Below are 115,343 nucleotides of genomic sequence, written 5' to 3'. Positions count from 1 at the left end.
AGGAGAAATACCTGAATCTGACTACATTCAAGATTTACTCAATGATTTAAAACAAGACTTACACTATGTGCAAGGGCGATATTTAAAATCTATATTTATTGGCGGTGGTACACCAAGTTTAATGACAGAAAAAGCCATCGCTGATTTGCTGTCTGGCATCAAAAAAATGATCCCTTTTGAAAAGAATATAGAGATCACTTTAGAAGCGAATCCAGGCACAGTAGAAACAGGCCGTTTTAAAGGCTATGTTAGAGCAGGTGTCAACCGTATATCTATTGGCATACAAAGTATGCAAAATGACAAACTTAAGGCCCTTGGTCGCATTCATGATGCTGATGAAGCAATTAAAGCAGCTGAACAAGCAAAAACATCCGGTTTAAATAGTTTTAATCTTGATTTAATGCATGGTTTACCAGGGCAAAGCTTAGAGGATGCATTAGGGGATTTAGAAAAAATAATTGCACTAAAACCTAAGCATATTTCTTGGTATCAACTCACAATAGAAGAAAATACACAATTTCATTCACGCCCACCTAAACTGCCTGAAGATGACGCTCTATGGGATATTCAAGAGCAAGGTCATTTATTATTACAAGAGGCCGGTTACCAGCAATATGAAATATCTGGATATAGCTTGGAAGAATATCAATGCCAGCATAATTTAAATTATTGGCGTTTTGGAGACTATTTAGGGATAGGTTGTGGTGCTCATGGTAAAATAACGCTGCCGGTGCAAAATAAAATATTAAGAACAGTTAAAATTAAACACCCTAAAGGTTATATGGCACCAAGTGAAACAGAACAAACTAAAAGTTATTTATTTAACAAGTGGTCTGTAGCACAAGATGAGTTACCTTTTGAGTTTTTTATGAACCGCTTGCGCTTATTTGAAGCGTTTAACCAAAGTGAATTTAGTGATTTAACCGGTTTGTCACTTAAAGTGGTCGATCAAGCTTTCGACAAAGCAAAAAAACAGGGCTTAATTGCACACTCTTTAACTCAAAACAACGCACCTCAATGGCAAGTCACCGCAAAAGGCCACCGCTACTTAAACGATTTGTTAGAATTATTTGTCTGACGATAAGATTCGTTACAAAATTCTGCTGGGTTTTAAAATGAGGGTATATACAATATCCTCAAATAATACTCTTCACATAAAGATAAAAAGGTTAAGTCATGCTCAAGTTCACACTTATTGCAACAGCAATCAGTACCGTTTTATTAACGGGTTGTCTACAAACTCAAACTACAAATTCAACCGATAAAGCTACTGACACAGTACAAACCACCCAAACTGAGTCACAAAAAGCCAATGCCTTTTTTGAAGAGTCATTTACGCGTGAAGTGATGCGCAGCCCTGTGTATCAATCATATATGGGTATTAAGAAAGATTATGATAAGTGGGATGATGGTTCTGAAGCGAGAACTTTAGAAGACTTTGCTCTCACTAAAAAAGACCTAGCTACTTTAAATGCAATAAATTACGACAAATTAGATGCTGCCACAAAAGTAAGCTACGACTTAATGAAGCAGAACCTAGAAGATACAATCGCCGACTTTAAATGGCGTTTTCATACTTATCCGGTTAATCAAATGTACGGTACACATTCTATGATCCCGGCATTTTTAATCAACCAACACCAAATTTCAAATATATCCGATGCTAAAGCTTATATATCGCGTTTAAATGGTGTACCAAGTGTATTTGCACAATTAGAAGAAGACTTAGAGATCAGAGCAAAAAAAGGTATTATAGCTCCTAAATTTGTTTTTCCTCATGTTATTGAATCAAGTAAAAATATCATAAAAGGTGCACCTTTTGAATCAGGTGAGGATTCAACTTTATTAGCTGACTTTAAACGTAAAGTTAATAAACTTGAAGTGAAGCAATCTGAAAAAGATATGCTTATTTCACAAGCAACTAAAAGCTTAGAATCAGCAATAAAACCAGCATACGAGAAATTAATTTCATATATCAAAACCCTTGAAATTCGTGCTGACAATAAAGACGGAGCTTGGAAGTTTCCAAACGGTAAAGACTTTTACAACAATGCTCTAGCACGCACAACCACAACAGATTTAACAGCTGAAAAAATTCATAATATAGGGTTAAGTGAAGTGACGCGCATTCATGATGAAATGCGTATCATAAAAGATAAAGTTGGCTTTAAAGGCGATTTAAAAGCCTTTATGCAATTTATGAAAACAGATAAACAGTTTTATTTACCAAATACAGAAGCAGGAAAACAAGAGTACTTAGATGGTGCTGTAAATATGATTGATACAATGAAATCCCGCTTAGATGAGCTATTTATTGTAAAACCTAAAGCAGATCTTGTTGTTAAGCGCGTTGAAGCATTCCGTGAAAAAGCTGCCGGTAAAGCCTTCTATCAGCAACCAGCCCCTGATGGTTCACGCCCTGGTTACTACTACGCCAATTTATACGATATGGAAGCAATGCCAACTTACCAAATGGAAGCGCTTGCTTATCATGAAGGCATCCCAGGCCATCACATGCAAATTGCGATAGCGCAAGAGCTTGAAGATATGCCTAAGTTTAGAAAATTTGGTCGTTATACCGCTTATGTTGAAGGTTGGGGCTTATATTCTGAATTTTTACCAAAAGAAATGGGGTTATATTCAGACCCATATTCAGATTTTGGCCGTCTATCAATGGAATTATGGCGTGCATGTCGTTTAGTTGTTGATACTGGTATTCACGCTATGAAATGGACTCGCCAAGAAGGTATAGACTATTATGTAAATAATACGCCAAATGCCACTTCTGACGGCATTAAAATGGTTGAGCGTCATATCGTAATGCCTTCACAAGCAACTGCTTATAAAATTGGCATGCTGAAAATTTTAGAACTTCGTAAAATGGCAAAAGAGAAGCTAGGTAATAAATTTGATATTCGTGAATTTCATGATGTTGTACTTAAGAATGGACCTTTACCACTCAATGTACTTGAAAACTTTGTAGATCAATATATTGCTTCAAAATAATACTAAGTAAGTAAATAAAAAGGGCCTTATGGCCCTTTTTAATTCATCTATATTATTCACAATGTTATAAAAATTAAACTAAGCTCATAGAGTTACAACTAAAAATAAGAGTTTAATTTTGCCTGACCACAAAACAATTGTTTATGCTGACTTTAATTGTCCTTTTTGTTATGTTTTGCATCAAAGGCTAGATAACTTAGGTTTACTTAATAAAGTCAACTGGCGTGTTATTCAACATGCTCCAGGAGCCAGTTCTTCTTCAAACGATCCGAAACAGCTCGACTTACTAAAAACTGAATATCAATTAGTACTTAAACGTGCACCTGAAATAAAAATAATAAATCCTAATTTAATACCAAATACCGAGTTAGCGAATAATTATCTATTGACCATCATGCAGCAATATCCTGAAAAAACACATATGTTCAGAAGCTTAGCTTATGAAGCTCTATGGCTTAATAATTTAGATATCTCTGAAAAGAGTATATTAGAAAGTATAATCGAACAAATAAATATCAAGCCGCTATCTTTACCTCAAAAATTTGATAATAAACTAGATAGTTGGCAACAACTTTGGTTTCATGGTGATTTTGACTTACGTATTCCTGCACTCACCAATAACCGAGGTGAGGTCATGTTAGGCCTTCAAAATGCAAAAAGTTTAAATAACTTTATAAAGTTAGGCATTAAAAATAATAATGAAAATAATAATGTGTGTGGTTTTAAGGCAAAAGATAGAATTGATATTTTATGCTTACCTGATAGCGAAGCAACCTTAATATCATTAAGTGAAAATGAAAGCTTTGAAATGGTTTTCCATAACAAGATTTCAGAGTTATTTAAAAGCACTATAAAACACCATCCTTGCTTAATTCTTGTTGAAAGTAAACTTGATATGCAATTTAGCCTATGTAGTCGTATTAATGAAAATCAAAATATAACCATTCCAATCATTTACTTTCAAAATAGCACATTTGAAAGCCAAGAGATGCAAGCTTTATATATGGGGGCAAGTGACTATCTACATTTCCCACAACAAAAAAATAGTTTTTTCGAACGATTAAAAGTACATGTACGTTACAAAAAAAGACTTGATATATTGGCAAACCATGCAACTCATGACCCACTAACTGGTTTATTTAATCGTAGAGAGATTGATGATTTTCTTGAAAGAAACTGGCGAAATGCATGCCGTTATAAAACAGAAATAGGCGTATTAATAATAGATATTGATTATTTTAAGGATTATAACGATCATTATGGTCATATTAATGGTGATGAAGCTTTAATAAAAGTAGCAAGCGCATTAGAGCTTTCATTATTTAGGGCTGATGATTTAGTTGGGAGAATTGGTGGTGAAGAATTTATTGTTGTTGTCAATCAAACCCAAAACCAAAGCTTATTAACACTTGCACAGAGAATACATGATAAAATATCGGCCATTAATATCCCCCATGCAAAAAGTAAAGCCTCAAAAAAATTAACCGTTAGTATAGGGATTGCTATAAGTCAGGCACATGCAGATAATAACTATCATATGCTATTAGAGTATGCCGATAAGGCCTTATATTTTGCAAAATCAAACGGCAGAAATACCAGTGAATTTGCACAACTACCCGCCCCCACTTATTAAACCCACCCCTTTTTTTGTTAAAGTAGCTTGATGTAAGTGATAAAACATTAAATCTTGATGCAAAATACACTCTTGTGTATCAATTTCAACTAAGTCTCTCATTAACTCTAAAATAGACCAAAAACTTAAATCCCCCATAAAAGGCACTTCTTCTAACTGTTGATTTACACCAAATAACTGTGCAAGTGAAAGCGGTTTTTCTGTTAAAGCATCAAGTATTTGCCATTGAGTTCTAGATAGCTCAGGAGCTGGAGGCGTTTCTTCAATAAAGCGTATGATAGCGTGTTTTAAGTTCGGCCAATATTTAAAATCATATTCTAAACATTGTTGTAATTTAACACTCTGCTCTGCCCGATTTGAAGTTAATGCTTGCCAAATATGATCTGTTAATTTATAAAACGACTTTTCAGGTGAGAATCGAGTTTTAAAATATTGTTTTATATGTTCAGCATTGTGTTCTCTTGGTGGTAAATGATCCGGTAAAAAGACTATTTTTAGATTACTTTGCTCTAATTGAGCGTTTTGAAACCAAGCTAAAAACTGTAAGCCAATCAAACAGTCAAATAACTCAGGTGTGAGCCATAAGATAACTTCATCTGTGGCCTCCAATGATAATAAAGCTTCATCCCTTTGCTTAAATTTTAATTTCACTTGAGCCAACGCAATGCAAAAAAATTCAGCTAAAAATTCACTGCGGTATAAACTAATTTTCTCAATGTTTGTTTCTGATGTGATAGGACCATGATGAAGTACATCCTGCCAGGCTTGAAATTGCCCTTCGATACCTATTTTTTTTAAATAACTATTGCCATTATCTCCATTAGTAATATGTAACATGCCTTTCCTATTTTCGTTTAAGCTCAGTCAAGTAGTTAAACCTAACTGAGCATAGTTTAACTTATACTTTTTCAAGCAAAGTTCTGGCTACTGTACGCATACCTAAAGTAGTTGCACCTGCAGACCATTGGCTACCAGCACTATTTTCAAAGCAAGCTGCTAAGTCAATATGAACCCAACCTTGGCCTTCATTGCCTACAAAGCGAGATAAGAAACCAGCTGCATTTGACGCACCACCAAAACCACCACCTTTTTGTGAACGGCTATTTGCAGTGTCGGCATATGGAGATGGACATTTATCTTGATGCCATTTTTCAAGCGGTAGAGGCCAAGCAGCTTCAAATTCATCTGCTGCAAAACTTTCAACTTCACGGACAAGCGATTTATCTAAACCAAATAATGCATTATAGTCTTGACCTACAGCCATTAAAGCAGCGCCAGTTAAAGTTGCAGCATCTATAATTAGAGGGGCACCTGTTTCACTTGCTGCCATTAAGCCATCAGCCAGTACTAAACGGCCTTCTGCATCTGTATTTAGTATCTCAACTGTCGTACCATTTTTATAGGTTAAAATATCACCTAATTTATATGCGTTACCTGAAATTAAGTTTTCAGCACAACATAAAAATAGTTTAATGCGTTTATCTATGCCACGGTTTATTGCTAATGCTAATCCAGCCGTTACTGTAGCCGCGCCACCCATATCACATTTCATTGTAGCCATACCTTCACTGGCTTTTATAGAGTAACCGCCTGAATCGAACGTAATGCCTTTACCTACTAAAGCAGCCGAAACAGGAGCATTCTCATCACCTGTAGGGTTGTAATCTAACTCTAATAAAACTGGTTTACGATCACTTCCTCTACCAACACTATGAATGCCTATCCACTGAGCTTCTAATAAAGCATCGCCTTTTATTATTTGATAACTCACATGCTCAGGGGCTAATGACTGAATAAATTCAGCAGCCTTTTCAGCTAGGCTTTCAGGATTAATATCCTCTGCAGAACCATTTATCACATTACGTGCAAATACAGCCGATGCTTTTAAGTTAGCCAGCTCTTTTAAATCTGATTGTGAATTATCAACAAATGTCACACCATCTTGTGCTTTAGGGCTAACAAAACCTTGATAAAAAGCCCATTGACTTTCAGTACACCAAGCGTCACCTTCGAGTATTACATCACTAATACCTTGGCCAGCTAAAGCACGCGCTGATTTTTGTACGTGCTTTAAAGTTTCAGATTCAGATAAATGAACAAACGCACCGCTATTATCAAAAGATAAATTTACTTTACCCCAGTGGGCTGCGGGGGCTTGCTCTGTTAATCGTACAATCATTTTTTCGCTCATGTGCATTTCTCTTGCATTTTTGAAGTATCAAAAGTGTACTATAAGCAATACGCGCATCCTAACTAATTGAGACTAAATAAAATGAAATTTAGTAGTACCTTGCAATCTGCCACTTTAATTAAACGATATAAGCGCTTTTTAGCTGATATTGAGTTACCTAATGGTGAAATAAGAACGATACATTGTGCCAACACTGGTGCGATGACAGGCTGTGCAGAGACAGGTTTTAAAGTTCATTACTCTACAAGTGATAATTTAAAAAGAAAGTATCCAAATAGCTTGGAGCTTTGCCAAAATGAAAAGGGGGATATGATTTGTGTCAATACTTCCTTAGCAAATAAAATAGTGAGTGAAGGTATAGTTGATAAAGTCATACCTGAACTAAGACACTATCAAACAATTCAACAAGAAGTTAAATATGGTGATGAAAATAGTAGAATAGACCTATTATTAACTGATGAAAATCATGTAGATTGTTATATCGAAATAAAAAGTGTCACTTTACTGAAACAAAACGAACAAGGTGATGGTCAAGGGTATTTTCCTGATGCTGTGACAACTAGAGGATTAAAGCATTTAAGAGAGCTTATAAGCATGAAACAGCAAGGTCATCGAGCTGTTTTACTGTTTTTGGTACAACATCAAGGTATTAAAAAGTTATCTCCGGCTAGGCACGTAGATGCTAAATATGCAGATGGAATTCAACATGCATTAGATGCAGGGGTTGAAATTTTATGTTACAACACATATATAGATGTAAATATGATTGTATTAAATCAACCTCTGCCTTTTTTACCTTTATGAGGAATAAAGCAGAGATTAAAAACAGATATAATTTCTGTAACAATAAAAACAAACACTTACAAAATAACCGTTTAAAATTCAATCGACTTTAAACACTTATTTTTTAATAGATATTTATTATTTTCACTTGAAATAACAATATCTCTTGCTAATAGGTTGAGTTCTTGCTATTTATAGCCGCCGAATTTATATCGGGATTGAGAATAAGGATTAGGAGTCAGATATGGCAGAGCAAAAAAAACCAGGTCAATACGCTTACGCGGATATCGCACCGTATCAAGAAGCACCTGGTGAAGAGTACATGAGCGATGATCAACTAGCTCACTTTAAAAACATTCTTTCTACTTGGCGTACTCAATTACGAGAAGAAGTTGACCGTACAAAAAACCATATGCAAGATGAAGCTGCAAACTTTCCAGATCCAGTAGATAGAGCTGCACAAGAAGAAGAATTTTCTTTAGAATTACGTACCCGAGATCGCGAACGTAAACTAATTAAAAAAATTGAAAAAACACTCAAATTAATTGAAGAAGATGACTTTGGTTTCTGTAATTCATGTGGAATTGAAATTGGTATTCGCCGATTAGAAGCACGTCCAACAGCTGATTTATGTGTGGACTGTAAAACACTTGCAGAAATTAAAGAAAAACAGTCAGGCTATTAATAATAAGTATTCAAAAAGTTGAATGATTTATTATCTGGGGCATATCGAGGTCGATTTGCCCCTTCGCCTTCCGGCCCACTTCATTTTGGTTCCCTTGTTGCAGCTCTTGCTAGTTTTTTAGATGCAAAATCACATTTAGGTCAATGGTTAGTTCGTATTGAAGATATTGATACACCTAGAACCGTTAAAGGTGCCAGTGATTTAATATTATCAACTCTTGATGCCTACGGTTTGCATTGGGATGAACACATTACTTATCAAAGTGCGCAACTTGATTTTTATCAAACACATTTAGAAAAGCTTTTCGACGAATCTCAACTTTACGCCTGCCAATGTACAAGAAAACAAATTAAAGCTCTAGGCGGAATATATAATAATGCCTGCCGTAAGCTTGAATTACCAACAATTAACCAAGCTATTCGCATAAAGCAAAATTCTCCTGTATTAAAGTTCAATGACTTAATACAAAATAAAGTGAGTGTTAACACTTCATTTGCCACTGAAGATTATATTATAAAAAGACGAGATGGCTTGTTTGCATATCAATTGGTTGTTGTATTAGATGATATTCATCAAGGCATTACACATATTGTTCGCGGTGCTGATTTATTAGAACCAACGGTACGACAAATGAGTTTATTTAATGTATATAATGAAAATATCCCCTTATTTGCCCATGTGCCATTAGCTGTTGCAGAACCAGGTTTTAAACTTTCAAAACAAAATTATGCCCCAGCAATAGATATCACAAAACCACAATTGGCACTATTTGATGCATTGCGTTTTTTAGGCCAAGCACCTATTCCTGAATTATTGCATTTTAAAGTAGAAGAGATCATCGCTTGGGCTATTTCTCACTGGGATATAAATAAAATACCTAAAGTCACTGAAATTCAACTCATCAAAAATGAAAATAATCCACACTGCCAGTTTTTAGCCCTTAAAAACAACTAAAACATTTTATATATACTTAAATTTTGTGCTGCTCTGGTATATTATACCTGCCTTAAATTTAAATATAATTTCATCATGGTTTAGGAGACTTGTTATTATTTCCAAAATATTTGATTTTTGCCGTAAAGTCGTTGGGCAAAATGGACAAAAAAAAACCGAAGATCAATCTCAGGAAGTAACAAGTATGGACTCTCCTCTCGTTATTGAACGTTCAGAACATGGCGTTTCACGTAAAAGCTTTAGTCCTAATGCACTTAAAGTTTTATATCGTTTAAAAGATGGCGGTTATGATGCTTATTTAGTGGGCGGCTGTATCCGTGATGCCTTATTAGGCATAGAACCAAAAGACTTTGACATTGTCACTAATGCAACACCCGAACAAATTAAAAAACAATTTCGTAATTGCCGATTAATTGGCCGACGCTTTCGTTTGGCACATATTGTTTTTGGTAGAGAAATCATCGAAGTTGCCACTATGCGTGGTCATCATGATGCCCCAGAAGATAAAAACCAAGTTAGCCAATCAAGTGAACATGGTCAATTATTAAGGGATAACGTTTACGGCAGCATAGAGGAAGATGCTGAACGACGTGATTTTTCTATCAATGCACTGTATTACTCTGTAAAAGATTTTAGTATCAGAGATTTTGCTGGTGGCATGCAAGCCATTAAAAATAGGCGTATTGAGCTAATTGGCGATCCTGAAACGAGATACCGCGAAGATCCCGTTCGTATGTTACGTGCTATTCGTTTTGCAACAAAGCTAGATATGACCATAGCACCTGAAACTGAAGCTCCTATTTTTGACCTGTCATCTTTATTAGGTAATATTCCATCTGCACGACTGTTTGAAGAATGTTTAAAATTATTCTTAAATGGTAAAGCGGAACAAAACTTTTTATTATTAAGAAAGTATGGTTTATTTAAAGAGTTATTCCCAGCTCTTGATATTTTACTTGATGCATCTCCCGATGGTGATGAATTTCAGTTAACAAAACAAATGTTTATTAATACCGATAAACGTATTAATGCCAATAAAAAAGTAACACCCGCTTATATTTTTGCTATTTTACTCTGGTATCCACTGCAGAATCGTTGTGCGAAATTAATGCAACAGGAAAAACAAGCTGAATACGAAATTTTTAATTTAGCTATCAATCAAATTTTATCTGAAAGCGCAAAAAATATCGCTGTTCCTAAACGCTTTACCTTAGGTGCACGTGATATTTGGCATATTCAACAACGGATGCCAAGACGCAGTGGTCAACGTCCATTCAGGTTAACACAACAACCTAGATTTAGAGCATCATATGATTTCTTGTTGCTAAGAGCGAGTATATCTGGAGGTCCTTTAAATGAGCTTGCTGATTGGTGGACTGGCTATATAGATAATGACCCACAAGTACAAAAACAAATGGTTCAGGAGCTCAATTCACCTAAAAACTCTGGAAATACAGATCATTCGGATAAACCTAAAAAACGTCGCAGGCCTCGTAAGCGTAAACCTGTAAACAGTCAACCTGAAGCGCAGAATAAGCCAACAGAATAATGTCGAGCTATTACAAAGTATATTTAGGTTTAGGTGCAAACCTTAATGATCCGGTTAACCAAATTAACCAGGCTGTTACAGCACTAAAAGCCTTATCAAATACAAAAAATGAAATCCTAGTTTCTTCATTTTATACTAGTAAGCCTATGGGACCTCAGGATCAACCTGATTATGTGAATGCAGTTGCTTGCATTGAAACCAAGCTTGAACCCTTAGTATTGTTAGCACAAACACAAAAAATAGAACTAGATTTAGGTCGCGTCAGAAAAGATGAACGTTGGGGACCAAGAACTTTAGATATAGATATTTTATTGTATGGCGATCTCGTAATAGATTATCCAAATTTAAAAGTACCCCATTACGGTATGAAGCTCAGAGAATTTGTGATCTATCCCTTATTAGAAATAGCACCTGAACTCTACCTGCCGGACCAAACAACAATAAAAACTTTAAGCGAAACAGTGTCATTAAATGGCCTAACTAAAATTTAATATTTTTGAAAAATAGAGAATAACAATGTCAAAAATTAACGTATCGACTTTAAGAAAAATGAAAAATGAAGGCACTAAAATTGGTGCTTTAACCGCTTACGATGCTAGTTTTTCAAGCTTATTTGAAGACAATGGTGTTCATGTTTTATTAGTTGGTGATTCTATGGGGATGGTGTTACAAGGTGGCTCCGATACCTTGGCAGTCACAAATCAAGATATTGCCTACCATACAAAATGTGTACGTGCTGGTGCCCCTAATACATTTGTTATTGCTGATATGCCTTTTATGACTTATTCAAACGTCGCCGACACCTGTAAAAATGCAGCTCTATTAATGCGTTCAGGTGCCAATATGGTTAAGTTAGAAGGTGGAGAATGGCTATATGACTCTATTACAGCTCTAACACAACAAGGTATACCTGTATGTGGTCACTTAGGTTTAACACCACAATCTGTGCATGTATTTGGGGGTTTTAAGATTCAGGGCCGTGAACTCGAACAAGCACAAAAAATGATTGAAGATGCTAAAGCTTTAGAAAAAGCTGGAGCGCAATTATTAGTATTAGAATGTATACCCTCAGCACTGGCTAAACAAATAACAGATGCGGTTAATATACCTACAATTGGCATAGGTGCAGGAAACCAGACTGATGGCCAAATTTTAGTAATGCATGATTTAGTTGGTATTTCAGCAGGCTATATTCCTAAATTTTCTAAAAACTTTTTATTAGAGGCAGGTACAATGCCTGCAGCCGTAAAAAAATATATGACAGATGTCGCCAGTGGCGAATTTCCAGCAAAAGAACATGAATTCAACTAATGAAAACACTCTCTGAACTATCAGCTTTACGTGAACAAATAAAACAATGGAAACTAAATGGTTTAACCGTTGCTTTTGTTCCAACAATGGGCAATTTACATCAAGGTCACTTTTCACTGATTGAAAAAGCAAAATCAGTGGCTGATAAAGTTGTTGCAAGTATTTTTGTTAATCCCATGCAGTTTGGTATTAATGAAGACTTAGATAATTACCCCAGAACCTTAGAGCAAGACCAACAAGGCCTTGAAGCCTTAGATACTGATTTATTATTTACGCCAACACCTGACATCATTTATCCTAAAGGACTTGATGTCCAGACTTTTGTTGAAGTTCCTGGCGTATCACAAGGCCATTGTGCTGAGTCTCGCCCGGATCATTTCAGAGGTGTTTCTACTGTAGTATGTAAATTCTTTAATTTAGTACAACCTGATATAGCCTGCTTTGGCGAAAAAGATTTTCAACAATTGCAAGTGATCCGAACGATGGTTGAAGACTTGTCTATGCCGATAAAAATTATCGCGGTTTCAACAAAACGTGAAGAATCAGGTTTAGCTAAAAGCTCTCGTAACGGTTACTTAACACCTGATCAAAAAGATTTAGCGAAGGTTTTATATGCATGTCTACAAGAAACTCAAAAAGCGATAACAGCTGGAGTTCAAGATTATGACAAACTAATGGTTTCAGCTAAAAAGAGCCTATCTGATGCAGGACTAAAACCCGATTATTTCAATATTTGTGATAAATCAACTTTACAGCTAGCCAACCCTCAATGTAAAAGCTTTGTTATTTTAGCTGCTGCATTTTTAGGTTCAGTTCGTTTAATTGATAATATACAAGTAGATATACAATGAAGGCATTAGCTGTTTTCCTCACAATTTTTATGCTTTTAACTGGCTGTAGCGTGTCTAAAAAACAAGAAACTAGAGAGTATCAACTTGAAAGTAAACGCTGTGGACAAACATATTTTCAATGCACAAACACCTGTGGAAGTAAAAAAATTGGATTTGAATTATGTAATGCAAAATGTATTGATCAACAAAATCAATGTTTAGAATTTGCTGAACGCTTAAAAGTTATCACTCAAAAAGATTAAATTCATCACGCACTATTTGATACTGGATTGATAAAATACGGTATCAAAGATTGCCATCATTTCATCAAATTGAGGGTTAAATGTTAAACGCGAATGAACTTTATTATGCTCTTGATGCCCCCAGGCAGAATACCAAACCTCTCCTTTGTTATAACATTTCCTGTAAGCTATATCCGTTTGACCATTGTCACAAATCCTAAAGCCAGATGAATAACCTAAATAGTGATTATCGGGTTTAAATAAAACGCCCATATGTGAATAATTACTCACTTTATATTCAAGTATTTTGGCTGGTAAATTAACTATTCTATTATCATCAATATTTTTAGACTGGCCAAACCAAAGCAATTTTGAGTTTTTATTGGTAAATTTTTGCTTAAATAATAGAGCGACTTCTTCAACATTTACAACAGAATCAGCTTCACTAAGCACCATAAAAACGGGTTTTGAAAATTGACTCATCGCTAGCTGGGCTTGTACATCTCGACTTGTATAATAATATTGCGCAAATGCATTGCTTGGTACAGGTGAGTAACGAGTAATATTCTTCATTCTACGTGGTGATTTGATCCAAAGCCAAGGTTCATACCAAGGTAATAAAGGACTCAAACGAGCTAGCTTAGTTTTTGCTACAAATGCAGGTGAAAATAAGACTAAACCTTTTATGGCATCATCCATTAACGCAGCTGTTGTGACTAAATTTGCCCCTGTTGAAAACCCTCCTAAATACACTTCATCTACTTGCGCCTTTAATGCGTTTATTTGAATATCAACCAACCTCACCCAACTCTTTGATGATACTGAGAGTAAATCACCAGGGCGAGAACCATGCCCTGGTAATAGCAAAACTCTCACTAAAAAACCACGCTCACTGAGCTCCTGCGCGACATCCGAAAAATAATAAGGTGAATCACCTAAACCATGTACTAATAATATGCCCCTAGATTTCCCCTGATCTAAACTCGGTTTAGCTGATAGCTCAAACGGAGCATTAAACTTTATTTCTTTAGCCTTATTTTTAGTTAAAAATACGCGGTTTTCATTTAACCAAGTTACGGTTGCATTTTGATAGGCTTCAAAGCTTTTAAATTCTATGTTCAACTTTGTCCCTGATTCTTGATAGACTGCGTGCTGGGGTACCGAGTTTTTAGCACAGCCAGTTACAAAAATTATAAGGCTAAATAAGCTTAAATAACGATTTTGAAATATCACTCTAAACATGACGATTATATGAACACTGATTTAAATTTTAGTTTGGAAACAATCATATAATAAAATAAAAATAATTGTATTTTTATCACACTTCAAATATTGACTATAGAGTGATCCTATATATACTTAAAATTAGCTTGAAAATACGTTTAATATTTATGCAATACTTTATCGATGTAACACTAACTAATACCTCGTCCTGTTTTCATAAGTAATAGTACTATATTTCAGCAAAACAGCTGTTAAGGTAAATGGCTCCCCCCTAGGTCCGGTCGTCTACCTTAGTAGCAAAATTACTCTTGATAAAATAGGATTGAACAATGTCTAATACGACTACTGGTACTGTAAAATGGTTTAATGAATCTAAAGGTTTTGGATTTATTGAACAAGAAAATGGCCCTGATGTTTTTGCTCACTTCAGTGCAATTGAAAGTACTGGTTTTAAAACGCTTGCTGAAGGTCAGCGTGTACAGTTTGTTGTTACCCAAGGCCAAAAAGGTCCTCAAGCTGAAAAAATCACTGTGATTTAATACCTAAGTCAACGGTTTAATTACCAACTTAGATATTTTAAATAAGAAAAGGAAGCTAAAAGCTTCCTTTTTTTATTTAAAATAGCTCACTTCAGTATTTAATTAAACGCAGATATATAATAAATATGATTCAGGTATATGGCATTAAAGAAGAGATTCGGTGCCTAAACGCTCTCCTAATTGAATTTTATTAATTACAACGCTTAACTTTCCATTCTTTGAGCTGCGCAGTATGCTTTCCCTTTTAAAGCGCATTTACTGACATACGACTTACGTTCTCATCAAAAACTAAAAATCACACCAAACTCACTAAAGTAAATACACATCTTCTAGCTCACTTACTAAACGATGAGTTTACATTAAACTATTATCTCAACAAGTAATTCATACCTTTAAAGCTATGCATAAAAAAATCCGATGACTTATGTCACCGGATTTTAGTATTCTTTATAGCACAATTAAGCCGTTTAACTTATTTAATCGGCATCATCATATTTAGTTTTAGATGCCAAAACCAGTTCTTAAAATAAAGAAAATAGCTATCGCTAAAAACGCACCGATTGGTAATGTAATTACCCAAGAAACGACGATATTACGGATAACACCTAAGTTTAGCGCGCCAATACCTCGAGCCATGCCTACACCTAATACAGCACCAACCAAAGTTTGCGTTGTTGAGATTGGCATGCCAGTACCCGACGCAATAACAACAGTAGAAGCAGCAGCAAGTTCAGCAGCAAAACCACGACTAGGTGTTAAGTGTGTAATACCTTCACCTATCGTTTTCATTACATTTTTACCAAGTGTTGCCAAACCAACTACGATACCGATACCGCCTAGTGGTAAAATCCACCAAACTAATGTTGTTTTTTTAACGATTTCACCACCACTTTCAACAATACCTACGACCGCGGCAAGTGGTCCTATCGCATTGGCCACATCGTTAGAGCCATGAGCAAACGCCATACAAGCTGCCGTTAAAATCATCAATAAACCAAATACTTTTTCAACATTATTGAACTGCATTTGTTTATCTGCATTCAAATCAATTTTTAAACGTGATATTGCAATTTTACCAATCACACCTATCACAACAGCAATCGCAATAGCCCAAACAAAACCTTCTGTAGAACCCATGTGAATACCTACATGTTTCAAGCCTTTTTTGATGGTCACTAACGCCATTACAAAACCAGCTAAAGCCATGTAAAAAGGCACGTAACGTTTTGCATTTTTTAGCGGTTCAGCGGTATCAAAAATCAGTCGCTGCGAACTCATAAATATGAAATATGCAATCACACCCGATAATACTGGTGTGATAATCCAGCTACCAACGATACCACCGACCTTGCTCCAAGTTACTGCATCTGTTCCCACTGCAACTAAAGCAAAACCTATAATGGCACCAATAATTGAATGCGTTGTAGATACAGGCCAACCTAAGGCCGAAGCAATTAATAACCAAGCACCGGCAGCAAATAATGCTGAAATCATACCTAAAACAAATAAGTCAGGTGTATTTGTAAAGTATGAGGCGTCTATAATGCCCTTACGAATCGTAGAAGTAACTTCGCCACCAGCAAGATATGCCCCAGCGAATTCAAAAATCATTGCAATAATGATTGCTTGTTTAATCGTTAGCGCTTTTGAGCCAACAGATGTGCCCATTGCATTGGCAACATCATTTGCACCAATACCATAAGCCATGAAAAAACCAACTGCCGCAGCAATTAGAACTAAAATTGTGCCATAGGATGAAATAAAATCCATAGGATTACCTTTTCGCTTTAATTTTTATAAATATAACTAACGAGCTAACATTAACTCAAGACGAGAACCAACACGCTCTGCAATATCGGCTAAATCACCCACCCATTCAATGATCTTATATAAGAACATAACATCGATAGGATTCATTTCACCTTCTATATGACGTAACTGCCTACGTAGTTTAATTTGCATTTCGTCAGTATCTTGCTCAATGGCATCCAATTCCACTAACATTTTTTCTACTAAAGTCACTTCGCGGCCTCTAAAGCCAGTCTCTAGTAATTCGTCTAATTCATTTATTGCATTAGATGCTTGTTTTGTAGCATCAATACAACGAGATAAATAAGTAAGGAAATCAGCTTGAATTTCACTTGGTATATCCATCTCACGACCTATAACACGGCCAGCAATATCTTTAGCTTTATTGGCTATTTTATCTTGCTGTGTGATCAACTCTAATAAGTCGGTACGCTCAACAGGTAAAAATAAACCTCTTGGTAACTGAATTCGAATGTTTCGTTTCATTACATCAGCTTCACGCTCTAATGTCCTAATTTGTAAACGAACTTGTTCAGCTTGTTGCCATTCTTTTTTAAACACATGTTGGAAAAAATCCATTAAAGTTTCACTTGCTTGGTGAACTTTTAATATGTGTTCTTCTATAGGTTTGATCGGAGACTTTGCAAAGACCCCAAAAAACGCATTTCCAGACATCATTTACCCTTCATTTCTTATTTGCAGCGCGGATTTTACAGTATAAACTTCGATTGTGAATCGATTTTATGACCTTAAACCCATTAATATTTTAATTTTTATAATTTGAGCTAAAAATCCGATTACAACTTTAGAATGTCTTTTTCTATATCTTCTTGAGATATATGACGAATATCTTTACCTTTAACAAAGTAAATGACATATTCGGCAATATTTTGACACCTATCACCAATACGCTCTAAAGAACGAACAGACCATACTAAGGCCATTATTTTAGGAATAGATCGCGGATCTTCCATCATATATGTCATGATTTGACGAATTAAAGCTTCATATTCACGATCGACTTTAGCATCTTCTTTATGTACTTTAAAAGCGGCCTCAACATCCATTCGTGCAAAAGCATCCAAAACATCATGCAACATTTTTGAAACTTGACGACCCATATTGTCTATCATCACTAAAAGGTCTTGTTGCTCTTTTGAAAAAGAATCAAGTGCAACCTGTGCAATCCTGCGTGCCTCATCTCCTATTCGCTCTAAATCCGCAATTGTTTTTGCAATGGCAACCACTAAGCGCAAGTCACTTGCTGCAGGCTGACGCTTTGCAATGATACGCGTACACTCTTCATCTATGCTCACCTCCATTGCGTTTACTTTATAATCATCTTTTTCAACTTGTCGAGCTTGCTCTGAGTCATTTGCTGAAACAGCATCAAGAGCTGAGTTTAATTGTTGTTCAACTAAACCGCCCATAGCTAAAACATGATTACGTACATTTTCTAAATCTTGATTGAACTTTCCTGAAATATGTTTACTTAAATTATGTTCCATAATTTTTCCTAAAATATTGCCATGTAATGGTTAAACTAAAAGTACACTATAAAGTTATTAACCATAACGGCCTGTTATATAATCTTCTGTTTTCTTTTTAACAGGCGTTGTAAATAAAGTGTTTGTATCTGAATATTCAATTAGTTCGCCCATATACATAAATGCAGTTTGATCCGATACACGTGCTGCCTGTTGCATATTATGCGTTACAATTACCACTGTGAATTTTTCTTTCAAATCACCAATTAATTCTTCAATAACTAAAGTAGAAATAGGATCAAGTGCAGATGTTGGTTCGTCTAATAATAATACTTCAGGCTCAATTGCAATTGACCGCGCTATTACGAGTCTTTGTTGCTGACCACCCGATAAACCAAAAGCACTATCATGTAATCTATCTTTTACTTCATCCCAAATAGCAGCTGATCGTAATGATTTTTCAACAACTTCATCTAAACGACGCTTATCTTTAATACCTTGTAGTCTCAAACCATACACAACATTTTCATAAATTGATTTTGGAAAAGGGTTTGGGCGTTGAAATACCATGCCGACATTACGGCGAAGTGCTGCAACATCTACTTTTTTATCATATATGTTTTCACCATGAAGTTGAATTTCACCTTCAATGCGACAAATATCAACCAAGTCATTCATACGGTTAATACAACGCAACAAGGTTGACTTACCACAACCTGATGGCCCAATAAAAGCAGTAACCTGACCTTTTGGGATTTTCATATTGATATTACTTAGCGCTTGCTTATCACCATAAAATAAATCAAGATTTTTTATTTCTAATGCTGTTTGTGCTGGTGTCAAATTATTAAGGTCTAACTTTAAACCATTTGCTGAATTTGAAACTTCTGGTGCAACTGTGATCATTTTTTTTACCTAAATATGAGTTCTAGTTAGCGGGCTTTTAATACCCGTCAATTAACACTTAATTCTACTGAGCTATTAATGCTCTAAAACTTTAAATTTTTCACGTAAGTGATTACGTACACCAATCGCTGTAATATTCAATGCAATAATAACAGAGACTAATAAAAACGCAGTCGCATATACAAGTGGTCTGGCAGCTTCAACATTAGGACTTTGAAAACCTACATCATAAATATGAAAACCCAGGTGCATAAACTTACGATCTAAATGCATAAAGGGAAAATTACCATCAAGTGGCAATGTAGGTGCCATTTTAACCACTCCTACTAACATAAGTGGTGCAACCTCACCTGCAGCACGTGCAACTGCTAATATTAACCCCGTCATAATAGCTGGACTCGCCATTGGCACAATAATACGCCATAAGGTTTCGGCTTTAGTAGCCCCTAAAGCTAACGAACCTTGTCGAATAGAACTTGGAATGCGAGATAAACCTTCCTCTGTTGATACAATCACAACAGGTAAAGTTAATATAGCTAAAGTTAATGCTGACCACATCACCCCCGGAGTACCAAATGTAGGGCCTGGAAGTGCTTCAGGGTAAAAAAGCTGATCTAAACTGCCCCCTAGCATATAAACAAAAAAACCTAAGCCAAATACACCATACACAATCGAAGGCACACCTGCTAAATTAATAACAGCAATACGGATCATTTTTGTAACTGCATTTTTTGCTGCATATTCATGTAAATAAATTGCGGCCACCACACCAAAAGGCGTCACTATCACAGCCATTAGCATAACCATAAAAACAGTACCAAAGATAGCAGGAAAAACGCCACCTTCTGTATTCGCTTCTCTAGGATCATCAGATACAAATTTACCAAGTTGAATAAAGTATTGACCTAGCTTTGAGAAAAACCCCATATCATTTGGAAAGGTAAAATCTAATACTTGATATAAAGGTATCTTTACCATTTCACCACGCATATCTTTTACAATAACCTGATCTCGTTTTGCTTGGTCTCTTAATTTAAAAAGTGCTTTTTCTAACGTATCATACTGTGCTTTTTGTTCAGCTTTAAATTTTTCATATTCTTGAATTCGCTCTTGTGTTAATTCACCATTTAACTCATAAGAACGTTGCTTTAAACGCGCCCTTTCTAACTCATAATTAATATGACCTATGGCGCCATTTTGTAAATCAAGTGCCTGTTCATTAAGAGATACAGCACGCTCAACAAGTTCTTCTAACTTTTCAACTTTATCAGTAGTATGCACTTGACCATTTTCAATTACCTTTTCAACATAACCGTAAAAATTACCATTTTTACTACGTTCAAACACAGCCATCTCTTCTGGGGCTGATTGTGATTTAATATCAGTTGTTAAGATCCATCGAAAATCGAGCTCCACATACTCACGGTTACCTGTTTTAACTAACAGTCGCTCAACAAACTCTTCATTATAATCGCCTAAATCCGCACCTGTCGCTAAAATACGTGAAGTGGGTACATTTTCTCTATCATAAATTTCACCAATAACAATACTTTGCTTACCATCAACTTCTAGCTCAAGTTGAACAACTTCTGATGGCCAAAAAAAACTTAAGCCACGCCAAGCAATGAGTGCCAATAAACCTATTACAGAAATTAAGCTAATGCTAACTGCACCACCCGTTAACCAAATCCATGGGGATCCTGATTTAAACCAGTTATTCATACATATAACCTTTACATACTCTATTTTGTAATTTATGTGTTTTTTGTAATTTCATTTCAATTAGCCTTACATTGAGCTATATTTTTCACGTAAACGTTGGCGCACAAATTCAGCCACAGTATTAAACATGAAGGTAAAAATAAACAATACAAAAGCAGCTAAGAATAAAATTCGATAATGAGAGCTACCCACTTCAGACTCTGGCATTTCTACTGCAATATTAGCAGCTAATGTTCGCATTCCTTGGAAGATACTCCAGTCCATAATAGGGGTATTACCTGTTGCCATCAGTACTATCATGGTTTCACCAACTGCACGGCCTAAGCCCATCATGATGGCGGAAAAAATACCAGGACTTGCAGTCAGTAGTACGACTTTAACTAAAGTTTGCCACTGAGTTGCACCTAAGGCTAATGAACCATTTGTCAAATGTTTTGGAACACTAAAAACGGCATCTTCTGCTATGGTAAATATGGTAGGAATAACAGCAAACCCCATAGCAATACCAACAACCAGAGAGTTTCGTTGATCAAAATTCAACCCTAAATCATTAGTAAGATATTGTCGTACATCACCACCAAACAATAAACTCTCAACCAACGGACTCATACTAAAAGCAAATACACCAAGAAGTAATACAACAGGTATTAACAATAAAGAATGCGACCCTTCAGGAACTGAATTACGCATGCTTTGAGGTAACTTAGACCATCCAAAAGCAGTGGCTAACATTGATAAAGGTAAACCAAATAATAAAATTAAAATCGCTGGTAAATGTTCTTCAAAAATAGGCGCTAACCAAAGCCCCGCTAAAAAGCCTAAAATAACAGTTGGTAAAGCTTCCATTATTTCGATGGTCGGTTTAACTACTTTACGTAGTTGTGGAGACATAAAGTAAGCAGTATAAACAGCCGCAGATAAAGCAATCGGAACAGCAAATAACATGGCGTAAAACGCTGCTTTTATCGTTCCAAATGAAATAGGGATCAATGAAAACTTTGATTCAAAGTCATCACTTGCTGAGGTTGACTGCCAAGTATAACCGGGCTCTGAATAACCTTCATACCACACCTCATTCCACAAGCCGGACCAACTTACTTCTGGATGTTCATTAACGATATCTAACAAGGAAACCGTATTACCGGCTATCACTAAAGCAGCATCTGAACGCGGTGATATTGCAAAATGACTAATCGCTGAATTTGCAACTTTTCCTAGCCATAGAATACTTTCGCTCGTTGTGTAATAAAGGCCCAAATCCCCTTCTTGATTAACTGTAAAAAAAGTACGTCGATAAAATTCAGGAAACATTGCTGTAATATTTTTGTCAGCAGTATTAAATGTGCGTACCTTAGTAAATTCACGGCCTTGATCTGTAAGCACTTCAAACCACTGTGAGATTTCACCATTGTCATTATTAAATAACAAAGAGTTAGCACCTGCTAACAAAACACTTGAAACTAAATTTGAATTTTCTTCATTAGCTGCAAGGCCTTGTATTAATGATATGTTATCAATATCTCGGGTATTAAATATAAACACTTTATTAGCACTGCGTACAAATGAGCGTGTACCGTCTGGAGAAATGAGTAACTCATCAATACGACCTTCTACATCAAGTTCTCCATACTGCGCAATCCACTCTATTTCATCAGTCATGAAGTTCTCTTCAGCCGTAAAAACAGTGAATATAATTTTATTTTTTTGAGTTTGCGCTAATACTGAAATTTTCCCTTCATCGACGCTAAAAGCAAAATCTTTAATTGCTTGTGCATGCTCATCTACCAATAAGTTTACGTCACCTATAGGATAAGAAATACCTGGCGTAATAACTCTTGTGTCGTTAGGGAAACTAACCTCAAATTTAGGATGAACTAAAGTTATTTCACCGTTATCAAAACCATAAGCATATAAACCTAAATGAGGTGCACTTTGTGCAAAGCTCGTTACTTTGCCACTTAAGTTTATTTTACTGCTATTTATTTTTTTACCAAACTCGAGACCTTTTACATGATAAAAATCCATCATGCCAGACTGCGTTAATAAATAAGCAATCTCTGTTTGCTCTTCCATTCCAGCAGCTACTATTTTCTGCCCGACAGGTAAAGTAAATTCATTTCGAGGTGTTACTGATGCTGACTCAAAAATTGGTGCAACAACATAAAGTAAATAAAAGAAAATCATTAAAAGTGCAGCCAAAACCATGACTCCACCTGAAAAAATACTAAATTGTGCAACTTTATCTTTAATCAAACGGCCTCGATCCGTATGAAAATTAGATTTTTGCGAATGTGAAGCCATCAAAGTTTCCTTCAGCATTAAAATTGGCCATATTATATTGTGTCAAGATGACAGTTTTGTTACATATAAAGTGAATTATCAATAAATCTGACATAAAAGTGTCATCTTTTTGATAATTATTACTTTATATCAAAGACTCATTTAAAATATAAAAATATTGTATCGCTAAACTGGACAAAACATATCGCGAGGTCAATACTTTGATTTTGAATAATAACAATTTAGTTTTAGTTTTTAGTGAAACAGAGAGCAACTTATGAAGCAGTTAGTATTAACCTTAATCGGGCAAGACCGACCAGGCCTTGTAGAAGAAGTATCCTCAACAGTTTTATTACATAACGGTAATTGGCTAGCCAGTAACTTAAGTCATCTAGCGGGTCACTTTGCAGGCATATTACAAGTTGAAGTACCTGAAGATAAATTATTAGCATTACAAGAAGCACTTCATAATATCAATAATTTAGAAGTGAAAATAGAAGATGGTGAGCAGACTGCTCATTGTCCAGATAAACAATTGAACTTAGTAATAACAGGTAATGACAGACCAGGAATAGTCCAAGAGTTATCAAGTGTGATCAGACATAAAGGAGCGAGTATTATTCATTTTACTTCAAAACAACAAAGCGCACCCAATTGGGGTGTTCCTTTATTTAATGCAATCGCAACGGTTCATTTGCCTGAGGGATTAGATAAAAACGAAGTAATTAATGCATTAGAGTCAATTACTACAGATGTGATTGTTGATGTTGAACCAGCTTAACCTCTTATAATAATTATAAGTACTTTCACTTTTAAAACCCTATTATTAATATACGATAATAGGATTTTATGTTTTAGACTTTATATGTATCTATCTCATACAGTCTAAAAAAAAGAAATTAAAAAGTCACAGTTTTTTAAACCTGTGACTTTTTTATATAACCTTTATTAGATTAATAAATACGCATGGCATCTATTAATGCCAGCCTTCAACACCTTCCATGTCAGGTAGCTCATGCGCAATACCTTTATGACAATCTATACAGGTTTTTTCACCTGAAGCTAAGGCTGTTGAGTGCATTTTGACACTACGGCTCCCTTGTTCAGAGAAGTCCATATACTCAAAGTTATGACAGTTACGACATTCACGAGAATCGTTATCTTTCATGCGTTTCCATTCTCTCATAGCCATAGACTTACGATGATCTTGGAATTTTTCACGCGTATCAATAATGCCAGTCATTTTACCCCAAACCTCTTTACTCGCAGCTATTTTACGGATAATTTTATGAGTCCAATCTTTTGGTACATGACAATCAGGACACGTTGCACGAACACCTGAACGATTAGCATAATGAATCGTTTCTTTGTATTCCTGGTAAACGTTATCGCCCATTTCATGACAACCGATACAAAACTCTTCCGTATTGGTTAATTCTAGAGTCGTATTAAATCCACCCCAAAAAACCACGCCACCAACAAAGCCTAATGCGATTACAAAACCTACCGCTGCTGAGGTCGGTGTTTTAAGTATCTGCCATATTTTTTTCAACATATTCATATGTAGGTCCTATGGCTATTTGTGGCTTAATGATTCAACTGCGCGAAACTCATTTTTTACTAATGGTTTAGCATCAACTTGAGGCACATGACATTGTGAACAGAAATAACGACGAGGCGATATATCTGATAAAGTCATGCCATCACGCGTTTCAAAGTGGGTTGGACTCACTTTAGTCGCGCCTACTTCTTTTGCATACTTCCAACCATGGCAAGATAAACACTTATTAGAGTTTAAATCTACTTTATAACCACGGATTTGATGTGGTATCACTGGAGGTTGATGAACGTAGTTACGCTCAACAACTTCACGATCTTTTAGTACCCGTTTCATTTTATCTGACTCACGAGTTTCACTTAGCTGTGCTTTACCACGCAAAGACTCAATACCACCATTACTAAGTAATGCATCATTAGATGAATCATCTTTTTGTGCTACAGCAGTTGCCACAACACCTAATAGTACTAAACCGGTTATTAATTTTTTCATATTAATGCTCCCCTACACTTTACGTACTTTAATAGCACATTTTTTGTAATCGGTTTGTTTTGACAAAGGATCTGTTGCATCTAACGTGATCTTATTGATCAATTGTCTTGCATCAAACCAAGGAACAAATACTAAACCAACCGGTGGTCTGTTACGGCCACGTGTTTCTATGCGGCTTTTCATCTCACCACGGCGAGATTCTACCATCACTTCATCACCACGGCGCAGGTTACGCTTTTTAGCATCATCTGGATGCATAAATACAACCGCATCAGGGAATGCTCGATATAACTCAGGAACACGCTGTGTCATTGAACCTGAATGCCAATGTTCAAGTACACGACCCGTACATAGCCACATATCATATTCTGAATCAGGCGCTTCAGGAGGTGCTTCATAAGGCGCTGAAATAATTAACGCTTTACCATCTGGCTTACCATAAAACTCAAAGTCCTTACCTTTACCGACATATGGATCTGACCCTTCTTTATAACGCCATTTAGTTTCAACACCATTCACTACAGGCCAACGTAAACCTCTCGCGGTATGGTACATTTCATATGGTGCTAAATCATGGCCATGATCACGCCCAAATGCAGCATATTCTTCGAATAAGCCTTTTTGAACATAAAAACCACAATCATGAGCATCATCATTAAGCTCTTTAGCTTCTTCAATAGGGTAAGCATCAACGTTACCATTGCGGTAAAGTACATCGTACATGGTTTTACCACGAAGATGAGGAGCCTTAGCCAGTAATGCTTCATCCCATACATCTTCAATTTTAAAACGTTTTGAAAACTCCATTAATTGCCATAAATCAGACTTAGCTTCACCAGGCGCTTTGACTTGTTGGAACCAGTGTTGCGTACGACGTTCCGCGTTACCGTAACACCCTTCTTTTTCTACCCACATAGCTGTTGGTAAAATAAGATCGCCTGCCTGACATGTTACTGTTGGGTAAGGGTCAGATACAACAACGAAGTTTTCTGGGTTACGGTAACCTGGTAATGTTTCTTCATTTAAGTTTGGAGCAGCTTGTACATTGTTATTACACATAACCCAGTAAGCATTTAACTTACCATCTTTAAGCATGCGGTTTTGCAATACAGCATGGTAACCTGGTTTTGCTGGAATAGTACCTTCAGGTAGTTTCCAAATTTTCTCAGCGTAATCACGATGTTTTTTCTTTTTAACAACCATATCTGCAGGTAAACGATGCGAGAAAGTACCTACTTCACGTGCTGTACCACACGCTGAAGGCTGACCAGTTAAAGAGAAAGGACCACTACCAGGTTTAGAAATTTTACCAGTTAATAAATGAATATTATAAACTAAGCTATTCATCCAAACACCACGTGTATGTTGATTCATACCCATAGTCCATAGTGACATTACTTTCGTTTTAGGATCGGCATACATTTTAGCCATTTCTTCTAGGTTTTTAGCTGGTACACCTGAAATTTCAACTGTTTTCTCTAAAGTATATTCAGCAACTTGCTTTTTGTACTCTTCAAAAGTTACATCAAGAATCTTTCCTGAATCAGCATTTTTAGCGGCTTTTTGTAGCTCATGCTCAGGACGTAAACCGTAACCTATATCTGTTGTTACTTGTTTAAAGTGAGTATGTTTTTTAACAAAACCCCAATCTACAGCATCATTTTGAATGATGTAATTTGCAATATAATTGGCAATTGCTAAATCTGTATTTGGTGTAAAAATCATACCGTTATCAGCTAACTCAAAAGAGCGGTGTTTATAAGTTGATAGCACATGGACGCGGACATGCGAGTGACCTAAACGGCGATCAGTTAAACGTGACCATAAAATTGGGTGCATTTCTGCCATATTAGAGCCCCAAAGCACAAATGAATCTGCTTGCTCTAAATCATCATAACAACCCATAGGCTCATCGATACCAAAGGTACGCATAAAGGCACCAACAGCTGAAGCCATACAGTGACGTGCATTTGGATCTATATTATTTGAACGAAAGCCTGCTTTCATTAACTTAACTGCAGCATAGCCTTCCATTACAGTCCATTGACCTGAACCAAACATACCTACAGATGTTGGACCTTTCGCTTTTAATGCTGATTTGAATTTATCAGCCATCACGTCAAAAGCCATATCCCAACTTACAGGTTGGAAGTCGCCTTCTTTATGAAACTTACCATCTTTCATTCTTAATAAAGGCTGAGTTAAACGGTCTTTACCGTACATAATTTTAGATAGGAAATAGCCCTTAATACAATTTAGGCCTTTATTTACCTCTGCATCAGGATCCCCCTGAGTTGCAACCACTTTACCATTTTGGCTACCAACTAGAACACTACACCCTGTACCACAAAAACGACAAGGAGCTTTATCCCATTTGATTTTACTTTTATCTGAATCAGTGATCAGATTTGATGCTGATGCCGGAATTGCTACACCAGCTGCTGCAGCGGTAGCAGCGATTGCATTTGCTTTAATGAAGTCACGTCTTGATTGATTCACAACTTCTCCTCCTGACTAGTTATATGACTCTTTTAAGTCGATATAAACTATTTGCTATTTAAAATTAATTTTACCGTCATTATTTTTTGCATGAGGTACTAACCCTGCATCGTTATGGTGGAATATCAAAGATGCATCAAGCACCCCTTCAAAAACACTTAACTTTGTAATAATGTCGACTACATTTTTTTCTTTGTCTGTTGCTTCAACGGTTACAACCATGCTTCCTTCATTACTCACTTCATGCACTTCAGTGCCAGGAAGCGCATTTAATTTTTCAGCTACAGCTTGAATATTTTGAGGAAATGCTTTAACTAACACTCCAGCAATATGAACAGGGTCTTCTTCTAATAAGTTAATCACGACTAATTTACCTACTTTAAGTTTTTGACTGGATAGATTTAGCACCAAGCATTTTCAGAACAAACAAAGAAGTTGCTGCTACTCCAACAAAACCGACGATAAATATTGTTGGCATTGCTAAATAACCTAGCACAGTCCAAATCATTGACTCTAATGCACTCATTTAGCTCTCCTGGTGGATGGGTTTTCTTGTCTACATATATTAAATTTTGTTACATAAAGCATATTGATTTAGATCATCTTTTTAAAAAAACCTTACTAAAAAAGTGGGATTGCAAATACGAATAGCAATTAATTGTATTTAAAGGGTTTATTTAAAATATTTAGGACATTAGTAAGGATAGAAGAGAATAATAAGATTGGAAATTAGATCTGGTTTTTGATTTTTTAAAACGAAAAGGTTATAAAAAAACATTTTATAAATAAATTTAATCTAATGATTTTAAAGTAAATTAAAGCTTATAAAGTAAACAGATAAACTACTTACTTTATAATAAGTTTAAAAGTATTAATTTAAATTTGATAAAATTTGTACATCATACTGTGATACATCTAATACAATATTATACTTTTTTGCTTGTGAATTTAAATCTGCTTGCCATAAAGTTAACTCATCTAGTGTTATATTATTGTCATCTAAGTGCCATAGCTGACGGGATCCTGCATAATAAAAATTAAGCGCTTGCATTGCAGGTATATCACCACGCTCTACACCTTGCCTCACCTTTCGCATTTTTCTTGTGATTTTATTGAGTGCTTGTTTTAAATCCCATACATAAGCCACCTCAGCCATAAAAGAGTGGTTTTTATATTTAATTAAAATAAAACCAAGGCATAAACTCGTTATAATCACTCCAATTAAATTCCAATGAAAATGACTACCTGATGATGAAGGAAACAATGCAATCAAGGTTTGAGCAATGCCTAAGCTTCCTATAGCAAGCGATAATATACATGCTGTAATAATACGATTTAAATGGGCTCTATACCTTTTTTTATTAATTTCAATTAACTTCATGAGATATCCAGCTGATAATTAATTTTAAAAATAGACGTATCCTAACTCTTTTCCTAACACTATTTTTCATTGAGTTAAAACTAGGCCAAATATTGTTTTTTAAACACAAAAAAGGGCATCCCCTTAGGTTTGCCCTTTAATCTTAGAATTAAGAATCTTAAGACTAAGTAAGTTACTAATATTAGCTGAAGCTAATAATTAGATAGCTTGAATGTTCTCAGCTTGAGGACCTTTCTGACCTGTAGTAACAGTGAAAGATACACGTTGACCTTCAGCAAGCGTTTTAAAACCATCGCTTTGGATTGCAGAGAAATGAGCGAAAACGTCAGGACCATTTTCTTGCTCGATAAAACCAAAACCTTTAGATTCGTTGAACCATTTTACTGTACCAGTAGTAGTAGTAGACATAACTGTATCCTATTTAATGAAGAGTAATATAAGCCTTAAAGGCAGTTGTGCTAAAAGTGTTACTTTCTTATGTAAAACAGGACGACAGATGTAAAACATACATCGAAATGGTGTAGCATAATCTAAAACGAACTTTCAAGCTGGGGGAAGTATATATGATAATCCGCACCAGTCAATAATAACTCCTTTGTAAAATGCACTGTTTAGCACTTTTTTTAATTATTTTTTATAAAAAAATAAAAAGGCTGTTTTTTCAGCAAAATGAAAAAGAAAGTTAATTAAAAAGGTTCTTTAATGAAATAAAAAAGCGCTAAATTAGCGCCTTTCATTTTTCACACAGATGGTAATTCAAAAACCTGAGGAATAAAATTATTTTGGTTTTAAATCTGTTTTTCTTTGATTATAAAAAGTAATTAATTCATCAACGGTTGTTTGACAATACTCTCTTATGCCTGAAACCAGCATATTTTTAACACCCGTGCCAACTAATTTACCGTTTTCTAATAAGTTAAAACGTAAAGTGATTTTTCCTCGCTTACCGTTTAACTCAAATTCAGGCTCTGAAAATTCAAGTTCGGGCGATACTAAATCTAATCGCTCTAAATCAATTGACATTGACTCATAAATTACCATAGGACGAGTTGGGTTAATCATCACTTCTTGTTTACCCATTAATGGGATAATTACATGGGGAAATGTAGTACCTGAAAACTCAACGTAATTTTTAGTTAAGCTTTTTGTTAAAGCAGGGCATATTGAAGATTCTCCTGAACGTAGAACCGATAAATAAACCTTTTCACCATCCGTAATATCAAATTTTTCTGCATCATGAGCCACATCTGGTAATATTAATTCTACATTTTCATTTACCATGCCTGAAAAAGTAAAATGCATTTTTTTACTAATGCCATATTTTTTTAATACTAAGGAAAAAAGCAAATCCCCAGGAACACAAAACTTTTTAGCGTCAGCATCGTGTAACGGGTTAAAGTCATCCGCCATTAATTTAGCAAAATTACTACCTTGTTCACGGGTGAACGAAACTTTATCAGCAAATTCTTGGTAAAAAGGACTTAACATATTTAATAACTTCTTTTATGACTAGATTCACAACCGCGCTATTCTAGCAAATTTTCCAACAAGATAGGTCTGATCAGTAAAAAAAATATTTTTTGCAAGTTTGATAATAAAAATTATTTATACTCGATATTACTTTTAACTTTAGAAATAAAAATGAAACTAATCATATTAATTATTTCTAACTGTATTTTTACTTACAGGCATTCAAAGTTTACAATTCGAACAAACTCGAGATATATGCTTCAGGTATTGCTGCGAAAAAGGCTGGCGCCCAATTAATTACAAGAGTAATAGGTGAATGTTGCTCACTTAATAATATCACTCCATCTGAAGATTTTATAAATGAAGTATTAGATTTAAAAGGTAATGCTTTTGCCATCCCTAATTGCTATAAAATAACTCAAGCGCAATACCATTTAACTTATCAGTGCAGTGGAACCGATTATAAAAATACTAATAAAAAAATAATTGTTAAAATACTTATTTAGGACTGGTCATTAATTCAAAAAGAAAAAGCGACTATTAAGTCGCTTTTTTTATTACATAATATCGTCGTACTTAATCAGCTTGATAAACCTTATAAGCTTTCTCTAATTTCTTAGCTTGTTTCTTAGAAACACCAATATGCCCTAAAGCAACACGTAACCGCGCACGAGACATATCTGAACCTAATATTTCCATTGCATCAATAACAGAAGTGGATGATGTTTTACCACTGATGGCAACAAATATAGGCTCTAAGAACACCTTGATTTTCAACTCATGGTGATCAGCTAATGTCTTTGCAATTGCAAATATTTCGGATTTTTCCCATGTACGTAAAGCTTCTAAATCCCAAATAAAGAACTGTAATGCTTGGCGGATCACATCCTCTTCAGCTTTACCTGCGGTTAATAGTTCAGGTGCATATGTTGGCATGCCTGAAACAAAATAACCGGCAAGTTCAACTAAATCAGATAATGTATTAATACGTGTTTTTACTTGGGGTAAAATTTTACCTAAAGTTTCGCCATTAAACTTCCAATCTACAAAGCGATTTATTAATTCTTCGTCAGTTAGGTTTTCGCGGATCCAAAGGCCATTTAACCAACTTAGTTTTTCAACATCAAATACAGGGCCACCTAGTGACACCCTTTTCATATCAAAGTTTTCAATCATTTCAGCTAACGTGAATTTTTCACGTTCATCAGGCATTGACCAGCCCATACGACCAAGGTAATTCAATACAGCTTCAGGTAAAAAACCCATTTCTTTATAATAATTAATAGAAGTTGGATTTTTACGTTTTGATAATTTAGATTTATCAGGGTTACGTAATAATGGTAAGTGACCTAAAGTAGGTGCTGTCCAACCAAAGTCTTCATATAATTTTAATAATTTAGGCGCTGAGTTGATCCATTCTTCACCACGGAATATATGGCTAATTTCCATATGATGATCATCAACAACATTTGCTAAGAAGTAAGTTGGGAAACCATCAGCTTTAAGTAATACTTGCATATCAACGTTTTCCCATGGGATCTCAATCTCACCACGTAGATAATCGTTAAACTTAAAAGTCCCTTCTGCTGGGATATTCATACGGATCACATAAGGTTTCTCAGCAGCAAGATTCGCTTCAATTTCATTTTGAGATAATTTTAAACCACGGCCATCATACTTAGGACGTAGACCTTCAGCCATTTGCTCTTCTCGCATTTGGTCAAGTTCTTCAGCTGTGGCAAAACAATAAAAAGCTTTACCATTATCAACAAGTTGTTGTGCATATTTTTTATATAAGTCACTACGCTCTGATTGTCGGTATGGACCAAACTCACCACCCACATCAGGACCGTGATCCCAATTTAAGCCTAACCAGCGTAAACTATCCATAATCGCTTGTTCTGATTCTGGCGTACTACGCACCTGATCTGTATCTTCAATACGTAATACAAACTCCCCACCTTGCTGCTTAGCAAAAGCGTAGTTAAATAAAGCAATATAAGCAGTGCCTAAGTGCGGGTCACCCGTTGGTGACGGTGCTACACGAGTACGAATAGTCATTAATGAAATCTCTTAAAATAAATTTGTAAAAACTAAGCCTAAATAATTGGAGCTAGATTAACATAAAGCATGAATAATAACCGTTAGTTATTCATTTAAATAACAACATCATTATTATTTTGTAATTGCATAAAAACACTATCCATAATGTTCACACCTTTATCAAACAAAGCCCTGGAATTTGGGCCCCCTAAAGATATTCTGATACCATTAAAATTTAAGCTACTGCCCTTAGATAAAAAAGAGTCTGCTGTACGTACTTTTACTTTATTTGCTAATAATAAACCGTTCAATTGATGCATATTGATATGTTCGGGCAATTCAAGCCATATATTCAAGCCTCCAAAACGTGCTGCTATATTATTTTTATCAAATACTTTTTTAAAAGCCTGCTGACGATAAGTCAGTTCTTTTGCCAACTTTTCTTGGTTAAATTTATAGTTATCACTTTGTATAAAACGAGAAGCCAATTCAAAATTCATTGTTGAAACCATCCAACATTGACTATGTACATTTTGTTTCAGTACTTGTTGAAACAATACAGGTGCAAGCAGATACCCCACCCTTAAGCCCCCTGCAAAATATTTAGATAAACTCGATATATAAAAAACACGATCCGGCGCTTTTTGCTGAAGTGGTAATCGCCAATTATCAGGCAAACAATAATTTACATCATCTTCAATTATAAAAAATTGATATTGACGACTTAAAGCCAAAATTTTATCTAATTGTTGTTCACTGTATTTCACATTGGTTGGATTTTGATTATTAGGTGTAATATAAAGCACCTTGGGAGAAAAGTTCTTACAAATATCTTCCAGTTGAGCTAAATCAATGCCTTCATTAGTAACAGCTAAAGCTTGTGTTTTAAGCCTTGAAGCTTCTGCTGCACGGTAAAATCCGGGATAACATAACGCTTCATGCAAAACCAAATCACCTGGTTCAGTCAATATTTGCAAACAACTAAAAACGCCTTGCTGTGCACCTTGAAGAAAAATAAGCTCGTCTGCTTTATTGGCAATGCCTCTATCCTTCAACCAATGGCTAAAAATTTTCTTATGTTTTGCTATACCGTCTATTGAATAGGTCAGTATTTGAGACAGAGCATTATTATCCTCCGCTAACTCTTTCATTGTTTGCGCTAAAATAGCCTGCTGCCCCATCATAGGTTGCATGCTTGAAGCAAAGTCAACATCAAGATTATCGGGAAGCGTTATCGTTTGTGCTGTAACAAAAGTACCTGCTCCTAACTTCGCCTTAACGACCCCTCTTTTTTCAGCCAACTGATAAGCACGTGTTACTGTGCCATGCGTTACACCCAATTCATCTGCCAACCAACGCTGCGCAGGCAGCTTCTGGTTATGTTTTAGCTCACCTGAGCTAATAGCTTCTTCTATCAAAAAAGCCAGCGCTTTATATTTAGCCTGTATTTTTACAGCCTCATTAAAGCACTCTGATCTTACCTTCCAAATTGTATCCATAACAATAAACTCGTAGATTAAAAACAACTAATGTGACAAATTAAATAAACACAAACACACGCAATTGTATGCATACAATTATTTTATTTCAAGGGAGAACTTTTTTGAACACTGAATTAATTTCATTAATACTGCCAATTTCTATCTTTAGTATTATTGCGACCATCACACCAGGCCCAAACAATATTTTATTAGCACATTCTGGTGCACATTTTGGCATAAAAAAAACGCTACCTCATGTAATGGGTATTCGTTTAGGCATGATTTCACTTCAAGCAACAATTTTATTTGGTTTAGGAAATTTATTTAAGGCAATCCCAAGCTTACAAGTAATTTTAAGCATGCTTGCTACAAGCTATATTATAATGTTAGCAATTAAAATTTCTCGCTCTCAACCCCCTTCTTTAGATAATAAACAGCAGCCTATGAGTATAGTTCAAGCTGCATGCTTTCAACTCATTAATCCAAAGTCTTGGGCTATGTTACTAACTGCAAGTTCCATTTTCACTTTAACTGGCGACCTATTTTGGCCCTCGGCTATTTTGAGCATATTGCTTTTTAATACTGTATCCATTCCCTGTGCTTTTATGTGGGTTACAGTTGGAAAAATGGTCTCTAAAAAACTACAAGATCCAGTTTTTAATAAACGATTCAATTTCACTATGAGTGGTTTATTACTGCTCACAATTCCAATGATATTTTTATAAGGTAGAAGAATGGCTATTAAAATAAAACACACATTAAATGCACAAGATTTTAGTGCCGTTTTCAGATTTTTAAGTGAGCGCAGTTATTGGTCTAAAGGTATCTCAAAGAAATGTTTAAGATTTGCTTGTGATAATTCATTATGCTTTGTATTAACTGAAAATAACACGCTTCGTGCTTTTGCCAGAGTGGTCACTGACCAAGCTACATTTGCAAATTTATTGGATGTATTTGTTTTGGAGGAATATAGAGGTTTAAGTTATGGTAAACAACTAATTACGGCCGTAATGACTGACGCTCGATTACAAGGCTTAAGACGATTTACTTTAGCGACTAAAGACGCCCATGATTTATATCAAAAATATGACTTTTCAGAGCCAGTATTCCCTGAAGGCATGATGGAAATATATAAGCCTAATATTTATATTGAATAGGCTTAATCAAAATGTACCAATAAAAACTTATATTTTTTTGTCATAAACTTGATTCCTTGTATAAATGAATGTCTACTTATAAAAAGTTTGTTCTAAAACAATAAACCTAATAAGTTGAATTTTATAATACCCCTATAAAAAATGTGCTTATCATCAATTAAGGATCAACAATGTCTATTCGTCGTCATCGTAGTAAAGTCAGCAAAGTTTATTTGCCATCTAATTCTCGTTATAACCAATTTTTATTAGCTGAATTTAAAATAACAGATGATTTACTTGAGCGCTTTGAAACTAACGATAGTTCAGATAAATTAAAACCTTGGCAAGCTTTTTATCAAAAGTTCTCAGAGCAACTTTTCACTGTATGTGAAGAAACTGACATTGATAATGTGCACTTTATTGCTAATGATAAACTACCAAGAGTGCGTTTTAATCAAGAAATCCGATATTGGGAAACAGATCAGCAAATGCTGATTTTTTATAACCCAGAATACCATCAATCCTATAAATCTCATTTTGATGGTGCTGTGCGCGCAAAAAAAATATCATTATTATTTTTAGCTTCAGGTGACTCTATTCGCACCAGCGCAGCCAGTTACCATGCAAAAGTACGAAAAACACTCACAAAATTGTTATCAGAGGTAGGGGTAGATGCGAGTGCAGTCCGTTTACGTGATCATCAGCATTTAACATATGATTTATTCGCAAAAGACAAAGGCACTGAAGGTTCTAATGGCCATACTTTAAGGCTCATTAAAAACCGTTATAAAGCAACAGAAGTTAACTTACCTGAACAAAACGATACTATGAGTTATGTTGTTGCTAGCATGCCAGTCTCACGCCGTTTATTAAAACGTGGCAAGGTTAATTTAGTAGGAGAGCAAAACTACGGTAATTTTTATCAAATGTTGAGCGATGCCTGCGTTAATTCAGCACACCACTACAACTTAAAAAATGGTGCTTTTATTGCAAATGGTTTAACACCTATTATACGGAACAGTTCTAATAAACCAGAACAAAGAGTAGGTGAATTACAAATGCTAGGTTTTGATCCTGTCAAACCTAAAAATGAGTTTTACTGTAACTGGAATGATGATCATTTAGTTGATTACGTACAAATCATTTTTGCTGCAACTCAAGCTGATATTGAAGATAAAGGGTTTGCCAAATTTATGGAAACCGTTGATAAATCACTGCGTATGATGGCTAAAGAACTAGAAATGACGCCAGATCACGAAGAAATTGCAATTCGCTTCCATCAACATTTAGCATATCACTTCGACCAAGCCTAAATTTCACAATTAAATACTCATGCAAAATATGCTGCATGAGTATTTAATATGACTTTCATCTTCCTTCATAATTCCTAAATAGATATACCAAACAGAAATATGTATCATTAATATCAATCACCATTTTATATAGATCAAAAGCAAGCATGCGCATTCCACACATTTATCAATCAAGCGAAATTAGCTTACATGAAACCTTAGCCTTATGTTCTGATGCCGCGGGGCATATCACACGCGTTTTAAGAATGGGCATAGGCGATAAAATCAGTTTATTTAATGGTGATGGAGGTGAGTACTTATGTGAACTTGTTGAAGTCAATAAAAAAACAGCTTCAGTTAAAGTAATAGAGTTTATTAATAAAGATGTTGAATCTCCTTTAAAAATTCATTTAGGACAAGGTATTTCTCGTGGCGATAAAATGGACTTTACTATCCAGAAGTCTGTTGAATTAGGAGTGACAGAAATCACCCCTATTTTTACTGAACGATGTGGCGTAAAGCTCAGTGGTGAACGTTTAGCAAAAAAACACCAACAATGGCAAAAAATAGCAATTGCAGCAGCAGAGCAATCAGGTCGAAATTTTGTAACAAAAATACATGAACCAATAAAAATAGATTTATGGTTAGAACAAGCATCCGATGAGTTGAAAGTCACGCTACACCCAAGGGCTGAACACAGTATAAAAACAATCCCAAACCCCATGGCAGGCCTACGTTTTATAGTCGGCCCTGAAGGTGGGTTCACCGACGCTGAAATGATAAAGACTAAAAATAGTGGTTTTATAGATATTCGTTTAGGTCCAAGGGTATTACGTACTGAAACAGCCGCATTAACCGTATTAAGTGCATTGCAATTAGAGTTTGGTGACTTAGCTTAAAGTCCCCCAAAAAGTGAAGGCTAGTTTTTTTATAAACTAGCCCCATATACTTTTATACAAGTAAAATTTTAATTCAAAATCTCTAACAAAATAACAAGGTCAACACCATGAGCATTAAACTCGGGATCATTTCAGACCCAATTTCAGGTTTTAACATTAAAAAAGATACCGGTTTTGCCATGATGGTAGAAGCACAAAACCGCGGTTACGAATTATATTACATGGAAATGGATGATCTTTATTTACGTAAAGGCCAAGCTTTTGCAACTGCAGCTAAAGCACAAGTTTTTGAAGATGAAAGTCACTGGTACAATTTAGAAGAAAAACACAGTATCGCCCTTGCGGATTTAGATGTTATTTTAATGCGTAAGGATCCACCTTTTGATACCGAATATATATACGCAACTTATATTTTAGAACGTGCAGAACTTGCAGGAACACTTATAGTAAATAAACCACAAAGTTTACGTGATGCCAACGAAAAGTTATTTACAGCTTGGTTTAGTGAGTTTACACCCGATACCTTAGTGACGCGTAATCAAAAACACATTCGTAGCTTTCTAGATGAACATGGTGATATCATTTTAAAACCCCTTGATGGTATGGGCGGCGCATCAATTTTCAGAGTAAAAAAAGATGATGCGAATTTAGGCGTTATATGTGAAACTTTAACAAAACATGGCAATGAATTTGCCATGGCACAAAATTATATACCAGAAATAAAACAAGGTGATAAACGGGTATTAGTTGTTGATGGAGAGGTAATACCATATTGTTTAGCACGTATTCCTCAAAATGGTGAAACGCGAGGGAATTTAGCTGTTGGTGGCCGTGGAGAAGCGCGCCCATTAACAGAGTCAGATCTCAAAATTGCACAAGCAATTGCACCAACATTAAAAGAAAAAGGACTTATTTTTGTAGGTTTAGATATAATTGGTGATAAGTTAACCGAAATAAATGTTACGGCACCAACCTGTGTTAAAGAAATTCAGGCTGCTTTTGATATTTCAATTACAGGCATTTTATTTGATGCTATTGAACGTAGACTAGAATCATAAAATATCATTATCGAGGTCAGTGTAATGCAATCTCTTGAAAATCATTTTCTTATTGCTATGCCAAATATGCAAGATCCTGCATTTAGGCACTCGGTTACTTATATTTGTGAGCACAACAATGAAGGAGCTATGGGTTTAGTTATTAATCAACCCATAGATTTAACTGTTGGGGAATTATTAGATCAAATAAAAATCGATAACAATAAAGAAACTAATGCGGCCAATGTCACCGTATTTGCAGGGGGTCCAGTTCAGCAAGAACAAGGATTCGTATTACACGCTCCCAAAGAAGGTTATCAGTCTAGCTTAAAGTTAACTGATAAAATAATGATCACAACATCTAAAGATGTTTTAACCTCTTTAACAACGCCTCAAGCCCCCGAGCAATTTTTAATATCTTTAGGCTATGCTGGTTGGCGTTCTGGACAATTAGAGCAAGAATTGATGGATAATGCCTGGCTTACCATTGAAGCTGATCCTGAGATACTTTTTAATACGCCTTCACATTTAAAATGGGAAAAAGCAATTGAAATGCTCGGGATAGATATTAATAAACTAAGTCATCAAGCAGGGCATGCCTGATTAAACAGTCAAAATACACTGAGGTAATAATGGCGAAACGCCAATTAAAAGAGAAAGGTCAACGTACGGTCTTAGGTTTTGATTTTGGGACTAAAAGCATAGGTATGGCTATAGGGCAGGAAGTAACGGGTTCAGCAACGCCTCTACGCGCTATAAAAGCCCAAGATGGTATTCCTAACTGGGATGAGATAAAAAAAATTGTTGATGAATGGTTACCTGATTTAATTGTTGTAGGTTTACCTTTAAACATGGATGGCACTAATCAAGAAGTGACTTTTCAGGCGAAAAAATTTGCTAATCGTTTGCATAATAAGCACAGTTTGCCTGTTGAAACACAAGATGAACGTTTAACAACAGCTGATGCAAAAGCGCAACTTTTTGAACAAGGAGGTTATAAAAATCTCAAAAAAGGGAATATAGATAATATGTCTGCTAAATTAATCTTAGAAAGTTTTTTTGAAAGTCAGTGGTCGTAATTATTTAAAACTTCCACTTTAATATTTTTTAAATCAATTCCATTTCCCGTTAAAAATAAAAGCTCATTGTAAAATGAGCTTTTATTTAGTCAATTAAATCAGAGAATGACTAAACCTCGTCATCACCTAGTCCATCTACAGTGACACCTTGTAGAAAGCCCGCACCTTGTTGATCGTTATTTCTGAGTTTTATCATTAGCCTTAAGTCATTTGGTGAATCTGCATGATGCAATGCATCTGCATAGTTAATTTTTTGATTTTGATAATGATCAAATAATGCCTGATCAAATGTTTGCATACCCATTTCACGAGATTTAGACATCGTTTCTTTAATCCCTCCTATATCACCTTTTTTAATAAGCTCAGCTATCATGGGTGAATTAAGCATAACTTCAATTGCCGCCACACGCCCTCTGCCATCAGAGGTAGGAATTAATTGCTGTGCAACGATGCCTCGTAAATTAAGTGCGAGATCATATTTCAATTTGTCATGCTTTTCTTTTGGTACTAAATGCATAATACGGTCAATTGCCTGATTTGCATTATTCGCATGCAAGGTCGCAACACATAGATGCCCAGTTTCAGCAAAACTCAGCGCATACTCCATGGTTTCTTGGGAGCGGATTTCCCCTATCAAAATAACATCCGGTGCTTGGCGTAATGAGCTTTTAAGAGCGGAGTCAAAGCTGTCTGTATCTAAACCGACTTCTCTTTGTGTCACTATACTTTTTTCATGTTCATGCACAAATTCAATAGGGTCTTCGATTGTTAAAATATGGCCTTTATGATTGCGGTTTCGATAGCCTAATAACGCAGCTAAAGAAGTCGACTTACCAGTACCTGTACCACCAACAAATAGCATTAAACCTTTTTTTGCCATTATTAAATCAGTTAGTACTGAAGGCAATCCTAAATCAGTCACGTCAGGTATCGTTGTCACAATACGACGAATAACCATACCAGCTTTATCTCTTTGCCAAAAAGCAGAGATCCTAAACCGTCCTTCATCTGTCGCGATAGCAAAGTTACACTCTTTGGTAGAATGAAACTCTGTTTTTTGTTTTTCACTCATTGCAGATTCAACCAAAGATAAAGACTCTTCTTCGGTTAAACTGTGTTCATCAAATGGCGTCAGTTCACCATTAATTTTTGCACTGACAGGTAAATGGCTTGATATAAAAACATCAGAAGCCTCTAATTCACACATTTTAGCCAGATAATGATTTAAACTTTCAATATTCATTACATTCCTCCAGTTGCACCAAATTGAGATTTATCATGTGCTTTGGCCGCCGCCGCCGCTTGGCTAATAATTCCCCTATTAAGTAAATTACCTAAACATTGATCCATCGTCTGCATCCCAAACCCTGCTCCGGTTTGAATTGAAGAATACATTTGCGCAATTTTATCTTCACGAATTAGGTTTCTGATCGCTGGAATACCTATCATAATTTCATGGGCTGCAACACGACCTCCCCCCGTCTTTTTCAACAAGGTTTGTGAAATAACCGCTCTTAGTGACTCCGATAACATAGAGCGCACCATAGATTTTTCAGCCGCAGGAAATACATCAATAATACGGTCAATGGTTTTTGGTGCAGAAGTAGTATGCAAGGTACCAAATACTAAATGCCCAGTTTCTGCTGCAGTCATTGCAAGTCGAATAGTCTCAAGGTCACGTAGCTCACCTACAAGTATTACATCTGGATCTTCACGCAAGGCTGATCTAAGTGCATTATTAAAACTTTTAGTATCTCTATGTACTTCCCTTTGGTTAATCAGACTCAGTTTATTTTTATGCACAAACTCAATAGGATCTTCGATTGTTAATATATGGTCATGCCTAGTTGAATTAATATAATCAACCATGCCAGCCAAAGTTGTCGATTTACCTGACCCCGTAGGTCCAGTAACTAAAACCAAGCCTCTCGGATTATCTGAAATTTCTTTAAATATTTCAGGAGCCCCCAAGTCTTCCAAAGATAAAATTTCGCTCGGGATTGTACGAAATACAGCCGCAGGGCCTCGATTTGTATTAAAAGCATTCACACGAAAGCGTGCTAAATTAGGAACTTCAAATGAAAAGTCACATTCTAAGTTTTCTTCGTATTCTTTACGTTGTTTATCACTCATAATGTCATAAACTAGACCATTAACATCTTTGGCTTCTAATGCAGGAATATTGACTCGTCTCACATCACCGTCAACCCTGATCATAGGAGAGACGTCTGACGATAAATGTAAATCTGAAGAATTATGTTGCACACTGAAGGCCAATAATTCGGTAATATCCATAAGGTAAACTCCGAAAACTAATAAATTTGATATAACTATATGATTACAATAGCAGAACGACTCGATTCCGCCTACGGTAGAATCAAACAAGCGACAAATAAATCTAACCGCTCAGAACAAAGTATTACCTTGCTTGCCGTTAGTAAAACTAAACCAATAAGTCTTATTTTAGATGCATATGAAGCAGGTCACAGAAAATTTGGTGAATCTTATGTACAAGAATCAGTTGAAAAAATTGAAAAAATGGCCCATCTTAATGATATTCAATGGCATTTTATTGGCCCAATACAATCAAATAAAACCAAATTAATCGCACAAAATTTTAATTGGGTGCAAAGTATTGATAGGTTAAAAATAGCAAAACGATTAAATGAGCAACGGCCCAGCAATTTAAAGCCTCTGAATATTTTAATACAAGTCAATATCAGTAATGAGGCATCCAAATCTGGTTGCTCAATTGAGGAGGTTAACAACTTAGCACAAAGTATAAAGACCTTAGATAATTTAAAACTCAGAGGGTTAATGGCTATTCCTGCTAAAAAAGAAACTGTAGAACAACAAATTGAAGACTTTACAATGCTAAAAACTTGCTTTGAGGCACTTCAGACCCAATATAAAGATATTGATACTTTATCTATGGGCATGAGTGCTGATCTTGAACCCGCTATTGCAGCTGGCTCAACTATGGTAAGAATCGGCACGGATATTTTTGGCGCAAGAAGTTAAAACGAGTTTATAAATGACAAATAGAAGCATTGCCTTTATTGGCACAGGTAATATGAGTTACGCAATTATCAGCGGCATGATCAAAAACGGTTTTGATAAAAAACAGATAATTGCAACTAATCGCAACCCTGAAAAGTTAGCACATATACATAAAGAATTATCAATTGAAACTCAAGCAGATAACCTTATCGCATTAGCAAAAGCAGATGTAATTGTATTAAGTGTTAAACCACAAGTTATGGCTGATTTATGCCAAACCTTTGCAGATTCAGATATAGATCTAAGTAATAAATTATTTATTTCAGTGGCAGCAGGTATAACCATTGACAGATTGCAACAAATGTTAGGTCAAAAAGTAAGCATAATCCGTTGTATGCCCAATACACCTTCTTTATTAGGAAAGGGTGTTTCAGGTCTTTATGCACAAGATGCAACTGATGATGATAAAGCTTTCACTCAAGCAATATTTGAAAATACAGGCATAGTAACCTGGTTAGAAAAAGAATCTGATATTAATAATATTATTGCTGTAACAGGTTCATCTCCTGCATATTTCTTCTTATTTATGGAAGCGATAGAGAAAAAAGCAAAAGCATTAGGTTTTAACGATGAACAAGCTAGGCAACTCGTTCAGCAAACAGCACTAGGTGCAGCACAAATGGTTGAATCACAAAATATTCCTATTTCAACCTTACGTGAAAATGTAACATCAAAAAATGGTACAACAGCAGCCGCATTGGCGCATTTTAAAGAGAGTGGATTAATTCAGGATGTATCTGATGCCATGGACAAATGCATCAACAGAGCAAAAGAAATGGAAAAAGAACTTTAATCTTTGATCATATTTAGCAAAATAGGTAACCAATGAATGCATTTAAATTTTTAATTGAAATCGCCTTTGATTTATTTTTAATGGTGGTATTACTTCGATTTTGGCTACAACTTGCCAAGGCCGATTTTTACAACCCTTTAAGTCAATTTATTGTAAAAGCGACCTCACCTTTAGTGAATCCTTTACGTAAAATTATTCCCGGTTTTGCTGGCATAGATATAGCATCATTAGTTTTAGGGTTTATCATCGCATTCGCTAAAGTTAGCGTTATTATGTTGATGATGTATAGTGCCTGGGATCCAGTCAATGCTTTACTAGGCTCAGTAGTCACTTTAATCAAAGAAGCTATAAACTTAGTTTTTTGGGTTTTAATTATTCGTGCAATATTAAGCTGGGTAAGCCAAGGCTATAACCCAATGGAAGCAGTATTTCACCAGTTAACAGAACCTATGTTAAAGCCAATTCGTAAAATTATCCCACCCATTGGTGGTCTAGACTTATCAGTCTTGGTCTTAATTATTAGCATTCAGTTTTTACAAATTTTATTTTTAGATTTGTTTAGATAATAAAGTAATCATTACAATCAATGAAGGAGGGCTTTAGCTCTCTTTTAATTTTAAGAAAATTAATATACTAAAACGAAAAGCTGTTACTATAATTATAAGATAATTCCTATTTTTGTTTAATTAAGATCAACCACTTAATGCTTAAAATGACAAAATACCTCATATCATAGATGGAGATTCACCATGGTAAAGATCAACCAGATCACTGTGTTATTTATCACATTATTCATATTATCTTTCAACATTAACGCAAGTGATCAAGGCGGACAGTTTAAAACTCTGGGTAATTGGGATGTCCATTACATCGCTTTTCCTTCCACTTTTTTGCAGCCTAAAATAGCAAAACATTATGGTATAGAGCGAAGTAACTATGCAGGAGTCGTTAATATTTCAGTATTAGATAATCGCGTAAAAGATACACCCGCACAAAAAGTAAAAATTAAAGGTGTTGCTAAAAACTTAATTGGCCATGTCATTAATTTAGAGTTTAAAGAAGTCGTTGAAGGCGATTCGGTATACTATATAGCACCCATAAAATATCGTAATGAAGAAACATATCGTTTTGAGTTAGAAATAAATCAGGGTAAAGAATTTAAAAATTTAAAGTTCCAACAAAAATTTTATGTTGATTAAAGGTTGATGTGTAACTAATACAAAAAAGGTTAGCTTTATTTGCTAACCTTTTTTGTACTACCAATACACTAAAGTTGCCAGATATTGAGTTTAGCTAACCCAGTATCTAATAGATTATTAAGTTGTTTTTCAATATTTTCACTGTTCTCAAATTCAAAAGCATCTAATTGTTCATCAAATGTAAATGTTGCATAACCATTTCGACCATTATCTTTGACACGGTGCAATGCAAGATCTGCAATATTGATAGAGGTTTCCCAACCTATAATTTGTCCGCCAAGCAAAGGTAGGGGGTAAAAACCCCAACCCATAGAACTTGTTAATTTAATAGACTTGCCACTTGGTAATTTAAAGTCTTGTTCAGCAATTGCTTTACATAAACTTTCAACATATTGTGTAATAGAATCTCGCTTCATATCCCTTAAAAGTAATAAGAACTCATCTCCACTCCAACGAACAATATAATCTGAGCCTTGTGTTTTACTGTTAAGTAAGGCTGAAACTTGCTGTAAGCAACTATCTCCGGCCATTGGTCCATATGTATCATTGATACGACTAAAGTCATCTAAATTAATTATAAGCAACGCAAGTGCTTTCCCTTGTTCTTCGATGCTCACTCTGTTTCGTTGAAAATGTTCAATATCTTTCGGTAACTGATCAAATAAAAACCTTCTGCTTCTTAACCCTGTTAATTCATCATTATGACTAACTTCTTTTAACTGGGAGTTGGCATTATTTAATTTATCATTTGCAGCTTTGAGTTCTTGTGTTCGTGTTTTCACTTGCTTTTCAAGTTCAATTTGTTTTCTGCGTTCTTGAGCACGATAAATCCAAAATAATAAATAAAACACTAAAATAAAAAGTGAAATAATCATAAGTCTAAAATAAACCGTTTCATCAAAACGTTTAGGTACTACAAATGCTAACTGAACATTAACCGCTTTATCCCAGGTTTCACTTAAACGTTTCGCCGATAGTTCAAAGTTAAATTTGCCAGGTGATAAATTAGTATAAATCGCTTCTCGACGCATTTTTGCATACCGCCAATCAGTATCTAACCCTGACAATTTATACCTAAACTCTATACTTTCAGGGGCGTAAAAATCAATTGCAGTATATTTTATAGTGATATCACGTTCATCCGTTTCTAACACAGTATCTGTCGAGTTAATTAGCCCTATCAATCTGTTATCTGTTGTTAGGCTTTCTATATGTGGTGTTAATGCTTCAGAACCGAATAACTCTATATTTTTGGGAACTTCAACTAAACCTTTTAAGCTTGGATACCATAAAGAGCCACTTTTATCGACAACAGCATCATGTCCATTTCCTGAGCAACATTGACTTGGTTTACCATCAAGTTGACGATCAAAAGAAGTAATCACCCGCTCTACCTGTAAACTATCTAAAGCTTGAGGAAATTGCTCAACAGGCAAACGATAAACTCCTTTTAGCGTACTGACCCAAAGCAAGTGTAATTTTTCATCAAAATATAAACTAAAAATAGGCCCGTAAGGCAAACCATTAGATATATCAAATTGGCGCCACTGTTTTTTTGAATCGCGATAAAACAGACCATCATTCAAAGTACCAATAAAAGTACCTACATTATTAACCTCTAAAATACTGGTGACATAAGCTCCTTCAAGATCAGTTGAACTACCAACGGGTTCAATACCTTTATCAGTAAAATAATATGCACCTTTACTCGTTCCCAGCCAACTATATGCACCTTTATCGAGTACATATGTTATAAACTTACTATCCAGAAAAGCATTGTATACAAAAGGCTTTAAGCCCGTATACGCTAAGCGAAAAAGGCCTCTTGCCGTTCCAATCCACATACCCCCTTTACTTGCAGGCGCCAAAGCAAAGACAGGGTTATAACGTAAAGTTCTACCTGAAATGGCTTTTATTTCGCCATTTTGATAAAAAAGTACCCCTCTATCAGTACCTAAATACAATTTAGCACCTTGAAAAAACATATCGTGGATAGCTGTTCTACCTAATTTAGACATAGGAATTTCATTAACATACTCATTATTGGCATCAAAATAACCCACCCCACTTTGAGTCGCGGCCCAAAGTACGCCATCAGGTGACAGCGTTACTGCCATTATTGATTCAGTTGTACCAGCAGTTGTTTTATGGCGTTTAATATTACCAGCATGTACTTTCCATAAGCCTTCACTAAAACTGGTTAACCAAATATTTTTATTACGATCTTGATAAATATCTGAAAACCAAATGTTTTGCCCTACTTGAGTTGGTTTAACCCATTGCCATTGCCCTGAACTCCCTTTATAAAATAGTCGTCCAAAAGTAGAAACCCACAATACACCATCGGCATCACTCATAAATTTATAGACAGCTGTATTATTTATATTCGGTAAGGAGAAAGGTCTTAACTTTTCTGCCACATCTAAAAAGTCAGCCCCTAAAAAATCAAGAAAATAAGCACCTAATTCAGAAGCAAGATATAAATTACCATCAATCCAAGAAAGATCATGAACAACGGCTTGGCCAAGCCTTTCAGGTAAAGCAACTTTAGCCGTAATTTCTAAACGTAAAGCGGCACTTGAATCACTTATTAAATGTGTTAATCGTAATAAAAACCGATTATTAATCAGCCAAATACCATCTGGTGATAAAGCCATTTTATTAACAGAACCGATTAATTGACTAATGGCTTTTTGCGAGGCTCTCTCTGAACGATAGAGACCTTGAGGGTCAACCCAGTCTTGATTTGAAGAAATACCACTAATGATTTGATTTAAAGATTTAAATTTATTTTGCGAAAATAAATATAAACCATTTGCAGCAATCCAGATACGATTTTCGTGATCTTCTAAAAGATCTCTAACAGGGCCTTTAACATTGTAACGCGTAAAGCTTAATGATTGAGTATTAAGCCTTACAACACCTTTTTTGGTACCAACCCATAATAAACCTTCATTATCTAAAAGCAGCTTATTAATAGCATTACTGGGTAAGAAATCTGAGTTTGAAGTGGTAAAATTAGTGAATTGTTGCCCATCAAATCGGCTCAACCCAAATTGTGTGCCAACCCAAATATAACCTTGTTTATCTTGTACAACACTTCTCAGAGATTGAGATGAAAGGCCATCTAAAGTGCTCCACTGCTTAACCACATAATCGTTAATAGAAGCATAGGCTTGGGTACTTATTGCACTTAAAAATAAACAAAACAGCACAAAAAACACAGTTCTAGTGTATTGTTTAATCACTTTATATCTTCTTATATTGAGTACCCAATAAATCAACTGTAGATAAAATAGGTTTTGATTTTCGGATTATTAATTTTTATCTCTAACTTATACTAAATAACCAGTTGAAATTAAAGCTTGTAAACAAATTAGAGAAAAAATACCCGCTAATACGTCATCGATCATAATGCCAAAGCCACCCGAGACCTTTTTATCAAGCCACTTTATCGGTCCGGGCTTTGCAATATCAAAAAATCGAAATAATAAAAAGCCAACTAATAAAGTTTGCCAATTAATAACGGCACCTATCATAGTGATATAATAGCCCGCAACTTCATCCCATACGATGGCGCCATGATCATGCACACCCACATCATCAGCCGTTTTTCCACACAACCATATACCAATAATGCTTATTAACAAAGCTGTTGCTATCTGTATCACTAAACCATATTGCGCCGTTAAAAATATAAAAGGTAGCGCAGCAAATGTACCAAATGTACCTGGAGCTTTGGGCGCTAACCCTAAACCAAATCCTAACGCTAAAAACTGATGAGGTTGCTTTAAATTAAATTTTGTTTTTGTGCTCACACTCAGCCCTTAAGAAAAATGTTTATAACCTTTAGCTCTAAATTCAAAATTAGCTTCGTTGTTAAGTAGTTCAATTTCACCTCCAGAGCCTTTAATCTGCCCTATGCAAACTGCATCAACACCGTATTGTTTTAAATTAATTTCAAGCATACCTTTATTATCTTCAGGAACCGTAAACAATAGCTCATAGTCATCACCATAAGACAATACATAAGGTAGGTATTCTTCAGGTGTCAGTGCTTCTTTTAACACATCAGAGACTGGCACTTTATCTACATTTATAGTCGCACTTACACCTGATAAATCTAGAATATGCTGTAAGTCAGCCAATAAACCATCAGAAATGTCAATTGCAGCGGATGCTAAACCTCTTAAAACCTGACCTGCAGCTACGCGAGGACTAGGGTATTCAAAACGTTTTTTAACTGTAGCTAGGTGTCTAGGCGTAAGTTCATGCTTTCCTTTTTGTGCCTCTATTGCGACACCTGAATCGCCTAATGGACCTGAAACATATATCCAATCGCCGTTTTTAGCACCTGAACGAGTCAAGGCTTTACCTGTGGGCACAGTGCCTTTTGCACATACACTAATAGTGAGTGGCCCTTGAGTTGTATCACCCCCTATAATCTGCACATTAAAATATTCTGCAATTTCATGCATTCCAGCAGTAAATTCTTCAAGCCAGTGAATATCTGCTTTTGGTAATGTAAGTGCTAAAGAGATCCAAGCAGGTTCAGCTCCCATCGCAGCTAAATCACTTAAATTTACAGCGAGTGCTCTATGACCTAAAGCACGAGGGTCCATATCAGGAAAAAAATGTACACCAGACACCAATGTATCTGTTGTGACAACTAACTGACAATTATCAGGAATTGTAACTACAGCACCATCATCACCTATACCTAAATTAACATCTTTACGCGTAATCCCGTTATTTTTAAAAAAACGGCTGATCAATTCAAATTCATCCATACACAAAAAAGCCGGCAGTGGCCGGCTCCCTTAATTTAATTAATTTATCAAAGTTTAAGCTCGTAAATCTTTAACGGCTTTATCTAAAACACCGTTAACAAATTTATGGCTATCTTCTGCGCCAAATAATTTCGCAAGCTCAATTGATTCATTGATAGCGACTTTATATGGGACATCTTCACGGAATTTAAGTTCATATGCAGATAATCGCAAAATTGCTTTTTCAACCATATCTAAGTCATCAAAAGGACGCGCTAAGTGCGGTGCTACAATCTCATCTAATTGTGCAAAGTGTACTGATACACCACGAGCTAAGTCTTTAAAGTACTCAACATCCATTTTAGTAACATCATTTTCTAAAAGCATGTGTTGTTCAATAGTAGCAATTGCGTTACCGCTTAATTGCCAAGAATAAATTGCTTGCAACGCTAATACGCGCGCTTTACGTCTTGCAGCTGGTTTCACAAGGAATCCTTAAATTTTATCTAATACATTAACCATTTCAAGGGCACCTAAAGCAGCTTCGCCACCTTTATTACCCATTTTAGTACCTGCACGTTCAATAGCTTGCTCTATGCTTTCTGTTGTTAATACACCAAAAGCAACAGGAATATCATAGTTTAGAGATACTTGTGCTAAGCCTTTGTTTGACTCACCGGCCACTAAATCAAAATGTGGTGTGCCACCTCGGATCACAACACCTAATGCAATTATTGCATCATATTCTTTTTTAGCTGCAACACGTTGCGCAGCTAATGGAAGCTCAACAGCACCAGGAACATATATAACAGTGATATCGTCATCACTTACATTACCTGTACGTTTTAATACGTCTACCGCACCTTGCAATAAACTACTTCCGATAAAATCATTAAAACGAGAAATAACAATGGCAAATTTTTTGCCTGGGCACTGCATATTGCCTTCAATAATTTTCATTTATAACCTCTGAAATTGGGTTTATAGCTTGCGCGATAAATAATCTGGCGCGCATTGTAACACAAAAAAACGGCCGTAAATAAATTAGCCATTTATATTTTAATCTAAAAAGTTAAGCTTTTGGTGGTTCAACATATTCAACCACTTCAAGACCAAAACCTGATATTGCGTGATACTTCTTAGGTAAGCTCATTAATCGCATTTTATGAATGCCTAAATCAGCTAAAATTTGAGAACCGACACCTACTGTGCGAGATGTGCCTTGGAATTTTTTTAATACACCTGACTCACCATTATCTTGCGCTTCGAATGCTCTAACAATGCCCGTTAATTCATCAGTGGATTCTTGGCGGCCTAAAATAACTAAAGCACCACCTTCGTTGGCAATATATTTCATTGCAGAATTTAATGTCCAACTACGGTCAGCGACACGATCAGATTGTAATATATCGTTAAAAGTGCTTTGTAAGTGCACTCTTACCAATGTGGATTCCTCTGGTTTCACTTCTCCATTAAGCAATACATAATGCAGCTGATTATCGATTGTATCCTGATAAGTAACCAGATCAAACTCACCATATTCAGTTGGTAACTTACATTTTGCAACACGCTCAATCGTCGCTTCATTTAAGTTTCTGTATTCAATTAAATCGGCAATAGTGCCAATTTTAAGATTATGCTCTTTAGCAAAAATTTCTAAATCTGGGCGGCGAGCCATAGTGCCATCAGCATTTAATATTTCAACAATCACTGAAGATGGTTCACAACCCGCTAAACGCGCAATATCACAACCCGCTTCTGTATGACCTGCACGTGTTAAAACACCACCAGGTTGTGCCATAATTGGAAAGATATGACCCGGCTGTACAATATCATCAGGTACAGCACCTTTAGCAATTGCCGCCTGTACTGTACGCGCACGGTCGGCTGCAGAAATTCCGGTTGTTACTCCTTTTGATGCTTCAATAGACATAGTGAAATTAGTCGAAAACGCGGCACCATTCTGGCTTACCATTAAAGGTAACTTAAGTTGTTCACAACGATCTTGTGTTAACGTTAAACAAATTAAGCCTCGACCATAGGTGGCCATAAAATTAATTGCATCAGCACTTATATGCTCCGATGCCATAATTAAATCGCCTTCATTTTCTCTGTCTTCATCATCCATTAGGATAACCATTTTACCAAGACGAATATCTTCGATTATTTCTGCTGCACTGTTAAGGTTCATTTATTACTCGCTAATTCTTTCTTATTTGATAAAGCCAGCTTGAGCTAATAGATCAAGCGATACATTGTCAGACACACTTTGCGGCGTATTTTGTTCTAATTTTGGTGCTAAAATCAACCTTTCTAAATATCTTGCAAGTTGATCTACTTCTAAATTAACCGAAGTCCCTACTTCAAAATCGGCAATGGTTGTTTGTTCTGCTGTATGAGGCACTATGGTTAATTTAAAACGATTATCAGTTTCTTCATCAGGCGCTGCATTAACGGTTAAGCTGATGCCATCGATACACACTGAACCTTTATAAGGAATATATTTTAAAAGCTGAGTTGGCGCAGATAACCAGTAATCTATTGCTCTGGCGTTTTGTTCCACAGCAACAATTTTAGCAATACCATCTATATGACCCGAAACTAAATGACCACCTAATCTTGAATTGGGCGTTAATGCTTTTTCAAGGTTTACTTTTTGACCTATTTTATAATTTACAAAACCAGTTAATGCCAATGTCTCTTTTGAAACATCTGCACTAAAACTATTTTGTTGCAATGCAACAACAGTCAAACATACACCATTTGTAGCGATACTATCACCTAGCTTTACGTCACTAAGGTCAAGTGAATCAGTATAAATAGTAACGGCTAAATCTCCGCCTTTATTCAGCAAAGCTGTAATATGCCCAGTTGCTTCAATAATACCTGTAAACATGTTTTACCTTTATTTAGTTTGTCTTTTTTGGTGAGGCAATTATACGTATATCTTCACCTATCATAGTCACTTCTAAAAACGTCAGTTCATTAACTTGCATCATATTTGTAAATTCAGGTAGATTAACTAACCCTTTGCTGCAATCACCCATTAATTTTGGCGCGATATAAAAAATGTATTGATCAACTAAATCTAATTCTGAAAATTTACCTGATAATGTATGACCGGCTTCTAAAAAAAGATTATTAATATTGTGGGAAGCAAGCTTAGTCAATGCAACTGATAAGTCTATTTTACCATCCCGTTCAGGCACAAGCATCTGAGTAACAAAATGTGGCCATTGTGATGATTTATCAAGCTTAGTAGTTAAAATAATTATTGGGCTGGAAATTTTAAAAAATTCTAAATCTGGTGTAAGCCTATTTTGAGAGTCAATTACAATGCGAATAGGTTGACGTAATTGGTCTGAGTTTAAATTTAACTCTGTAAACTCTGTCTTCATTAATTCTTCATAACGCACATTCATTTTTGCATTATCAAGTATCACAGTATCTGCCCCCGTTAATATTGCGCAATTTTGCGCTCTCAAATTTTGAACATCTTGGCGGGCTTTAGAGCCTGTGATCCATTTACTTTGGCCATTTTTTAATGCTGTTTTACCGTCAAGACTAGAAGCGAGTTTACAAGTAACAAAAGGCTTTCCTGTTTTCATTCTTGTTAAAAAACCAGGATTTAAATCAATCGCTTCTTTTTCTAATAAGCCATGCGCAGTTTCAACACCCGCCTCATTTAATATTGCTAAACCTTTTCCACTTACTTTAGGATTAGGATCCACCATAGCCGATATCACTTTTATAATACCTGCTTTTTTTAACCCCTCAGCACAAGGGGGAGTTAGTCCAAAGTGACTACAGGGCTCTAAAGTCACATAAGCTGTTGCGCCTTTAGCTTTTTCTCCAGCCATGGCTATTGCATTAACTTCAGCATGGCTTTGACCTGCTTTTTGATGAAAACCTTCACCTACAATTTCACCACTTTTAACTAAGACACAGCCGACATTAGGGTTAGGTGTTGTTGTATAACGCCCTTTTTTTGCAAGTTCAATGGCTCTTGCCATATAAACACGGTCTTCTTGTGTAAATTGCATCTATGTTATTCCTAACAAAATTTTAACCACATAAAGAAATTGACAAATTTATTCGCCTAAACGCGCGATTTCTTCACCAAACTCTTTAATATCTTCAAATGAACGATAAACAGATGCAAATCTGACATAAGCGACTTTATCTAGCTGCTTAAGTGCATCCATAATGCACTCCCCTACTAAATGACTTGATATTTCTCGTTCACCTGTTTCTCGTAATTTTGATTTTATTTTATGTACCACATCTTCAACTTGCTCTGTACTTACAGGGCGCTTTTCAAGAGCACGATGTAGTCCATTTAATAGTTTATCTTCATGAAAGGGTTCTCGGCTACCATCTTGTTTTATAACCCTGGGCATGACCAATTCAGCAGTTTCAAAAGTAGTGTAACGTTCATGACAATCATTACATTCTCGACGCCTTCGAACTTGATGACCGCCACCAACCAAGCGAGAATCAATCACCTTGGTATCTTTTGCTGAACAAAATGGACAGTGCATAATAAAAATTCTCCGACTAATACAAATAAAGTTATTTAAGGTCGCCATGCGACAAAATGAATTAAGAGATTAAAAACGCATTGTAACAAAATGCTTTATTTAAGGTATGTTTTTAATAGGTAAAACTTATTTAAACTGCACTTTCACATATCTGAATTTAAACCTATTCAATTTTTACGATTACAGCCATCTATTTAATTAAATGTACTTCATCATTAAAGTACCCCTTAATGGTACTTCATTTAATTACAAATCACTCCGTCACCATTATTATGAAGGAATACAAATGAAGCATATAATATTCATCGCCATTTCAACTTTATTTTCATTAAACGCTGCTGCAAACAGAATCAATAATGAACCGATTAAAATTATTAAACCCGCAAGCGGATTAAACACTGATTTAGTCAATTTAGGTAAAAAGTTATGGTTTGACCCTAGATTATCAAAATCAAACGCTATATCTTGTAATTCATGCCACAACCTCGCAACGGGAGGTGTTGATAATTTAGCAAGTTCAATTGGTCATCAATGGACTATTGGACCAATTAACTCCCCAACCGTATTAAATGCCGAGCTAAACTTTGTTCAGTTTTGGAATGGTCGAGCAAAAAATCTAAAAGCTCAGGCATCTGGCCCAATTGACAATCCAAAAGAAATGGCTTTCACTCATACGCTTGCTGTCGATACAATTAATTCAATTCCGCAATATAAAAAAATGTTTAATCAAATATTTGATAGTAATGAAATTTCGATTGATGAAATTGCAACTGCTATCGCTGAATTTGAAAAAACTTTACGGACACCAAATGCCCCCTTTGATTTATGGTTGCAAGGTGACGAAACTGCATTAAATAAAATAGAAAAAGAAGGTTATGCTTTATTTAAACAAAAAGGCTGTACCAGTTGTCATCATGGTCCGTTAGTAGGCGGTACTATGTACCAAAAGATGGGGTTAGTTAAACCTTTTGAAACTAAAAATGCAGATATTGGCCGTGCAGCAATTACAGGTAAAGAAAGTGATAAGTTTTTATTTAAAGTTCCCGGTTTAAGAAATGTAGCACTTACTTACCCATATTTTCACGATGGTTCCATCTGGGATTTAAAGCAAGCTGTTACAATTATGGCTGACATTCAATTAGGTCAAACATTAACGGATGATGAATCAACAAAAATCACTAAGTTTTTAAATACACTTACAGGAGAACAACCAAAAATAGTATTACCCCAATTGCCTATTTCAACAAAAAACACCCCTAAACCTATCATGCTTTAAATATAAAAAAAGACCACATTTAGTGGTCTTTTTTCACATATTATCTATTGCCATAAAATGGCTTTCAATAAATGGCGAAGCCAAATTTATGCATAAACAGGCAGTTTTGCACAAATCGCTTTAACTTTTTCTTTTACACCCGCTTGTACAGTAACGTCTTCGATATTATCTAAAACGTCACAGATCCAACCAGCAAGTTCTTTAGATTCTGCTTCTTTAAAACCACGACGTGTGATTGCAGGAGAACCGATACGTAAACCAGAAGTCACAAACGGTGAACGTGGGTCGTTAGGTACTGAATTTTTATTAACTGTAATATTTGCATTGCCTAAAGCTGCATCAGCATCTTTACCTGTGATATCTTTATCAATAAGGTCTAATAAGAATAGGTGGTTTTCAGTTTTACCAGAAACAACTTTGTAACCACGTTCTTGTAAAACTGCAACCATAGCCTGTGCATTTTTAACAACTTGTGTTTGGTAAGTTTTGAACTCAGGTTGTAAAGCTTCTTTAAATGCAACAGCTTTAGCAGCGATGATGTGACATAAAGGTCCACCTTGACCACCTGGAAAAACAGCACTGTTTAATTTTTTGTAGATAGCTTCATCACCACATGCAGAGATGATTAAACCGCCGCGTGGACCAGCTAATGTTTTATGCGTTGTCGTAGTGACAACATGAGCATGTTTAACTGGGTTAGGGTAAACACCAGCAGCAATAAGACCAGCAACGTGAGCCATATCTACAAATAAATATGCACCTACTTTGTCAGCAATTTCACGGAATTTAGCCCAATCGACAATACCTGAATAAGCTGAAAAACCACCAATGATCATTTTTGGTTTGTGCTCTAATGCTAATGCTTCAACTTGTGCGTAATCAATTTCGCCAGTTGCTTCATTTAGCCCGTACTGAACTGCATTATATAATTTACCAGAGAAACTAACATGAGAACCGTGAGTTAAGTGACCACCGTGAGCAAGGCTCATACCTAATACAGTATCGCCCGCTTCTAATAAAGCTAAGAAAACAGCTGCATTTGCTTGAGAACCAGCATGTGGTTGTACGTTTGCGTACTCTGAACCAAATAATTCGTTAGCACGATCTATCGCTAATTGTTCAACAACATCAACATGCTCACAACCACCGTAGTAACGTTTACCCGGATAGCCTTCAGCATATTTATTAGTTAATTGAGAGCCTTGCGCTTCAAGAACTCGCGGGCTACAGTAATTCTCAGATGCAATTAGTTCAATATGCTCTTCTTGACGCGCCGTTTCTTGTTGAATGGCATCAAATAACTCTGAATCAAAATCAGCAATGTTCATGCTACGTTCTAACATGGTATCTCCTAAAAGATGGTAAAGTGCGAGTATGTACGAATTTTAAGGCGCTATTGTACGCATAATTAGCGCATTTGCCCATAGCCAACACAAGGGGTTAAGTTGAGTATATTTAAACAGGGATTGAAAAAATTTCACAGTACTTTTGATATGATGTTTTCTTATTATAAATATAAGTAATATTTATGTTAACTAGATATAAATTAAAAAACATTATGTAAAGTTCAATATCATCAAAGACCAATCACATACCAAACAAAAATAACACCATACTTTTAAATGAATTGATTTAATGTAATTACTCTATACAATGCGCAAAATTCAACCCTGCATACCTGTTCTGGGGCTGAATGAGTTAATTTGTATATAATGGAGTTATTCAATGAGTATTAAATCAAGTTATACCCCTATCAAAGTTGCTTTGTTAAGCCTTTTATTAAGTGCGTGTGGTGGCAGCGGGGGTGGTTCAAAACCAGTCGAACCAGTAAACACAGCACCAGTGATTGCAAATATGGACAACCAGACTATTGTTGAGCAAAGTACTTTTACTTTAACAGCTGAAGCACAAGACAGCGATGGCACTATTACAAGCTACTTATGGCAACAAACAGCTGGAACTGAAGTTATAGATTTAATCGCTGACTCTGAAACGCTTTCTTTTTCAGTCCCAGATATTATTGCTGATGAAACGATATCTTTTACACTAACGGTTACTGACAATAAAAATGCATCAACAACTACCACGCTTAACCTAGATGTAACTGCAAATAAAGCCCCTGTTGTTGCAACAATTCCTGTAGCAACAGTTTCAGAAAGAGAAGCTTTTTCGTATACTGCAAATGTATCTGATGCGGACGGTACAATTAGCAGTTATTTATGGCAGCAAACTGAAGGTACTCAAATTACAGAGTTTTCTGCTAATACAGAAACCTTATCCTTTATTGCACCAGAAGTAACCAGTGATGAAACATTATTATTTACTTTAACAGCAACAGATAATTCAAATAATGTATCAACAGCTGAGTTAACTGTAAAGGTCACAGCCTATGGTGAAATTGAATATACAAGTATTGCAGATAAAGGGCTAGCAACTTGTCTGCAACAAAACACCCAAGATTTAGGCCTTAACGCTATTACCTGTGACAATATTAAGTTTGAATCTTTATCTGAACTCGATAACTTTCCTTTATTAAAAGAAGTCAATATTACCAATGCTGAATTAACAGATGTCAGCGCACTTAAAGATTTTACGCAACTTACATCAGTTAATTTATCAAATAACAACATTGAAGATGTCGCAACACTGACTTCTTTAACCAAATTAGAATCACTTAATTTAGCAAATAATAAAATCAACCAAGAAAGTTTAGCTACATTACTAGCTCAGTTGCCCTCTCTAAGGTCACTCAATTTAGAATCATATCGTTCTTCAGATAGTTATTATAATTATCTTAATCTTGATACTTTAACTAAGTTGGAAAAACTTGAGCAACTCAATTTAAATAATTTAAAACTAAGTAATATTTCAAAACTTAAAACCTTTGAAACATTAACTCATCTACAGCTTGAAAGCCTTTACTCTGGATTTGATTCATTAAGTTTTTTATCTAACTTGCCAAAATTGACAGTTTTAAATATTGGTAAAAATAATGAAATAAAAGATTTATCCGCTTTAAATCAATTAACCCAATTAGTAGAATTAAACTTATCATCAAGCACAGTTGAAGACTTTTCGCCTTTAAACAGTTTAGTGAATTTACAAAAACTCAATTTAAGTAAAAGCTCTTCTAATTATCAAGAAAAAAGCTTCGATCTAAACCCTCTCATCAAGCTAGTACAATTAAAGGAACTCAATATTAGTGGTCGTAAAATAACTAATTTAGTAACTTTAGAAAATTTTATTCAACTAGAAGACTTATTAATATCTAACATAAACACAGCAAGTATCGCTAGTATTACGAACTTAACTAACCTTAAAACTTTAGATGTGAGTAATAATAGCCGATTAGGTGATATCAGCCCTTTAAAAGGCTTAACGAATTTAGTTGAATTAAACTTAGCGGATAATCAAAACTTAGATGATCTTTCGCCTTTAGTTAACTTAGTTAATTTGATTAACCTTAATATAAGTGATTTAAATAATGGTGAAATAATTCTTTCACCATTGGCAAGTTTAATTAATTTAGAAACGCTGAATGCCAGTGATAATAGGCTATCAAATGTTGAGGCATTAGCAAATTTAAATCAATTAAAAAACTTAAAACTTACCCGTGCTAATCTTAAACATTTATTTGACTTCTCTAACCTGACAAACTTAACTGAATTAGATTTAACAAGCAATAAACTCGTTTCCCTAAATGAATTAACCTCGGCAATTAATTTAACAAAGTTAACTTTAGCTGAAAATAATCAATTAACCTCTTTTTCAGGGTTAGAAACATTAACAAAATTAAACTATTTAGAAGCTAATTATTTAAGCCAATTAACTGATATCAGCGCGCTTACAACATTAAAGAGTTTAGAATATTTGAATTTATATAACGCTGACAGCCTTGAAAGTATTACAGCTTTAACTGATTTAAATAAATTAAAAGAGCTATACCTAGGAAGCATGTCGTCACTTGAAGATATCAGTGGCTTAAATAGTTTAACTAATTTATTAAAACTTGATTTGCAAGACAACCGTAGAATTTTATGTAGCCAACTAGATGAGTTAAAAAGCAATTTAACGAATACTGAAATAAATCATTCCGTTTACCAGTGCGTTAATACACCAATAGATAAGTCATTATTTAATGATGATAAGTTATTAGCTTGTGTTGCATATCGCTCTTATGATATCGATAAAATAATTACTTTATCATGCCGCTGGGATAATATTGCAGACTTAAGTGGTATAGAGCAATTAACTAATTTAACCTATCTAAATTTTTCTTACAATGATATTTCTAATTTAACGCCTTTATCTAGCTTAACTAACTTAACCTACTTAGAGTTAGGAAATAATCAAATAAGTGATGTAACACCGTTATCAAGTTTAATAAAACTAGGCGACTTAAAGTTAGAAAGTAATCAAATAAGTGATGTAACACCGTTATCAAGTTTAATAAAACTAGGCAACTTAGAGTTAAAGACTAACCAGATAACTGACGTATCTCCATTATTAAATTTAACTGAATTACGTACTTTATCTTTACACAATAACTCAGGCATAGATTGTGATCAATTAAGCAGTTTACAAAGTGCATTAACTAATATATATAGCTTAAGTAAACCTTCGCACTGTAATTAATTTTTAAAATACAATTACAACAAAAACCTTGGGAATAACTTTTATTTCCGAGGTTTTTTATTTTTCGACATAAAGAAAAGAAGAAAACGCAACTTTAGCAATCAGCGCTTCACTTGGGTGTGTCAAATAATGAACGTCACATTTTACTTTGTTATGATTAACTAAAAGCAAAAGTAAACTGGCTTGCCGTTTTGTATTGTTAGCTTTCACTATATTGATGCTAAATGTCTGTGGCCGATAGCCAATTCTTTTACTAAACTCAAGTGCTAACCTCTTTTCAATATTTTCTATTGTGCTTCCTAGAACTTTGAGCTTGATACCACTATCATTTTCAATATCATCAAAAAACACCACTTCACCCGCTTGCGAAACTTCAGCATAATCAATTAAGAATTTAGACGCTGAAGTACACTTGATTAAATGTGCATTAAGAAATAAATAATCACCTGCGCGAATAACACCTTCAGCAAAACAAGCATTACACATTATAAACCCTAGCGCTATTAACCGCTTTGCACATTTCACAATGCCTCCATAGTACCAATACCTATCTATCAATTAAATATAGATGAGATGCTCTATCTAAACCAAAAATAAAATGTTCACAGCTAATTGAAGTACCTAACTTGATATTTGCTTAAAAAGGCCATATTAATCTAAAATATCGCAATATTTATTTTCTCCAATAAAAAGGTCTTGTAATGCCATTACCAGATAAGTTTATTTTTTCAATGCACCGCGTCAGTAAAGTCGTGCCACCAAAACGTACTATTTTAAAAGATATTTCTTTGTCATTTTTTCCAGGTGCAAAAATTGGCGTTTTAGGTCTAAACGGCGCGGGTAAATCTACCCTTTTGCGCATTATGGCGGGCGTTGATAAAGAGTTTGAAGGCGATGCAAATGCATTCCCTGATACAAAAATAGGTTACTTACCGCAAGAACCTAAACTTGATGAAAATAAAACCGTACGTGAAGTCGTTGAAGAAGCCGTAAGTGATGTTAAAAATGCACTAACACGCCTTGATGAAGTATATAACGAATATGCTGCAGAAGGTGCTGACTTTGATGCCTTAGCAAAAGAGCAAGGTGAGCTTGAAGCAATCATCCAAGCTGGTGACGGTCATAATTTAGATAATGCATTAGAGCGTGCTGCTGATGCATTACGCTTACCTGAATGGGATGCAAAAATCTCTGTACTTTCTGGTGGTGAACGTCGTCGTGTTGCGATCTGTCGTTTATTATTAGAAAAACCAGACATGTTGCTCCTTGATGAACCAACTAACCACCTTGATGCAGAATCAGTTGCTTGGTTAGAGAAATTCTTGCATGACTATGAAGGCACTGTAGTGGCTATCACCCATGATAGATATTTCCTTGATAACGTAGCGGGTTGGATTTTAGAGCTTGACCGTGGTGAAGGTATTCCGTGGGAAGGTAACTATTCTTCTTGGCTTGAGCAAAAAGATGCCCGTTTACAGCAAGAAGCAAAATCTGAAAAAGCACGTCAAAAATCTATCGCTCAAGAACTTGAATGGGTACGCTCAAACCCTAAAGGTCGCCAAGCAAAATCTAAAGCGCGTATGGCTAACTTTACTGAAATGCAACAGTCCGATTACCAAAAACGAAATGAAACCAATGAGCTGTTTATTCCAGCGGGTCCACGTTTAGGTGATAAAGTACTTGAAGTATCAAACTTGAAAAAGAGCTACGGCGATCGTTTATTAATTGATGATTTAAGTTTTACAGTGCCTAAAGGTGCTATTGTGGGTATTATCGGTGCCAATGGTGCAGGTAAATCAACTTTGTTTAGAATGCTAAATCAAGACGAGCAAGCAGACTCTGGTAATATCGTTTTAGGTGAAACAGTTCAGTTAGCAACGGTTGATCAATTCCGTGATGACTTAGACGGCACTAAAACGGTTTACCAAGAATTATCAGACGGTCAAGATATCTTAAAAATTGGCAACTTTGAAATTCCAAGCCGCGCTTATGTCAGTCGCTTTAATTTTAAGGGTAACGATCAACAAAAATTTGTTAAAGATTTATCCGGTGGTGAACGTAACCGTTTACATTTAGCTAAATTGCTTAAGGCTGGCGGTAACTTCATTCTTCTAGATGAGCCAACCAATGATTTAGATATCGAAACTTTACGTGCACTCGAAAATGCAATATTAGAATTCCCTGGTTGTGTTATGTGTATTTCACATGACCGTTGGTTCTTAGATCGCATCGCAACACATATTCTTGATTACCGTGATGAAGGTCAAATCAACTTCTACGAAGGTAATTATACTGAATACGAAGCTTGGCTTAAGAAGACTTTTGGCGCACAAGCCGCAGAACCTAAACGTATAAAATACAAAAAAATAGGCTAATAACTATTTTAAAAAGCCCCTTATAAGGGGCTTTATTTTTACTCCTATGTAGTAAAATTCTGCAATAAAAATTTCAACTGCTAAGCTATAAGTTACGGTATTCAGTTAAAAGTAGTTTGAATTACGTATGAAAATAGGCTTGGTTATTTTCTTAGTTATTTTATTTTCAAGCGATACAAGCTTGGCTGCAATTTATAAATGTGAAGTCAAAGGAACTGTCATGTTTAGTGAAAATCCCTGCGGTAATGAATCAGAAGAAATAGACTTAACACCTCCCCCTGTTTTAAAACATAACTCTCATACAAGTTACGGCAATAGCATTAAAAATATGGTTGGTTATGTAAAAATAAACGAACTTAATCGCGATATAGAGATTTTACAAAAACGAATTCATTTTCTAAATCAACAAAAAGCATCTGATTTATATAATATTGAAAAGGAAGTTTCAGCAGCACAAAAACAAAAAATGGATAAACATCAAATAAAAATTGCAAAACAACAAGCAGTATTGAGTATTAATAAAAAGTACAAAAATAAAATTTATACAGCAAAACGAAAAATTGCACAGTTTAAAAAGGAGATTTCTCAACAGTTAAACTCTAAAGTTAAAAATTCAGGGCCTATAAAACAAACAAAATATGCAAATCAAAACGATATCAATATTGATCGCTTTAGTAAAAAACAACAGTATATTGACAAAATAAAACAGACTGAAAAAACAGTGAAATCCTATAACCGACAACTTTCTAAAAAAATAAGCGTAATCAAAAAGAAACAGGTTTCAAGTCAATTAAACGCAACAAATATGATGCAATTAAACGTCGAATTAGATCAAATAAAAAGAAAATACCAAAGTTTAATTTCAATGCAGCAAGCAAAAATAAGACATTTACAAATAAAAAAACAACAGGTCATGGATTACTAAAATTAAGGTATAGTAATAGAACAAATAATTTATGGAACAAAATATGAGCAAAAATAAATGGAGTTTTATGACATTGCTTATCACCACACTATGCCTCACTTCCTTACATCTTGTAGCAAATGATTTCCCCAAAATCCTTGCTGTCACCGAAGATTACCCCCCCAATTCAATTATTTTAGAATCAGGGCAGTTTGATGGTTTTTTAATTGACTTGACTAACCTTATTTTTGAACAAGCGCAATTAAACAATCAAATATTAGTACTACCTTGGGTGAGAGCATACAAAATGGCTATTACAAAGCCCAATACCCTTATTTTTAGTATTAGAAAAACAAAAAAAAGAGAAAAGCAATTTAAGTGGGTCGGTCCTGTATTTAAAAATGGCATTGATCCTTGGAGCAATAAAAATGATTTTCAAATCACATTTTTAGCCCTTAAAGATAACAATCTAGACATCGAAGCACTTTCAGACTTAAAAAAGTTTAATATGAGTTCTACACGTAATGATGCTTTAACAGAGATGTTACTCGATAAGTACAATTGGCCAAAAAAACATATTTTACAAGCATCTAATTGGGAGCAATCTATTCAACTCATGCTGCAAGGTAGAGCTGACTTAGTGGCCGGGTATCAGGGTTATTTCAAGCTCTACTTTGATGAAAATATAGAATTGGCTAAACACATTAAAACTGTGTATAAAATGCCAGTACCTGAACACGATTATACTTTACATTACGCCTTTAACTTTCAAACCGCAGACAAAATTATTAAACAGTTTGATCAGGCAAGAGAGGTAATTATGAATGATGGTCGTTATGATAAATTACTTATCCAATGGAAAAACAAACTAAAAAAATAACACTCAACTTTTAATTTGAATGTTATTTAGTATTTTATATTTATAAGTTTTCTTCTGCAAAGGAGGCTAAACGACTTCTTACAACACCATTTAAATTAACCGTTGCACTGCCTTCAAAGTTTTTAAATCTTTCAACTAGATAAGTTAAACCAGACGTCACAGCCGTTAAATAGTTACTATCAATTTGAGCTAAATTACCTGAACAAATTAACTTAGTTCCCTCCCCACAACGTGTAATAATTGTTTTAAGTTGTGAAGCCGTTAAATTTTGACTTTCATCTAAAATAACAATTGCATTTTGAATGCTACGGCCTCGCATAAAGTTAATACTTTTAAACTGAATATTAGCCTTTTCCATTATATAGTTACGGCTTGAAATCGGATTCTCATCACCTTTATGTAATACTTCTAATGAATCTGTAATTGCCGCTAACCAAGGAGCCATTTTTTCTTCTTCTGTTCCCGGTAAATAACCTATAGATTCAGCTATTTCCGGTGTATTTCTAGTCACAATAACCTTATCGTACATACCTTGCTCTATCACCAATTCAAGGGCACATGCCAAAGCTAATAGCGTTTTACCACATCCTGCAGGACCCGTTAAAATTACGAGTTCAATATTTGGATCTAATAAAGCTTGTAGTGCCATAGACTGATAAACATTTTTAGGTTTTATCCCCCATGCCATTCTCGACATTAAACGCTCAACACCTAAATCTAATAATTTAATGTGCTGATCATCAAAGCTTTCAACTCTTGCTGCAAAATGCCCTCCCTCATCTAATAAATATTCATTAATAAATACATCCTGTACTAAATCTCGTGGAATTGTATGATGTATTTCCCTTCCCACTTGTTCACTATCACATTCTTTAACTTGTTGCCAAAAATCACCATCTAAACGCTTGTAACCACTACTAAGCAAACTAATATCATCTATTAATTGGTCAGTTCTATAGTCTTCAACATACTCTAAACCAGCACCTTTTGCTTTTAAGCGCATATTGATATCTTTTGTCACTAATACAACTTTTTCTTGTAGGTATTTTTTTTGTAAATAAACAGCGCAATTAATAATTCTGTGATCATTTTCATTACCGGGTAAACCGGAGACTGTTTCTTCATATAAATGGTCATTGACTATTGTTAATTTTCCTACTTGCTGACTTTCCTCATTACTCACCATAGGTAAATTGACACCCTCCAACATTTGCTCAGGTGTCGCATCTCTAAGCACATCATCTAATGCACGAATAGCAACACGCGCATCACGACTAACATCTTTTTTCCTATCTTTAATATGATCCAGTTCTTCTAATACTGTCATTGGGATAATAACGTCGTGTTCTTGGAAGGATAAAAAAGCAAGTGGTTCATGAAGTAAAACATTGGTATCAAGTACATACATTTTATGATCAATCGTTAAATTTTTTCCCATAAATGATTTCCTTTTTTAGCGCTATAGTTTTTATGCTTTCCTCTAAAGTTTAGTCTATTTTTAATGAGTTACTTTTTTATGACAGCAAATTGTTTTTTTTTAGTGAAACTCAACGCAATTGCAGTTAACATAGCCGCCTTTTTTTGTGTAGGATTAGAGTAAATAAATGAATTTTTCCTTAGGTCAGCGTTGGATAAGTGATACAGAATCAGACTTGGGACTTGGAACAGTCGTCGCTATTGAAGGACGCCATATTTCAGTTTTATTTCCGGCAACAGGCGATAGCCGTCTTTATTCAATGCAAGAAGCTCCCATAACACGTGTAGCTTTTAATCTTGGGGATAAAATACGCTCTACCGAAGAGTGGGAGTTAATAGTTGAATCTGTCTCAGAAAAAAATGGCTTATTAACCTATCAAGGTACTCGCACTGATACAGATGAAAAAACAGAATTAAAAGAAACTTTTCTCGATCATTTTATTAAGTTTAATAAACCACAAGACAGGTTATTTGCAGGTCAAATAGATAGATTTGATAGATATACTCTCAGATATAATACTTGGCAATATCAACATCAGAGTCAACAATCAGAACTAAAAGGTTTAATTGGACCTAGAGCCAGTTTGATCCCACATCAACTATACATAGCTGAAGAAGTAGGTAAACGTTTTGCACCAAGAGTATTACTATCAGATGAAGTTGGTTTAGGTAAAACAATTGAAGCTGGCATGATACTCCATCAACAAATTATCAGTGGCTTAGCTTCTCGCGTATTAATTGTAGTGCCAGAAAATCTACAACATCAGTGGTTAGTAGAAATGCTACGTCGTTTTAACCTTAAGTTTTCTATATTTGATGATGAACGTTGTACAGAAGCTTATGCCGATTCACCAAACCCATTTGAAACTGAACAACTTATTTTAACCAGCTTAGAGTTTTTGACTAAGAAAAAACGTTGGTTTGAACAGGCGGCCTTAGCTGATTGGGATTTAATGATAGTTGATGAAGCTCACCATCTTATTTGGGATAAAAACAAACCTAGTACAGAATATAAGCGTATTGAAGAATTAAGCCAAGACATAAAAGGACTAATTTTATTAACCGCTACACCGGATCAACTAGGGCACGAAAGCCACTTTGCAAGATTAAAGTTACTCGATCCAAACCGCTTTTATGACTACGAAAAATTTGTAGAAGAAGAAAGCCATTACAAAGAAGTTGCAGACGCTGCAAATCAATTATTAACAGATAAACCTCTGTCTACTGATTCAAAATCAACATTAGTATCATTATTAAAAGAAACTAATATTGAAACTTTATTAGAGCAAGCAGAAAATACTGACGATAAAAAACCAGCACGTAGTGAAATTTTAAATATGCTACTTGACCGACATGGTACTGGACGTATTTTATTTAGAAATAGCCGTAGTGGTATTGAAGGTTTCCCTGGACGTACGTTGCACACCTACCCCGTTGCAATACCTAAACAGTATACAACTGCTATGTCAGTTATGGGTAATATGGGTGGAGCACAAAAACCAGAAAAAAGCGCATTACGCGCGCTTTTCCCTGAAAAAATATTTCAAGAGTTTGAAGGCAGTGATGCCAGCTGGACCAAGTTTGACCCCAGAGTGAACTGGTTAATTGATAAACTAATAGAACTAAAACGAGAAAAGGTATTAGTCATTTGTGCTCAAGCACAAACAGCACTTGCTTTAGAACAAGAGTTACGAGAACGTGAAGCAATCAAAGCTGCCGTTTTCCACGAAGGTATGAGTATTTTAGAACGTGACCGTGCAGCCGTATATTTTTCAGAAGATGCACGAGATGCAGCACAAGTTTTATTATGCTCTGAAATTGGTTCAGAAGGTCGTAACTTCCAATTTTCACACCATTTAGTATTATTTGATTTACCTTTAAACCCTGATTTATTGGAGCAAAGAATTGGACGTCTTGATCGCATAGGTCAAACACAAGATGTTAAAATTCACGTGCCCTACTTTGAAAATACCGCACAAGAAGTGTTATACCGCTGGTATCACGAAGGCTTAAATGCATTTGAGCAAACATCAACTACAGGTCAATTACTGTATAAAGAATTTTCTGAAGAATTACTTGAATTTATTGCAGCACATAATTGTGATGAAGAAGAATTAGACCCCTTACTTGAACAAGCAGCCAGCAAAAATTTAAAACTTAAAAAGCAAATGGAACAAGGGCGAGATCGTTTATTAGAGCTGCATTCGGGTGGCCAAGGCCGTGCACAAGAATTAGTCGATATCATAACAGCAAAAGATGATGAAACTGACCTTGCAATATTTATGATCAAAATATTTGATATATTTGGAGTAAATCAAGAAGATAAAGGTGAAAACTCGATTATCTTAAAACCAACAGAGCACATGTTAACACCTTCATTTCCGATGCTAAAAGATGATGGCATGACAGTCACATTTGATAGAGATACTGCGCTTGCACAGGAGGATTTAAACCTGATCAGCTGGGATCATCCTATGGTACAAGGCTGTATGGATATGATCTGTAACGATGATTTTGGTTCAAGCTCTGTTGCTTTATTAAAAAATAAAAAACTTCCTGCTGGTAACTATTTTGTAGAATTGATTTATATTGCAGAAGCCAGCGCCCCTAAGTCTTTACAGATGGGCCGATTTTTACCGCCAACCCCTATTCGCATCTTATTAGATAAAACAGGTAACGATTTAGCGGGTAATGTAAATTTTGAACAATTTAATCAACAACTTTCAGCTGTAGGTCGCCAGACAGCAAGTAAACTTGCAGGGGCATTACAGGCTGCTGTACACCCTTTGATCACAAACGCGACAAGCAAAGCAGAGCAACAGTTAACAGACTTAAAACAAGCTGCAGCTGAAAAAATGCAACTTGCCATGACAGAGGAAATTGAGCGATTAACCGCATTGAAAAAAATCAATCCGAATATTCGTGACGAAGAGGTTCAATTTTTTACTGATCAAGCAAATGATTTAGAGAAATACATTGCTAAATCTCAGCTTAAGTTAGATGCAATTCGCTTAATAGTGGTAACACATTAATACCAACTGCGACATAACTTTTGTAGGAAGGCGTTATCTGAACACTTAGGTTAATTAGCACATTGATCAATTGGCAGGTTAATAATATATTAGCTTGCCAATTTAATATTATTTAAATTTACGAGCTCTGCATGTTATTTAATTACAATCCACCAACCGATCCTTACCTAGAAATTATTTATCAAGATGATGATTTAGTTGTATTAAACAAACCCAGTGAATTATTAACTGTTCCAGGAAAAGACCCTAAACATGCAGATTCTTTAGAAAAACGCGTTCAACGTGTTTTTCCAACCGCGACCATAGTACACCGTTTAGATATGGCGACCTCAGGCATACTTTGCATGACCTTGAATAAACCAGCTCATAGACATATCAGCCGTCAATTCCAGCAAAGAGAAACGAAAAAACGTTATATTGCAATAGTTTGGGGTGAACTGATACCAGAATCTGGATTAGTTGATTTACCACTGATTTGCGACTGGCCAAACCGGCCAAAACAAATGGTGGATTTTGAACGTGGTAAGCCTTCTCAAACACTTTGGCAAGTTTTATCAGTTCAAAAACTTGACTGTGGCAGCTCAGTAACACGTGTAGCATTAACCCCAATTACAGGTCGTTCTCATCAGTTAAGAGTTCATATGCTATCACAAGATCATGTTATTTTAGGTGATAGGCTTTATGCCCATGAAAAAGCTTTAAAAGCGGCTCCCAGATTACAATTACATGCTGAGTATTTATCAGTACGTCACCCAGTAACTGAAGCTATACTAGAGTTTAATGCCCCAAGCCCTTTCTAAATATCAAGTATTTAGATTTATAGAGGTTTCAATGAATATGATAAATAAACTTCAAATACATTTATTTATCATATTCATTATGAGTTACTTGCTAGCATGCCAAAGCACTCAAATTTCATATTTAAATAATAAGCATAAGTCAAATGCGCCTTTAACTAATACCTATTGGAAATTACTCAAAGTAAACACAATTAAAATCAAAATAACAGAGGATAAAAGAGAGGCCTATATTCAATTAAAGCATGACGGTAACTTTAAAGGTTATGCCAGATGCAATATATTCAATGGTCAATATACAGTAAAATCTAATTATAATGCTCAATATCATGACCTCCAAAACGAGCTTTATTTCAACAATGTATCTACAGCTAAACTAAGGTGCATTGAAGGCATGAAGCAAGAAAACACCATTTTAGCTATGATGGATCAGATACATCATTATAAAATTTCAGGCGATAACCTTCTCTTTTATAATAAAGAGAATAAAAACATCGCACACTTAATTGCGGTATATTTTTAAGGTTTTTTCATTCAAAGCCGATATTAATATGTCACTTAGCAAGATTTAGGAATACCTTGAGAGTTAATATTTGTTGTGCGCTATTATTTTTTATAAGTAATATGAGCTTTTTGGCTGGTGCTGAAGATGAAAAAGATGTCGAAATTAAAGCGCCTGCATCTCTCGAAAGTATTTATCAGCAAGATTTATATCACTATTTACAAGGTGATGAAGTGAAAAGTATTCTTGCTGGTGATACAGAGTTTATTACTTTATTTCGAGAGCACACTGCAGCTCAAGCAAAAGGCGTTGCTATTCTATTTCCTGATTGGAGTTTACCCGCCAATAATCAATTAGGTTTAGATCATTTAAGAAAACAACTTAACGATTATGGCTGGGTCACTTACGCATTAAATGTACCCGACCAAATTACCTTAAATACAGTGCCGGCCACACCCAATGAAACCTTATTTCATGCTCCAGACTTGCCCTCTTTACCTGAAATCGAAATGAAAACTTACAGGTTACTGCTTACAAGTCGGTTTAAGGCCATATATCAACAAGCACTAGAGCACCCAGGCTTTATTATCATTATTGCCCAAGGAGCAACATCCGCAATGCTTGTTGAGTTTTTGGATGGTAAACCTGAAGAAGAAGTGGATGCAGTTATTTTACTTAGCAGCTATTTACCAGATATAAAATTAAATCATAATTTAAGTCAAAAAATAGCAAGTATTATGCCTCCCGTATTAGACATTTATCATAGCAATGATAATAACTGGGTGTTATCCGAAATTTCAAACCGTAAAAAAGCAAATAGAAAAAATCATAAACTTGATTACCGCCAACGTGAATTATTTGGTGATAATACATCAACAACACAACATGCCCGATTACTCAAAGAAATTTATGGTTTCCTTACAAAAATAGGCATATGAAGGTTATTTTTTAAGGTATTGATAAGCAGCTTGAATATCTTGGCTTTTTCTATTTGCGATTTCCATAAGATGCTTAGGTAACCCTTGTGAGACCAGTTTATCAGGGTGATGCTGCGACATTAACTTTCTATATGCTTTTTTAATATCTTTATCATTAGCGCTATCAGTTAGCCCCAAAGCCTCAAGTGCTTGCTTGCGCCCCATTTTACTTGTTGTTTCTGTATTATTTTTTTGCTGACCGGATCTAAAATTAAACTCTGCTTGGTAGCGCTTTAAAATGAAAGCGAAATGTGTTTTTGATATACCTAATTGCTTACTGACCTTTTGTAAAAGTAACTTCTCTTTTGATGATAAATGACCGTCACTGAAAGCCATTTGAATTTGAATTTCTAAAAATAATTGTAATAAGTCAAACCGGCCAGAAAAACGTGCTTTAAAATCAGATAAAGTGTCATTTAAAGGAAAGTCTTCTTCTTTTCCTGCAGTAAAAGCATCTTGAGCTTCTTGGCGGCTCTCACCACTTAAAACCATTTCATCCATAAAAATCGAAGCTGCTTTAATATGTACTTCACTTACTCGCCCATTTGATTTTGCAATATGCCCCATAACAGAAAAACAAGTATAAAAAAATAATGCCTGGCGTTCATTTACATCTTCACCTGAAAATAAACTTTGAAAACCACCAACCTTATCAAAGTCTTGCTTTAAACTTTTATCAAACATATGACCTAAATAAAAACCTAATGCCGCACCGAAAAATTTACCAAATAAAAAACCAAATGCAGTTCCCAGTAATTTACCCCACATTATATTTCCTCATATTTTAGCTTTTTCGAATTTATACACAGTAAAATACAATTTTTTACTAATATTGCAATCTCATTTATTAGAGAAATTAACTAAATTGTTTTATTATATGCAGTTCTCTCTAACCAACAGAGCATTAAGGTTAATAAATGAACAAATCCAGGGGCTTTATATTGTTCTGCGGTTTATGTATATCAATATCAAGTCAAGCCAAGGATGCTCCTTTATTATGTAACGCCATAAATAAAGCTCCAAACTGGTCACCATTAAAAAACATACAGTTTGGCAGTATGGTGATTCAATCCGATGACGTTGAACTTTTAGGTACCGAAAGCGCTGAATTTTCCGGCGATGTTAACATTAATTCAACTAAATTTAATATTACCGCTAGCGCTGCATTAGTCGACAAACAATTGGGGTTATTTAATGCTACTGGACCTATCAGCTATCAAGATTTAATTGCTAAAATTAAAAGTTCGGGCTTAAATGCAGACTTTAATTCATCTGAAATTAATTTATTAGGTGCTGAATATCAATTAAGCCAACAATTAGGCCGTGGTTCAGCTGAAAAACTGTCAATAAATAAAAATGAATTTATATTAAGTGACGGTAGTTATACCACTTGCCCTATTGGTAACGAAGTTTGGTCAATCCAAGCAGATAAAATCATTTTATCTCAAGAAGAAGGCTGGGGTGAAACATATGGTATGACATTTAAAGTACTTGATACTCCTGTACTTTATTTACCCTATTTTACCTACCCCATTTCAGATAAACGCCAATCAGGATTCTTAATACCCAGTTTTGGCCCATCATCAAAATATGGCTTTGAAGTTGCGACGCCATTTTATTGGAATATAGCACCTAATTTTGATGCAACAATAACACCTAGGTATATGGCAAACCAAGGTATTCAAATGAATTCTGAATTTCGTTATTTAACTGAACAACATCAAGGTTTACTTGCACTTGAGTTCTTAAATGAAGATAAATCTGAAAAAGAGCTCAATGAAAGGTACTTAGTCCATTGGCAACAAAAAAGTAATATTAGTGAAGACTGGCGAGCCAGTATTGATGTAACCAATGTAAGTGATGATAATTATTTAACAGATCTCGATTCAAGCTACGCCAATAAAACAGAAACACAATTAAATAGAACCGGCATATTGACGTATTTCGGTAAAATATGGCAAACAGATGTAAAAGTACAAAATTTTGAAGTTTTGGGTGATCATTTAGCTTCATATTCAGCTTTACCGCAAATAACATTTAATCAAATTAAAGCTTTAAAATGGCACGACTTTCAATTGACTTTAAATGGGGAAATGAGTCACTTTAGGAACTCAAATTCAGACAATAGAATTACAGAAGCTTCAAGATTCCATTTAGAACCAAAAATTCAATTTAATTTTCAAGATTTTGGCTGGTCTTTTTTATCTGAATTAAGCATATTGCAAACACATTACCAACAAAATATAAATTCAGAAAATACTGTCTATGAAAAGAATATTAATAGAACTTTGCCAAAAATAAGGCTTCACAGCCAACTTAACTTAGAAAGAAAAACAAACTGGTTAGTCAAAAATGGCGCTCAAACTTTAGAGCCACAAGTTCAATATTTATATGTGCCGACTAGAGACCAAAGCAATATTGGCTTATATGATACAACTAAATTACAGGATGATTTTTTTGGTTTATTTCGTGATAAACAGTTTTCGGGCGTTGATAGAATTGCTGCAGCAAATCAATTTACTGTGGGAGCAACAACACGCATCTTTAGCGAAAAAAATGATGAAGTATTTAATTTAAGTGCTGGCCAGACTTTTTATCTTTCAGATTCAGCAAAGCCCACAAATCAAGAGTTAGGTAAACAAAAAAATTATAATTCCTTGTTTGCTGGTGAAGCCATGCTACATTGGCACAGAAGATGGTATTTAGGCGCAGGTATTCAGTATGATGTCGATGGTAAAGAATTAATCCAGTCACATATGACTTTAGATTATAAAGGTGATAATAAACAGCTAGTACAATTGAACCATCGCTTTGCAAATGATGTCTCAGACAATACAATTGAACAAATAGGTGCGTTTACAAGTATACCAATTGCAGATAACTGGCAATTTATCGCAAGTTATCAAAGAGATATAGAGCACAATCGCAGTGTTGAAATATTGTCAGGTTTACAATACGAATCATGTTGTTGGGCTATTCAGCTTACAGGTCACAGGCAAATTGAAACAGATTTAAATCAATCTATTTCAAGTCTTGAGCAACAAAATGCGGTATTTAATTCAGGATTTAGACTGAATTTTGTATTTAAAGGGCTAGGTGGTAAAAGTAACTATGATGCTAAAAAGTTATTAGAACAAGGCATTTTTGGTTATCGTCGCCCCTATTTTATAAATAATTAAATCAAGAAATTAAAATGAAGTTAAAAAAACTAATAATAGGTACAGTTCTGGGGTTAAGCCTTAATTTAGGTCTTAGTAACCATATAATCGCAAAAGAAGTTGAGCTTGATAAAGTAATTGCCATTGTAAATTCAGGCGTTATTTTAGAAAGCGAAGTAAATTCAATTATTAATCGTGTAAAAAGCAGAGCTAAAGCAGAATCCCAAACTCTGCCATCAGACAAAGCTCTATATAATCAAGCGATTGACCGTTTAATAAATCAATCTTTATTGATGCAAATGGCCGAACGTATGGGCTTAAAAATATCTGATGGTCAATTAGATCAAACCTTAATGACCATGGCAAAAGAGCAAAATGGTACCGTTGCTGACCTAAGAAAAACCATCGAAGAGTCCGGTGATAATTATCAAGCTTACCGAGAAGAAATTAGAACAGAGATGACCACTCAGCAGGTTTTACGTGGTAATGTCGACCGTCGGATTTATGTTGGCCTGCAAGAAATAGATAATTTACTTAAAATAATGGAACAACAACAAGGCACCAGCGAAGAGTATAATTTAGGACATATCCTTGTTGATATTCCAGCCGATGCAACTGCCGAAGATATTGCAAGTTCAAAAGAACGAGCAGACAAAGTAATCAAGATGCTAAACGAAGGTAAAGAATTTAAACGCATAGCAATCGCATCCTCAGGCGGCCCTAAAGCACTTGAAGGTGGACAAATGGGTTGGATGAATATAAATGAAATGCCAACACTTTTTGCTGAAGCTGCAAAAGGAAAAAAACAAGGTCAAATTATTGGTCCCCTACGTTCTGGTGCTGGTTTCCACATTGTTAAAATACAAGAGATACGAGGACGTCAAGTGGTTGAAACTGTTGAAGTGCGATCTCGTCATATTTTAATAAAACCTTCAATCATCGTAAGTGAAGAAAAAGCACGCTCTATGCTAGCTGGTTTTGCTAAAGATTTACGTGATGGAAATGCTAACTTCGCAGAGCTTGCTAAAGAACACTCTGAAGATCCAGGTTCAGCATTAAAAGGTGGCGAGTATGACTGGACAGACCCAACAACTTATGTTCCAGCCTTTAAAAACACTTTATTAGCTCTTAAAAAAGATGAACTAAGCGAGCCATTTAGAACTCAATTTGGTTGGCATATAGTACAACTTTTAGAAAAACGTGTCGCTGATAAAACGGATCTAGCAAAAAGAAACCGTGCTCATCAAATGTTGTATAACAAAAAATATAAAGAAGAAAGTTTCGCATGGCAGCGAGAAATAAGAGAGCAAGCTTATGTAGAATTAGTTGTGGATGAAAATTAATGACAATCAGAATAGCAATTACACCTGGAGAGCCAGCTGGCATTGGTCCTGATTTATTATTAAAACTAATTCAACATGATTGGCCAGTGCAACTCGTAGCTATTGCTGATAAAAGTTTATTAGAACAAAGAGCTAAACAATTATGTTTACCTCTTAAATTAATTGAATTTAACGATTCAGAGCCAGCAAAAACAAGTCAAGCGGGTGAATTATATTTTAGCCAAATAGATTTGGCTGCCCCAGCAATTCCAGGTGAGCTAAATGAAGCTAATGGTGAGTATGTTTTACATACCCTACGTCATGCTTCGGAACAAAATACTAATGGTACATTTGCTGCTGTTGTTACGGGTCCTGTACACAAAGGTATTATAAATAAAGCGGGCATATCATTTAGCGGCCATACAGAGTATTTTGCACAGCAAACTAATACTTCTGATGTTGTCATGATGTTAGCAACGCAAGGGTTAAGAGTTGCACTCGTTACAACACATATACCTTTAGCATATGTATCAAAAGCAGTTACCGAAGAACGTTTAATCAAAGTAACTGAAATACTACATCACGATTTACAAGAAAAGTTTGGTATAAAGAATCCTAGGATTTTAATGTGTGGTCTAAACCCTCATGCAGGTGAAGATGGTCATTTAGGAACAGAAGAATTAGAAACGATAATTCCAACGGTTCAAAGACTAAATGAAACAGGAATGAATATTACTGGACCTTTACCAGCAGATACCTTATTTCAAGATAAATATTTAAATCAAACTGATGCTGTATTAGCTATGTATCACGATCAAGGGTTACCTGTGCTAAAATACAAAGGGTTTGGTAACTCGGTTAATATCACCTTAGGTTTACCTTTTATTCGCACTTCAGTTGATCATGGAACGGCACTAGATTTAGCTGGAACAGGAAAAGCTGAAGTGGGTAGTTTTGAATTAGCTATACGTGAAGCCATTCACTTAGCAACAAAAGATAAAGTAATTATTAATGACAGATAAAGTACATTTAGGCCATAGAGCAAAAAAACGATTTGGACAAAACTTTTTATATGATGAAGGTATCATAGATAAAATAGTTACGGCGATTGATCCAAAACCAGAAGATACATTAGTAGAAATAGGCCCTGGTTTAGGTGCTATCACCGAACCAGTTACCGCTCTTGCTGGTCACTTAACTGTTGTAGAATTAGATAAAGATCTTGTTAAGCGCTTAACATACCATCCAACTCTTGGTGATAAATTAACAATTCACCAAGGTGATGCACTGACTTTTGATTTTTCTCAGTTAGTAAAAGATGAGTGTAAGTTCAAAGTATTTGGTAATCTCCCTTACAACATTTCAACCCCTTTATTGTTTCATTTATTTGAATATGCTCAAAATATAGAACATATGCACTTCATGTTACAAAAAGAAGTGGTTAAACGCATGGCAGCTCAGCCTAACTGTAAAGCCTACGGTCGATTAAGTGTTATGACCCAATATTATTGTCATGCAATGCCTGTTATTGAAGTTGGCCCTGAATGTTTTAAACCTGCGCCTAAAGTTGACTCAGCAGTTGTAAGGCTTATTCCTAAAAAACCTGAACAACTGACAGCTAAAAGCACAAAAATGTTAAATACTGTATGTTTAGAGGCTTTCAATCAACGCCGTAAAACAATACGTAATAGTTTATCGAACTTATTAACGCCAGAACAAATAGAAAACCTAGGTTTAGACTTAAAGATGCGCGCTGAAAATATCAGTCTTGAACAGTTTATTGAAATTGCTAACTGGTTATTTGACAACAAAAAAGATATTGAAAACAATGACGCTACCTCTTATGACAAGTAAAAGTAATTTAGGCTCCCCTATAAAAGTCTCTGTTGAAACTTTTTATATTGAAGCCCAATCAGAACCTGAAAAAGACAAGTACCTATTTGCTTATACAATCACGGTAAAAAACCATAGCTTATGCAGTGCAAAGTTACTAAGCCGTTTTTGGTTAATTACTGACGCTAATGGTAAAGAAACTGAAGTTGAAGGTGATGGTGTTGTTGGTGAGCAACCAAGTATATCTCCAGGTGAAAGTTACCGATATACCAGTGGCACTCAGCTAGATACGCCTGTTGGCACAATGCAAGGTCACTATATAATGCGAAATGAGTTTGGTACTGAATTCAAAGCACCGATTGAAGTATTTAGGCTATCAACTCCTAATATTTTACATTAAGGAAACATATCTTAATGGCTGATTATGTTATTGGCGACCTACAGGGCTGTTTCGAAGAGTTTATTTTATTACTTAAAAAAGTAAACTTTAATCCAAGTCAGGATAATTTATACCTAGTTGGTGATATTGTTGCGAGAGGGCCTGACTCACTCTCTTGCTTAAGATATTTAAACGACTTAGAAGGTAGCGCCCACATCACTTTAGGGAACCATGATCTACATTTATTAGCCACATACCATTTAAATAAAAAACCTAAAAAAAATGATAAGCTCGACAACTTATTTAATGCAAAAGATTTACCCGCACTTATTTCATTTTTACAACAACAACCCTTAGCGATTTGGTTAGAGTCATATCAATCTTTAATTTGCCATGCTGGTTTATCCCCTCACTGGGATCTCGAAACAGGATTAAAACAAGCCTCTAATGCTGAAAAAAAATATCAAGGTAAAGATGCCTTATATTATTTTAAGAATATGTACGGTAATGAACCATTATCTTGGTCTAAGAATTTAAGTGAAATAAATAAGTTTCGCTATACTATCAACTCTTTTACTCGAATGCGTTTTTTAACTTCCTCTTCTGAAATGAACTTTATTCATAAGGACTCCCCTCAAAAATTCCCGAAGTTAATCCCCTGGTACGAACATCCACAAATGCAAAAATTAAAGTCTACAAAAATATTTTTTGGTCATTGGGCATCTCTTTTAGGAGAGACTACAAATTTAAACACAATAGCTTTAGATACAGGATGTGTTTGGGGAAATTCATTGACCCTAATAGAGTTAAAAAGTGGTGTAAAAACCTCGCAAACAGCAGTTTGAATTAAAAATTGCAATTCAAACTCAATCGATTCTCGCAATTTACTGTTTATTTTGTAAAGATCTGTTAAATTTATTATTAGTCGCACTCAACTTATTGGAATTTCGTCCGATATCCTGAGTAGAATATTTTAGTTGTTCAATAGGAATGTATATGAACCTAACTGTTAGTCAACGGATCTGGGGTGGATTCGTCTTCATCACATTTTTACTTCTCTTAATTGGAGGTAATTCGTTAGGGAAAATTGCCAATATAAATCAATCAACACAACTTGTTAATCAGTTATCTTTGCCAGCCTTAAGCACAAGTTCTGAGTTACAAGTCGCATTTGTAATGATGGGAAAAATTGATTTAGAGATCTATCACGCACAAAAAGATGCTGAATTAGATAAACTGAAAGCTGAATTCGAAGAAATACGTGCTGGTTTCAATTCATCTTATAAAAAGCTTACTTTAACAGTTAATAATAATCAGGAATTAGCAAATGCAAATGGGTTAATTAAACAAACATTCAGTGATTTTTCACAAAGTGTTAACCGGTTATACAAAAAAAAGAAATCCGTCTTACAACTTGAAAAAGCGTTAACCACGCAACTAGAAGAAGTTGAAATTAATGCTGACGATGCCAGTACTGTTGTATTAGATCTTATTGATGCCGGAGATCTTGAAAGCTCAGCACCAAGAGCCTTCCAAGCAGCAAGTAATATGGAAAATAGCTTTTTATCTATTGTCAGTAATAGTACAGATCTTATTGCCGTCAATAGTACAAAAACGTTAGAAACTCTTAACAACGAACAAAAGTTCAGTATTACTGATTTAGAAAGAGGTTTAGAGCTATTACAAGAAGCACTTAAAGATAACGAACCTGATTTATTAAGTGACCTTACTGGCTTTTTTACGATACTTAAAAATAACATTTTAGGTAATGCCTCTTTAGCGGCAAATAAACAGCAACATTTAGATGCACTTACTGAAGCAAAAAAAGCGTTAGTTCAAGCTGAAATTAAAACAAAAACAGCAATAGAGCAACTAGACAAACTTGTGTTGCTATCAAGTGAATTAGCATTCAACCTTCAAGGTGAAGTTAATGATAATGTTTCATCAGCCAACTTATGGACGTCAACAGGAATGGCTATTGCGACATTCATGGCTATATTTGTTGCGTACATAACAGTACAGCGGATCACAAGACCCCTTGCTGAAGTTAATAGTATTTTAGAGACTGTTGCTTCAGGTGATATGACTCGAAAATTAGATGATTCCGCACAAGATGAATTTGGTGAACTTGCAACAAACTGTAATACACTAATAGATAATTTACGGAATTTAATTCAAGGGATCATTTCTCGGTCAACACAACTTGCAGCTGCATCTGAAGAAACATCTACGATTACGAGTGAATCAAGTCAAGCCATGCAAGCACAACGCGCACAAGTAGAACAAGCCGCTACAGCAACTACTGAAATGAGCAGTACTTCACAATCAGTTACTCATAGTGCGGAAGAAGCATTAAATGAGATAAAACATGCAGACAGCGAAGCTGAGCGTGTAAAAACAATTTCGGCTAAAAATAAAGACACCATTGAAAAACTAGCAAATGAAGTTGATTCAGCCTCAGTTGTAATTAATAAGCTTAACCAAGACAGTGCTTCAATTGGTGGTATTTTAGACGTTATCAGAGGTATTGCTGAGCAAACTAACCTTTTAGCTTTAAATGCAGCAATCGAAGCTGCAAGAGCTGGAGAGCAAGGCCGTGGCTTTGCAGTGGTAGCCGATGAAGTTCGTTCCCTTGCAAGTAAAACTCAGGAGTCAACTCAAGAGATTCAAGCTATGATCGAATCATTACAATCAGGTGCGCAAGAGGCCGTATCCGTTATGGCTAAAGGTAAAGAGCAAGCCGTTTCTTGTGTAGACCAAAGTGAACAAGCAAGTAACGCGCTTGAGCTTATAACAAAAGCCGTATCTCAAGCTCACGATATGAGTGAACAAATATCAACAGCGGCACAAGAACAACATCATGTTTCTTTGGAAATAAGCGAGCGACTTGAGTCTATCGTTTCAATTACTGAACAGGCTTCTTCAGGAGCTGAACAAACATCAACAGCAAGTCAAGAGGTTGCTAAATTAGCTGAAGAGCTAAGATTATCTGTAGATGAATTTAAAGTGTAAGCTATAGCAAATCACAATTACAAAAAACCAGATGGCATAGACATCTGGTTTTTTTGTATCCTAAAGTCGAGTTATTCACTTATATCAAAAATGAAAAAAGCGCCTATGGCGCTTTTCTGAATTAAAACTAACTATAAAAACTATAGACCTGCTCGTTCTTTTATTGCTGCAACGATAGGAGAACCTTCATGTCCATTAGAACCAGCCCACTCTACATCTCCATTACCCGCCAATAAGCTTTTAGGTAATTTTTTAACAATAAATTTTCCAGCTCCATTAGCATTATTAACTATAGCATGACGTAATAAATTATTGCCGGCACAAGTAATTCCAGAAAAAACATTTCTTAGCTTAACTCTTGTTTCTTTTATCTTTTTTCTAAGGCGGTTTTTATCATCTGAGGCCACATAATCACATAAGCTGGCCGCAAGTTGTTCGTTTGCTTGCACCGGTGAAGAAAACAACACTGAACTGCCTAAAACAATGCTCAATGTAGTAATTATAATTATTTTCATATTAAACCTCTATCATTTCAAAAGATGATTTAAATTCCAGCTCTTGCTTTAATACTTGCAACAATTGGAGAAGCGCTATGGCCATTTGAATTAGCCCAATCCACATCACCACCGGCCGCTAAAAGTGCCTTTGGCAATTTTTTAACCATAAACTGCCCAGTTCCATCTGCATTGTTCACCATGGCATGTCTTAAAAGGTTATTTCCAGAACATGTAACACCCGAAAATATATTCCGCAATTTAACACGCGACTCTTTAATTTTTTTACGTAATCTACTTTTATCGTCTGCTGCAACATAATCACATAAACTAGCAGCTAATTGCTCATTAGCCAAAGTTGGCATACTTACAAAAATAGATGCTGACATTAAAGTGCTTAATACAAGTGTTGTCTTGAATTTCATTAACCGTACCCTGTTCAATACTTTATAACTACTAAGTTAAATCAAATTCTATCAGTAAGTTAAAAAATGTGCAATGAAGCAAGCCTTAATTACTGTACGTTATAAAAGTATAGTTATAAGGATTAGAACTGTCACTTTTATGTTCTTTAACTTCTAATTTATTCCATTGATTATGTGCTTCATAATCTGGGAATTGCGTGTCCCCCTCAACATCTAAATCTATATGTGTTAAATAGAGACAATTACATAGAGGCAAAAAAACATCATAGACATGCCCCCCTCCTATAATCATTACCTCAGGCACCTCTCCAGCTATATCAAGGGCTTCAGCAGGGGTTGCAGCCACTTCAATACCTTCAGCTTTGTAGGTTAAATCTCTGCTAATAACAATGTTTTTTCTACCAGGCAAAGGGCGACCAATTGATTCAAATGTTTTACGGCCCATAATGATAGGTTTACCTAAAGTGACAGCCTTAAAATGTTTTAAGTCAGCGGGTAAATGCCATGGCATCTTGTTATTCTTACCTATAACTCGATTTTTTGCCATCGCAGCGATCATAGAAATCATCATATTAAAATCCAATACTTTATCATTAGTTTAAATTAATTCGAATTTTTATTATGCACTAAAAAAGTTACAAAAAAGGCGCTAATGCGCCTTTTAATAAAGTGACATATAGACTTTATCTTTGATAGATAACTTCTACATCATAATCGTCTTCATCCCAATCTTCATCGTCTTCAAAAGAGCCACTTTCATCAATAACTGCACCTTCATGATATGTATCCCATTTAAATTCAACATCTTCTTTTTGCTGCTCTACAAACTCATCTCTAGGCAGAGAGTCAAGTAAATTTGAAATATCAAAACATAAAGGATCTGTATTAAGCTTATTAATCGCTGATATTTGATAAACATTTTCTGTTTGACCTAAAGCATCAGCAATTTCAGTGCACTTTTGTTTTGCTTCATCAGCAGGTAACAAATCTATTTTATTAAAGATCAACCAACGAGGACGTTCTGCTAGTTTAGGGCTATATTTTGCTAATTCGCCAATAATTGCTTTTGCATTTTCAACAGGATCAGAACCATCTACTGGTAAAATATCTATAATATGCAACAAAACACGACAACGCTCTAAATGTTTCAGGAATTGAATACCTAAACCTGCACCATCAGCTGCACCTTCAATTAATCCTGGAATATCAGCGATAACAAATGATTTATTCATTGCAGGACGAACCACACCCAGGTTCGGCACAAGTGTTGTAAATGGATAATCCGCTACTTTCGGTTTTGCAGCAGAAACACTTCGTATAAAAGTTGATTTACCAGCATTAGGTAATCCTAATAAGCCTACATCAGCTAATAACATAAGTTCTAATTTAAGTTGGCGAACTTCACCTGGAGTACCTAAAGTTTTTTGACGTGGTGCTCGGTTAGTACTTGTTTTAAAACGTGCATTTCCTAAGCCATGAAAGCCACCTTTAGCAACTAAAAGCTGTTGGCCATTCTCAGTTAAATCACCTAACATTTCATCTGTATCAATATCTCGGGCACGGGTACCGACAGGTACCTTCAAACACATATCTTCGCCCTTTTTACCAGTACAATTAGCACCACGGCCATTAGTTCCACGTTCAGCGCGATGAAAACGTTCAAATTGATAATCTATTAAAGTATTTAAATTTTCATCAGCTTCAAGATAGATATTTCCACCATCTCCACCATCTCCACCATCAGGTCCACCAAAAGGAACATACTTTTCTCGACGAAAAGACATAGCTCCACTACCGCCATCACCAGCTTCTACACGGATTTCAGTTTCATCTACAAATTTCATAACAACCCTTAGATTTGTATCTCGCTTGCGCTTACTTATCAAGTATCACTGAATTATAGCTTAAGTTTACAATAGCAAAGTGAATTAGGTGCAAAACGATAAATTCTTGAATATATAGCTAAATATTCTAGATAAGTTTTAAATTATTGAGGTATATACTCATTAAAAACAAAAAACCCCGCCTGAGCGAGGTTTTTCAGCATACATTAAAGTAGATATTACTCAGTAATGATGCTTACGTATTTGCGGTTAAGAGAACCTTTTTGCTCAAACTTGATTTTACCATCAGCTTTTGCAAAAATTGTATGGTCTCTACCCATACCTACATTTGTACCAGCGTGGAATTTAGTACCACGTTGACGAACAATGATGCTACCAGCAAGAACTGACTCACCACCGTAACGCTTAACACCTAGGCGTTTACTTTCTGAATCACGACCGTTACGAGTACTACCAGCTGCTTTCTTATGTGCCATTTTTCCGTACTCCTAATTAAGCGTTGATGCTTGTAATTTTAACTTCAGTGAACCATTGACGATGGCCCATTTGCTTACGAGAATGCTTACGACGGTTAAATTTAACTATCTTAACTTTCTCGCCACGACCGTGAGATACGATCTCAGCAGAAACTTTTCCACCGGCAACAAATGGTGCGCCGATTTCAATTTTTTCGCCGTTTGCAACTAAAAGAACTTTATCAAATTCAACAGATGCACCTGTTTCTACGTCTAACTTCTCAAGACGGATCGTTTGACCTTCAGTCACACGATGCTGTTTACCACCACTTTGGAAAACCGCGTACATAATTAACTCCGTTGTGCGCCCTCAAATCGGCGCAACTAATATATTTTTCAATGGTCGCGAATTCTACGGTAAATCGAAATAACAAGCAAGCCAAAGTTCAATAAAAACACAAATTTAAATAAACTCATATTTTTAGAAAAATTAAACTATTAAGCGAGGCCATTTATTATGTATAATTGCAGCCAAAATAACCATCACATTAGAAAGTAGGTTCCAAGCTCAATGGATATAAAAACTATCCAGGCGTTAACTGAAAAAGACATGCATAGCGTTAATCAACTAATTTACGCACAAATGCAATCTGATATCGCCTTAGTTAACCAATTAGGTCTATATATAGTTAATAGTGGTGGTAAACGAATTCGCCCTATGCTGAGTCTAATCGCAGCAAAAGCATTAGGCTATGAGGGTGATAAACATATTACCTTAGCAACCATAATTGAATTTATTCACACGGCAACATTATTGCACGATGATGTGGTTGATGAATCAGATTTAAGACGGGGAAATCCAACTGCGAATGCTGAGTTTGGCAACGCGGCAAGTGTATTAGTTGGTGACTTCATCTACACCCGTTCATTTCAGTTAATGATCAACTTAGAAAAAATGTCAGTCATGAAAATTTTATCTGATGCAACAAACGTTATTGCAGAAGGTGAAGTACTTCAATTAATTAATTGCAATGACCCTGATACGACTGAAGAAAGTTATATGCAAGTTATTTACAGTAAAACAGCAAAACTATTTGAAGCTGCGACTCAATTATCAGCCATCATCACAGAACAAGATGATAACATTGTCGAAGCAATGCGACTTTACGGTATGCACTTAGGAACAGCATTTCAACTTGTAGATGATGTGCTTGACTACAATGCAGATCAAGCCATTCTCGGTAAGAGCATTGGAGATGATCTCGCTGAAGGAAAACCAACTCTTCCTCTTATTTACGCAATGCGCCATGGTACACCTGAACAAGTACAACAAATCAGACAAGCGATTGAGAAATGTGATGGCTTAGATTATTTAGATGATATTTTAATTACTTTAGCACAAACTAAAGCGTTAGAGTTCACTACACAAAAAGCAGAACTAGAAGTAGAAAAAGCAATCAAGTGTTTATCTATTCTTCCTGACAGTGATTATAAAATTGCTTTAGAAAGTTTAGCTAGATTAGCCGTAGCACGTGATTCATAAATCAAAATTCTAATGTATCAATAAAAAAGGTTTGCTACTTTAGCAAACCTTTTTTATTTTGAGCTAGCGATATTGTTAGCACAATTTATAGCTTATTAAGCCATAAAATCAACACCTTCTTGGATGTCTGATTTTAATGTCGCTAACATATCGTTTTTAGCTTTTTCTTCAAATGCGCTTAACTCACCGTAAGAAAGGATTTCTTCGACACCATTTTTACCTAAGCGTACTGGGTGAGCGAAATATGGTGCATCACCATTCTCAACAGCAACATATGCGTAATCTACAACGTCTTCACCTTGTAGACCTTTAACTAAAGACATACAGAAACGTGCTGCTGCTGCGCCCATAGAAAGAGTCGCTGAACCGCCACCCGCTTTAGCATTAACAACTTCAGTACCCGCATTTTGAATACGAGGAGTAAGTGTGGCAACTTCTTCATCAGTGAAAGTTGCACCTTCAACTTGTGAAAGCAGAGGTAAAATTGTAGTACCAGAATGACCACCAATGACAGGGATTTTTACATCAGCTACATTTAAGCCTTTAAGTTCAGCAATGAATGCTTCTGAACGGATGACGTCTAGCGTAGTAATACCGAATACACGACTTGCATCATAAGTACCTGCTTTTTTAAATACTTCAGCAACAATTGGTACAGTGCCGTTAACAGGGTTAGTAATAATACCTACTAATGCTTTAGGGCAATTGGCAACAATACCTTCAGCTAATGTTTTGATAATACCCGCATTTACAGCAAAAAGATCCGCACGATCCATTCCTGGCTTACGTGGCATACCAGCTGGAATTAATACAATATCAGCACCAGTTAATGCATCACCTAAGCTATCAGCACCAAAACCTGCAACTTTAACATCAGTAGGTATGTGTGATAAATCAACAGCAACGCCAGGAACTACTGGAGCAACATCATATAAAGATAGCTCAGAACCTGCAGGTAATTGAGTTTTTAACAATAAAGATAAAGCTTGACCGATACCACCAGCGGCACCTAAAACAGCAACTTTCATTTGTATTCTCCAATAATAAAAAATAGGTAATAAATTTTGCCCATAAAGATAAAGAAAATCTCGCACAAAGACAATTAAATCCAGTAAATAATAAGCAAAGTTTCGACTATAGTTGTAAATAATTTCAATTTTAAGCATTTACACTCAATACAGATGAAAATATCGCCTCAAATATAGGCTTGAAGATAAAACTTGTGTAAACTTTACGAAACTCGTTCAAAAAAGTTACCAGATGCAAATTCAAGATAAACAAGAAGCTTTAGTTAAAGCCTTTAAAGCCTTATTGAAAGAAGAAAACTTCGGCTCTCAGGGTGAAATTGTTGATGCTTTAAAAGATCAAGGTTTTACGAATATAAGTCAAAGTAAAGTATCGCGTATGTTAAGCAAGTTTGGTGCGGTCAGAACACGTAATGCCAAACAAGAAATGGTTTATTGTTTACCTGCTGAAATGGGTGTTCCAACAGCAAAAAGCCCGTTGCGACAGCTAGTAATAGACATCATGCACAATGAAATGATGATCATCATACGTACAAGTCCTGGTGCTGCTCAATTAATTGCACGTTTACTCGATTCACTAGGCAAAGCGGATGGTGTTTTAGGTACGATAGCAGGCGACGATACCATTTTTATTGCACCCGCTAAAATTTCAGAAATAGACATTACATTAGAAAAAGTTAAGAATTTATTTGAAACGGTATAAACTCCCATTAATGTAGAGTTTATACCTCTTATTTTACTAAATATTTAAGAAGCTTAAATATTAAAAGCGGTTTCATTACGACGCTCTAATGATGTCAAAATTAAGAAAGCCATCAGAGAAGTGAAAAAAGGCACGACTACCAGACCATCAACTAAACCAGCCCCCCCAATACTCAGTACTTCAAAGCCAGGGATGTGGATCATAGCAGTTACAATATCAGCAATGAATAGCGATAAAAAACTCCCCGTAAACATCAATGTAGGCTGAATAAATGCCTTATCTTTTCTTATATAAAAGAATAAGAATAAAGATACTGAAAACCAAGATGTTAAATGAATTCTTTGAGCATTAATTTCCTCATGGGTTCCCATACTAACCTCACCAGTTAAAATACTTAACAAAGTCCCCATTAAAATCAATAACCAACTCTCTCGGCTCCAACTGCGCCCTTGATGCCATAAGATATAAAAGCTTGGCATTGCAACAAATAGCAATACCCAAAAATACGACTCCATAACCCTTTTCTTATTATTCGATTGTTTTAATATTTACAAGTGGTCGGATCTTAACACTAGCCTCACTTTACCTCAATTATGAATTGTATTTAAATTAAACGCTCTGGACAAAAAATATAAGTTAATTTATTTTTTGTGAACCTTTTTAATCTTTATTACGTCTTGCTATATGAATAATAAAATAACGGAAATTTTAAATGCATAAAGCAGAAGAAGACTTGCTTGTTATTGCGGCTCAACAAGGTAACGAAAAAGCATTTACTTTTCTTTGTAAATATTATCAAACGTCTTTATCTCGATTTGCTTTTAAACTCTGTGGTGATCGTCATCAAGCACAAGATGCAGTGCAAGATGCTTGGATCAGAATAGCTAAAAAATTAAAAACTTTAGATGATCCTAGGGCTTTTAAAAGTTGGATTTTTAAAGCTGTAAGGTGGTGTACTTATGATTTGATGCGAAAATCTTTACGAAACGAAGCTGATTGCCAACAAGATATATCTTTAGAAAATATCACAGCACCTGAAGGTGACGAGATTGGAAAAAGTGAACATTTTACTACTTTACTTAGTTTGATTGAGCAATTACCCGAAATTGATAAGCAAGCTGTCTATTTGTTTTATTTAGAAGAGATGAAAATATCAGAAATCGCTCAAGTACTGCAAATACCCAGTGGTACGGTTAAATCTAGACTAAATAGAGCACGCAAAATATTACATGAGCGATTTAATCGTAATAAAGGAGAGATATCATGACAATAGATTCAAAAATTAAAAAAGAGTTAGAAAATGATGCTGCTGAAATAGATAAAATTTTAGCGCAAGAAAATGGCGGATTAACATCAATGCTAGCATCGGGTTTTAAAGGTAGCATGCGACGTTGGTTTGTATTAATTAATATAGTAACTGTCATCATCAGCGCAGCTTTACTCTGGTGTGCATATCAATTTTTTACTGTTGATTCTGAGTTACAAACTTTTTGGGGTATTCTACTTATCGTTTGCTTGCAACTTCAAGTTGCCACTAAACAATGGTTGTTTAATGAAATGAGTCGAAGTAGCCTTATTAGAGAAATTAAACGAGTAGAACTTGCCGTGAGTGAATTAGAAGAAAAGCAAAATTATAAAACTGATTAAAGTTAAGGTGATAAATATTAAATCAAAAAAATATGTCATTAATTTTACCCCCCCTGATGTAAGAGCATTTTTAAGCCTCAGACAAAAAATTGGCTGGGGTGAAATGAACCTTGAAATGGCGCAACAAAGCCTTTCAAATTCTTTATTTCATGTTCAAATATGTCATGATTTTGAATTAATTGCGATGGGACGTATTGTTGGTGATGGGTATATGTATTTTTACGTACAAGACATCATAGTCGACCCTTACTATCAAGGTTTAGGTCTAGGTAAAGTTATTATGCAATATATTGAAACTTACCTATCTAAAGAGGCTGGTAAAGGTGCAACTATTGGTTTACTTGCAGCCAAAGATAAAGAAGGCTTTTACAAAAGTTTTGGTTATATTGAAAGATCAGGTAAACCTCTAGGCAGAGGCATGTGCAAATTTATATAATATCTGTAACTCTAAAGCCGTAACTATATTATTGAAAGTTAGCAATAATGCTTAAACTATGGCTGGCGTTATTTGAGCTATCGGTTAAAAACGGTTGTGAATCTTTGGTAAAATCTAAACTGTAAGACAAAGAAAGATATTGATTAAGCTTATATTCCAACCCTAATGACAATATAATTTTATTTCTATTTTCATATTCTACAATGCAATAAGTTGCTGAAGAAGTTAATGTTTCAATACATTCAAGATTAACATCTTCAGCTAATTCAAAGTCAGCTAAGGCATCTAAGCTATGATAAACTTCAAATGATTGAATAAAAGCCAATTCTTTTGATAAATTCCATTTTAAGCGCTGAAATCCATATGCCACTTTATAATTAAATTTATCTAATCCTGTTAACTCACTATTTCCTAAAGAGAATCGCTCTGTTTTATCACCTAAAGCAGCAAAACTTGTTAAGATAAATTTATCTGTATTGTATATATAGGAGCCAACTCCGGCAAAATGAACAGCGGCATCTTCTAATGCTAAACTTGTATCCTTTTCTTCAAGATAACCTAATTGCGCAAACCATGACTCGTTCAGATCATATCGAGCATTATAATTAAATAAATGATATTTTCGATCTAAAGCAACAAGTCCCGACTGTTTTACATAATCTTTAGCATAACCCAATGAAAATAAATGTGTCCATTGACCGTAACGTGAATAATATTTCAAGTCTGCACTATATTGAGAGCCTTCGATATTCCCATATAGCTTATCGATTGAAAATGTCGACTGAACAGCGTTAAGCCATTGTTTAACATCGGGTGCTTTATAGTAAGAACTTGTGAGCCACCATTGAGTTTGCTCACTTTTAAGTTTCTCATTATTTTTTGAAATAGGATTTTCTGCTTCATCCGATATTTTGGATATATTATCAGGCGTTGTTTTTTTTACGCATTCGGAAGCTGACTTTTGAGTATCTTGGCATTTTTTAATTTCAACAAGCCTCTGATATAACTTTAAATCTACTTTTTTTACGTAATCCAAATCAAGGCTACTACCATAACTTTTCACGGATAAAAAAGTGAATACAGCTGACATTATAATAAATTTAAAATGAATCAAAATCACCCCATCCAATTATAATTATTTCATGATTAAACTCGTTCAATTTTATAACCAATCAAATAGATTAATGCCCATGGCCCTGAGCCATTCCAACCAAAACTTTACGCTCTCCTTTAAATGGCTGGCGACCATGTGTAAACAGCATATTATCCACTAGCAAAATATCATTTTTCTGCCACGTAAAATGATAAGTCTGTTGTTTATATACTTGGCGAATAATATCTAATACCTCTTCCTCTAATGGCGAACCGTCTCCGTAAAAAGCATTACGAGGCAAAGAGTGCTGATCAAATAGGCTCAACATGCTTTCCCTTAAATTTTCTTCTAAATTAGAAACATGAAATAAGTGAGCCTGATTAAACCATACTTTTTCACCACTTATTGGATGCAATGCAACTGCAGGGTTTACTTGTCGCGTTCTCAAACCACCATCATCCTTCCACTCAAACTGAATTTGATTTTGTTCACAATATTGTTCAACTTTTACTTTATCTTCAGTTTGAAAAACCTCCTGCCAAGGTAAATCAATCAGACCGTAGTTACGCACATACATTACTTTCTTTTGCTCAAATTTGTCTCGAATTGATAACGGAAGCCGGTTATATATTTCTCGACTATCGGCAATTGGCGTGGCGCCGCCTTCATCAGCGGGGAGCTGACACCAAAAACCTAATCTCATAGCCCATTTATTCGCGTAAGCACATTCATTATGTTGTGCTATGGTTGCATCAGAATGGTATTCTGTAGCCGTATAAACATTACAACCAACCGCAGTTCTAGGTGTAGAACGATAACCATATTCTGCTAACTCCTCACCAAATAAAGTCGATAACAATTGACCAAACTGCTCACTATTATCAACTTTAAGGCCTCTGATCAGTAACAAGCCATTTTTTTGTAACGCATTCTCTATTTCATCTTTATTTTGTTCAGCCCACTGAATGAGCTTGTTAGATGGAATATTTGCATTAAGTAGTATTTCTATATTATTTAATTCTGCTACTGGATTTATTGTCAATTTTGTCACAACTTTTCTCCAATTTTATTTACTCGTCTTATTATTCAAATAAAGTATCAAACTCGGTATCAGTCAGGCCTTCAACTGTAAATTGCCCTGTTGTAGATCTTTGTTCGTTGTAATGGGTTAAATAGTCATCTAATTGCTGCAAGCTTTGTTTAAAGCTTGTAGCTAATCTTGCGATATCCTGATCTGTATATTCTTCTTTACCATAACTAACCGAAACAGATAGCACTTCATCTGTAAACATCATCAACCAATCAATACTATGCTCACACGCTATATCGGGATGTTGATGACAACCTGGCACATCAAAATCAAAGTTTATTAATTGTGAAGACGACTCTGCTGTAGGCTTTTTAAACTCACCTAGGTAATTAAAACTTACCTTAGGAGTCACTTGATATTCCTCTCCTCCTTCCTTCAACCAACGTAACAACAAATAAGCCATGCCCTGATCTGGTATTCTTTCTTTAACCATTTTAGTCCGTTCAAGCGTTTCACTTATATCGTCAAAAGCACTCAGAGGCAGCGGGTAATAATACGTAAACCAACCGACTGTTCGGCTAATATTAATTTTGGACCTCACGCCAGATATCGTATTTCGACCATGGCTTTCCATAGTCACAAGGTTATATGCATTACCTGTTAGTGATTGCAAACCATGGCCCAAAGCAGTTAAAAATACTTGTTCAAGTGTAAAGTCTGATGTTTTTACACAATGAGACAAACTTGATGAGAGCTTGTGTTCAATATTAAAGGTTAAGTTTTTACTATTACCAATAGTGCGTTTATATGGCTTCTCACTTTGTTGATTCAAATGATTTAATGGTTGCAAAGTGTGTTGTTCGTCAATTAGCATTTTCCAATATGATTCATTCAATTGACCGCTATTAAGTTGTGACATCATTTTTAAATGTGCAGACCAACGACCAAAATCATCTGTTTTATTTGGCAATAATGCGTTATCTGAGGCTAAAAAAGTCTGCATATCTTCAATAATAATTCGCCACGATACTGTGTCTATTACCAGATGATTTGCCACTAACACTAATACATCATAATCTTTAAGTTGTAATACCACAGCTCTGAATAAGCTTTTATTGAGCGAAAACTGTTTATGCCACTCATCACATGCAGAGGCTGGGATCTCATCAATACAGTTATATTCCTGCCACTGTTGATATTCAATATCAGCCTCAACAAGATCACTGATTTTCTGAACCACCTGCGTTTCACTTTTTACAAAGCTGGCTCTTAACATATCATGCTGAGTGATCAGAAGCGTGATAGCTTGTGTCAAAATTGAGTTATCAAACCTCCCCGAATTTCTCAACATACACGCCTGATTAAACCAGTAAAGTTTGTCACCTAAAGTCGAAAACGCCCACTGTTGAATAGGTGTCAAAGCAAATTCACTACACACTAATCCTTGCTCAGCCTCTTCAATGCTATCTTCAATAGTTAACGCTAATTGAGCGACCACTGGGTTCTGAAAAATATCCCGGGTATCAATCAGCATGCCCGAATTCGACATTTTAGCTACAATTTGAATCGCACTAATAGAGTCCCCACCTAGTGAGAAAAAATTATCATTAACGCCAATCTGATTTATGCCTAAGACCTGCTGCCATATCTTACATATGGCAGTCTCTACTGGTGTAGTGCTTGCCACAAAATTTTCAACATTTTGAGCTTGAGGAGCAGGTAGCTGTTGAGTATCTATCTTTCCATTACTCGTCAGAGGAAACTGATCTAATACACTAATAAAGTGTGGGACAGCATAATGAGGTAAACTTTTAGCTAATAAATTTCGCACTTCATTAACTTGTAATATAGCTTGGATTGGTGCTTCCATTGGTAGCTCACCTGTAGTACCAGAAGGTAGCTGGAAAATTTTCTGATAAAAGGGTGTTTTCGCGAACCCATTACCAAAATGAGCTGAACGACCGTGAATTGATCTATACTCTCCTGCTGAATTAATCAAATCACCATTAATTTCAAAATCTGGATTGAGGCCATTTTCACACAAGGTTCTAATAACCTTGAGTTTAAGTACATCTCCTGGTGCAACAGAGACGGTATCACCTCCAAATAAAGGTAAATAAATAGGTAACCAGCTTTTTTCTGCATACAAAGAATCAACATAATTATCAGCATCAACATAAAGCTGCAGCCAGAAAATCAACCCACTTAACTGGGCATGGCTATGAATATTAAGTTGCGTATCATGTACCTCTTCAAGGTTAATATCTTGGGTATAATCTAAATCTTCTAATACGCCATCATTACTAATAATTGCATTTTGAGGTAAATTTTTAATACATAAACGTAAATCAAAAGCATGACCCTGCTTGTTAAAAATTTCATTAACATAATGCGCAGCAATCGGTGTAAACCCTTGATAGAAGTTCTCATGAGATAAAGACACAGCTGCCATAGATGTTAAAGAACGCTGCGGCAACATATTTGTTGATTGATGTAATAAATGACGGCTATTATTAATGATCTTAGCAGCTCCTTCAGAACCACCAATAGAGCCCACTATTTCTGAAATACACCAATCTGCTTTTTCTGGCAAAGAAACACTTTGCACATCACTATTTATTACAATAATTTTATCTGACAAGCCCAAGGCTTCAACTTTTGCACAGGCTTTGCGGTAAGTTTCTGGCAATAACTCAACCGCATAAACCTTCTTTGCGCCAGCTGCAATTGCTAAACGAGATAAAACCACCTCAGGGCCCGGACCTATTTCAAGAACCACCTTATCTTTTAAATGTTTTTTAAAGCTCGCAAAATAAACATCATTACGGGCAAAGTCTTGCGCCATACTGCCATAAAGTACATCATCATAAACATAAAACTCGGCAACTGAAGGCCAAATTTCAGCTTGTCGTTTTGCGACAACCCAAGCAGCTAATTTGTTTTCTCCCTGTACTTTAACAGTATCAACAAATGCGGCTTCAATTTCATCTAAGGCCAGCAAGCTATTTTCCACTTCACTGGTATCAATACGAAAGGCATTTATTTTTACTTGCTTATCATTACGACCAATAAATATCAGTTGTCCTAACTCATTCCAGTAAGCCATGTCACCGGTTTTATACATTCTGGTAAACTCTGTGCAATCTGAAATTGAAGCTGGCACATGTGTAAAAACATTTTGAGTTTGATACTCATTATTGCGATATTCCAGTGCGAGCCCCTCCCCCATAATGCATAATTCACCAGGTACACCAACAGGTGCTAAACTTGTTTTTCCAAGTACAAAAACATCCACATTTGCTAAAGGTTTTCCAATCGGAATACTCTGATTATATAAACTTGGATCTGTAACTTTTTCAATCGTGGCACACACTGATACTTCTGTCGGACCATAGGCATTAAAATATTGCATTTTTTGACTATAATAAGCGGCATCATCAAAGTTTGCAGGCTCTCCAGCAGTGATCAATATTTTTAATGTTGATAATTCAGGCCTATCTAAAGCACGTAAATAAGCTGGCGGTAAAGTTGCCACACTCACGTCAAACTGATTTAGGTGATTTAAAAATCTCTGAGGTTGTTCAATTGTCGCCTTATTTATTAGCACTAAGCTTGCACCACTGAATAAACTCATAAATATATTTGCTAGTGAGGCGTCAAATGACAAGGAGGCAAACTGTAATACTTTGTCTTCACTATTTATACCAAACTGCTCAATTTGCGCTAACGACATATTCACAAAACCAGCATGTCTTAATAACACACCTTTAGGTTTGCCAGTCGAGCCTGATGTATAAATCATGTAGGCAGGCGCATGGGCGTCAATCTTAGGTAATAAGGTAAGTCTAATACTCAAACTTTGTTTAATTTCTTGTAAATTATATATATTAGCTGGTAAGTTAATGACTTCGTTAAAATCAAACTGCTCAGATTTTATTATAAAATCACAACCACTACTGCTAATAATCTCCTTCAAACGCTGTTCTGGTAACGCACCATCAAGAGGCAGATAAACCCCACCAGATGCCATAATAGCCAAAAGAGCAATGATGCTATCAGTACTACGATCTATCAATAAAGCAACTGGCACACCAGGCTTCACTCCTAGATTAACTAACCCTTTAGCTATGGTGGTCACTTCTTTAGCCAAAGACGCATAAGTAACTTTTTGTTTATTTTCCTCCAGTGCTATCTGATTTTGAAATTGTAGCGCCTTTTCAAAAAATAAATCAATAATCGTTGTTTCTTTTATGATGCGTTTTTGCCCTTGAGAATAAGCGCGAAGCAAAGCTTTTTCAGACTCAGGTAAAATACCAATATCATCAACAGATTGTTCAGGATGTTCAGCCATATTTTCAAGTAAAGTAGTCAGGTGTTGGGCGCAATTTGCAATACGAATGGGCTTAAAAATATCACTGTTGTAATTAATATCGATTAATAAACCACTCTCATCCGGTTGAAAATGAAAGACCAAATCATAACGACTAAAATTCCAACCTTGCTCTTTACTGATATTATTAAACTGAACACCTTGTAGTTCAGGCATTGCCAAGTCCATATTTTGCAGTACCAGCATGACATCAAATAACGCTGAATGTCCCATGTCCCTCGGAATATCTAAATCATTAATCAATTCATCAAATGGAAATTGCTGATGTTCAAGAGCCATACTGGTTGATTCATGCACTTGTTGTAAACAATCAGTAATGCTCGATTCAGGATTGAGTTTATCCCGTAATGGCAAAGTATTAACATAATAGCCAATTTGTTCATCCAAATCAGGGTGCGCCCGGCCTACAACGGGTGAACCAATTATCAATTCAGACTGGTTGGTATAGCGATATAATAAGATTTTAACGGCAGCATTGAGTAAAACAAATAAAGTAATGCCTTGTCTTTTAGCAAGCTCATTCACTTTATTGAATATTGGCATAGGCAATAGATATTGATGCGTATTGCCATTAAAACTTTGCACTGGTGGGCGAGGATAATCACAAGGCAAGTCTAATACAGGAATAGGAGCAGCTAATTGATTAAGCCACCAGTTACGACTTTTTAACCCTTTTTCTTCATCAAGTTGACTTTTCTGCCAGGCTACAAAGTCTTTAAATTGTAACTTAAGCGGTGCTTTCTCTGACTTTTTATTTTGTAAACCAGTTTGATAGTTCTGTGCTAACTCATTAACCAATACATTAAGCGACCAGCCATCACAAATAATATGATGAATGTTAAATAATAAAACATATCCTTGTTTATTTTGGCACTTAACGAGTTCAGCACGCATCAATGGACCATTTTGTAAATCAAAGCTATGGTTTTGATTCTTGTGAATCAACTGCGCCAAAATATCATCATCAATCTTTGATAATTCTTGATAACTTAATTCAAAATCATGTTTTGGTAAAATACGCTGATAAACGATTTTATCTTGTTCAAAAAATATAGTTCTAAGTGACTCGTGACGCTCAACCAAATCTTGAAAAGCCTGCTGCAGTACAGTTATATCTAGAGTACCTGTAATAAAGTACGCTTCAGGTAAATTATAAGCAACAGGGGCAACTCCCATTTGATACAAGGTCCACAAACGACTTTGCGCTGTAGTAACAGCATAATTTTGTTCTGATTTCACCAAAGGTATTTGTTGGTAAGTACGCGTATTTTTCATGCCATCAAGTAAAACAGCAACGGCTTTAATTGTTGGATTTTGCAACCATAATTTAAGGCTTATTTCTTTACCAAAAACCTTAAATATTGCAGATAATACTCGAATCATTTTAAAGGAATCACCACCCAAATCGAGAAATTCTGTGGCTGTACATACCTTAGTTAAGCACAAACATTCAGCCCATAATTCACATAGTTTTTCTTCAGTATCTGTTTGAGGCGCGGTATAAGACTGCTCAGCATATAAAACTTCTTCTGGGGCTGGTAGCGCTTTACGATTTATTTTACCATTTAACAAAGTTGGTAATTTAGTCAAACAAACATAAACGTTCGGAACCAAAGCATCAGGTAAACGTTCACCAATAAGTAAACGCAAATCAGCCACAGGTAAAGGTGTTTTAAGCCCATCATGACGAACATAATAACAACATAAAAATTTACTTTTATCTTTATGCGCTATAGCCTGAACAACAACTTGCTTAAAGCGAGATATATTTTTGCAAGCAGCTTCTATTTCTCCTAATTCGATTCGCACACCGTTAATTTTAACTTGGTTATCAAGGCGACCTAAACACATTAAGAGACCATCATCTTGATAACGTCCCAAATCTCCAGTTTTATACAAGATATCCGGCTCTTGCGACTGCAATGGGCTTTGAATAAAAACCTTACGGGTTTCTTGGTTATCATTAAGGTAGCCAAGACTCCGATATGGTGTACGAATATAAATCTCGCCAATTTCTCCACTATTACACAGGCGATCACCTTGTATTAATAATGCATGAGTTTTTGGTAAAGTTTGACCTATTGGCACCATGCCTTGGTTATTATCTTTTGCATCTATACGATAAAACAATTTAGCCAATGTTGTTTCAGTAGGTCCATATAAGTTCACTAACTCAATATGTTCACCGCCAGCAGCTCGCCAAGCTTTAACATCAACATAATATAAAGGTTCTCCAGCTAATAAAACACGCCGTAAAGCTGGTAGTTTAATGCTCTGACTTTGTTGCTCACTTAAAGTTTGAGTCAATAAACGAAAAATTGAAGGAACGGTATGGATATGAGTGACAACTTGTTGCTCCAACCACATCAATAAATGCGCTACATTCATTCGTGTATTTTCTTGTGGAATAGCTAAACAAGCACCATTAATCAGCGGCAGCAAAATATCACGTAAGCTAACATCAAAAGTCGTTGGGGCTAACCATGAAACAACCTCTTTTTGAGTAATATCAAAACATTCTGTTTCCCAATCAAGAAAATGTACCAGTGATTTATGCTGCCCAACCACAGCTTTAGGTTCACCACTTGAACCTGAGGTAAACATAATATAACAGGCATCACTGCCCTTTACTGTTATATTAAGGTTTTCATCATAATCAGGGTTTGCCAGTACAGTTTTTTTTCTATCCGCTGAAATAAGCTTAACATTTGGTTTTGTCGGTAGTTTTTTTTCTAATACCCATTGCCATAGTGAATTAGTAACTATCGTCTCAATATTTGCCTTTTCAATTAGTAAATTTAATCGTTTGTCAGGCAAATTTACATCAAGTGGTACAAAACATTTTCCCGCCTTACCACAAGCTAATAAAGCAGCAACATAAGATGCTTGTGAGTCAATATATATACCAATATTACTGACACTGTTTACTTCGATTAATTGATTTGCGAGCGCATTGCTCCAACGATTTAAATCACGATAACTATCTGCGACGGTTATCGTTTTAGTATTCTCAATAATTTCACTGTTCAATGCCCTGCTATCAGGATACTGAATTGCATTGTCTTCAAATTTTTCAAAATAAGCGTGACGTCCCATGGCAATATGACCTTTTCTCTTATTGGATATTAGTTATTCAATTATGATTAAACTTAGCTGTAATTTGGCATGGAAAATTCGTCCAACCAAATACCAAAGGTTAAAACCACCATTAATAAATCATCTTCAAAAGTCTGGTTAAGTTGATGATCTGGTTGTAAGTAACTTTGACGTAAAAATTCAACAGTTTCAGGGTCAAAATAACCCTGACGTTTTATGCGTTCAGGCGCTAATATATCTCCAACTAGCTCACGATGATGACGTAATAAAATTGCACTTGAAGGCGCAACAAAGCTGAATTTTTGTCTTTGTGTGATCACATCAGGTAAATAACGTTTTGCTAACTGTTTTAATAAAAATTTCTCTTCACCATTATGCAGCAACCACTGCGGAGGTATTTGGCGAACAAAATCGATCAAGTTTTGATCTAAAAATGGAAAGCGACATTCAATAGAGTTTGCAAAACTCACGCGATCACCATGATCTGCTAATAAATGATCTGCCATACGTAATTTAAAGTCTAAATATGAACGCTGATGTAATGGGTCTCTCCCTTCAACAAAACGTCTATCAATGACTTCCTGATTCAGGCAATCAAATCGGTTATGCCTAAGCCTTACATCTTCACTAAATAAATATATTTTTTGCTCTTTGTGACTTTGATATGCTTTTTCATAAAACAAATGTGGATCACCCCACAGTTTTTGCCGCATTTCTTGCTCAAGCATCTCTTCTAGATCATCGCATACAGGCTCTCTTTGCTGATTTAATCTATAACCAACATAACCCGCAAACAATTCATCTGCACCTTCTCCACTTACAACTGCTTTGATCCCCTGATCAAATACCATAGATGACAGGATCAATGAACAAGCATTGTAAGATTCTCGCAGTGGTGTTTCAGCACGATTTACAACTTGTTGAAGATGATTTGCAATATGTTGATCTGTGACCTCAAAACTATGATGTCGAGTCCCTAAGTGCTTCGCCATTAAGCTTTGATATTCACTCTCATCTATGCTGCGAGAAGGAAATGTAATTGAAAAGCTATCTTTAACAGCTCCAGGAGATACTTTTGATAATATAGCTGCAATCAAAGAACTATCTAAACCACCAGAAAGATAAGCAGCTACAGGAACATCTCCTTGTAACCGTTTTTTCACCGCATCTTGTAAATGTAAATCTAGCTGATCAATACAGCTCTCTAAACCCTTTTCAGTCATAGCCTCGCTAGGCTCTTTTATTAAAGGATAATCCAGCTCCCAATATTGTTTTTCTCGCTTTTTCTCTTTTTCGATGACCAACATATGACCCGGCTTTAAGCTAAATACACCTTCAAAAAAAGTAGTTGGGCTAACAATGCCAGGAAAAGTCAACAACTGGTCTAAAGCTGTGAGGTTAACCGACTTTTTAAAACCAGGTAATGTTAGTAAGCTTCTTATTTCAGAACCAAAGGCAAGATAACCATTAATTTGAGTCCAGAACAAAGGTGCTATCCCTACGGGATCTCTCACCAAAATTAACTTATCTAAATAAATATCATATAAGGCTATGGCAAATTGACCTTCAAGATGTTTAACAAAATCTTCACCGTACATTTGATATAAATGCGGGATCACTTCTACATCACTCAGACTGTGTAATTGTTTACCATTTGCAATGAGGTGTTTTCGTAACTCTTGATGGTTATAAATTTCACCATTACACACTGCGACTATGTTACGCTCTTGGCTATATAAAGGCTGCTGACCATCATTAATATCAACAATAGCCAAACGACGAAAGGCAAGCCCTATCCCCTCATCACAATAATAGCCATCATCATCGGGTCCTCGATGGATTAAACTATCAGCCATAGTACTCAATGTTTGCAAAGAGATAAGTTCATTGGTATTGCTTTTATTTAATTGAAGACTTTGTTGATAAACTCCTGCTATTCCACACATATTACCACTCCTCATCCTCAATCAGACTGTCACCTAAATTGGTATTTAAATTATCTGTGATACCCTTTTTATGTACATCAATATTTTGATAGCGCTCTACAGGAGAAAGATCCGCTAATAGCTGCTCTACTGTTATGGTTTCTAGCGCCTCTCTTTGCTGTAAAATCAGTTTTGCAATGGCTATCAGCTCTAAATTGATTGAAGTTGCACTCTCATGAGTGAAAAGTGCAGTTGCATACTCCAGTTGCAACTCAATATCAGCTTGATCACCAAACATAATATTCAAATCAAACTTGGCACTAATGCTCTGCTCTTCTTGTAGCTCTAAATAGATATCAGAAAAATTTGTGGGTAGAGGCGTATTATTTTGCAATATCAATTGAACATCAAACATTGCATGACGCCCTATTTGTTTTTGATAACCAACCACTTCTAGTAGCTGATCAAAAGCTAAATTTTGATTTGCATAGGTTTCAGTAATTAATTGACTATTTTGCAGTAATTGCTGCTTTAAAGTTTGCTGTGGTTGCAAGGCCAGTCTTAAAGGCAATACGTTAAGAAAAAAGCCAATTAAAGGCTCCAATGCCAAATCATCACGCCCAGCAATAGGTGTACCTACAACAAAGTCAGTTTGACCACTGCGGCGGTATAACATCAACTGGGTAATACAACTCAATAGCATAAAGAGTGTTATTCCCAACTCTTGGCTCAAGCCTCGTAACTGGGCAGATAGCTCAAGGCCCAGATAATCAATTTTTATTGCACCTTTATGGTCAGCTTGTTCTGGTCTTGGAAAATCACTTGGTAAATTAAGGACAGGTATGCCATCTGCATACATAGTTTCCCAATACTGAATTTGTGCATTTAATGCACCACTTGTATGCAACTGCAATTGCCAATAAGCATAATCCTGAAATTGCACTTTAAGTGGCTGTAATGAAATAGGCGCTTCTTTATTTGCCCTATAATGGCTATAAAATTGAGCCAACTCCTGCATCAATAAAGTAACCGAAGCACCATCATTTATAATGTGGTGCATATTCACTAACAAAAATGCATTTATATTATTATCACCTTTAATCAAGCTTGCCTGAATCAAACAATCATTTTCAAGGTCAAATGCATAATTGAGTGCCTCTTGGCGCATATGTTCAATATCAATACCTAGCTGTTCTATTCTATTTAAAACAAAATCACCTAAGCCTGAATTAATACTCAATTGCAGCTTTCCATCTTTCAAGCAAAAGTTTGTTCTCAGAACATCATGCCTTTTAATTACTTGCTCAAAGGCATAAGACAACCCTTTATAAATATCTAAAAAGTCTGGCATTACTGTTTTATCAGAGCTTATTGTTTGAATATTAAAAATACCCACAACATTATAAGAAGTATCTAAAGTATCTTGCGCTTGTACCAACCATAACCTTTGCTGAGAGAATGAAGGTAACGGGGAGGTATTTAATGGTTGTTTCTTAAGAATTGGCCAGTCTGTTTTTGTACGCGTTTTATTATCATTAAGTGTCATAATCAACATAGCTTGAACAGATAAATGTGGCGCGCTAAAAAAGTCTTTTAAAGTCATGCAATCACATAACTTTTGTTTGATACGTAACAATGCACTATTTGCAGTTAAGCTATGACCTCCAATTTCAAAAAAGTTATCATCTGATGCAACCTGCTCTAAGCCCATGACTTCACACCAAATCGATATTAATTCTTTTTCTATATGAGAAAACGCTTCATTATTGATTTTATCAGGCTGTTTGCTGATAGATTTACTTAATAACCGTTTATCTGATGATTCAACCAGTAATTTACGATCCACTTTACCATTTGTATTTAACGGTATTTTATCAAGTGAAAAGTACATTTGAGGGATCATATACTCTGGTAAACGATCCCCAAGGAAAGACACGATTTGCTCATAAATTAAAGTCTCTTGCTCATTCTCAAAAACTAACCAGGCTACCAAGTACTCATTTTTATTATCATCTTGTTCACCATTAGCGTGTAATTTAATGGCGACATCTTTTATTAATGGATGTTTTAATAAAACCTGTTCAATTTCACCCAACTCAATTCTAAATCCTCTAAATTGCACTTGTTGATCAATGCGACCCATATAAATTAATTTACCATCAGGTAAATATCGCGCCAAATCACCACTTCTAAAGACTGTTGCGTTAATGCCATCTAAGGCAATAAAAGCCTGCTTATTCAATTCAGGTCGATTAAAGTAACCTCGACTTACACCTGAACCACTAATAAGCATTTCTCCAGGCACGCCCACAGGACAAGGCTTTAATTGTTCATCAACCAATAAAACCTGATAACCTGGTAGTGGTTTACCAATATTACTAAGTCCTACCTCACAATCGGCTGGGCTTAAAATATGATAGGTAACATGTACGGTTGTTTCTGTAATACCATACATATTGACCAATTTCACTTCTGGATAATGCTCAATAAATGCACTTAACCGACTAGGTTGTAACGCCTCACCACCAAAAATCACCATGCGTAGTGGTAATTCAGGCCACTGCCTATCCTCTAATTGCTTTAATAACGCATAAAATGCACCTGGTGTCTGGTTCAATATTGTTATTTGTTGAGTCAGTATCAAATTCAAAAATTGAGCACTGTCTACAGCAATATCTAAAGGCACATTTTGAACCTTTCCACCCGTTAGCCACGGAGTAAAGATCTCCCAGACAGAAAAATCAAAAGCACATGAATGAAATAATGACCAATTATCTTGAGCGCTAAACTCCAGAGGCATTTGCTCATTAAGAATTAACTGTATGACATTTTTATGTTCTATCTGCACCCCTTTAGGGATACCTGTCGACCCGGAGGTGTAAATCATATACGCCAGCTGGTCAGCTTTTACTTTTGGTAAATTGACTTCTGGCAGATCACACCATATAGAATCTAATCTAGGTTCATCTAGATATTGAGAATCAACAAAAAGCCTATTGGTGATTGATAATGCTTGCTCATCGGCAGATTTATCAGTTAATAAATAATCAACACCTGCATCACAGGCAACCTGCTGCAAACGCGTTAACGGCTGCTTTTTATCTAGTACCAGATATGCACCTCCTGCTTTTAAAATTGCCAATAAGCAAATTGGTTGTGTGATCCCCCTGTCCATATACAAAGCAACTAAAGTTTCACACCCAACACCTGCAACTTTAAGGTGTTTAGCTAAAGCAGTACTGAGTTGATCTAATTCGGTAAAAGTGAGTTTTTGCTCACCATCACTTAAAGCAATTTTTTGGGGATACTGTTTTACAGTTTTTGTGAATGCACTCACAAGAGATTCATCTATCGGATAATCAACTGAAATATTACATTGATTCAATTTAACCTGCTGCTGGGCTTGTGTTATCAAACATAACTGACCACATTCAACAGCCTTATTATTTTGCAAACCCATTGCAGCATTATCAATTAAAGCTTGAAAATTATTCAGCAAACTATTCATGCTACTTGTTTGGTAAATGGTCTTATTAAAACAAAGAGATATCTGATTGCTGCCACTATGACTTTTTGCAACCACCAGTACAATATCGTACTTCCCCCAACCTTCAGCACTTAATATCTCACGGTTACCCCCTCCTATTTCCTGCTCGTTTAAACATTGGTCCTCAAATATATACAGCACATCAAATAAAGCCGTACGGCTCATATCATTTTTTGGATTAATGGCTAATACCAGATCATCAAACAATACATTACGATTATTGCTTGCTTGAGCCAGCAAAAATTCAAGTTCTTTAACAAAATCCGATAATGACTTTTGCGCTTCAACCTTGCTCCTTATCACAACTAAATTATCCAAAGCAGCCAAACCAGAGGTGTTTTCTTGGTAAGGACATACCACTCCTGTGACGATATCTTGCTGACGACTATAGCGATTTAATAAACAGTGAAACAATGTCAAAGAAAGTGTTTTTTCATCACACCCCAAGGTATGTGCCAGTGATGGTAAACCTGTTAAAGAAAGGTTTATTTGTTCCCCTTCGTAAATATGCACTGCTTTGCGGCGTATATCTTCAGGAAGTTGCAATGCTGTTATGCCTTGCAATTGATTTTTCCAATAATTTTGTTGTGTTGAGCTTTGTTTGTTTAATGCGCTGTAGTTTGTTAGCTCAGTAAAAAACGCCTTTTCATCAAGAGTATTTATTGGTTGATCTGTTCCGTTCACTGCTCCCTGATAAGCTAAAAGTAATTGCTGCATAAATCGTCTAAGAGCCGACTTATCAGCAATAATGTGATGGCACGTCAGCTGTAAAATTGCACTACCATCTTGCAAAGTCGCTAAAGCTAATCTCAATAAACAATCACAAGCCAAATCAAAAGGTTTGAAGTTATATTTTGATAACGTACTAAGTGGTGCCTCACAGGACTCATCTATATAATAAATAGGCACTAAACGCTTACCTGCTCTATGCATATGCCAAAACATTTCATGTTCAGCGCAAGTATTATCAATAACGATATTTGATTGCAGCAAAGGTTGCTGCATAACCAAACCATCAAATACCTGTTGCAATAAACTTATATCGGGATGCTGATTTAACCTCAATTGTAATGGCATATTGTAATAAACTGGTCCAGATTCATATAAGTAACCATTTTCAAACGCATCAACAAACCATAATCGTTTTTGTTGGGCAGTTAAGTTATAAATCTGTTTTTGTGAAGCACTAAGTGCATTACTTTGTGCTTGATGACCCATATTGATAGATTTATCTGAGTGGTTAACAAATGTTTCAAAAATAGTTTCTAATGCAGCTAATAATGCATCGATACGACTCGCACTATATAGGCCTGTATTATATAAGGCATGTAATACAATACCTTGTGGATCCATACTCATATATAAGGTGAAATCAAACTGGTTAAATTTAACTGGCACCTCTTTAATAGTGGCATTAAAGCTTTGGGCGATATTGTTCAGCTCCTGACGCTCATCCATCACCAAAACAATATCTAATAAGTGCTGCCTATTTTGAATTCGAGGCAAATTTAGTCTGTCAATAATTTGCTCTATAGGTAAATCTGAATACTGTAAAGCATGGTTAATTTGCTGTGCACTGTGATCAATCAAGTCAATCGTACTGATATTGCCTGCAACCTTTAATTTAACGGCCAAGGTATTTACGAAAAAACCAATCAGATGTGCTAATTCAGGGTTATTACGCTGGGCACTCACAGTACCAAGTACCATTTCCTCTGCACCCGTTTGTTGATTAACCAAGGCTCCAACTGCAGCCATGGAAATGGCATATAAACTATGACCTAGCTCTGTTGATAATTGATATAATTTCTGGCTTAACTCAGGGGTCAATTGTTTGAATTGACTATTTCCCTCACGACAACGGGTATTTTGACGAGGTTTATCAGGGACCAAATCCACAGCTTCAGGTAAAGGCTCAAGGCTATGAACATAACTTAATAACCCTTTTTCAAATTCAGTTTTTAATTGATGCGCCTGCATCGCAGCCACATAATCACAATACTGTATTTTGAGTTCTGGTAACTGGGCAGGATAATTAAAAACTTGCGCCTGTAACAAGCTCAGTAACTCTTGCGTAAATACCTCTACAGACCAAACATCGCTTATGACATGATGCATAGTGATAACTAAGCGACTAGATTGCGGTAATTGTTGTAATCTGACTCGCCAAGGCAGTTGTTGATCTAAATAAAAAATACGCTCAACTTCATATTGCTCATCTGTTTGTGCAAGCTCTTCTGTCGTCAACTCCATTTCAGTTACTAAAGCATCAAGCTTTTTAGACCATAATGTACAAACCTGATAATCAACAAAATAACACGCTAAACTCTGATGACGTGCCACCAGCAAAGTAAGTGAGTTTATTAACTGCCCAAGGCTTATATGTCTACCGAGATTTAAAGTAAAACCAATATTATAAGCGATTGAATTAGGCTCAATTGCCTGTAAAGTCAGTAGACCTTTTTGGCTATTAGAGGTCGATAATACTTGTTTATCTGTTCTAGGCTCAATTAAGTTGCATTGTGAATATTCAGTACTATCAAACTTAATTGATGACAGTGCCAGCAATTGAGTAATACTGTCATTGCTGAGAAATTCATTAATGCTCACATTAATATCAAGCTCAGTTTGCATACGATTAATAATCGTTAATGCCGTTAAGCTATTACCCCCAAGACTAATAAATGATTGATTAACGCCCGGTAATTCAATTCCAAGTTCAGTTGCCCAAAGCCTTGCCAAGGCTAGTTCAGGTGCATTGCTAGGCGCTAATTTATTTTGAATCAATTTATATACTGACTCACCGTCAATGATTAAATATTTAGGTTGGAATTTTGAGGCCACTTTGTGAGCAAGTTCTACGGCCAGAGTTGTTATGCTTGCCAATCGATGTGATTTATTTGGCACTCTTAATGCTAATGCCCCTTGATATGACTCTAATGACAAGCTTGTTTTATCATTTGAGTGCAAACATTCAATTAAGGTTTTTTTAAATAATGGCATTCCTGATTGATCAACAACTGCGGGCTGAGCAGGAGAAATATCGCTTACTAACGTATTTAATATTTTATCCGGATTAGTGCATATAATGCTGACTATCTTTAAATATTGACCCAACCAAGCATGAGCCAATGCCTTGCTAGCAAGATCAGATCTCACATCAAAATCAATCACCGCTTTATCATTAAACTCCAATATATTTAAAAACAAGTCTTGTTTAACGATATTGACTGGCACGCGTTCCCATTGTGGTTGCTGACCAAAATCAAGGTTTACGCCTCTATCAATATTGAACAAGTTTGTAACAGGTAAAGAACCAAAGTGGCTGGGGTTTGTTTGCACTTGTAATAATGCTTTTGCAGTTTTGTGAACTAAAATTTTAAGTGTTTGTTCAGGCTGAATCTCAATGAGCAGTGGGTTGACTGTTGAAGCATAACCCACCATATGACCGCTACCCATGTCGCTGTGACCTGCTGTGGGTATGCCCACAACAATATCATCACGCAGACTAATTCGATTGAGTAATAAAACCCAGGCGCTTAATAAAATCGAGGCTGGACTACAGGCATGCTCTTTAGAAAAAGCCTTAACAGAGTCATATAACAGATCCCAAGATTTATGTTGTAAGCGATATCCAATATCACTTCGAGGCGCATATAAAGCGCCATCACCTGTTAAATATAAAGGCTCTTGGGTATTTTCAGCATCGTAATTTACGTCCGCTGTAATGTCATTTACTTGTTGCCAGCATTGTTTTGCAATAAATTGTCGATACGAAATCACATGTGGTAAATCAACATTAAAGCCTTGCAACAAACCTTGATAAACTTTTGCCAGCTCCATTGCTAATATACCCATAGACCAGCCATCAACTATCATATGACTAAAGCTCATCAAAAAATGACTTCCATTAGGTGTATCTATTAGCTGCAAGCGCCAAAATGGACCTGTATTTAAATTATACGCTTGTTGCAGTAATTCTTTTTTGGCCTGCTCAACATCATCATTCTCCAAACTAAAATGAGAAATCACGGAATTAATAGATGCTGCTATTACCTGATGGTGTTCATTAAGACTGATCACTCTAAGTACTTCATGGCGCTGCAATAACACAGCCCAAGCTTGCTCAAGTAAATCATGATCTAACGAATGATCAAATTTATAAATCATCATTTCAGTATAAGCCGATGCCATTTCTGGTTTTGCCAAAAGCATATAACGCATGGCTTTTTGACCTTGACTTAAGGGCATTTTGGTTAGTTGATTATCACAGCTTTTCCCCCCTAACCAGCCACCACTTATCATTTCCCATACACTACGTTTGATTATTGCAACAATTTGAATGATATCTTCATCATTATGGGCTTCTCCTAAAAAACAGTTACGCCCTTCCCATACATACAAGCCATTTTTCAATAAATGAAAGTTTAATAATTCAGCCTTATCTCCAAATTCAAAACGAAATAAAGATCCAAACCACACAATTTTAAATGGCAACTGATATAACTCAAACCAGAGGTTGAGTTGCTGACACATATTTTCAGTACGTAAATTGAGTTGTTGCTGTAATTGGGGACCTGCTTGATGTAATCGATCTAATACTGCTTCGGCTGCTGCCATAGCAACAGGATGATTATTATAAGTACCAGCAACAAATGCCGCTCTGGTACCAGGAACAGAGTCATCACCATATTCCCAGTTACCACCATCAACGGCATCCATAAATCGCTTTTTACCTGCTAATACTCCAATCGGTTGACCGCCTCCTATCACCTTGCCATAAGTGAGTAAATCAGGCTCTATACCTAACCAGCTCTGACACCCATCCGGCGCATAACGAAAGCCAATTATCATATCGTCACAGATAAGGGTTATGTCTTTATCATTTGTTAAGCTGCGTAATGATTTTACAAATTCAATAGGTTGCAATGCAGGATCTCTACTTTGCACCGGCTCAATTAATACCGCTGCGATTTCATCTGCATATTGCTTAATAATTTCAAGAGAGTCTGGTTCGCCATATTTCAAAACAATCGTATCGTCAATCATGCCCTGAGTTGTACCATCCGTCAGCGGTACAGTAACGGGTCCATCAGCTTCTACCCAACCAGAGGCGAGTACACTGTCAAAACTACCGTGAAAGGCCCCTTGAAATATGACTATTTTTTTGCGAACAGTGACTGTTCTGGCAATTCTGACAGCGACCATGATAGCTTCAGTACCTGTCGTAAAAAAAGCAGCTCTATCAGTTCGCGTCATAGCACATAATTTTTGTGCTACTCTGGCAGGCAATAATGATTGTGGCCCTACTGCCGCTCCCCGATCCAGCTCAGCAGCAATAGCATCACGAATAAAATCAGGATTATGGCCAAATAAAATAGAACCAAAACCCATTGTAATATCAATATATTGATTACCATCAAGATCCCATAACTGAACCCCTTTAGCTTTATTCACATGAATTGGATAAGCCAACTCTTTCGTTTCAGGTTTAAAACCTATAATGCTACGACTATTTGCATAATGCTTGCGATGTTTAGCCACATACTGTTTTGATGCGGCTGTTTGATGTGTATATTCCTGTGTTAATAAGGTCAAATGCTGCTGTTGCACAAGATTGAGTTCAGCCCCTTTTTCTGTTTTAATTGATTGAAATAAGCCTTTAATTTCTTTACCTGGCTTAACGATTGCTTTGCTTAATTTGACTTCTTGTTTGTCTACACGATTAGTTGACGTATTCATACTCACGTGTGAGTTAGGCAAAATGCTCAATTGCTTTTCAAACAGGCTTGACATAGCCTGAATTTGCTGTTCAAACAAAGTATTTAATTCATTGTTAGTATTTTCATTAGAGGTATTCACATTCGCTATGTTATTAGCAACCTCAGGAGTAACTTCCTCTACAACTTCAGGTATCTCCTGTATTAATCTTGCCAGTAACTTATTCACAGTATCCAGTTCAGCCATCAACATGGTATAAGGAATATCAATCGCAAAACGCTTAACGATTGCCTGCTGAATTTGCACTATAACTAAAGAGTCTAATCCCAACGAAAACCAATTTGCATCTCCATCAAGCCGCTCAACAGGTAAGCCACTAATACTGCTTATTAGATCATACACTTGATTGGCTAACCGATTATTATCCGAGTGAAGCTTCATTGTTTGAACATGATTTTGAGGCTCTGATACTTTAGATTCTTGCATCTGTATATTCAGATTTTTTGGCTTATGACTATGAGGTTGAAATGGATAGTTTGGTAAAGATAAACGAGAAATAGCATTTTGTGGGTAATAATGTTGCCAATTAAAATCAATACCAGCTTCATATAAAAGACTCATGCTGTCATTAAGCGTATTTAGTGGCTCCTGTAATGATAAGCTGCCTATCCAATTAGCCTCAGGCTGACAACGTCGCCCACAGCTGATCAAGCTTGGTCTGGCAGATATTTCAATACATTGATAACGGTTATCAGCCTTAAGTGCCATCACAGCCTCATGAAATAATACTGGGTGCGTTAATTGATCAATCCAATAGTTAGGATTTTTCCATTGTTCAGAAGTAAGTCTTTCACCTGTTACAGTCGATAAAATATGATATTTAGGTGATTTAAATTGCACTTTATTTAAAGCAATGGAAAAGTCACTTTCAGCCGCAGCCATAAAAGGGCTATGAAAAGCATGTGATACCGATAAACGACGAGTTTTAATTCCTGATTCAGTCAGCTTTTCAAGACATAATAACAACTGGCTTTCACTACCAGATAAAGTGACATTATTTGGATCATTATGGGCTGCAATCGCTAAAACCTTACCATCACTGAACTTATCTATATGTAGCTGAACGGTTTCCACGTCACTCATTACAGCAGCCATAGCACCACCTTTAGGTAAAGATGCAAGTATTCGCCCTCGCTCTGCAGCAAGTAATAGACCTGCTTCAACGCTTAAACTTTCACTTATAACAGCAGCAGCTAATTCACCAATAGAATGACCAATACACGCGGTAGGCTCTACACCCCAATATTGCCATAACTTAGCTAAAGCCACTTCAAAAGCAACTAATAATGGCTGGGTAATTTCAGTATTACCGAGTACTGCTTCATCTTGATCTGATGTTAATAATTGTACCAAACCATAGGGTAATACAGGATCAAGTATGTGAGCCATATGCTCTATGGTTTGCCTAAAATAAGTCTCTTTTTGATACAACTCAGCCGCCATTTCGGGGTACTGACTTCCCTGACCAGGAAAAACAAAAACTACACGGTTATCTGTATTACATGCTTTTAATCGTGCATTTTTCGCTTTTTCCAGCTGTGCCTGTAATTCAAGTTTATTATTAGCTTTCAATCGCTTGCGATAGCATAAATGAGTACGCTGAGTTGAAGCTCCAATGCAAAGGTTTATTAACTGAGTTTCATTTTGTTCATTGATCACATGTTGCCAGTTATCAACAAGCATATTAAATGCTTCAGGATCTTGAGCACTGAGTGTTAAATATTGTTTATCAACAGAGTCAGTTTTTAAAATATCTTCATCTTTAATCGGTTTTTTATAAGAACTTAAAATGACATGACTATTTGTACCGCTCAAACCAAAAGCACTCACTCCACCATGACATATATCAGCATTAAGCATTTGATGACTTGTCGCAACTCTAAGCGCCATTGATTGCCAATCAATATGATTATTTAATTCTTTTGCATGTAAACTGGCAGGCAATAACCTGTAATGTAATGCGAGTGCAGATTTAACTAAACCAGCGATTCCAGCTGCGGCTTCAAGGTGACCAATATTCGATTTAACTGAGCCTAACATTAAAGGTATTTCGCGTTTTTGATAAACTTTATTTAATGCGTTCACTTCAATTGGATCGCCCAGAGGAGTGCCAGTTCCATGGGTTTCAATAAAATCTATTTCTTGTGGCTTACAGTCTGCATTTTCTAAAGCGTCATGTAATAAAGCTTGCTGTGCTTGACTGCTTGGAGCAGTTAATCCATTACTGGCACCATCATGATTAATCGCGCTCCCCTTAATGAGTGCCCAAACTTTATCATTGTTATTTTGCGCATCTTGCAAACGTTTTAATACAACAACAGCACACCCTTCCCCTCGACCATAACCATCTGCATCTTGAGAAAAGGCCTTACTTTGGCCCGTAGGTGATAACGCTTTCATACTCACTAAAGCAGCCGTTGTTGCCTCATCCAACATTAAGTTAGTGCCACCTACTAAAGCCAATTCACACTCACCTCTCTGTAATGCCCCTATGGCATGATGAACTGCAACTAATGACGATGAACATGCGGTATCTATGGTCATAACCGGCCCATTAAAACCATAAAAATAAGCAATGCGTCCAGCAGCTATGCTTGCAGCACTGCCCGTTATAGCATAACCATTAAGGTCATCAGGGTTTGGACTTCGAGGATTAATTTTGTCGTAATCTATATTACTAAGCCCTAAGAAAACACCCACTTTTTTGTTTTTCCATTGCTTAGGATCTATACCTGCATCTTCAAAAGCTTGCCAACTACACTCTAATAACCGTCTTTGTTGAGGATCCATTGCTTGTGCTTCAAGGGGTGAAATATTAAAAAAGCGATGATCAAATAACCAAGGATCATTAATGAAATAACCTTTATTCAGCCCAGGATAAGAGTTAAGGTTTTTCGCATTAATTTGCCAACGCTGAGGTGGTGCTTCATTAACCAATTCAGTTTGTTGATTTAACAACTGCCAAAATGCATCCACCCCATCAGCATTACCTGGAAATTGACAACCAATACCAATAATGCCAATGTTTTTTTGTATTGCATCATGCATTTTACTATTTGTGATAGTTTGCTTTGGATCTTGCTTTAACTCTTCTGCAACTAAGAAAATTAAACCTTCTGCCATTTCATTTAATGTCGAAAAATCAAATAAAAAGCTTATAGGCCAATCTCGTTGCATTACATCATTAATCCTAAACATCACCTCTGTAATATGCACAGACTTAAAACCGAGTTCCATTAGCGGGATATCTATAGGCAATTCTTGCTGATGAGATAAAGGTAATACCAAATTTAATAAGGCATCAAGTGTTGCATACTGATCACCATTTAATAATGCGCGTTTAAGGGGATGATAATCTGACTGCTGTTTTTCCTCATGAAGCTGTTTTATCACATTATTAAATTGGCCATCATTAAATTGACGAACCAAGTCAAAACGTCTTAGCTTACCGCTTGTCGTTTTAGGAATTTTTTTAATAGGTAAACAATAGTCGGGTTTAATTCCTAATTCACGGATCAGTAATTCTTCAACATCCTTAATTAATGGAAGAAATTGCGCTGATGATTGACGAAATAATAAGAATAGTGCAAATTTTTCACTCCCTTGTGAAGAAACAGAACAAGCAACAACTTTGTTTAAACCTAAGGAGGGTAATAACGTACAAATATTTTCGATATCTTGAGGGTAATAATTAACACCGTTGACTATGATGAGATCTTTACTGCGCCCAGTAACAATTAATCTTCCCTTGCGTAAAAAACCTAAGTCTCCCGTTTCAAGCCAACCATCACTGGTTAAGCTTTGTTTAATGCGATCGGGATCACGGTAGTAACCATGTGTTACACTCTCACCGCGAATTTGAATAGAACCGACTCGATTATTATCAAATTCTTGACACGTATCATCACTGATCCTGACATCAACACAATTGAGCGGAAACCCATTATCTGCAAAGTAACTGCCTTGAGGGTCTTCTTTAACAAAATCACCTACTTTTAATTGATTGCGATCAAAACTATAACCTATGACTTCTTCATCTAAAGGGATCGTTGTCACCACTAAAGTGCCTTCAGCTAAACCATAAGCAGGCGTTAGTGCTGTGGGTGATAAACCATATTTACCAAAGCAGGCATTAAATCGCTGGCAAATCGCTAAATCAATTGGCTCAGCACCATTAAGGACGACCTTTAAACAACTCAGATCCCAATTTTTTCCAGCTTCAGGTTTAAACATCTTCATCACATGTTCAAAAGCGTAATTAGGTGCGCCTGTAGCCGTAGCCCGAGTTTGATTCATTTTATCCAGCCATAATACTGGATGTCTGGCAAATAGCTTAGTCGACATCAAGCAAAAGGGCAGACCATAAATGACAGGTAAAATCATATAATAGATGATGCCAAAGTCATGACTTAATGGCAGCCAACTGAAAAATCTATCAGCATTGTCAATATTATTAGCTGCAACAATTCCAGCACAATCAGCCAGTAACATTTTATGAGTTACAACCACACCTTTGGGTGAACCTGTTGAACCTGAGCTGAATTGAATAAATGCAATATCATCAGGATCCGCATCATATATATCAAGTTCATTACTATGATCTGTTTTGTGCAAATCAATATTATGAATAATGCGACTAGCAATAGTACGACTAAAATCAGGAACATAACGCGCCAAAACATCATCTAATGGTTTATCAGATGTAAGCCAAGGCGAGGCTAATTGCCCCCACACAGACTGTAATTTCTCAGCTGCTGAATCACTATTAGGAAAGGCCAGAGGAACAGGCGTAATACCAGCACTCAGTGCCGCCCAAAATAAGACAGTAAAAAAAGCAACATCATCGGTAACTAATACAAGTTCATCACCTGCTTGTAGGCCTGCATTCAATAATTGCTGGTGGACAGCTAAAACATGACAATAAAATAAACGATAATCTGTGACCTGACTCTCTTTGGCAGATAATATAAATTCAATATCCTTATTTGAATCTTGATGGTTCGACAAAGCAGCCATCAGATTTTTGGCACCCGTCATATCAGCATATTTCATCATCTAAGCGTCCTTTTTATTATTTATTGTTATTCAACATCTTCTATATTATTAATTTCACTTACAGGTTACTTTGCATGCAGAGTGCTAGTTAAACTGGATCACCCTTTCATCGTCAGCTTTGACATCTTTTTTGACTTGCTGATCATCACCTTTAACTTTACTCGTTACACCTTTAACGACTTGAACTGCGTTTTGTATTTTTGTTTTGTCATTAAGTGCTTTTTCTAAATTAGAATTATCATTTTGCACAGAGTGAGTGCTTTCAGTATTTAGAATAATAGGCAATCCATCACGACCACCACCAATAACCACAACTTTGGCATTATTTGATTTCGCTAAATCTAATGTTGCTTCAATGCCTCGCCAACGTAGGTAAGTTTCCGAAATACCTTTTTTAACAATTTCTTGAAATCCAG

The 115,343-nt window shown here is 35.7% G+C and carries 93 protein-coding genes (2 of these 93 only partly in view); 45 read left to right on the top strand and 48 right to left on the bottom strand.

The window, feature by feature from the left end:
- The 3 genes from hemW to BM088_RS01005 form a co-directional block, all read left to right on the top strand.
- On the top strand, positions 1 to 1,078 hold the 3' portion of the coding sequence (hemW, locus tag BM088_RS01015; RefSeq protein WP_091978943.1) for a radical SAM family heme chaperone HemW. 89 nt of this gene lie to the left of the window's left edge; the window shows 1,078 of its 1,167 coding nt (coding positions 90-1,167); the start codon falls outside the window, past its left edge; the stop codon is at positions 1,076 to 1,078.
- Positions 1,079 to 1,176: 98 nt separating this feature from the next.
- The gene (locus BM088_RS01010) at positions 1,177 to 3,006 is read left to right on the top strand and encodes a DUF885 domain-containing protein (protein WP_091978941.1); all 1,830 of its coding nucleotides are present in this window, start codon (positions 1,177 to 1,179) and stop codon (positions 3,004 to 3,006) included.
- A 118-nt stretch (positions 3,007 to 3,124) separates the two neighbouring features.
- On the top strand, positions 3,125 to 4,639 hold the full coding sequence (locus tag BM088_RS01005; protein ID WP_091978938.1) for a diguanylate cyclase: 1,515 nt from the start codon (positions 3,125 to 3,127) through the stop codon (positions 4,637 to 4,639).
- On the opposite strand, the gene BM088_RS01000 is transcribed toward BM088_RS01005, so the two are convergent.
- Together BM088_RS01000 and pepB are read right to left on the bottom strand one after the other, a co-directional pair.
- Positions 4,619 to 5,476: an RNA polymerase subunit sigma-24 gene (locus BM088_RS01000; protein WP_091978936.1), complete on the bottom strand. Its 858-nt coding sequence runs from the start codon at positions 5,474 to 5,476 to the stop codon at positions 4,619 to 4,621. The genes BM088_RS01005 and BM088_RS01000 overlap by 21 nt on opposite strands.
- Positions 5,477 to 5,537: 61 nt before the next feature.
- Positions 5,538 to 6,830, bottom strand: coding sequence for an aminopeptidase PepB (gene pepB / locus BM088_RS00995; RefSeq protein ID WP_091978934.1), 1,293 nt, complete (start codon positions 6,828 to 6,830; stop codon positions 5,538 to 5,540).
- An 81-nt stretch (positions 6,831 to 6,911) separates the two neighbouring features.
- Between pepB and sfsA the strand changes: the two genes are divergently transcribed.
- From sfsA to BM088_RS00955, 8 genes are all read left to right on the top strand, one after another.
- The gene (gene sfsA, locus BM088_RS00990) at positions 6,912 to 7,634 is read left to right on the top strand and encodes a DNA/RNA nuclease SfsA (protein ID WP_091978932.1); all 723 of its coding nucleotides are present in this window, start codon (positions 6,912 to 6,914) and stop codon (positions 7,632 to 7,634) included.
- A 223-nt stretch (positions 7,635 to 7,857) separates the two neighbouring features.
- Positions 7,858 to 8,298, top strand: a complete 441-nt coding sequence (gene dksA / locus BM088_RS00985; RefSeq protein ID WP_091978930.1) for an RNA polymerase-binding protein DksA — start codon at positions 7,858 to 7,860, stop codon at positions 8,296 to 8,298.
- Between the two features lie 18 nt (positions 8,299 to 8,316).
- Positions 8,317 to 9,252 (top strand): tRNA glutamyl-Q(34) synthetase GluQRS, encoded by a 936-nt coding sequence (gene gluQRS / locus BM088_RS00980; protein WP_091978928.1) that lies wholly within the window; start codon positions 8,317 to 8,319, stop codon positions 9,250 to 9,252.
- Between the two features lie 184 nt (positions 9,253 to 9,436).
- Positions 9,437 to 10,801 carry a polynucleotide adenylyltransferase PcnB gene (gene pcnB, locus BM088_RS00975; protein ID WP_091978926.1) on the top strand — a complete coding sequence of 455 codons (1,365 nt, stop codon included), beginning with the start codon at positions 9,437 to 9,439 and terminating at the stop codon, positions 10,799 to 10,801.
- The gene (folK, locus tag BM088_RS00970) at positions 10,801 to 11,292 is read left to right on the top strand and encodes a 2-amino-4-hydroxy-6-hydroxymethyldihydropteridine diphosphokinase (protein WP_091978924.1); all 492 of its coding nucleotides are present in this window, start codon (positions 10,801 to 10,803) and stop codon (positions 11,290 to 11,292) included. The genes pcnB and folK overlap by 1 nt, the downstream gene beginning before the upstream one ends.
- A gap of 25 nt (positions 11,293 to 11,317) precedes the next feature.
- The gene (panB, locus tag BM088_RS00965) at positions 11,318 to 12,112 is read left to right on the top strand and encodes a 3-methyl-2-oxobutanoate hydroxymethyltransferase (protein WP_091978922.1); all 795 of its coding nucleotides are present in this window, start codon (positions 11,318 to 11,320) and stop codon (positions 12,110 to 12,112) included.
- Positions 12,112 to 12,963: a pantoate--beta-alanine ligase gene (gene panC, locus BM088_RS00960; RefSeq protein ID WP_091978920.1), complete on the top strand. Its 852-nt coding sequence runs from the start codon at positions 12,112 to 12,114 to the stop codon at positions 12,961 to 12,963. Before panB ends, panC begins: the two co-directional genes overlap by 1 nt.
- Positions 12,960 to 13,205: a hypothetical protein gene (locus BM088_RS00955; protein ID WP_091978918.1), complete on the top strand. Its 246-nt coding sequence runs from the start codon at positions 12,960 to 12,962 to the stop codon at positions 13,203 to 13,205. The genes panC and BM088_RS00955 overlap by 4 nt, the downstream gene beginning before the upstream one ends.
- A gap of 12 nt (positions 13,206 to 13,217) precedes the next feature.
- On the opposite strand, the gene BM088_RS00950 is transcribed toward BM088_RS00955, so the two are convergent.
- On the bottom strand, positions 13,218 to 14,306 hold the full coding sequence (locus tag BM088_RS00950) for an alpha/beta hydrolase (RefSeq protein ID WP_177207907.1): 1,089 nt from the start codon (positions 14,304 to 14,306) through the stop codon (positions 13,218 to 13,220).
- A gap of 431 nt (positions 14,307 to 14,737) precedes the next feature.
- On the opposite strand from BM088_RS00950, the gene BM088_RS00945 reads away from it, so the two are divergent.
- Entirely contained in the window at positions 14,738 to 14,947 is a 210-nt protein-coding gene (locus tag BM088_RS00945; protein ID WP_091978914.1) for a cold-shock protein, read from the top strand.
- Positions 14,948 to 15,448: 501 nt separating this feature from the next.
- Here BM088_RS00945 and BM088_RS00940 read toward each other — a convergent pair.
- The 6 genes from BM088_RS00940 to BM088_RS00915 all read right to left on the bottom strand — a co-directional run bounded on the left by BM088_RS00940 (position 15,449) and on the right by BM088_RS00915 (position 23,172).
- Entirely contained in the window at positions 15,449 to 16,717 is a 1,269-nt protein-coding gene (locus tag BM088_RS00940; protein ID WP_091978912.1) for an inorganic phosphate transporter, read from the bottom strand.
- 36 nt (positions 16,718 to 16,753) lie between these two features.
- Positions 16,754 to 17,431 (bottom strand): TIGR00153 family protein, encoded by a 678-nt coding sequence (locus tag BM088_RS00935; RefSeq protein ID WP_091978910.1) that lies wholly within the window; start codon positions 17,429 to 17,431, stop codon positions 16,754 to 16,756.
- Between the two features lie 122 nt (positions 17,432 to 17,553).
- A complete protein-coding gene (gene phoU / locus BM088_RS00930) occupies positions 17,554 to 18,264 on the bottom strand; it encodes a phosphate signaling complex protein PhoU (protein ID WP_091978908.1) in 711 nt (236 codons plus the stop codon).
- Between the two features lie 57 nt (positions 18,265 to 18,321).
- Positions 18,322 to 19,149 carry a phosphate ABC transporter ATP-binding protein PstB gene (pstB, locus tag BM088_RS00925; RefSeq protein WP_091978906.1) on the bottom strand — a complete coding sequence of 276 codons (828 nt, stop codon included), beginning with the start codon at positions 19,147 to 19,149 and terminating at the stop codon, positions 18,322 to 18,324.
- A 75-nt stretch (positions 19,150 to 19,224) separates the two neighbouring features.
- Complete coding sequence (gene pstA / locus BM088_RS00920) at positions 19,225 to 20,871, bottom strand: phosphate ABC transporter permease PstA (RefSeq protein WP_091978904.1); 1,647 nt, start codon at positions 20,869 to 20,871, stop codon at positions 19,225 to 19,227.
- 66 nt (positions 20,872 to 20,937) lie between these two features.
- Positions 20,938 to 23,172 carry an ABC transporter permease subunit gene (locus BM088_RS00915; protein WP_091978902.1) on the bottom strand — a complete coding sequence of 745 codons (2,235 nt, stop codon included), beginning with the start codon at positions 23,170 to 23,172 and terminating at the stop codon, positions 20,938 to 20,940.
- Positions 23,173 to 23,428: 256 nt separating this feature from the next.
- Between BM088_RS00915 and BM088_RS00910 the strand changes: the two genes are divergently transcribed.
- On the top strand, positions 23,429 to 23,932 hold the full coding sequence (locus BM088_RS00910) for a glycine cleavage system transcriptional repressor (protein ID WP_091978901.1): 504 nt from the start codon (positions 23,429 to 23,431) through the stop codon (positions 23,930 to 23,932).
- A 195-nt stretch (positions 23,933 to 24,127) separates the two neighbouring features.
- Here BM088_RS00910 and BM088_RS00905 read toward each other — a convergent pair whose 3' ends face one another.
- The 10 genes from BM088_RS00905 to BM088_RS00860 all read right to left on the bottom strand — a co-directional run bounded on the left by BM088_RS00905 (position 24,128) and on the right by BM088_RS00860 (position 34,093).
- Positions 24,128 to 24,712: a cytochrome c3 family protein gene (locus BM088_RS00905; RefSeq protein ID WP_091978900.1), complete on the bottom strand. Its 585-nt coding sequence runs from the start codon at positions 24,710 to 24,712 to the stop codon at positions 24,128 to 24,130.
- Between the two features lie 15 nt (positions 24,713 to 24,727).
- The gene (locus tag BM088_RS00900; protein ID WP_091978898.1) at positions 24,728 to 25,201 is read right to left on the bottom strand and encodes a nitrate reductase cytochrome c-type subunit; all 474 of its coding nucleotides are present in this window, start codon (positions 25,199 to 25,201) and stop codon (positions 24,728 to 24,730) included.
- Between the two features lie 12 nt (positions 25,202 to 25,213).
- Complete coding sequence (napA, locus tag BM088_RS00895) at positions 25,214 to 27,700, bottom strand: nitrate reductase catalytic subunit NapA (RefSeq protein ID WP_091978896.1); 2,487 nt, start codon at positions 27,698 to 27,700, stop codon at positions 25,214 to 25,216.
- 54 nt (positions 27,701 to 27,754) lie between these two features.
- Positions 27,755 to 28,063 (bottom strand): chaperone NapD, encoded by a 309-nt coding sequence (locus BM088_RS00890; protein WP_177207906.1) that lies wholly within the window; start codon positions 28,061 to 28,063, stop codon positions 27,755 to 27,757.
- Positions 28,064 to 28,079: 16 nt separating this feature from the next.
- Positions 28,080 to 28,226 carry a TIGR02808 family protein gene (locus BM088_RS00885; protein WP_091979128.1) on the bottom strand — a complete coding sequence of 49 codons (147 nt, stop codon included), beginning with the start codon at positions 28,224 to 28,226 and terminating at the stop codon, positions 28,080 to 28,082.
- Between the two features lie 345 nt (positions 28,227 to 28,571).
- Positions 28,572 to 29,081 carry a DUF3087 domain-containing protein gene (locus tag BM088_RS00880; protein WP_091978891.1) on the bottom strand — a complete coding sequence of 170 codons (510 nt, stop codon included), beginning with the start codon at positions 29,079 to 29,081 and terminating at the stop codon, positions 28,572 to 28,574.
- A gap of 198 nt (positions 29,082 to 29,279) precedes the next feature.
- Positions 29,280 to 29,489 (bottom strand): cold-shock protein, encoded by a 210-nt coding sequence (locus BM088_RS00875; RefSeq protein ID WP_091978889.1) that lies wholly within the window; start codon positions 29,487 to 29,489, stop codon positions 29,280 to 29,282.
- Between the two features lie 369 nt (positions 29,490 to 29,858).
- Positions 29,859 to 30,569, bottom strand: a complete 711-nt coding sequence (locus BM088_RS00870; RefSeq protein WP_091978887.1) for a DUF3581 family protein — start codon at positions 30,567 to 30,569, stop codon at positions 29,859 to 29,861.
- A 558-nt stretch (positions 30,570 to 31,127) separates the two neighbouring features.
- Positions 31,128 to 32,612, bottom strand: coding sequence for a glutamate--tRNA ligase (gene gltX, locus BM088_RS00865; RefSeq protein WP_091978885.1), 1,485 nt, complete (start codon positions 32,610 to 32,612; stop codon positions 31,128 to 31,130).
- Positions 32,613 to 32,707: 95 nt separating this feature from the next.
- A complete protein-coding gene (locus tag BM088_RS00860) occupies positions 32,708 to 34,093 on the bottom strand; it encodes an aminotransferase-like domain-containing protein (RefSeq protein WP_091978883.1) in 1,386 nt (461 codons plus the stop codon).
- 104 nt (positions 34,094 to 34,197) lie between these two features.
- Between BM088_RS00860 and BM088_RS00855 the strand changes: the two genes are divergently transcribed.
- From BM088_RS00855 to ruvX, 7 genes are all read left to right on the top strand, one after another.
- Positions 34,198 to 34,800, top strand: a complete 603-nt coding sequence (locus tag BM088_RS00855) for a LysE family translocator (RefSeq protein ID WP_091979126.1) — start codon at positions 34,198 to 34,200, stop codon at positions 34,798 to 34,800.
- A 9-nt stretch (positions 34,801 to 34,809) separates the two neighbouring features.
- Positions 34,810 to 35,232 carry a GNAT family N-acetyltransferase gene (locus BM088_RS00850; RefSeq protein ID WP_091978881.1) on the top strand — a complete coding sequence of 141 codons (423 nt, stop codon included), beginning with the start codon at positions 34,810 to 34,812 and terminating at the stop codon, positions 35,230 to 35,232.
- A 170-nt stretch (positions 35,233 to 35,402) separates the two neighbouring features.
- Positions 35,403 to 36,524 (top strand): DUF3083 family protein, encoded by a 1,122-nt coding sequence (locus BM088_RS00845; protein WP_091978879.1) that lies wholly within the window; start codon positions 35,403 to 35,405, stop codon positions 36,522 to 36,524.
- A gap of 146 nt (positions 36,525 to 36,670) precedes the next feature.
- Positions 36,671 to 37,402 (top strand): 16S rRNA (uracil(1498)-N(3))-methyltransferase, encoded by a 732-nt coding sequence (rsmE, locus tag BM088_RS00840; RefSeq protein ID WP_091978877.1) that lies wholly within the window; start codon positions 36,671 to 36,673, stop codon positions 37,400 to 37,402.
- 107 nt (positions 37,403 to 37,509) lie between these two features.
- On the top strand, positions 37,510 to 38,460 hold the full coding sequence (gene gshB, locus BM088_RS00835; protein ID WP_091978875.1) for a glutathione synthase: 951 nt from the start codon (positions 37,510 to 37,512) through the stop codon (positions 38,458 to 38,460).
- A gap of 24 nt (positions 38,461 to 38,484) precedes the next feature.
- Complete coding sequence (locus tag BM088_RS00830) at positions 38,485 to 39,042, top strand: YqgE/AlgH family protein (RefSeq protein ID WP_091978873.1); 558 nt, start codon at positions 38,485 to 38,487, stop codon at positions 39,040 to 39,042.
- A gap of 29 nt (positions 39,043 to 39,071) precedes the next feature.
- The gene (gene ruvX / locus BM088_RS00825) at positions 39,072 to 39,518 is read left to right on the top strand and encodes a Holliday junction resolvase RuvX (protein ID WP_091978872.1); all 447 of its coding nucleotides are present in this window, start codon (positions 39,072 to 39,074) and stop codon (positions 39,516 to 39,518) included.
- 109 nt (positions 39,519 to 39,627) lie between these two features.
- Here the strand turns inward: ruvX and BM088_RS00820 are convergent, their stop codons facing one another.
- Entirely contained in the window at positions 39,628 to 40,761 is a 1,134-nt protein-coding gene (locus BM088_RS00820) for a PilT/PilU family type 4a pilus ATPase (protein ID WP_091978870.1), read from the bottom strand.
- A complete protein-coding gene (locus tag BM088_RS00815; RefSeq protein WP_091978868.1) occupies positions 40,761 to 41,813 on the bottom strand; it encodes a type IV pilus twitching motility protein PilT in 1,053 nt (350 codons plus the stop codon). Before BM088_RS00815 ends, BM088_RS00820 begins: the two co-directional genes overlap by 1 nt.
- 39 nt (positions 41,814 to 41,852) lie before the next feature.
- Between BM088_RS00815 and BM088_RS00810 the strand changes: the two genes are divergently transcribed.
- From BM088_RS00810 to BM088_RS00795, 4 genes are all read left to right on the top strand, one after another.
- Complete coding sequence (locus BM088_RS00810; protein ID WP_091978866.1) at positions 41,853 to 42,539, top strand: YggS family pyridoxal phosphate-dependent enzyme; 687 nt, start codon at positions 41,853 to 41,855, stop codon at positions 42,537 to 42,539.
- 13 nt (positions 42,540 to 42,552) lie between these two features.
- On the top strand, positions 42,553 to 43,371 hold the full coding sequence (gene proC, locus BM088_RS00805) for a pyrroline-5-carboxylate reductase (RefSeq protein ID WP_091978864.1): 819 nt from the start codon (positions 42,553 to 42,555) through the stop codon (positions 43,369 to 43,371).
- A 32-nt stretch (positions 43,372 to 43,403) separates the two neighbouring features.
- A complete protein-coding gene (locus BM088_RS00800) occupies positions 43,404 to 43,937 on the top strand; it encodes a YggT family protein (protein WP_091978862.1) in 534 nt (177 codons plus the stop codon).
- Between the two features lie 183 nt (positions 43,938 to 44,120).
- A complete protein-coding gene (locus BM088_RS00795; RefSeq protein WP_091978860.1) occupies positions 44,121 to 44,570 on the top strand; it encodes a DUF4426 domain-containing protein in 450 nt (149 codons plus the stop codon).
- Positions 44,571 to 44,638: 68 nt separating this feature from the next.
- Here the strand turns inward: BM088_RS00795 and BM088_RS00790 are convergent, their stop codons facing one another.
- From BM088_RS00790 to nrdR, 9 genes are all read right to left on the bottom strand, one after another.
- A complete protein-coding gene (locus BM088_RS00790; protein WP_245763721.1) occupies positions 44,639 to 47,818 on the bottom strand; it encodes a ligand-binding sensor domain-containing diguanylate cyclase in 3,180 nt (1,059 codons plus the stop codon).
- Positions 47,819 to 47,905: 87 nt separating this feature from the next.
- Entirely contained in the window at positions 47,906 to 48,388 is a 483-nt protein-coding gene (locus BM088_RS00785; protein WP_091978858.1) for a phosphatidylglycerophosphatase A family protein, read from the bottom strand.
- 9 nt (positions 48,389 to 48,397) lie between these two features.
- Positions 48,398 to 49,360, bottom strand: a complete 963-nt coding sequence (gene thiL, locus BM088_RS00780; RefSeq protein ID WP_091978856.1) for a thiamine-phosphate kinase — start codon at positions 49,358 to 49,360, stop codon at positions 48,398 to 48,400.
- A 54-nt stretch (positions 49,361 to 49,414) separates the two neighbouring features.
- A complete protein-coding gene (gene nusB / locus BM088_RS00775) occupies positions 49,415 to 49,825 on the bottom strand; it encodes a transcription antitermination factor NusB (protein WP_091978854.1) in 411 nt (136 codons plus the stop codon).
- 9 nt (positions 49,826 to 49,834) lie between these two features.
- Positions 49,835 to 50,299 (bottom strand): 6,7-dimethyl-8-ribityllumazine synthase, encoded by a 465-nt coding sequence (ribH, locus tag BM088_RS00770; RefSeq protein ID WP_091978852.1) that lies wholly within the window; start codon positions 50,297 to 50,299, stop codon positions 49,835 to 49,837.
- A 112-nt stretch (positions 50,300 to 50,411) separates the two neighbouring features.
- Positions 50,412 to 51,530, bottom strand: a complete 1,119-nt coding sequence (gene ribBA, locus BM088_RS00765) for a bifunctional 3,4-dihydroxy-2-butanone-4-phosphate synthase/GTP cyclohydrolase II (protein WP_091978850.1) — start codon at positions 51,528 to 51,530, stop codon at positions 50,412 to 50,414.
- A 21-nt stretch (positions 51,531 to 51,551) separates the two neighbouring features.
- Complete coding sequence (locus BM088_RS00760; RefSeq protein ID WP_091978848.1) at positions 51,552 to 52,235, bottom strand: riboflavin synthase; 684 nt, start codon at positions 52,233 to 52,235, stop codon at positions 51,552 to 51,554.
- 13 nt (positions 52,236 to 52,248) lie between these two features.
- Positions 52,249 to 53,382 carry a bifunctional diaminohydroxyphosphoribosylaminopyrimidine deaminase/5-amino-6-(5-phosphoribosylamino)uracil reductase RibD gene (gene ribD / locus BM088_RS00755; RefSeq protein ID WP_091978846.1) on the bottom strand — a complete coding sequence of 378 codons (1,134 nt, stop codon included), beginning with the start codon at positions 53,380 to 53,382 and terminating at the stop codon, positions 52,249 to 52,251.
- Positions 53,383 to 53,430: 48 nt separating this feature from the next.
- Positions 53,431 to 53,880 carry a transcriptional regulator NrdR gene (gene nrdR, locus BM088_RS00750; protein WP_091978844.1) on the bottom strand — a complete coding sequence of 150 codons (450 nt, stop codon included), beginning with the start codon at positions 53,878 to 53,880 and terminating at the stop codon, positions 53,431 to 53,433.
- A gap of 286 nt (positions 53,881 to 54,166) precedes the next feature.
- Between nrdR and BM088_RS00745 the strand changes: the two genes are divergently transcribed.
- Positions 54,167 to 55,156: a cytochrome-c peroxidase gene (locus BM088_RS00745; RefSeq protein WP_091978842.1), complete on the top strand. Its 990-nt coding sequence runs from the start codon at positions 54,167 to 54,169 to the stop codon at positions 55,154 to 55,156.
- Positions 55,157 to 55,242: 86 nt separating this feature from the next.
- On the opposite strand, the gene glyA is transcribed toward BM088_RS00745, so the two are convergent.
- A complete protein-coding gene (gene glyA, locus BM088_RS00740) occupies positions 55,243 to 56,499 on the bottom strand; it encodes a serine hydroxymethyltransferase (RefSeq protein WP_091978840.1) in 1,257 nt (418 codons plus the stop codon).
- Positions 56,500 to 56,881: 382 nt separating this feature from the next.
- Between glyA and BM088_RS00735 the strand changes: the two genes are divergently transcribed.
- Positions 56,882 to 59,791, top strand: coding sequence for a leucine-rich repeat domain-containing protein (locus tag BM088_RS00735; protein WP_091978838.1), 2,910 nt, complete (start codon positions 56,882 to 56,884; stop codon positions 59,789 to 59,791).
- A 57-nt stretch (positions 59,792 to 59,848) separates the two neighbouring features.
- Here the strand turns inward: BM088_RS00735 and BM088_RS00730 are convergent, their stop codons facing one another.
- The gene (locus BM088_RS00730; protein ID WP_091978836.1) at positions 59,849 to 60,277 is read right to left on the bottom strand and encodes a hypothetical protein; all 429 of its coding nucleotides are present in this window, start codon (positions 60,275 to 60,277) and stop codon (positions 59,849 to 59,851) included.
- Between the two features lie 215 nt (positions 60,278 to 60,492).
- Between BM088_RS00730 and ettA the strand changes: the two genes are divergently transcribed.
- The 3 genes from ettA to BM088_RS00715 all read left to right on the top strand — a co-directional run bounded on the left by ettA (position 60,493) and on the right by BM088_RS00715 (position 63,950).
- Positions 60,493 to 62,166, top strand: a complete 1,674-nt coding sequence (gene ettA / locus BM088_RS00725) for an energy-dependent translational throttle protein EttA (RefSeq protein ID WP_091978834.1) — start codon at positions 60,493 to 60,495, stop codon at positions 62,164 to 62,166.
- Between the two features lie 127 nt (positions 62,167 to 62,293).
- Positions 62,294 to 63,091, top strand: coding sequence for a DUF4124 domain-containing protein (locus BM088_RS00720; RefSeq protein WP_091978832.1), 798 nt, complete (start codon positions 62,294 to 62,296; stop codon positions 63,089 to 63,091).
- 43 nt (positions 63,092 to 63,134) lie between these two features.
- Complete coding sequence (locus BM088_RS00715; RefSeq protein ID WP_177207905.1) at positions 63,135 to 63,950, top strand: substrate-binding periplasmic protein; 816 nt, start codon at positions 63,135 to 63,137, stop codon at positions 63,948 to 63,950.
- Positions 63,951 to 63,990: 40 nt separating this feature from the next.
- Here the strand turns inward: BM088_RS00715 and BM088_RS00710 are convergent, their stop codons facing one another.
- Entirely contained in the window at positions 63,991 to 65,388 is a 1,398-nt protein-coding gene (locus BM088_RS00710) for a PhoH family protein (protein ID WP_091978828.1), read from the bottom strand.
- A gap of 166 nt (positions 65,389 to 65,554) precedes the next feature.
- Here BM088_RS00710 and rapA point away from each other — a divergent pair, with 166 nt between their 5' ends.
- The 4 genes from rapA (at position 65,555) to BM088_RS00690 (ending at position 70,695) form a co-directional block, all read left to right on the top strand.
- Positions 65,555 to 68,458: an RNA polymerase-associated protein RapA gene (rapA, locus tag BM088_RS00705; RefSeq protein ID WP_091978826.1), complete on the top strand. Its 2,904-nt coding sequence runs from the start codon at positions 65,555 to 65,557 to the stop codon at positions 68,456 to 68,458.
- Positions 68,459 to 68,589: 131 nt separating this feature from the next.
- The gene (locus tag BM088_RS00700; protein WP_091978824.1) at positions 68,590 to 69,258 is read left to right on the top strand and encodes a pseudouridine synthase; all 669 of its coding nucleotides are present in this window, start codon (positions 68,590 to 68,592) and stop codon (positions 69,256 to 69,258) included.
- A 31-nt stretch (positions 69,259 to 69,289) separates the two neighbouring features.
- On the top strand, positions 69,290 to 69,778 hold the full coding sequence (locus BM088_RS00695; protein ID WP_177207904.1) for an META domain-containing protein: 489 nt from the start codon (positions 69,290 to 69,292) through the stop codon (positions 69,776 to 69,778).
- 56 nt (positions 69,779 to 69,834) lie between these two features.
- A complete protein-coding gene (locus BM088_RS00690) occupies positions 69,835 to 70,695 on the top strand; it encodes a DUF3530 family protein (protein WP_091978820.1) in 861 nt (286 codons plus the stop codon).
- Positions 70,696 to 70,698: 3 nt separating this feature from the next.
- Here BM088_RS00690 and djlA read toward each other — a convergent pair whose 3' ends face one another.
- Positions 70,699 to 71,502: a co-chaperone DjlA gene (gene djlA, locus BM088_RS00685; protein ID WP_091978818.1), complete on the bottom strand. Its 804-nt coding sequence runs from the start codon at positions 71,500 to 71,502 to the stop codon at positions 70,699 to 70,701.
- A 149-nt stretch (positions 71,503 to 71,651) separates the two neighbouring features.
- On the opposite strand from djlA, the gene lptD reads away from it, so the two are divergent.
- The 7 genes from lptD to BM088_RS00650 all read left to right on the top strand — a co-directional run bounded on the left by lptD (position 71,652) and on the right by BM088_RS00650 (position 80,438).
- Positions 71,652 to 73,913 (top strand): LPS assembly protein LptD, encoded by a 2,262-nt coding sequence (gene lptD, locus BM088_RS00680; RefSeq protein WP_091978816.1) that lies wholly within the window; start codon positions 71,652 to 71,654, stop codon positions 73,911 to 73,913.
- A gap of 14 nt (positions 73,914 to 73,927) precedes the next feature.
- A complete protein-coding gene (gene surA / locus BM088_RS00675; RefSeq protein WP_091978814.1) occupies positions 73,928 to 75,235 on the top strand; it encodes a peptidylprolyl isomerase SurA in 1,308 nt (435 codons plus the stop codon).
- Positions 75,235 to 76,236, top strand: coding sequence for a 4-hydroxythreonine-4-phosphate dehydrogenase PdxA (pdxA, locus tag BM088_RS00670; protein WP_091978812.1), 1,002 nt, complete (start codon positions 75,235 to 75,237; stop codon positions 76,234 to 76,236). Before surA ends, pdxA begins: the two co-directional genes overlap by 1 nt.
- On the top strand, positions 76,226 to 77,068 hold the full coding sequence (rsmA, locus tag BM088_RS00665) for a 16S rRNA (adenine(1518)-N(6)/adenine(1519)-N(6))-dimethyltransferase RsmA (RefSeq protein WP_091978810.1): 843 nt from the start codon (positions 76,226 to 76,228) through the stop codon (positions 77,066 to 77,068). The genes pdxA and rsmA overlap by 11 nt, the downstream gene beginning before the upstream one ends.
- Positions 77,058 to 77,447, top strand: coding sequence for a Co2+/Mg2+ efflux protein ApaG (gene apaG / locus BM088_RS00660; protein WP_091978808.1), 390 nt, complete (start codon positions 77,058 to 77,060; stop codon positions 77,445 to 77,447). The genes rsmA and apaG overlap by 11 nt, the downstream gene beginning before the upstream one ends.
- 14 nt (positions 77,448 to 77,461) lie before the next feature.
- Complete coding sequence (locus BM088_RS00655) at positions 77,462 to 78,271, top strand: symmetrical bis(5'-nucleosyl)-tetraphosphatase (protein WP_091978807.1); 810 nt, start codon at positions 77,462 to 77,464, stop codon at positions 78,269 to 78,271.
- A 151-nt stretch (positions 78,272 to 78,422) separates the two neighbouring features.
- On the top strand, positions 78,423 to 80,438 hold the full coding sequence (locus BM088_RS00650) for a HAMP domain-containing methyl-accepting chemotaxis protein (RefSeq protein WP_091978804.1): 2,016 nt from the start codon (positions 78,423 to 78,425) through the stop codon (positions 80,436 to 80,438).
- Positions 80,439 to 80,578: 140 nt separating this feature from the next.
- On the opposite strand, the gene BM088_RS00645 is transcribed toward BM088_RS00650, so the two are convergent.
- From BM088_RS00645 to rplU, 6 genes are all read right to left on the bottom strand, one after another.
- Positions 80,579 to 80,953 (bottom strand): DUF3718 domain-containing protein, encoded by a 375-nt coding sequence (locus BM088_RS00645; protein ID WP_091978802.1) that lies wholly within the window; start codon positions 80,951 to 80,953, stop codon positions 80,579 to 80,581.
- A 29-nt stretch (positions 80,954 to 80,982) separates the two neighbouring features.
- Positions 80,983 to 81,357, bottom strand: coding sequence for a DUF3718 domain-containing protein (locus BM088_RS00640; RefSeq protein WP_091978800.1), 375 nt, complete (start codon positions 81,355 to 81,357; stop codon positions 80,983 to 80,985).
- Positions 81,358 to 81,442: 85 nt separating this feature from the next.
- Complete coding sequence (gene folA, locus BM088_RS00635; RefSeq protein ID WP_177207903.1) at positions 81,443 to 81,928, bottom strand: type 3 dihydrofolate reductase; 486 nt, start codon at positions 81,926 to 81,928, stop codon at positions 81,443 to 81,445.
- A gap of 112 nt (positions 81,929 to 82,040) precedes the next feature.
- Entirely contained in the window at positions 82,041 to 83,201 is a 1,161-nt protein-coding gene (cgtA, locus tag BM088_RS00630; RefSeq protein ID WP_091978799.1) for an Obg family GTPase CgtA, read from the bottom strand.
- Between the two features lie 218 nt (positions 83,202 to 83,419).
- Positions 83,420 to 83,677, bottom strand: coding sequence for a 50S ribosomal protein L27 (rpmA, locus tag BM088_RS00625; RefSeq protein WP_091978797.1), 258 nt, complete (start codon positions 83,675 to 83,677; stop codon positions 83,420 to 83,422).
- Positions 83,678 to 83,693: 16 nt separating this feature from the next.
- Positions 83,694 to 84,005, bottom strand: coding sequence for a 50S ribosomal protein L21 (gene rplU, locus BM088_RS00620; protein ID WP_042147360.1), 312 nt, complete (start codon positions 84,003 to 84,005; stop codon positions 83,694 to 83,696).
- A gap of 222 nt (positions 84,006 to 84,227) precedes the next feature.
- Between rplU and ispB the strand changes: the two genes are divergently transcribed.
- Positions 84,228 to 85,199 carry an octaprenyl diphosphate synthase gene (gene ispB / locus BM088_RS00615; RefSeq protein ID WP_091978795.1) on the top strand — a complete coding sequence of 324 codons (972 nt, stop codon included), beginning with the start codon at positions 84,228 to 84,230 and terminating at the stop codon, positions 85,197 to 85,199.
- A gap of 95 nt (positions 85,200 to 85,294) precedes the next feature.
- Here the strand turns inward: ispB and mdh are convergent, their stop codons facing one another.
- Entirely contained in the window at positions 85,295 to 86,227 is a 933-nt protein-coding gene (gene mdh / locus BM088_RS00610; protein WP_091979118.1) for a malate dehydrogenase, read from the bottom strand.
- A 232-nt stretch (positions 86,228 to 86,459) separates the two neighbouring features.
- On the opposite strand from mdh, the gene argR reads away from it, so the two are divergent.
- Positions 86,460 to 86,927: a transcriptional regulator ArgR gene (argR, locus tag BM088_RS00605; RefSeq protein WP_091978793.1), complete on the top strand. Its 468-nt coding sequence runs from the start codon at positions 86,460 to 86,462 to the stop codon at positions 86,925 to 86,927.
- Between the two features lie 53 nt (positions 86,928 to 86,980).
- Here argR and BM088_RS00600 read toward each other — a convergent pair whose 3' ends face one another.
- The gene (locus tag BM088_RS00600; protein ID WP_091978792.1) at positions 86,981 to 87,442 is read right to left on the bottom strand and encodes a hypothetical protein; all 462 of its coding nucleotides are present in this window, start codon (positions 87,440 to 87,442) and stop codon (positions 86,981 to 86,983) included.
- Positions 87,443 to 87,639: 197 nt separating this feature from the next.
- On the opposite strand from BM088_RS00600, the gene BM088_RS00595 reads away from it, so the two are divergent.
- From BM088_RS00595 to BM088_RS00585, 3 genes are read left to right on the top strand one after another with little or no spacing between them, the layout of a single operon-like run.
- Entirely contained in the window at positions 87,640 to 88,194 is a 555-nt protein-coding gene (locus BM088_RS00595) for an RNA polymerase sigma factor (protein ID WP_091978790.1), read from the top strand.
- On the top strand, positions 88,191 to 88,574 hold the full coding sequence (locus BM088_RS00590; RefSeq protein ID WP_091978788.1) for a DUF6768 family protein: 384 nt from the start codon (positions 88,191 to 88,193) through the stop codon (positions 88,572 to 88,574). Before BM088_RS00595 ends, BM088_RS00590 begins: the two co-directional genes overlap by 4 nt.
- Positions 88,575 to 88,581: 7 nt before the next feature.
- Positions 88,582 to 89,010 (top strand): GNAT family N-acetyltransferase, encoded by a 429-nt coding sequence (locus BM088_RS00585; RefSeq protein WP_091978786.1) that lies wholly within the window; start codon positions 88,582 to 88,584, stop codon positions 89,008 to 89,010.
- 28 nt (positions 89,011 to 89,038) lie between these two features.
- Here the strand turns inward: BM088_RS00585 and BM088_RS00580 are convergent, their stop codons facing one another.
- The 6 genes from BM088_RS00580 to BM088_RS00555 form a co-directional block, all read right to left on the bottom strand.
- A complete protein-coding gene (locus tag BM088_RS00580) occupies positions 89,039 to 90,124 on the bottom strand; it encodes a DUF481 domain-containing protein (RefSeq protein ID WP_143085020.1) in 1,086 nt (361 codons plus the stop codon).
- A gap of 67 nt (positions 90,125 to 90,191) precedes the next feature.
- Positions 90,192 to 91,154, bottom strand: coding sequence for a TauD/TfdA family dioxygenase (locus BM088_RS00575; protein ID WP_245763720.1), 963 nt, complete (start codon positions 91,152 to 91,154; stop codon positions 90,192 to 90,194).
- 31 nt (positions 91,155 to 91,185) lie between these two features.
- Positions 91,186 to 98,619, bottom strand: a complete 7,434-nt coding sequence (locus BM088_RS00570; RefSeq protein WP_091978782.1) for a non-ribosomal peptide synthetase — start codon at positions 98,617 to 98,619, stop codon at positions 91,186 to 91,188.
- Positions 98,620 to 98,672: 53 nt separating this feature from the next.
- The gene (asnB, locus tag BM088_RS00565) at positions 98,673 to 100,565 is read right to left on the bottom strand and encodes an asparagine synthase (glutamine-hydrolyzing) (protein WP_091978780.1); all 1,893 of its coding nucleotides are present in this window, start codon (positions 100,563 to 100,565) and stop codon (positions 98,673 to 98,675) included.
- 1 nt (position 100,566) lies between these two features.
- Positions 100,567 to 114,927: a hybrid non-ribosomal peptide synthetase/type I polyketide synthase gene (locus BM088_RS00560; RefSeq protein WP_091978778.1), complete on the bottom strand. Its 14,361-nt coding sequence runs from the start codon at positions 114,925 to 114,927 to the stop codon at positions 100,567 to 100,569.
- A gap of 84 nt (positions 114,928 to 115,011) precedes the next feature.
- A protein-coding gene (locus BM088_RS00555) for a prohibitin family protein (RefSeq protein WP_091978776.1) crosses the window boundary here: on the bottom strand, positions 115,012 to 115,343 show its 3' portion. The gene runs 838 nt beyond the window's last position; only the last 332 of its 1,170 coding nucleotides appear in the window; the start codon falls outside the window, past its right edge; it ends in the stop codon at positions 115,012 to 115,014.

Source organism: Pseudoalteromonas denitrificans DSM 6059 (assembly GCF_900112265.1).
Taxonomy (GTDB): domain Bacteria; phylum Pseudomonadota; class Gammaproteobacteria; order Enterobacterales; family Alteromonadaceae; genus Pseudoalteromonas; species Pseudoalteromonas denitrificans.
The sequence above is the reverse complement of the archived record's forward strand: the minus strand, read 5'-3'. Positions and strand labels throughout refer to the sequence as shown.

Coding starts and splice junctions, on each gene's coding strand:
- BM088_RS01010 (WP_091978941.1), top strand. CDS start 1,177: ATGCTCAAGTTCACACTTATTGCAACAGCAATCAGTACCGTTTTATTA.
- BM088_RS01000 (WP_091978936.1), bottom strand. CDS start 5,476: ATGTTACATATTACTAATGGAGATAATGGCAATAGTTATTTAAAAAAA.
- pepB (WP_091978934.1), bottom strand. CDS start 6,830: ATGAGCGAAAAAATGATTGTACGATTAACAGAGCAAGCCCCCGCAGCC.
- sfsA (WP_091978932.1), top strand. CDS start 6,912: ATGAAATTTAGTAGTACCTTGCAATCTGCCACTTTAATTAAACGATAT.
- dksA (WP_091978930.1), top strand. CDS start 7,858: ATGGCAGAGCAAAAAAAACCAGGTCAATACGCTTACGCGGATATCGCA.
- pcnB (WP_091978926.1), top strand. CDS start 9,437: ATGGACTCTCCTCTCGTTATTGAACGTTCAGAACATGGCGTTTCACGT.
- folK (WP_091978924.1), top strand. CDS start 10,801: ATGTCGAGCTATTACAAAGTATATTTAGGTTTAGGTGCAAACCTTAAT.
- panB (WP_091978922.1), top strand. CDS start 11,318: ATGTCAAAAATTAACGTATCGACTTTAAGAAAAATGAAAAATGAAGGC.
- panC (WP_091978920.1), top strand. CDS start 12,112: ATGAAAACACTCTCTGAACTATCAGCTTTACGTGAACAAATAAAACAA.
- BM088_RS00955 (WP_091978918.1), top strand. CDS start 12,960: ATGAAGGCATTAGCTGTTTTCCTCACAATTTTTATGCTTTTAACTGGC.
- BM088_RS00945 (WP_091978914.1), top strand. CDS start 14,738: ATGTCTAATACGACTACTGGTACTGTAAAATGGTTTAATGAATCTAAA.
- BM088_RS00940 (WP_091978912.1), bottom strand. CDS start 16,717: ATGGATTTTATTTCATCCTATGGCACAATTTTAGTTCTAATTGCTGCG.
- BM088_RS00935 (WP_091978910.1), bottom strand. CDS start 17,431: ATGTCTGGAAATGCGTTTTTTGGGGTCTTTGCAAAGTCTCCGATCAAA.
- phoU (WP_091978908.1), bottom strand. CDS start 18,264: ATGGAACATAATTTAAGTAAACATATTTCAGGAAAGTTCAATCAAGAT.
- pstB (WP_091978906.1), bottom strand. CDS start 19,149: ATGATCACAGTTGCACCAGAAGTTTCAAATTCAGCAAATGGTTTAAAG.
- pstA (WP_091978904.1), bottom strand. CDS start 20,871: ATGAATAACTGGTTTAAATCAGGATCCCCATGGATTTGGTTAACGGGT.
- BM088_RS00915 (WP_091978902.1), bottom strand. CDS start 23,172: ATGGCTTCACATTCGCAAAAATCTAATTTTCATACGGATCGAGGCCGT.
- BM088_RS00910 (WP_091978901.1), top strand. CDS start 23,429: ATGAAGCAGTTAGTATTAACCTTAATCGGGCAAGACCGACCAGGCCTT.
- BM088_RS00905 (WP_091978900.1), bottom strand. CDS start 24,712: ATGAATATGTTGAAAAAAATATGGCAGATACTTAAAACACCGACCTCA.
- BM088_RS00900 (WP_091978898.1), bottom strand. CDS start 25,201: ATGAAAAAATTAATAACCGGTTTAGTACTATTAGGTGTTGTGGCAACT.
- BM088_RS00885 (WP_091979128.1), bottom strand. CDS start 28,226: ATGAGTGCATTAGAGTCAATGATTTGGACTGTGCTAGGTTATTTAGCA.
- BM088_RS00880 (WP_091978891.1), bottom strand. CDS start 29,081: ATGAAGTTAATTGAAATTAATAAAAAAAGGTATAGAGCCCATTTAAAT.
- BM088_RS00875 (WP_091978889.1), bottom strand. CDS start 29,489: ATGTCTACTACTACTACTGGTACAGTAAAATGGTTCAACGAATCTAAA.
- BM088_RS00870 (WP_091978887.1), bottom strand. CDS start 30,569: ATGTTAAGTCCTTTTTACCAAGAATTTGCTGATAAAGTTTCGTTCACC.
- gltX (WP_091978885.1), bottom strand. CDS start 32,612: ATGACTATTCGTACTCGTGTAGCACCGTCACCAACGGGTGACCCGCAC.
- BM088_RS00860 (WP_091978883.1), bottom strand. CDS start 34,093: ATGGATACAATTTGGAAGGTAAGATCAGAGTGCTTTAATGAGGCTGTA.
- BM088_RS00850 (WP_091978881.1), top strand. CDS start 34,810: ATGGCTATTAAAATAAAACACACATTAAATGCACAAGATTTTAGTGCC.
- BM088_RS00845 (WP_091978879.1), top strand. CDS start 35,403: ATGTCTATTCGTCGTCATCGTAGTAAAGTCAGCAAAGTTTATTTGCCA.
- rsmE (WP_091978877.1), top strand. CDS start 36,671: ATGCGCATTCCACACATTTATCAATCAAGCGAAATTAGCTTACATGAA.
- gshB (WP_091978875.1), top strand. CDS start 37,510: ATGAGCATTAAACTCGGGATCATTTCAGACCCAATTTCAGGTTTTAAC.
- BM088_RS00830 (WP_091978873.1), top strand. CDS start 38,485: ATGCAATCTCTTGAAAATCATTTTCTTATTGCTATGCCAAATATGCAA.
- ruvX (WP_091978872.1), top strand. CDS start 39,072: ATGGCGAAACGCCAATTAAAAGAGAAAGGTCAACGTACGGTCTTAGGT.
- BM088_RS00820 (WP_091978870.1), bottom strand. CDS start 40,761: ATGAATATTGAAAGTTTAAATCATTATCTGGCTAAAATGTGTGAATTA.
- BM088_RS00815 (WP_091978868.1), bottom strand. CDS start 41,813: ATGGATATTACCGAATTATTGGCCTTCAGTGTGCAACATAATTCTTCA.
- BM088_RS00810 (WP_091978866.1), top strand. CDS start 41,853: ATGATTACAATAGCAGAACGACTCGATTCCGCCTACGGTAGAATCAAA.
- proC (WP_091978864.1), top strand. CDS start 42,553: ATGACAAATAGAAGCATTGCCTTTATTGGCACAGGTAATATGAGTTAC.
- BM088_RS00800 (WP_091978862.1), top strand. CDS start 43,404: ATGAATGCATTTAAATTTTTAATTGAAATCGCCTTTGATTTATTTTTA.
- BM088_RS00795 (WP_091978860.1), top strand. CDS start 44,121: ATGGTAAAGATCAACCAGATCACTGTGTTATTTATCACATTATTCATA.
- thiL (WP_091978856.1), bottom strand. CDS start 49,360: ATGGATGAATTTGAATTGATCAGCCGTTTTTTTAAAAATAACGGGATT.
- ribH (WP_091978852.1), bottom strand. CDS start 50,299: ATGAAAATTATTGAAGGCAATATGCAGTGCCCAGGCAAAAAATTTGCC.
- ribBA (WP_091978850.1), bottom strand. CDS start 51,530: ATGAACCTTAACAGTGCAGCAGAAATAATCGAAGATATTCGTCTTGGT.
- BM088_RS00760 (WP_091978848.1), bottom strand. CDS start 52,235: ATGTTTACAGGTATTATTGAAGCAACTGGGCATATTACAGCTTTGCTG.
- ribD (WP_091978846.1), bottom strand. CDS start 53,382: ATGCAATTTACACAAGAAGACCGTGTTTATATGGCAAGAGCCATTGAA.
- nrdR (WP_091978844.1), bottom strand. CDS start 53,880: ATGCACTGTCCATTTTGTTCAGCAAAAGATACCAAGGTGATTGATTCT.
- BM088_RS00745 (WP_091978842.1), top strand. CDS start 54,167: ATGAAGCATATAATATTCATCGCCATTTCAACTTTATTTTCATTAAAC.
- glyA (WP_091978840.1), bottom strand. CDS start 56,499: ATGTTAGAACGTAGCATGAACATTGCTGATTTTGATTCAGAGTTATTT.
- BM088_RS00735 (WP_091978838.1), top strand. CDS start 56,882: ATGAGTATTAAATCAAGTTATACCCCTATCAAAGTTGCTTTGTTAAGC.
- BM088_RS00730 (WP_091978836.1), bottom strand. CDS start 60,277: ATGTGTAATGCTTGTTTTGCTGAAGGTGTTATTCGCGCAGGTGATTAT.
- ettA (WP_091978834.1), top strand. CDS start 60,493: ATGCCATTACCAGATAAGTTTATTTTTTCAATGCACCGCGTCAGTAAA.
- BM088_RS00720 (WP_091978832.1), top strand. CDS start 62,294: ATGAAAATAGGCTTGGTTATTTTCTTAGTTATTTTATTTTCAAGCGAT.
- BM088_RS00715 (WP_177207905.1), top strand. CDS start 63,135: ATGAGCAAAAATAAATGGAGTTTTATGACATTGCTTATCACCACACTA.
- BM088_RS00710 (WP_091978828.1), bottom strand. CDS start 65,388: ATGGGAAAAAATTTAACGATTGATCATAAAATGTATGTACTTGATACC.
- rapA (WP_091978826.1), top strand. CDS start 65,555: ATGAATTTTTCCTTAGGTCAGCGTTGGATAAGTGATACAGAATCAGAC.
- BM088_RS00700 (WP_091978824.1), top strand. CDS start 68,590: ATGTTATTTAATTACAATCCACCAACCGATCCTTACCTAGAAATTATT.
- BM088_RS00695 (WP_177207904.1), top strand. CDS start 69,290: ATGAATATGATAAATAAACTTCAAATACATTTATTTATCATATTCATT.
- djlA (WP_091978818.1), bottom strand. CDS start 71,502: ATGTGGGGTAAATTACTGGGAACTGCATTTGGTTTTTTATTTGGTAAA.
- lptD (WP_091978816.1), top strand. CDS start 71,652: ATGAACAAATCCAGGGGCTTTATATTGTTCTGCGGTTTATGTATATCA.
- surA (WP_091978814.1), top strand. CDS start 73,928: ATGAAGTTAAAAAAACTAATAATAGGTACAGTTCTGGGGTTAAGCCTT.
- pdxA (WP_091978812.1), top strand. CDS start 75,235: ATGACAATCAGAATAGCAATTACACCTGGAGAGCCAGCTGGCATTGGT.
- rsmA (WP_091978810.1), top strand. CDS start 76,226: ATGACAGATAAAGTACATTTAGGCCATAGAGCAAAAAAACGATTTGGA.
- apaG (WP_091978808.1), top strand. CDS start 77,058: ATGACAAGTAAAAGTAATTTAGGCTCCCCTATAAAAGTCTCTGTTGAA.
- BM088_RS00655 (WP_091978807.1), top strand. CDS start 77,462: ATGGCTGATTATGTTATTGGCGACCTACAGGGCTGTTTCGAAGAGTTT.
- BM088_RS00650 (WP_091978804.1), top strand. CDS start 78,423: ATGAACCTAACTGTTAGTCAACGGATCTGGGGTGGATTCGTCTTCATC.
- BM088_RS00645 (WP_091978802.1), bottom strand. CDS start 80,953: ATGAAAATAATTATAATTACTACATTGAGCATTGTTTTAGGCAGTTCA.
- BM088_RS00640 (WP_091978800.1), bottom strand. CDS start 81,357: ATGAAATTCAAGACAACACTTGTATTAAGCACTTTAATGTCAGCATCT.
- folA (WP_177207903.1), bottom strand. CDS start 81,928: ATGATGATTTCTATGATCGCTGCGATGGCAAAAAATCGAGTTATAGGT.
- cgtA (WP_091978799.1), bottom strand. CDS start 83,201: ATGAAATTTGTAGATGAAACTGAAATCCGTGTAGAAGCTGGTGATGGC.
- rpmA (WP_091978797.1), bottom strand. CDS start 83,677: ATGGCACATAAGAAAGCAGCTGGTAGTACTCGTAACGGTCGTGATTCA.
- rplU (WP_042147360.1), bottom strand. CDS start 84,005: ATGTACGCGGTTTTCCAAAGTGGTGGTAAACAGCATCGTGTGACTGAA.
- ispB (WP_091978795.1), top strand. CDS start 84,228: ATGGATATAAAAACTATCCAGGCGTTAACTGAAAAAGACATGCATAGC.
- mdh (WP_091979118.1), bottom strand. CDS start 86,227: ATGAAAGTTGCTGTTTTAGGTGCCGCTGGTGGTATCGGTCAAGCTTTA.
- argR (WP_091978793.1), top strand. CDS start 86,460: ATGCAAATTCAAGATAAACAAGAAGCTTTAGTTAAAGCCTTTAAAGCC.
- BM088_RS00600 (WP_091978792.1), bottom strand. CDS start 87,442: ATGGAGTCGTATTTTTGGGTATTGCTATTTGTTGCAATGCCAAGCTTT.
- BM088_RS00595 (WP_091978790.1), top strand. CDS start 87,640: ATGCATAAAGCAGAAGAAGACTTGCTTGTTATTGCGGCTCAACAAGGT.
- BM088_RS00590 (WP_091978788.1), top strand. CDS start 88,191: ATGACAATAGATTCAAAAATTAAAAAAGAGTTAGAAAATGATGCTGCT.
- BM088_RS00570 (WP_091978782.1), bottom strand. CDS start 98,619: ATGGGACGTCACGCTTATTTTGAAAAATTTGAAGACAATGCAATTCAG.
- asnB (WP_091978780.1), bottom strand. CDS start 100,565: ATGTGTGGAATAGCAGGAGTTTATCAACAAAGTCTTCAATTAAATAAA.
- BM088_RS00560 (WP_091978778.1), bottom strand. CDS start 114,927: ATGATGAAATATGCTGATATGACGGGTGCCAAAAATCTGATGGCTGCT.